This window comes from Burkholderia alba (assembly GCF_034721475.1).
Lineage (GTDB): Bacteria > Pseudomonadota > Gammaproteobacteria > Burkholderiales > Burkholderiaceae > Burkholderia > Burkholderia alba.
In genome coordinates this window covers 171,002-264,500 of record NZ_JAWJWL010000008.1, presented here as the reverse complement: position 1 = coordinate 264,500, position 93,499 = coordinate 171,002, and the positions used below count along the sequence as shown (strand labels likewise).

Annotated in this window: 85 protein-coding genes and 1 pseudogene (1 of these 86 only partly in view); 50 read left to right on the top strand and 36 right to left on the bottom strand. The window is 68.1% G+C overall.

Features of this window, described 5'->3' with window-relative positions:
• Both RZR99_RS11885 and RZR99_RS11880 read right to left on the bottom strand, forming a co-directional pair.
• Window positions 1–207 (bottom strand): hypothetical protein (locus RZR99_RS11885; RefSeq protein WP_323119954.1); only part of this gene is annotated, 207 nt, incomplete at its 3' end.
• A gap of 177 nt (window positions 208–384) precedes the next feature.
• Window positions 385–549 (bottom strand): annotated as a pseudogene (locus RZR99_RS11880) (transposase); the annotation flags it as partial.
• Window positions 550–1,321: 772 nt separating this feature from the next.
• On the opposite strand from RZR99_RS11880, the gene RZR99_RS11875 reads away from it, so the two are divergent.
• From RZR99_RS11875 to RZR99_RS11835, 9 genes are all read left to right on the top strand, one after another.
• Window positions 1,322–2,260, top strand: a complete 939-nt coding sequence (locus tag RZR99_RS11875) for a helix-turn-helix domain-containing protein (protein WP_323119953.1) — start codon at window positions 1,322–1,324, stop codon at window positions 2,258–2,260.
• On the top strand, window positions 2,257–3,630 hold the full coding sequence (locus RZR99_RS11870) for an undecaprenyl-phosphate glucose phosphotransferase (protein WP_323119952.1): 1,374 nt from the start codon (window positions 2,257–2,259) through the stop codon (window positions 3,628–3,630). The genes RZR99_RS11875 and RZR99_RS11870 overlap by 4 nt, the downstream gene beginning before the upstream one ends.
• A gap of 99 nt (window positions 3,631–3,729) precedes the next feature.
• Window positions 3,730–4,926 carry a polysaccharide biosynthesis/export family protein gene (locus tag RZR99_RS11865; RefSeq protein ID WP_323119951.1) on the top strand — a complete coding sequence of 399 codons (1,197 nt, stop codon included), beginning with the start codon at window positions 3,730–3,732 and terminating at the stop codon, window positions 4,924–4,926.
• Complete coding sequence (locus tag RZR99_RS11860; RefSeq protein ID WP_323119950.1) at window positions 4,923–5,381, top strand: arsenate reductase/protein-tyrosine-phosphatase family protein; 459 nt, start codon at window positions 4,923–4,925, stop codon at window positions 5,379–5,381. Before RZR99_RS11865 ends, RZR99_RS11860 begins: the two co-directional genes overlap by 4 nt.
• 52 nt (window positions 5,382–5,433) lie before the next feature.
• Entirely contained in the window at window positions 5,434–7,707 is a 2,274-nt protein-coding gene (locus RZR99_RS11855; RefSeq protein WP_323119949.1) for a polysaccharide biosynthesis tyrosine autokinase, read from the top strand.
• Complete coding sequence (locus tag RZR99_RS11850) at window positions 7,704–8,933, top strand: glycosyltransferase (protein WP_323119948.1); 1,230 nt, start codon at window positions 7,704–7,706, stop codon at window positions 8,931–8,933. The genes RZR99_RS11855 and RZR99_RS11850 overlap by 4 nt, the downstream gene beginning before the upstream one ends.
• A complete protein-coding gene (locus tag RZR99_RS11845) occupies window positions 8,930–10,099 on the top strand; it encodes a polysaccharide pyruvyl transferase family protein (RefSeq protein ID WP_323119947.1) in 1,170 nt (389 codons plus the stop codon). The genes RZR99_RS11850 and RZR99_RS11845 overlap by 4 nt, the downstream gene beginning before the upstream one ends.
• On the top strand, window positions 10,093–11,379 hold the full coding sequence (locus tag RZR99_RS11840; RefSeq protein WP_323119946.1) for a lipopolysaccharide biosynthesis protein: 1,287 nt from the start codon (window positions 10,093–10,095) through the stop codon (window positions 11,377–11,379). The genes RZR99_RS11845 and RZR99_RS11840 overlap by 7 nt, the downstream gene beginning before the upstream one ends.
• Complete coding sequence (locus RZR99_RS11835; protein WP_323119945.1) at window positions 11,369–12,445, top strand: hypothetical protein; 1,077 nt, start codon at window positions 11,369–11,371, stop codon at window positions 12,443–12,445. The genes RZR99_RS11840 and RZR99_RS11835 overlap by 11 nt, the downstream gene beginning before the upstream one ends.
• Here RZR99_RS11835 and RZR99_RS11830 read toward each other — a convergent pair.
• Complete coding sequence (locus RZR99_RS11830) at window positions 12,413–13,528, bottom strand: hypothetical protein (protein ID WP_323119944.1); 1,116 nt, start codon at window positions 13,526–13,528, stop codon at window positions 12,413–12,415. The genes RZR99_RS11835 and RZR99_RS11830 overlap by 33 nt on opposite strands.
• Window positions 13,529–14,119: 591 nt before the next feature.
• Here RZR99_RS11830 and RZR99_RS11825 point away from each other — a divergent pair.
• From RZR99_RS11825 to RZR99_RS11805, 5 genes are all read left to right on the top strand, one after another.
• Entirely contained in the window at window positions 14,120–15,163 is a 1,044-nt protein-coding gene (locus RZR99_RS11825; RefSeq protein ID WP_323119943.1) for an N-acetylmuramoyl-L-alanine amidase, read from the top strand.
• Window positions 15,164–15,461: 298 nt separating this feature from the next.
• On the top strand, window positions 15,462–15,884 hold the full coding sequence (locus RZR99_RS11820) for a rubrerythrin family protein (protein WP_323119942.1): 423 nt from the start codon (window positions 15,462–15,464) through the stop codon (window positions 15,882–15,884).
• Between the two features lie 107 nt (window positions 15,885–15,991).
• Window positions 15,992–17,329, top strand: coding sequence for a heterodisulfide reductase-related iron-sulfur binding cluster (locus RZR99_RS11815; protein ID WP_323119941.1), 1,338 nt, complete (start codon window positions 15,992–15,994; stop codon window positions 17,327–17,329).
• 37 nt (window positions 17,330–17,366) lie between these two features.
• Window positions 17,367–17,948, top strand: a complete 582-nt coding sequence (locus RZR99_RS11810; RefSeq protein ID WP_323119940.1) for a DUF3501 family protein — start codon at window positions 17,367–17,369, stop codon at window positions 17,946–17,948.
• Between the two features lie 590 nt (window positions 17,949–18,538).
• On the top strand, window positions 18,539–19,531 hold the full coding sequence (locus RZR99_RS11805) for a transposase (RefSeq protein WP_323119939.1): 993 nt from the start codon (window positions 18,539–18,541) through the stop codon (window positions 19,529–19,531).
• A gap of 66 nt (window positions 19,532–19,597) precedes the next feature.
• On the opposite strand, the gene RZR99_RS11800 is transcribed toward RZR99_RS11805, so the two are convergent.
• Window positions 19,598–21,112, bottom strand: coding sequence for a mannose-1-phosphate guanylyltransferase/mannose-6-phosphate isomerase (locus RZR99_RS11800; protein ID WP_323119938.1), 1,515 nt, complete (start codon window positions 21,110–21,112; stop codon window positions 19,598–19,600).
• Window positions 21,113–21,537: 425 nt separating this feature from the next.
• Between RZR99_RS11800 and RZR99_RS11795 the strand changes: the two genes are divergently transcribed.
• From RZR99_RS11795 to RZR99_RS11750, 10 genes are read left to right on the top strand one after another with little or no spacing between them, the layout of a single operon-like run.
• Window positions 21,538–22,914 carry an undecaprenyl-phosphate glucose phosphotransferase gene (locus RZR99_RS11795; protein WP_323119937.1) on the top strand — a complete coding sequence of 459 codons (1,377 nt, stop codon included), beginning with the start codon at window positions 21,538–21,540 and terminating at the stop codon, window positions 22,912–22,914.
• 45 nt (window positions 22,915–22,959) lie between these two features.
• Window positions 22,960–24,372, top strand: coding sequence for a UDP-glucose dehydrogenase family protein (locus tag RZR99_RS11790; protein WP_323119936.1), 1,413 nt, complete (start codon window positions 22,960–22,962; stop codon window positions 24,370–24,372).
• A 13-nt stretch (window positions 24,373–24,385) separates the two neighbouring features.
• Entirely contained in the window at window positions 24,386–24,829 is a 444-nt protein-coding gene (locus tag RZR99_RS11785) for a low molecular weight protein-tyrosine-phosphatase (protein WP_323119935.1), read from the top strand.
• Window positions 24,823–25,998, top strand: coding sequence for a polysaccharide biosynthesis/export family protein (locus tag RZR99_RS11780; RefSeq protein WP_323119934.1), 1,176 nt, complete (start codon window positions 24,823–24,825; stop codon window positions 25,996–25,998). The genes RZR99_RS11785 and RZR99_RS11780 overlap by 7 nt, the downstream gene beginning before the upstream one ends.
• A 50-nt stretch (window positions 25,999–26,048) precedes the next feature.
• Window positions 26,049–28,274 (top strand): polysaccharide biosynthesis tyrosine autokinase, encoded by a 2,226-nt coding sequence (locus RZR99_RS11775; RefSeq protein ID WP_323119933.1) that lies wholly within the window; start codon window positions 26,049–26,051, stop codon window positions 28,272–28,274.
• Window positions 28,275–28,309: 35 nt separating this feature from the next.
• On the top strand, window positions 28,310–29,269 hold the full coding sequence (locus RZR99_RS11770; RefSeq protein WP_323119932.1) for a glycosyltransferase family 2 protein: 960 nt from the start codon (window positions 28,310–28,312) through the stop codon (window positions 29,267–29,269).
• A gap of 46 nt (window positions 29,270–29,315) precedes the next feature.
• Complete coding sequence (locus RZR99_RS11765) at window positions 29,316–30,467, top strand: glycosyltransferase (RefSeq protein WP_323119931.1); 1,152 nt, start codon at window positions 29,316–29,318, stop codon at window positions 30,465–30,467.
• A complete protein-coding gene (locus RZR99_RS11760; protein ID WP_323119930.1) occupies window positions 30,464–31,930 on the top strand; it encodes an O-antigen ligase family protein in 1,467 nt (488 codons plus the stop codon). The genes RZR99_RS11765 and RZR99_RS11760 overlap by 4 nt, the downstream gene beginning before the upstream one ends.
• Window positions 31,927–33,120 carry a glycosyltransferase family 4 protein gene (locus RZR99_RS11755; protein ID WP_323119929.1) on the top strand — a complete coding sequence of 398 codons (1,194 nt, stop codon included), beginning with the start codon at window positions 31,927–31,929 and terminating at the stop codon, window positions 33,118–33,120. The genes RZR99_RS11760 and RZR99_RS11755 overlap by 4 nt, the downstream gene beginning before the upstream one ends.
• A complete protein-coding gene (locus RZR99_RS11750) occupies window positions 33,120–34,286 on the top strand; it encodes a glycosyltransferase family 4 protein (RefSeq protein ID WP_323119928.1) in 1,167 nt (388 codons plus the stop codon). Before RZR99_RS11755 ends, RZR99_RS11750 begins: the two co-directional genes overlap by 1 nt.
• Before the next feature lie 114 nt (window positions 34,287–34,400).
• Here RZR99_RS11750 and RZR99_RS11745 read toward each other — a convergent pair whose 3' ends face one another.
• From RZR99_RS11745 to RZR99_RS11735, 3 genes are all read right to left on the bottom strand, one after another.
• Window positions 34,401–35,168, bottom strand: a complete 768-nt coding sequence (locus RZR99_RS11745; protein WP_323119927.1) for an AraC family transcriptional regulator — start codon at window positions 35,166–35,168, stop codon at window positions 34,401–34,403.
• 29 nt (window positions 35,169–35,197) lie between these two features.
• Entirely contained in the window at window positions 35,198–35,539 is a 342-nt protein-coding gene (locus tag RZR99_RS11740) for an FKBP-type peptidyl-prolyl cis-trans isomerase (RefSeq protein WP_323119926.1), read from the bottom strand.
• A 339-nt stretch (window positions 35,540–35,878) separates the two neighbouring features.
• Window positions 35,879–36,634, bottom strand: coding sequence for an alpha/beta fold hydrolase (locus RZR99_RS11735; RefSeq protein WP_323119925.1), 756 nt, complete (start codon window positions 36,632–36,634; stop codon window positions 35,879–35,881).
• Between the two features lie 614 nt (window positions 36,635–37,248).
• On the opposite strand from RZR99_RS11735, the gene RZR99_RS11730 reads away from it, so the two are divergent.
• From RZR99_RS11730 to RZR99_RS11720, 3 genes are all read left to right on the top strand, one after another.
• Window positions 37,249–38,151, top strand: a complete 903-nt coding sequence (locus tag RZR99_RS11730) for a metal-dependent hydrolase (protein ID WP_323119924.1) — start codon at window positions 37,249–37,251, stop codon at window positions 38,149–38,151.
• Between the two features lie 375 nt (window positions 38,152–38,526).
• Entirely contained in the window at window positions 38,527–38,946 is a 420-nt protein-coding gene (locus RZR99_RS11725) for an MbcA/ParS/Xre antitoxin family protein (RefSeq protein ID WP_323119923.1), read from the top strand.
• Complete coding sequence (locus RZR99_RS11720) at window positions 38,937–39,644, top strand: RES family NAD+ phosphorylase (protein ID WP_407655438.1); 708 nt, start codon at window positions 38,937–38,939, stop codon at window positions 39,642–39,644. Before RZR99_RS11725 ends, RZR99_RS11720 begins: the two co-directional genes overlap by 10 nt.
• A 13-nt stretch (window positions 39,645–39,657) precedes the next feature.
• Here the strand turns inward: RZR99_RS11720 and RZR99_RS11715 are convergent, their stop codons facing one another.
• On the bottom strand, window positions 39,658–40,389 hold the full coding sequence (locus tag RZR99_RS11715) for a metallophosphoesterase (protein ID WP_323119921.1): 732 nt from the start codon (window positions 40,387–40,389) through the stop codon (window positions 39,658–39,660).
• A gap of 300 nt (window positions 40,390–40,689) precedes the next feature.
• On the opposite strand from RZR99_RS11715, the gene RZR99_RS11710 reads away from it, so the two are divergent.
• Window positions 40,690–41,343, top strand: a complete 654-nt coding sequence (locus tag RZR99_RS11710) for a DUF1345 domain-containing protein (protein WP_323119920.1) — start codon at window positions 40,690–40,692, stop codon at window positions 41,341–41,343.
• A gap of 528 nt (window positions 41,344–41,871) precedes the next feature.
• On the opposite strand, the gene RZR99_RS11705 is transcribed toward RZR99_RS11710, so the two are convergent.
• From RZR99_RS11705 to RZR99_RS11675, 7 genes are all read right to left on the bottom strand, one after another.
• A complete protein-coding gene (locus RZR99_RS11705; protein ID WP_323119919.1) occupies window positions 41,872–43,056 on the bottom strand; it encodes a helix-turn-helix domain-containing protein in 1,185 nt (394 codons plus the stop codon).
• 519 nt (window positions 43,057–43,575) lie between these two features.
• Window positions 43,576–45,195 (bottom strand): MDR family MFS transporter, encoded by a 1,620-nt coding sequence (locus RZR99_RS11700; protein WP_323119918.1) that lies wholly within the window; start codon window positions 45,193–45,195, stop codon window positions 43,576–43,578.
• 45 nt (window positions 45,196–45,240) lie between these two features.
• Window positions 45,241–46,374, bottom strand: coding sequence for a molybdopterin-synthase adenylyltransferase MoeB (moeB, locus tag RZR99_RS11695; RefSeq protein WP_323119917.1), 1,134 nt, complete (start codon window positions 46,372–46,374; stop codon window positions 45,241–45,243).
• A 121-nt stretch (window positions 46,375–46,495) separates the two neighbouring features.
• Entirely contained in the window at window positions 46,496–47,509 is a 1,014-nt protein-coding gene (locus RZR99_RS11690) for an alpha/beta hydrolase family esterase (RefSeq protein ID WP_323119916.1), read from the bottom strand.
• Between the two features lie 18 nt (window positions 47,510–47,527).
• The gene (locus tag RZR99_RS11685; RefSeq protein ID WP_323119915.1) at window positions 47,528–48,304 is read right to left on the bottom strand and encodes a redoxin domain-containing protein; all 777 of its coding nucleotides are present in this window, start codon (window positions 48,302–48,304) and stop codon (window positions 47,528–47,530) included.
• Between the two features lie 127 nt (window positions 48,305–48,431).
• Window positions 48,432–49,904 (bottom strand): coproporphyrinogen-III oxidase family protein, encoded by a 1,473-nt coding sequence (locus RZR99_RS11680; RefSeq protein ID WP_323119914.1) that lies wholly within the window; start codon window positions 49,902–49,904, stop codon window positions 48,432–48,434.
• Window positions 49,905–50,003: 99 nt separating this feature from the next.
• Window positions 50,004–50,624 (bottom strand): peroxiredoxin, encoded by a 621-nt coding sequence (locus RZR99_RS11675; protein WP_407655437.1) that lies wholly within the window; start codon window positions 50,622–50,624, stop codon window positions 50,004–50,006.
• Window positions 50,625–51,662: 1,038 nt separating this feature from the next.
• Here RZR99_RS11675 and RZR99_RS11670 point away from each other — a divergent pair.
• The 7 genes from RZR99_RS11670 (at window position 51,663) to RZR99_RS11640 (ending at window position 56,557) form a co-directional block, all read left to right on the top strand.
• Window positions 51,663–52,436: a class I SAM-dependent methyltransferase gene (locus RZR99_RS11670; RefSeq protein WP_323119912.1), complete on the top strand. Its 774-nt coding sequence runs from the start codon at window positions 51,663–51,665 to the stop codon at window positions 52,434–52,436.
• A gap of 22 nt (window positions 52,437–52,458) precedes the next feature.
• Window positions 52,459–52,806 (top strand): hypothetical protein, encoded by a 348-nt coding sequence (locus RZR99_RS11665; RefSeq protein WP_323119911.1) that lies wholly within the window; start codon window positions 52,459–52,461, stop codon window positions 52,804–52,806.
• On the top strand, window positions 52,796–53,284 hold the full coding sequence (locus RZR99_RS11660; protein ID WP_323119910.1) for an SAM-dependent methyltransferase: 489 nt from the start codon (window positions 52,796–52,798) through the stop codon (window positions 53,282–53,284). The genes RZR99_RS11665 and RZR99_RS11660 overlap by 11 nt, the downstream gene beginning before the upstream one ends.
• A gap of 37 nt (window positions 53,285–53,321) precedes the next feature.
• The gene (locus tag RZR99_RS11655) at window positions 53,322–54,155 is read left to right on the top strand and encodes a metal-dependent hydrolase (RefSeq protein ID WP_323119909.1); all 834 of its coding nucleotides are present in this window, start codon (window positions 53,322–53,324) and stop codon (window positions 54,153–54,155) included.
• A gap of 69 nt (window positions 54,156–54,224) precedes the next feature.
• A complete protein-coding gene (locus tag RZR99_RS11650) occupies window positions 54,225–54,491 on the top strand; it encodes a MoaD/ThiS family protein (protein ID WP_323119908.1) in 267 nt (88 codons plus the stop codon).
• Between the two features lie 5 nt (window positions 54,492–54,496).
• Window positions 54,497–55,723, top strand: a complete 1,227-nt coding sequence (locus RZR99_RS11645) for an acyl-CoA dehydrogenase family protein (RefSeq protein WP_323119907.1) — start codon at window positions 54,497–54,499, stop codon at window positions 55,721–55,723.
• A gap of 3 nt (window positions 55,724–55,726) precedes the next feature.
• Window positions 55,727–56,557, top strand: coding sequence for a hotdog family protein (locus tag RZR99_RS11640; RefSeq protein WP_323119906.1), 831 nt, complete (start codon window positions 55,727–55,729; stop codon window positions 56,555–56,557).
• Between the two features lie 360 nt (window positions 56,558–56,917).
• Here RZR99_RS11640 and RZR99_RS11635 read toward each other — a convergent pair whose 3' ends face one another.
• On the bottom strand, window positions 56,918–57,589 hold the full coding sequence (locus tag RZR99_RS11635) for a glutathione S-transferase family protein (RefSeq protein ID WP_323119905.1): 672 nt from the start codon (window positions 57,587–57,589) through the stop codon (window positions 56,918–56,920).
• 225 nt (window positions 57,590–57,814) lie between these two features.
• On the opposite strand from RZR99_RS11635, the gene RZR99_RS11630 reads away from it, so the two are divergent.
• Complete coding sequence (locus RZR99_RS11630) at window positions 57,815–58,186, top strand: VOC family protein (protein WP_323119904.1); 372 nt, start codon at window positions 57,815–57,817, stop codon at window positions 58,184–58,186.
• A 25-nt stretch (window positions 58,187–58,211) separates the two neighbouring features.
• Here the strand turns inward: RZR99_RS11630 and RZR99_RS11625 are convergent, their stop codons facing one another.
• A complete protein-coding gene (locus RZR99_RS11625; protein ID WP_323119903.1) occupies window positions 58,212–59,117 on the bottom strand; it encodes a LysR substrate-binding domain-containing protein in 906 nt (301 codons plus the stop codon).
• 141 nt (window positions 59,118–59,258) lie between these two features.
• On the opposite strand from RZR99_RS11625, the gene RZR99_RS11620 reads away from it, so the two are divergent.
• Both RZR99_RS11620 and RZR99_RS11615 read left to right on the top strand, forming a co-directional pair.
• The gene (locus RZR99_RS11620) at window positions 59,259–59,879 is read left to right on the top strand and encodes a trimeric intracellular cation channel family protein (RefSeq protein ID WP_323119902.1); all 621 of its coding nucleotides are present in this window, start codon (window positions 59,259–59,261) and stop codon (window positions 59,877–59,879) included.
• A 129-nt stretch (window positions 59,880–60,008) separates the two neighbouring features.
• Window positions 60,009–60,902: an alpha/beta fold hydrolase gene (locus RZR99_RS11615; protein ID WP_323119901.1), complete on the top strand. Its 894-nt coding sequence runs from the start codon at window positions 60,009–60,011 to the stop codon at window positions 60,900–60,902.
• Between the two features lie 15 nt (window positions 60,903–60,917).
• Here RZR99_RS11615 and RZR99_RS11610 read toward each other — a convergent pair whose 3' ends face one another.
• The gene (locus RZR99_RS11610; protein ID WP_323119900.1) at window positions 60,918–61,670 is read right to left on the bottom strand and encodes an alpha/beta fold hydrolase; all 753 of its coding nucleotides are present in this window, start codon (window positions 61,668–61,670) and stop codon (window positions 60,918–60,920) included.
• A 62-nt stretch (window positions 61,671–61,732) separates the two neighbouring features.
• Complete coding sequence (locus RZR99_RS11605; RefSeq protein WP_323119899.1) at window positions 61,733–62,449, bottom strand: class I SAM-dependent methyltransferase; 717 nt, start codon at window positions 62,447–62,449, stop codon at window positions 61,733–61,735.
• 629 nt (window positions 62,450–63,078) lie between these two features.
• Here RZR99_RS11605 and RZR99_RS11600 point away from each other — a divergent pair.
• Window positions 63,079–63,894: an aldolase gene (locus tag RZR99_RS11600; RefSeq protein WP_323119898.1), complete on the top strand. Its 816-nt coding sequence runs from the start codon at window positions 63,079–63,081 to the stop codon at window positions 63,892–63,894.
• Between the two features lie 210 nt (window positions 63,895–64,104).
• Window positions 64,105–65,754, top strand: coding sequence for a DUF3459 domain-containing protein (locus RZR99_RS11595; RefSeq protein ID WP_323119897.1), 1,650 nt, complete (start codon window positions 64,105–64,107; stop codon window positions 65,752–65,754).
• 362 nt (window positions 65,755–66,116) lie between these two features.
• Here RZR99_RS11595 and RZR99_RS11590 read toward each other — a convergent pair whose 3' ends face one another.
• Window positions 66,117–66,707 (bottom strand): thiamine phosphate synthase, encoded by a 591-nt coding sequence (locus tag RZR99_RS11590; protein ID WP_323119896.1) that lies wholly within the window; start codon window positions 66,705–66,707, stop codon window positions 66,117–66,119.
• Window positions 66,708–67,161: 454 nt separating this feature from the next.
• Here RZR99_RS11590 and RZR99_RS11585 point away from each other — a divergent pair, with 454 nt between their 5' ends.
• Complete coding sequence (locus RZR99_RS11585) at window positions 67,162–68,064, top strand: NAD-dependent epimerase/dehydratase family protein (RefSeq protein ID WP_323119895.1); 903 nt, start codon at window positions 67,162–67,164, stop codon at window positions 68,062–68,064.
• Between the two features lie 60 nt (window positions 68,065–68,124).
• On the opposite strand, the gene RZR99_RS11580 is transcribed toward RZR99_RS11585, so the two are convergent.
• From RZR99_RS11580 to RZR99_RS11565, 4 genes are all read right to left on the bottom strand, one after another.
• A complete protein-coding gene (locus tag RZR99_RS11580) occupies window positions 68,125–69,465 on the bottom strand; it encodes a hemolysin family protein (RefSeq protein WP_323119894.1) in 1,341 nt (446 codons plus the stop codon).
• A 93-nt stretch (window positions 69,466–69,558) separates the two neighbouring features.
• Window positions 69,559–70,341 (bottom strand): sensor histidine kinase, encoded by a 783-nt coding sequence (locus RZR99_RS11575; RefSeq protein ID WP_323119893.1) that lies wholly within the window; start codon window positions 70,339–70,341, stop codon window positions 69,559–69,561.
• A 111-nt stretch (window positions 70,342–70,452) separates the two neighbouring features.
• A complete protein-coding gene (locus RZR99_RS11570; RefSeq protein WP_323119892.1) occupies window positions 70,453–71,373 on the bottom strand; it encodes a DMT family transporter in 921 nt (306 codons plus the stop codon).
• A gap of 51 nt (window positions 71,374–71,424) precedes the next feature.
• Entirely contained in the window at window positions 71,425–72,282 is an 858-nt protein-coding gene (locus RZR99_RS11565) for a LysR family transcriptional regulator (protein WP_323119891.1), read from the bottom strand.
• A gap of 97 nt (window positions 72,283–72,379) precedes the next feature.
• Here RZR99_RS11565 and RZR99_RS11560 point away from each other — a divergent pair, with 97 nt between their 5' ends.
• The 3 genes from RZR99_RS11560 to RZR99_RS11550 all read left to right on the top strand — a co-directional run bounded on the left by RZR99_RS11560 (window position 72,380) and on the right by RZR99_RS11550 (window position 75,398).
• Window positions 72,380–72,763: a tautomerase family protein gene (locus RZR99_RS11560; protein WP_323119890.1), complete on the top strand. Its 384-nt coding sequence runs from the start codon at window positions 72,380–72,382 to the stop codon at window positions 72,761–72,763.
• Window positions 72,764–72,886: 123 nt separating this feature from the next.
• Window positions 72,887–74,515, top strand: a complete 1,629-nt coding sequence (locus RZR99_RS11555) for a CHAD domain-containing protein (protein WP_323119889.1) — start codon at window positions 72,887–72,889, stop codon at window positions 74,513–74,515.
• Window positions 74,516–74,549: 34 nt separating this feature from the next.
• On the top strand, window positions 74,550–75,398 hold the full coding sequence (locus RZR99_RS11550; protein WP_323119888.1) for a TOBE domain-containing protein: 849 nt from the start codon (window positions 74,550–74,552) through the stop codon (window positions 75,396–75,398).
• 132 nt (window positions 75,399–75,530) lie between these two features.
• Here the strand turns inward: RZR99_RS11550 and RZR99_RS11545 are convergent, their stop codons facing one another.
• The 4 genes from RZR99_RS11545 to RZR99_RS11530 form a co-directional block, all read right to left on the bottom strand.
• Entirely contained in the window at window positions 75,531–76,232 is a 702-nt protein-coding gene (locus RZR99_RS11545) for an ATP-binding cassette domain-containing protein (RefSeq protein WP_323119887.1), read from the bottom strand.
• A 1-nt stretch (window position 76,233) separates the two neighbouring features.
• Complete coding sequence (gene modB, locus RZR99_RS11540) at window positions 76,234–76,908, bottom strand: molybdate ABC transporter permease subunit (RefSeq protein ID WP_323119886.1); 675 nt, start codon at window positions 76,906–76,908, stop codon at window positions 76,234–76,236.
• Between the two features lie 10 nt (window positions 76,909–76,918).
• Window positions 76,919–77,716: a molybdate ABC transporter substrate-binding protein gene (gene modA / locus RZR99_RS11535; protein WP_323119885.1), complete on the bottom strand. Its 798-nt coding sequence runs from the start codon at window positions 77,714–77,716 to the stop codon at window positions 76,919–76,921.
• A gap of 113 nt (window positions 77,717–77,829) precedes the next feature.
• Entirely contained in the window at window positions 77,830–78,525 is a 696-nt protein-coding gene (locus RZR99_RS11530) for a phosphatase PAP2 family protein (RefSeq protein ID WP_323119884.1), read from the bottom strand.
• Window positions 78,526–78,770: 245 nt separating this feature from the next.
• Here RZR99_RS11530 and RZR99_RS11525 point away from each other — a divergent pair, with 245 nt between their 5' ends.
• Window positions 78,771–79,850, top strand: coding sequence for an extracellular catalytic domain type 1 short-chain-length polyhydroxyalkanoate depolymerase (locus RZR99_RS11525; protein ID WP_323119883.1), 1,080 nt, complete (start codon window positions 78,771–78,773; stop codon window positions 79,848–79,850).
• 95 nt (window positions 79,851–79,945) lie between these two features.
• Window positions 79,946–80,122 carry a DUF3563 family protein gene (locus tag RZR99_RS11520; RefSeq protein WP_323119882.1) on the top strand — a complete coding sequence of 59 codons (177 nt, stop codon included), beginning with the start codon at window positions 79,946–79,948 and terminating at the stop codon, window positions 80,120–80,122.
• A gap of 99 nt (window positions 80,123–80,221) precedes the next feature.
• Here RZR99_RS11520 and RZR99_RS11515 read toward each other — a convergent pair whose 3' ends face one another.
• From RZR99_RS11515 to RZR99_RS11495, 5 genes are all read right to left on the bottom strand, one after another.
• Window positions 80,222–80,641, bottom strand: a complete 420-nt coding sequence (locus tag RZR99_RS11515; RefSeq protein WP_323119881.1) for an organic hydroperoxide resistance protein — start codon at window positions 80,639–80,641, stop codon at window positions 80,222–80,224.
• A 145-nt stretch (window positions 80,642–80,786) separates the two neighbouring features.
• A complete protein-coding gene (locus tag RZR99_RS11510) occupies window positions 80,787–81,239 on the bottom strand; it encodes a MarR family winged helix-turn-helix transcriptional regulator (RefSeq protein WP_323119962.1) in 453 nt (150 codons plus the stop codon).
• 165 nt (window positions 81,240–81,404) lie between these two features.
• The gene (locus RZR99_RS11505) at window positions 81,405–82,211 is read right to left on the bottom strand and encodes a BPSS1780 family membrane protein (RefSeq protein ID WP_323119880.1); all 807 of its coding nucleotides are present in this window, start codon (window positions 82,209–82,211) and stop codon (window positions 81,405–81,407) included.
• The gene (locus RZR99_RS11500) at window positions 82,202–83,200 is read right to left on the bottom strand and encodes a homoserine kinase (RefSeq protein ID WP_323119879.1); all 999 of its coding nucleotides are present in this window, start codon (window positions 83,198–83,200) and stop codon (window positions 82,202–82,204) included. Before RZR99_RS11500 ends, RZR99_RS11505 begins: the two co-directional genes overlap by 10 nt.
• A 116-nt stretch (window positions 83,201–83,316) precedes the next feature.
• On the bottom strand, window positions 83,317–83,715 hold the full coding sequence (locus tag RZR99_RS11495; RefSeq protein ID WP_323119878.1) for a hypothetical protein: 399 nt from the start codon (window positions 83,713–83,715) through the stop codon (window positions 83,317–83,319).
• A gap of 159 nt (window positions 83,716–83,874) precedes the next feature.
• Here RZR99_RS11495 and RZR99_RS11490 point away from each other — a divergent pair, with 159 nt between their 5' ends.
• Window positions 83,875–85,401, top strand: a complete 1,527-nt coding sequence (locus RZR99_RS11490; RefSeq protein WP_323119877.1) for an AMP nucleosidase — start codon at window positions 83,875–83,877, stop codon at window positions 85,399–85,401.
• A gap of 69 nt (window positions 85,402–85,470) precedes the next feature.
• Here the strand turns inward: RZR99_RS11490 and RZR99_RS11485 are convergent, their stop codons facing one another.
• Window positions 85,471–85,851 carry a site-specific integrase gene (locus RZR99_RS11485; protein WP_323119876.1) on the bottom strand — a complete coding sequence of 127 codons (381 nt, stop codon included), beginning with the start codon at window positions 85,849–85,851 and terminating at the stop codon, window positions 85,471–85,473.
• Window positions 85,852–87,072: 1,221 nt separating this feature from the next.
• Here RZR99_RS11485 and RZR99_RS11480 point away from each other — a divergent pair.
• On the top strand, window positions 87,073–87,735 hold the full coding sequence (locus RZR99_RS11480; protein WP_323119875.1) for a hypothetical protein: 663 nt from the start codon (window positions 87,073–87,075) through the stop codon (window positions 87,733–87,735).
• 366 nt (window positions 87,736–88,101) lie between these two features.
• On the opposite strand, the gene RZR99_RS11475 is transcribed toward RZR99_RS11480, so the two are convergent.
• Window positions 88,102–88,389, bottom strand: coding sequence for a hypothetical protein (locus RZR99_RS11475; protein WP_323119874.1), 288 nt, complete (start codon window positions 88,387–88,389; stop codon window positions 88,102–88,104).
• A gap of 616 nt (window positions 88,390–89,005) precedes the next feature.
• On the opposite strand from RZR99_RS11475, the gene RZR99_RS11470 reads away from it, so the two are divergent.
• Window positions 89,006–91,153 (top strand): FUSC family protein, encoded by a 2,148-nt coding sequence (locus tag RZR99_RS11470; protein WP_407655436.1) that lies wholly within the window; start codon window positions 89,006–89,008, stop codon window positions 91,151–91,153.
• Window positions 91,154–91,293: 140 nt separating this feature from the next.
• Here the strand turns inward: RZR99_RS11470 and RZR99_RS11465 are convergent, their stop codons facing one another.
• A complete protein-coding gene (locus RZR99_RS11465) occupies window positions 91,294–92,043 on the bottom strand; it encodes an LOG family protein (RefSeq protein ID WP_323119872.1) in 750 nt (249 codons plus the stop codon).
• 1 nt (window position 92,044) lies between these two features.
• On the opposite strand from RZR99_RS11465, the gene polA reads away from it, so the two are divergent.
• Window positions 92,045–93,499, top strand: the 5' portion of a protein-coding gene (gene polA, locus RZR99_RS11460; protein ID WP_323119871.1) for a DNA polymerase I. 1,317 nt of this gene lie beyond the right edge of the window; the window shows 1,455 of its 2,772 coding nt (coding positions 1–1,455); the start codon lies at window positions 92,045–92,047; the stop codon falls past the right edge of the window.

Below are 93,499 nucleotides of genomic sequence, written 5' to 3'. Positions count from 1 at the left end.
GCCTACGGCTACCGGGATGAGCAATACTTCTTCCTCAAGATCCGCGCTGCCTTCCCCGGTAATCCGCGATGAACCATTTTTTTGGGTGCTTCGTGGATGATCGAGGGTATCGCCTGCCGATCCGAACCCGCCGATCGAACCGTTGGAGGCGCGAGGGCGGATAGCCGAGTCGAACGGCGGTTCGCCGCGACCGCTGACGGACGGCAATNGGATGATCGAGGGTATCGCCTGCCGATCCGAACCCGCCGATCGAACCGTTGGAGGCGCGAGGGCGGATAGCCGAGTCGAACGGCGGTTCGCCGCGACCGCTGACGGACGGCAATCGACGGAGGCGAAAGTTCAGACCGCGTGCGAATACCCTCGCGAGGAGGGGCAAGCGGTTGGCCGACGCGCGTCGGCCACGTTCATGCCGCCGAACGTGTTGCGCCAACGATAGAACGCCTGTACCGGGATGCCGTGGCGTCTGCATCGATCCTTCACCGGTTCATCCCGACTCTCGGCCTGGCGCAAGGCGCGGATGATCTGCTCGTCGGTCAATCGCTTCTTCATCGCAAGGTTTCGCCCGCGCCCTTGCCACTCGCTTCACGGTGGATCGCTTCAGGGAGGATCAATGGCAACCGGAAATACGCCGGCATCGACCCTGTCAGTCGAGTGCGTGCGTCCGGTGGGAAAAATAGCGAGCCTCAACAGGCTATTCGGGTTCAAGAAAAATCTTCGAGACCCGGTTCAAACCGGCGCAAGATAATTGGCGCCGTTCACTAGCACCCATGAATCGTATCCGAAAAAGATTACCGCGAGCACCGATCTCGGCTCACTGTTCGGTCAAATCAAAACGCGCCGGATTTCATGGTTAAAGGCGTCCGGGGAAATTGATTCAGGACAAGCGCTGTCATTTCGATAATTGTCAATATCATTTGAATCGGTTAGACATCGCGACTCGCATTCGCCATCGTCACGTGTAAAGCGGCGAGCGGCGCCGACGCGATCGCCGGTCGGTCGAGCATAGGCGTCCCAGGGCCGCCGGCTAAGGAAAGCCGAGCATTTGCTTCGAATGGCGCATCGATATTCCTGCCGTTTCGCCTGCCTTGTCCGTCGCGGCTACACGCTCTCGTCTCGCTGAAGACGCTTAAAGAGAATCCAAAAATTAACGACAATTACGCTATTTATTTAGTGCCGGCGCTCGGGATTTTCACGTTGCGGCAAATACCTGCTGGAATCCGACAATATACAGGCTTGATCCGACGCCGCTATCGGCTCGTGGATTTACTGGCTTTAACATTCAATCCCAGAAAGGCATCCGTAAATATCTTGTGGGATTTCAATGGACCATACAGCCGATTTTTCCGCACTCGTCGATTGCGTTCCTCAGGCCGCCGTTTCCGCGCCGGCCCGCGTCACCTGGCAGATCGGCATCCTGCTGCAGGATCTCTTCCCGCTGCTCGACGCGAGCAACGTGGCCGAAATCTTCGATCTCGCCAACCGCCTGCATGGGCCGGGCGCGCGGCCCTACGTGGTGAACTGGCTGTCCGCGCGGGGCGGGGCGGTGCGCTCGCGTTCCGGCATGTGTACGTGGACGGAGCGCGCCGACCTGCGGCACGCGGGCTGTTTCGACATGCTGTTCGTCGTCGGCGATGCATCGCGTTCCCGCTCCGCTGGCGAAGCGCTTGACTGGCGGCAGCTGCTCACGCGCCCGGACGCCCGCGAGACCGCCTACCGCGAGGGTCTCGCGCTCGTCGCGATGCCCGCGGTGCGGGGCGCCGACGAGGCGCCGTGCGCGGATGCCGCCGGCCACGCGCTGTCGCTGGTGCGTCGCACGTCGAACGCCGGGCTCGCCACGCGCGTCGCGCAACAACTGACGGCCGCCCGCTTCACCGTCGCGCCGGACGCATGGCCCGACACGCTGCCGGTGCGCATCAGCGAACCGATCAAAGCCGTCGCGCACCGGATGCGCGAGGATTGCGAACAGTGCCTGTCGATCCCCGACGCCGCGCAGATGGCGTCGATGAGCGAGCGCAACTTTCTGCGCCGCTTCAAGCTGGAGATGGGCGTGACGCCGTCCGAGTATCTGCTGCGTGCGCGTCTCGATCTCGCCTGCGCGCTGCTCGCCGACCTGGACTTGCCGGTCGACAAGATCGCGCGTCGCGCCGGGCTCGGCTGCGGGGATCGACTCGCGAAGCTGTTCCGCCAGCGCCTGGCGATGTCTCCCACCGAGTATCGCGCGACGGCGCGCCGCCGCGCCGTCACGGGGAAGGCCGCATGATTCCCACCCTGTCGCAACTCGCCGACGTCTGTCTGATCCTGCTCGCCGCCGCGCTCGCGCATCTGTTGCGGTTCGACACCGCGAGCGGCTTCTCCGACCTCCAGGCCCTGCTGGTCGGCTCCGCGGTCGCGCTGTCGCTCGTGATCTTCCCGCTGTTCGACGTCTACCGCTCCTGGCGCGGCAAACCGGTGTTCGCGCTGCTGCTCAACACGCTGCTCGCCTGGGTGACCGTGCAGGCGATGAACGTCGTGCTGGTGTTCACGACGCGCGAATCCGCGCTGGTGTCGCGCGGCTGGTTCGCGCTGTGGAGCCTGCTGTCGATCGTCGGGCTGCTGTGCGTGAAAGTGTCGATCCGCGCGGCGCTGAATTATCTGCGCAGCACCGGCCGCAACGGCCGCGCGGTCGCGATCGTGGCGGGCGACACCGAGATCCGCCGGATGGTGAAGCGGGTCCTGCTCGCCCGCCACGCGGGTTTCAGGCCGGCGATCGTGTTCGACCTGCGCGAGCACGACAACGCGAACGTGCTCGGCGTGCCCGTCACCCGCCGGCTCGACGAGTTCGTCCTCGCAGTGCGGCGCGAACGGGTGTCGGAAGTCTGGATCGTCGGGCGGCCCGGCGAGGCGCAGCCCATCGAATGGTTCGTCGAGACCTTCCAGCACGATTTCGTCAACATCCGTTTCTTCCCCGACCTCGGCCACCTCGCGTTCGGCGACGCCGGCGCCGTCGACCTGCTCGGCGTGCCGGCGATCAATATCGTGACCTCGCCCGTCAACCGCCTGCAGATCGTGCCGAAGGCGATCTTCGACCGCATGTTCGCCGCGCTCGTGCTGATCGGGCTCGCGCCGGCGCTGGCCACGATCGCGATCGCCGTGAAGCTGTCGTCCTCCGGCCCTGTCCTGTTTCGCCAGCGCCGCATGGGCGCCGACGGCGCGATCTTCACGATCTACAAGTTCCGCTCGATGATCGTGCATCGCGAGAAGGCCGGCCAGATCACGCAGGCGACGCGGCACGATCCGCGCGTCACCCGGATCGGTGCGTTCCTGCGCCGCACGAGTCTCGACGAACTGCCGCAGTTCCTCAACGTGTTGCGCGGCGAGATGTCGGTCGTCGGGCCGCGTCCGCACGCGACCGAGCACGACGAGTTCTACAAGAACCTCGTCAAGCACTACATGTACCGCTACCGGATCAAGCCGGGCATCACCGGCTGGGCCCAGGTCAACGGCCTGCGCGGCGAAACGGGACGCGTCGAGCACATGGCGGACCGCGTCGCGTTCGATCTTTACTACATTCGCAACCGGACCTTCTGGTTCGACCTGAAGATCGTACTGCTCACCGTCCTGAAAGGGTTCAGGGGCGCCAACGCTCACTGATCCGGCCGCGCGCCGTGCGCGGCCCCTTCGGCCGGCTCGCGCCGCGGACGCCGGGCGCGGCCGGCGTAGCGGTCTTTCCTACTCTCATTCGAATCGACGATGCTGTTTCCATTTCCCGGGCTTGCACGCGGGTGCGCCTTTCTGTCGTTGCTGTCCTGGCTGTCCGGCTGCGTGCTCGCGCCCGGCATGAAGTTCGATGCGCGCGCGCTGCCCGGTCCGCCGATCGCGGTCACCGAACTCGCTCCGTCGAATCTCGCGCAACTCGACGCGCTCAATGAACAGGCGCTCGCGAAACGTTGCGAGACCGACGCGCTCGCGGGCACGGGCGAGCCTTACCGGATCGGCCCGGCCGACGTGCTTTCCGTCATCGTCTGGGATCACCCCGAACTGGTGATGCCCAATCTGACCTACGACATCGGCTCGACGGGCGGCGCGCAGCCGCAGAGCGTCGGCCTCGCGAGCCAGCGGCTGCCGGGCTACGTCGTCAGCGAGAACGGTCTGCTGCAGTTTCCGTACGTGAAGCGTTTCCGGGTCGGCGGCATGACCGAGATCGAGGCGCAGCAGCGGCTCGAGGCCGCGCTCGAGCCGTACATCCACGATCCGCAGATCTCGCTGCGCGTGATCGGCTACCGCAGCAAGAAGGTGTACGTGAACGGCGAAGTGCGTTCGCCCGGCGTGAAACCCATCACCGACGTGCCGATGACGCTCGCGCAGGCGCTGCACGAGGCGGACGGCGTGCTCGGCACCGGCGACGCGAGCCGCATGACGCTGCTGCGCGCCGGCCGCCGCTACGGCGTCTGCCTGCCGGAATACACGGCGCGTGGACTGGACGCGAGCCGCGTCCCGCTCCTCGACGGCGACGTGCTGCGCGTGCCGCCGCAGAGCGACTTCAACGTATTCGTGCTCGGCGAGGTGCAGCGTCCCGGCGCGGTCAAGTTCCGCTCCGACGGCCGCCTCACGCTGTCGCAGGCGCTCGGCATGGCGCAACCCAGCCAGGAGACGAGCGATCCGTCGCAGATCTATCTGGTGCGCCCTCCCGAGAATGTCCGGGAACTGCGCGCCGCGCGCCGCGATCCGCTCGCGCCCGGTCGCCCGATCGATGCCCAGGTGTATCACCTGAACGCGAAATCGCCGCAGGGCCTCGCGCTCGCACAGCAGATCGAACTGAGGCCCGACGACGTCGTCTATGTCGACGCGCCCGGCATCGTGCGCTGGAACCGCGTGATCGCGCAGCTGCTCGGCGGCACGACGGCCGCCTACAACGTGCAGAACGCCGCGAAGGGAGGCTGGTGGTGATCGGTTCGGTCCTCGTCGTCTGCCACGCGAATCTCTGCCGCAGCCCGCTCGCCGAGGCGCTGCTGCGACGCGCGCTGCCGCGCGTGACGATCCGTTCGGCCGGCATCGACGCGCGGGTCGGCGAGCCCGCCGCGCGGCGCGCGCGCGACGCGGCCCGCGTTCGCGGACTCGATCTCTCCGCGCATCGCGCGCAGGCGCTGACCGTCCTCGCCTGCGCGCGGGCCGACCTGATCCTCGTGATGGAAACCGCGCAGCGCCGCCGCATCGAGGCGCGTTATCCGTTCACGCGCGGCCGCGTGTTCAATCTCGCCGCGCCCGGCGTCGGCCCGCCCGACGTCGCCGATCCGTACGGCGGCTCGCCCGAGACGTTCGCCGCTTGCCTGGACCACCTCGAACGCTGCGTCACGCACTGGCGCGACCGGATCGACGCGGCCGCCGCCCCGCCCGGGCATTGAAACCCCGTGTTCCGTTCCGCCGTCCGCGACGGCCCAACCACTCGTTATCGCCATGTCCACTGCCGCAGATTTTCCCGACGATCAACGCGCCGAACTCGATCTCGTCGGCGTGCTGGACATCTTGCTCGCCCAGCGCTGCTGGATCGTCGCGGCCACCTTCGCCGGCCTGTTGTTCGGCGCGCTCGGCGCGTTCCTGTTGCCGCCCCGCTATCAGGCCGACATGATGATCCAGGTCGAGAGCGGCCCCGAGGGCGCGGCCGCCAACAATCTGGTCGCGGACGTGTCGGCGCTCTTCGACGTGAAATCGTCCGCCGCCGCGGAAGCGCAGATCGTCGCGTCGCGGCTCGTCGTGACGCGCTCGGTGGATCGCGTCCGCTACTTCGTCGACGCGCGACCCAAGCGCTTTCCGTTGATCGGCGCGCCGCTGTCGCGGTTTTTCGGCGGGGCGCCGCCCGCCTGGATCACCGGCTTCGGGGGCTATGCGTGGGGCGCCGAAAGCGCGGACATCGCGCGCTTCGACGTGCCCGCCGCGCTGGAAGGCGAGCGCTTCACGCTGACGACGCCGGCCCCGGGCGTCTGGCTGCTGAGCGGCCCCGGCGTCGACGCGCCGGTGCAAGGCCGCGTCGGCGCGCCGGCGACCGTCGCGTCGGCGTACGGCCCGCTCACGCTCGACGTCGCCGGATTCCAGGCGCCGCCCGGCACGCGCTTCAGACTGGTGCGCCAGTCGCGCAGCCAGACCATCGGCGACGTGCAGGACGCATTGACCGTCCAGGAACGCGTGAAGCAATCGGGCGTCGTCATCGCGACGCTGGCGGGCGACGATCCCGGCCGCGTCGAACGCCTGCTCGGCGAAATCGGCCGCCAGTACGCGGCGCAGAACGTCGCGCGCAAGTCCGCCGACGCCGCGCAATCGCTCGCGTTCCTCGAACGGCAACTGCCGTCGATGAAACGGCAGTTGCAGGATGCCGAGGCGCGCTTTACCGCGATGCGCAACCAGAACGGCACCATCGACCTGCCCGAGGAGGCCCGTCTCAGCCTGCAACAGGACGCGCAGGCGCGCACGCAGCTTCTGCTGCTGCAGCAGAAGCGCGACGAACTGACGATGCGCTTCAATCCGCGCCACCCGAGCCTCGTCGCGCTCGATCGCCAGATCGGCGCGCTGCGCGCGGAGCAGGCGGACATCGAGCGCCAGATCAAGCGCCTGCCGAATCTCCAGCAGGACGTCGCGCGGCTCACGCTCGACGTGCGCGTTCATACCGATCTCTACACGGCGTTGCTCAACAACGTGCAGCAGCTGCAACTCGTCAAGGCAGGGCAAGTCGGCAACGTGCGGATCGTCGATTTTCCGGTGGTGCCCGACGATCCCGTCAAGCCGAACAAGCTCGTTCTGATGGCGGGCGGAACGCTCGCCGGCTGCGTGCTCGGCATCGCGCTCGCGTTCGTGCGCGATCTGCTGTTCGGCGGCGTCGCGAGCCCGGACGAGATCGAGCGCGCGCTGTCTCTCGACGTCTACGCGGTCGTGCCCGCCGCCGCCGCGCAACGCGCGCTGCATCGCCAAATCACCGCGTTCGCGGGGGGGCGGCACCTGCTCGCCGTCGACGCCCCCGGCGATCCCGCGGTCGAGAGCCTGCGCAGCCTGCGTACCGCGCTGCGCTTCGCGCAGCCGGGCGCGAGCCGCAATGCGCTGCTCGTGACGAGTGCCGAGCCGGGCGCGGGCAAGTCGTTCGTGATCGCCAATCTCGCCGCCGTGCTCGGCGGCAGCGGCCACCGCGTCGCCGTGGTCGACGCCGACCTGCGGCGCGGCCATCTGAATCAGTATTTCGGCTTGGCGCGCCAGCCCGGATTGGCGGAGGTGCTCGACGGCGCGATGCCGGTCGACGCCGTGCTGCGCTCCGAGGTGGCACCGCGCGTCGACTTGCTGACCACCGGTGCGCTGCCCGCGAATCCCGATGCGCTGCTGTTCGGCGCGCGTCTCGGCCCGCTGCTCGATACGCTGCGCGCCCGCTACGACTACGTGCTGATCGACGCGCCGCCCGTGCTCGCCGCGGCGGACGCGACCGTGATCGGCCGCCACGCGCCCGTCGTGCTGATGATCGTGCGCGCCGGACAGACCCGCATCGGCGATCTGCGCGAGACGCTGAAGCGGTTGCGCCACGGCGGCGTCACGTCCGCCGGCGCGGTGCTCAACGGACTCGCGCCGCACCTGGGCTGCTATGGCGGCAAATACGGCAGCTACCGCTACATCCGATACGACTACGACGCGCCGTCCCGCCCCGGGTGGGTACGGCGCGCATTGCAAGCCGCCGCTCGATGGAGAAGACCATGACCACGCCGCAGAAGGAAGTCTCGCAGCACGCCGCCGTTTCGACACCTGTTCCATTACCCGGTTCGCGCGACGAGGCGCGCGCGCGGCGCCCGCTGAGCGTCGCGCTCGTCGTCGAGGCGGCGGGCGGCGGCGTCGGCGTTCACGTCGCCGACTTGATCGACGGGCTCGCCGACGCCGGCGTCGAGATCCACTTGATCGCCCCCGCCGGCAATCGCTTCGATGCGCAGATCCTGACGCCACGCACGGTCGAGCGCTGCGCGTCGTTCGCGCGCGTGCCGATGGGGCGCGCAGTGTCGTGGCGGGACACCCGCGCGTTCGCGCACCTGTCCCGGCATCTGGCGCGCATCGCGCCGGACGTCGTGCACAGTCACAGCTCGAAGGCGGGCGCGCTCGCCCGCGCGTGCCGCGGATCGTGGCGGCACGTCTATACGCCGCATGCGCTGTATACGCTGAACCCGCATCTGACGCGCGCGCAGCGCCTCTTCTACGGCGCGATCGAGCGCCTGCTCGGCAAGTGGCTGACCGACCGGCTGATCGCGGTATCGATTGACGAGGCGCATCACGCGCGTCACGCACTCAAACTGCCACTCGGCCTCACGACCGTGATCCACAACGGCGTGCCCGATTTCCCGCGCCTGCCGCGCGCCGCCGCGCGCGAAGCGCTCGGTCTCGCGCCGGAAGGCTTCACGGTCGGCTTCGTCGGGCGCTTCTCGTTCCAGAAGGGTCTCGATCGCCTGATGAGCGCAGCCGACCGGCTTGCCGAGCGCTACGGCGACGCGATCGAGATCGCCGTGATCGGCAGCGGCGATCTCGAGGCCGCCGCCGCCCGTCCGCGCGGTGCGTATCCGCCGAACGTCCGGCCGCTCGGCGAGATCGCCGACGCGCGCCGCTACTTCAACGCGTTCGATCTGTTCGTGCTGCCGAGCCGCTACGAGGGCTTCCCGTATGTGTATCTGGAAGCGATGGCCGCGCGCCTGCCGATCGTCACCACCCGCGTCGCGGGCGCCGAGGAGCTGGTCGCGTCCGAGCGGATCGGCATCGTCGTCGCGAACGAGGAGACGGCCGAACCGCTCGCCGCCGCGATCGGGCGGCTGTACGACGACCGGCGCGCGCTCGCCGGCCTCGGCGCCAACTGCGACCGCGCGATCGAACGGTTCAGCGCCGCGCGCATGGTGCGCCGCACGCTGAACGTCTATCACGAAACCGTCTTCGGAACCTGCTCATGACACGCCCTCTCCATGTCGTCCTGCTGCACGCGTACAGCCGTCGCAACTCGGGCGACGGACTGCTCGTCGATCTGTCCATCGAACTGCTGCGCGAAGCATTCGGCGACGGTGTGCGCACCACCATCGTCGCCGCCGATCCCGACTCGTTCGCCGACGCCGGGCGCACGCTCGGCGCGCCCGTGCTCGCGCAGCACGGTGTCGCGCGCCGCCTCGCGGCCGTCGCGCGCGGCTGGCTGTCGCCGCGCGGGCCCGCCGCGCTCGCGCCGGTGCTCGCCGACGCGAATCTGATCGTCGGCGTCGGCGGCGGCTACCTGCGCGCTCGCACGCTCGCCGAAGCGCTGCGGCTCGAAGCCGGCCATCTGTTGCAGCTGCGCGCCGCGCGCGTGTCGGGCAAGCCCGCGGTGTATCTGCCGCAAAGCATCGGACCCGCGCGCGCCGGTCTGCCGTTCATGTCGCGCGCGTGGCGCAACCGCGTCGTCTCGCTGCTCGGCGCATGCACGGTCGTATTCGTGCGCGACGACCGTTCGCTCGCGATGCTGAGCGTCAATCGGAACACGCGCCGCGCCCCCGACCTCGCGGCGCTCGCGTTCGGCATGCGGCGGCCGAGCCCGGCCGCCGCGCCGAGCGCCGACGCGCCGGTGCGGCACGTCGCGCTGGTCCTGCGCGACGCGCCGAGCTGGAGCCGCGCGCAGCGCAGCCGCTACCGGCGCGCGATCGATCGTCTGATCGCGCGTCTCGAGGCCCGCAGCCGGCTCACGCTCGCGGTGCAAAGCACGGGGCGCGGCAACGACGACGCGGCGTTCTACCGTCGGCTCGGCGTCGCTCGACCGTTGCCGTCCCTGCGCCAGGTGCTCGCCGACGATCCGCCCGATTTCGTCGTCTCGGTGCGACTGCACGGCGCGCTCGAATCGATCCTCGCCGGCGTGCCCGCGTTCCATCTCAGCTACGAACGCAAGGGATTCGGCGCGTACACGGACCTGGGCCTCGACGACTGGGTCGTCAACGCGGCCGATTTCGATGCCGATGCCGTCGCCGACCATCTGTACGCGCCGCGCGCCGCATTGCGCTTCTGGGACGCGGCGACGAGCCGAGCCGACGTGCTGCGGGTCGAGCGCGCGCGTCTCGTCGCGGCGCTGCGCGATGCGGCGGAGACTGCGTCATGTTGATGCGCATCGCGTTGCGGATCGCCGCGCTCGGCGCGAAATTCGCGCTGACGATCGTGATCGCGCGCGTGCTCGGATTCGCGGCGGTCGCCGATTACGGGATCGCGATCGCGGTCTCGGTGATTAGCGCCAAAGTCCTGGGCCTTGGTTTCAGTGCGGAACTGAACCGTCGGCTTGCGCTGCCCGCGCCGCGCCGGGCAATCCGTGACGCACGCGCGGTCGGGTTCGTCTATGCGCTCGCGTATCTGCTGCTCGGCGCGGGCGCGCTGCTGCTGACGCGCACGCACTTGCTGCCGGACGCACACGAGGCGCGCGCCGCCATCGGGCTCACGATCGTCGCGGTCGCGATCGCCGAGCACTATGCATTCGAGTGCAACACTTACGTGTTCTCCCTGCATCGTGCCCGCACCGCATCGCTGATGCTGTTCGCGCGCACCGGCGCGTGGCCGGCGCTCGCGATCGCCGGCCTCGCGTCGGGCGCGATCGTCCGGCTCGATACCGTTTTATGGCTGTGGATCGCGGTCAACGTCGCCGTGATCGGCTGGGCGTGGCGCGTGATCGCCGCGTCGGCGGCCGGCCTGCGCCCGGCGTCCGCCCGCGCGGACGGCCCCGCCGACATGCTTGGGCTCTGGCGAGACGGCCTGTCGTTCTATGTCGGCGCGGCGCTGCTCTCCGGTCTGCAATACGCGGAGCGGCTGATCGCCTCGCGGCTCGTCGACGCGGATGCGCTCGGGCGCTACGTGTTCGCGTGGTCGATCGCGAATGCGATCCAGACGATCGCCTTCGCGGCGATCGCATCGACGGCCGGCCCCGCGCTCACCCGTGCCGCCGCGACCGCGCCGCACGCGTTCCCGCCCACGCTGCGGCGCGCGCTGCTCGCGTCGCTCGGGGCGACGCTGCTGCTGTCGGCCGCGATTCTCGCGGTGCGCGGCCCGCTGTTCCGGATGGCGCGCGAACCGATCGACGCGGCCGGCACGCAGTTGCTCGCGATCCTGCTGCTGTCGTTCGTGCTGCGCGGCGTGATCGATCTGCTGTGGGCCGCCGCGATCGCGTTGCGGGCAGGCCGCGCGTTCGCGCTCGCCACCGCGCTCTTCGCGGCGGGCAGCCTGCCCGTCATCGGTTATGCGATTCGCGCGCACGGCGCGCTCGGCGCGGCCTGCGGTCACCTGTTCGTCAGCGTGCTGCTCGCCGCGGGTTTCGGCGGGCTGCTCGTCCGGGCGGGCGCGGGCGGCCGGACCGGACGCTTCGCGCCGCCCGCGGAGGCGAACCGCCATGCGCTATGACGGCCCGCCGGGGGGGCGGCGACTCAGCCGAGGCGTGGTGCGCGTCGTCGCGGCCGGCTATGTGCTCGGCTATCTGGTGCTGTATCGCAGCGCGGGCGCGCTGCTGCCCGAGTTCATCTTTCGCGACGCCGAGAAGATCCAGGCGCAGATGGGCGGTGCCGACACCTTCGCGGACACCTCGTTCGACGCCGTCGGCAAGCTCTATGGATGGTTCGGCGGCGGCGTCGACCTGTTGATCGCGGGCATCGGCGCGTGGTTCATCTGGGCGATGCTGCGTTCGGCGAACCGCTTCGGGTGGATGGCGGCGGCGTTCGTGCTGTCCGCGCCATGCGTGTTCTTCAATCTGTTCGTGGCCAGCAAGGACACGCTCGTCGTGCTGATCTCGCTGCTCGTCGCGGTCGCCGCGCGCCGCCACGGCGTACGCGGCACGCTTGTCGCGATGCTCGGGCTCTACGGCCTGTATGCGGGGCTCATCCGCAGCTACTTCGCCCTGATCGCGGTCATCGCGCTCGCCTGCGCGGCGTTCCACTACCTGTCGACGCGCGGCCGGCTGGTGCTGGGCGCGGCCGCCGCGTCGGGCTTCGCGTTGCTGCCGGGCGGGGTCTACTACGCGCTGCTGCATCCGCGCGACATGGCGGTCGACTATCTGGTGTACGGATCGCCGTTCGGCGCGCGCACGAGCTTCTACAACCCGGTCGATCCGTCGTCGCTCCATGGATTCGTCGCCGACTATCTGTATGCGATCGGCAAGCTCAATCTCGCGCCGCTGTTTTCGCCGGGACCGAAGGAGGTCGTGATGCAGGTGTTCGTCGTGCTCGCCGTCGCGCCCGCGCTGCGGGCGCTGCGCCGGACGCGCGACGCGGCGGGGCGGCCGTCGGACATCGTGCTCGCGAGTCTCGTGATCGGGCACGTCGCGGTGTCGATGCTGTTCGAGCCGGATCTCGGCAGCTACACGCGGCACTTGTCCAGCGTCGCGCTGCTGTCGATGACCTTGCTTGTGGGCCGCGCGCAGCCGTCGCGCGCGGCGGCCGGGTCAGGGGTGGGGTGGCGTGGCGCCGCCCGATGATTGCGGCGGCGGGTCGACCGGGTCCTCGACGCGCGGCAATTCCGCGCCGGCCGCGCCGAGCGCCGCCTTCGCCATGCCGCCGACCGTCACGAGCCCGTAGTTGCGCTGCGCGAGGTCGATGCCGTTCGGCGAATCCTTCCATTCGTAGATCGATACGAGCGGCGCGCCGGTGCCGCGCACGGCGGACAGGAACGACGCGACCTGCGCCGCCTGGCCCGCGTCGCCGCCCGTGGCCGGAATCGACGGCACGCCCCATTCGGTGATGACGGCGGGCAAGCGGTAGCGCTCGTGGAGGTCCGCGCTGACATCGGATATCTGCGGGCCCGTCATCCCGTAGGCGTGATACGACACGCCGCCCAGGCACCCGGGCGCGCGCTGCACGACCTGCGCGAGCAGCGCGTCGGGCACCGAGCCCTTCGACGGCGGCCGCGCGAAACCGAGCCCGAGCACCGGCACCTGCCGACCGAGCGTCGTCCACTGCGCGCAAGCGGCCTGCATGAAAGGCGGGAGGGTCGCCTCCACGTCGCCCGGCGGCCAGTACTTCGCGAGATCCGGCTCGTTCCAGATCTCGACCGCGAGCAACTGGCTCGCATGCGCCTGGACCAGCGCCGCGACCGCGCGCCCGAACGTCGCGCCGGCACTCTCCAGCACGGCGGCACGCAGGGACGGGTCGACCGGCAGCGTGCCGAACGGATTCAACGACCGGACCGTCATCAACACGCCGAGGCTCGCGGCTTTCGCCTGGGCGAACGCGGCCTCGACCTGTTGCTGATACGCACTCGATCCGAGGCTGTCGGTCCACACGCCCAGTCGCACGAATTCGAAACCGGTTTCGCGAATGCGCGTGGCATCTTCGGGGGTGAAGCCCCCGACGTCGACCTGGACGCCGACCCGCAATTCGCCCGTCGTCGTGGGCAGCGGGTGCGTGGCCGCGAAGTTCCGTTGCGCGTGCGCGGCGGTCGCGGCGGCCGTCAGCAGCATGGCGGCGCAGACGAGCGCGAACCCGCGGCGCGGCGGGGACGAGGCGGAAAACGGCACGGTGCCGACGTGCGCGCCACGTCGGAGCGGGCAGCAGGATGTCATGAGAGGGGCTCCCTGGAAGAACGGTCGGTGCGCGCCGAATCGTCGAGAGACGACGCATGCCACATCGATCTTAGTGCGCCGGATTCGGGTTGTTCGGCCAATCTCCTGTCTGTATCCGCCGCCGCGTTCAATCCAAGCCATAGTTTCGCTCCAGCCGGATCGTCCGGCCGTGAGACGTGTAGAGCGGCACATGGTGGCGTCAAGCATGAGGCGCGGCATCACAAATCCACGCGTTCGACTTGTCCCTGCTCGCCGCGATCTTCAGTCAGGCGATCCGGCGCGCATGCGGCACATTGCTTCAAAACCCCGTCGGGCGGGCGATGCGCGGGGCGCATGACGAACGAGCGCCTTCAGCCTGGAGCCGGCCTTCCATGGATAGAGCGCGATGACCGCTCCCGGCCGATCGCCGACGTTCGACTTCGCATTCCCCACTGAACCCTGTTCCGCCCCGGCCGGTCGCCGTCGCGGTTCGCCGGAACTCATTTGATTCGGACGACTCCACATTATTGCGCATAGGGTTGCGTGCGCAGTCTCCGTTCAGCGCCGCGCGCTGATTCTCGAACGAACATCATGAGTGGGGTGGAAGAGGGCATGGTTGAAGAAAAACAAGCGGGAACCGTCGATGGCCGTCGGCGGAATTTTCTGGCGCGTTCGTCGGTGCTGCCGGTCGGCGTGCTGGCGCTGCCGCTCGTCGCGTGCGGCGGCGCGGACGGCGTGATCTCGACGGCGCAGGCGCAGGAGAGCGCGCCGTCGAGCGATGCGGCGAGCGGCACGCGCTACGTCATCGATACGTCGATCCAGTCGCCGAACCAGGATTCGCGGGTGCGCACGCTGGTGCTGCACTACACGGCGCAAGCGCTGGCGGACTCGCTGGCGTCGCTCACCGATCCGCAGAAGCAGGTGAGCGCGCACTACCTCGTGCCCGACGCGGCCGACGGCCAGGGGCGCTTCAGGGTGTACCAGCTCGTGCCGGAAGCGCGGCGGGCGTGGCACGCGGGCATCAGCTACTGGCAGGGCGACCGGATGCTCAATGCGAGTTCGGTCGGCATCGAGATCGTCAATCTCGGGTTTCCGGCCGCGGACGAAACGCTGCCCGTGATGAACCGCCGCTGGTATCCGTACTCGGATGCGCAACTGGCGGTGTTCGGTCCGATCGCGGCCGACGTGGTCAAGCGTCACCAGATCCTGCCGCACAAGGTGGTCGGGCATTCGGACGTCGCGCCCGGCCGCAAGTTCGATCCGGGTCCGCTGTTCCCGTGGCGCAAGCTCTACGAGCAGTATCAGGTGGGCGCGTGGCCCGAGGCCGGCGCGGTCGAGTTCTACCGGACCAGCCGCCCGTATGGCGGCGACGTGGCCGCGCTGCAGTCGAAGCTGCTCGCCTACGGCTACGACACGCCGCAAACGGGCGTGCTCGATGCGCAGACCGTCAACGTGGTGTCGGCGTTCCAGATGCATTTTCGCCCGACGCGCTATGACGGCGTGCCCGACGTGGAAACGGTCGCATTGCTCGATGCGCTGCTCGAGAAGTACTTCAACCGCAGCCGCTCGCTGAACCGGCAGGCATTGCCGGGTGACGGCCAGCCCGTCGGCGGAGAAAAGGGCAGCGACGTCTGGCCGGTGCCGCCTGCGCGGTAACGCCGTCCGCTCCGGCGCGCCCGGCCGCGCGAAAGCGAATGCCGCGAGCGGCCGCGCCGTCCGGCCGGCCCGATCGATCCGAAAGGAACCGGGCCGGCGGCGGCCGCGCGGGGCACCCCGGCCGCCGCATCGGCGGCTATCGGCTGCATTGAAAAAGCCAATTGGGGAATGCGCGGGCGACCACCTAGATTTAAAGGCACGATGCCGGGCGGCAGGCAGCACGTTGCGCGCATCGTTCCCCACAATCGGTCGTCCGGCTCGGCGCGGCCGCGCGCCGGCATGAGACACGGAGGCACAGATGGCTCAGCTCAAAGGCAGCAAAACCGAACAGAACCTGAAGGATGCGTTTGCCGGTGAATCGCAGGCCAACCGGCGTTACCTGTACTTCGCGGCGAAGGCTGACGTAGAGGGACAGAACGACGTCGCCGCGCTGTTCCGCTCGACCGCGGAAGGCGAAACGGGGCATGCGCACGGCCACCTCGAATACCTGGAGGCGGTGGGCGACCCGGCGACGGGCTTGCCGTTCGGTTCGTCGCGACTCAATCTGCAGTCGGCCGTCGCGGGGGAAACCCACGAATACACCGACATGTACCCCGGCATGGCGAAGACCGCGCGCGAAGAGGGTTTCGACGAGATCTCGAACTGGTTCGAGACGCTCGCGAAGGCGGAGCGCAGTCACGCGAACCGCTATACGAAGGCGCTCGACGCGCTGGTCGACTGAATCCGCCGCCCGGCGGACCGCCGTGCCCGGCGCGGCGCCCGGCCGCGAGCCGGACCCCGATGGCGCGGGCCGCGGCGCGGCCGCGCGCAACCCGATGGAGCTGCGCCATGCCCCACAAGGAAGGCAGTCTGGAGGCCCCGACCCGGCACCCGCTCGACTGGCGCTCGGAGGCGTTCTACGACCAGGGCGCGATCGACCGGGAATTGACGCGCGTGTTCGACATCTGCGCCGGCTGCCGGCGCTGCGTGTCGTTGTGCGGCGCGTTTCCGGCGCTCTTCGACCTCGTCGACGAGACGGATACCGGCGAAGCGCACGAGGTCGATCCGGCGTCGTTCGGCAAGGTCGTCGATCAGTGCTATCTGTGCGATCTCTGCTACATGACGAAATGCCCGTACGTGCCGCCGCATCCGTGGGACGTCGACGTGCCGCATCTGATGCTGCGCGCGAAGGCGGCGCGCTACAAGCGCGGCGAACTCGCGCTGCGCGACAGGCTGCTGTCGAACACCGACGCGCTCGGCCATCTGGCCGGCATTCCGGTCGTCACGCAGGCGGTCAACGCGGTGAACCGCACCGCGCCCGCGCGCGGCGCGCTGGAGGCGGCGCTCGGCGTGGATCGCCGCGCGTGGCTGCCCGAATTCGCCGCGCGGAAGTTTCGCGGCGCGGCGCAGCGCTCGCCGATCGCGCCGCTGCGCGACGGCGAACGCACGCCGGGCAAGGTCGCGATCTATGCAACCTGCTACGTGAACTTCAACGAGCCGGGCATCGGCCACGATCTACTCGCGATCCTCGCGCACAACGATATTCCCTACGAACTGGTCGGGAGCGAAGTCTGCTGCGGGATGCCGCTGCTCGAACAGGGCAACCTCGACGGCGTCGCGGCGAAGAAGGCGCGCAACATCCCCGTGCTGGCCGGTTACGCGCGCGACGGCTACGCGCTGATCGGCGCGATTCCGAGCTGCGTGCTGATGTACAAGAGCGAGCTGCCGCTGATGTTTCCCGACGACGCCGACGTCCGCGCGGTCGCCGACGCGTTCTGGGATCCGTTCGAGTACGTGATCGCGCGGCATCGCGACGGCCTGCTCAAGACCGATTTCAAGGCGGCGCTGGGAACGGTTTCGTATCACGTGCCCTGTCACGCGCGGGTGCAGAACATCGGCCGCAAGACCGCCGACGCGCTGTCGCTCGTCCCCGGCACGCAGGTGAACGTCGTCGAGCGCTGCTCGGGGCACGCGGGGACGTTCGGCGTGAAGAAGGCTTTCCATGCGGACGCGATGCGGATCGGCGCGCCGGTGGCCAAGGCGATGGCGGGGGACGCCCCCGACTACCTGTCGTCCGATTGCGCGCTCGCCGGCCACCACATCGCGCAGGGTATCGACGAAGCCGGCTTGCGGCCCGCGCCGCTGGCCCATCCGCTCACGCTGCTGCGCAAGGCCTACGGGATCTGACCGGCCGCCGCGCGGCCCCGCCGAGGAGAATCACGCCATGACGCTTTCCCGCGATTCGCTGCTGACGCTCGAAGCCTATGCCCGCGTGCGCAAGGCGGAGCATGCGCGCCTGATCGAATACAAGAAGCGCCGCGCGGTCTCGCTCGGCGACCATCTGCGCTTCCTGTTCGAGGACGAGACGACGATTCGCTATCAGATCCAGGAGATGCTGCACATCGAAAAGATCTTCGACGACGCCGGGATCGCGGACGAACTGGACGCCTATCTGCCGCTCGTGCCGGACGGGAGCAACCTGAAGGCGACGCTGCAGATCGAATATCCGCACGAAGCGGAACGGCGCGCGGCGCTCGCGCGGCTGATCGGGATCGAGGACCGGGTGTTCCTGGTGGTGGACGGCGAGCCGCCCGTCTACGCGATCGCCGACGAGGATCTCGAGCGTGACACGGCGGAGAAGACCTCCGCCGTGCACTTCGTCCGCTTCGAATTCACCGGTGCGATGAAAGCCGGACTGAAAGCCGGCGCGACACTGTCGATCGGCTGCGACCACCCGCACTATCCGGCCCCCGCCCGGCCGATCCCCGCCGACGTCGCGGCGTCGCTCGCCGCCGATCTTCGTTAGGTCTGCGGCGCAAGCGCCGGCGGCATTCATACACATTGCTGTCATGCATTGCATTCAATCATTTATGAGATTGTATGCAGTGGTTATTTGAATGCCGGAGCTTGCCTCGATTGCCGATTGTTAAATAATCGGTAATGAATTTAGCTCGAATTTACCGATACATGACGAGTATCGGAAAATGATTCCGCATGGGGTCGAAGCATACCCGGGAACCGGTATCGGACGGTCTTCCGATCGGCTGAGACGGCCGTCTAACGGGCCTATGCGGCCAATCGAATAAAGAAACCATCAAAATTGCATACACGGCTTGATTTCGATTGGGCGGAATCTTGTTTCAGTGAGTAACATAAAGGAATTGCCATATTGAGATAAACCCTCAAGATGGTATGCTTCATGCACAATAAATATCGCTCACCCGGGAGACAGGGTTTTGTGCGTCATTGCCGGGAATTGCGGCACTGGATCTGTGCGCAATCCGTCGGCATGCACTGCTAACTAGCGACAATGTGCAACCTTGCCGCAGCAGCGGGCGCAGCCTGCCCGCGACTGCGCAGCCAATCGCAGCCCGGCCTGGCTGCGTGGAGAGATCTATGTTCTTCGATGAGCTAAACGATGAAGAGTGGATTCGTCTTTCGACACTGATCGCCGATGAGCCGATCCGCCTGAATCGCCGCGGCCGGCCGCGTGCCGAGAACCGCGTCGTCGCCAATGCGGTGCTGTGGATTCTGACCACCGGCGAGCCCTGGTCGAAGCTGCCGGGCCGCTACCCGTCGGGGCCGACCTGCCGGCGGCGTTTCGAGGAGTGGCTGGCGAGCGGCACGCTCGGCGACATGATCCGGCTGCTGATGGAGCAGAGCGGACGATCGTTCGCCTACATCCCGCCGCCGCCCGAGCCTGCCGCGCCGGTCCGCCGCGCCGAACCGGCGGCCGATTGCGACCGCTTGCGCGGGGTGTTCTGGCAAAACCCGGAATCGTGGCAGCTGCCTTCCGCGCACGAGCACGGCTGGTGCGGCGATGCCGGCTTCGGCGCGCGCGTGCACCGGGTCGACGATACGGTGCGGGACGACACCTACGCCCGGCACGGCTTCGCGGTGCCCGGCGCGCCCGCGCCGGACGAACGCCATGCGAAGGCGCATGCCGCATCGGTCAGCTTCGCGACGATCTCGCCGCAGACCGAAACCTATCGCGGCTACACGCTGTGCGGCATCGCGCAGCCGGTGCAGAACCTGATGTATCGCGCCTGGGCGGAGATTACGCAGGACGACCGGCGCGTCGAACGCTCAGGCCTGATCGGCCCGCGCTTCACCGATGCCGAGGCGGCCGAGCAATACGCGCTCGAATGGGCGCGGCAGTGGATCGATCGGCATGGCGCGAGCGACCAGGCCGTGGCGGGGCCGGTCAGGCCGCAGGCCGACGCGGTCGCCGACGTGCCGACCCTGGCGGGGCTCGCGGCGCTGTCGGCGGGAGAGGGCGGCGGGATCAAGCGCTTCGCGCCGGAACGTCACGTGGCGCTGGCGGACGCCCGCGGCGACGGGCCGCAGACGAACGCTGAACACCACGAATACGCGTATCGGGTCGGGTGATCCGGCCCGGCGGCCCTGCCCGCGCCGCCGCCGGCGCGGCATGCGGCCGGGCGGGCCGAGGGCCGCTCAGCGGCGTCCGTAGGTATCGTCGAAACGCACGATGTCGTCTTCGCCGAGGTAGGCGCCCGACTGCACCTCGATCAGTTCGAGCGGCATCTTGCCGGGGTTGTCGAGCCGGTGCGAGACCCCGAGCGGGATATAGGTCGATTCGTTTTCCGACAGCAGGAAGGTTTCGTCGCCGCGCGTGATGCGGGCGGTTCCGCGCACGACGATCCAGTGCTCGGCCCGATGGTGATGCATCTGCAACGACAGCCTCGCGCCCGGCTTCACGACGATGCGCTTCACCTGGAAGCGCTCGCCCGCGTCGACCGAGTCGTAGTGGCCCCAGGGCCGGTGTACCTTGCGATGGTCGGACGCTTCCGGGCCGCCGGCGCTCTTGAGGCGGCCGACGATCTTCTTCACGTCCTGCACGTGCGCCTTGTCGGCGACCAGCACCGCGTCGGGCGTTTCGACCACCACCAGATCCCGGGTGCCGACGCAGGCGATCAGGCGTCCTTCCGAATGCGCGAAGGTCGACGCCGCGCCCTCGAACATCACGCGCCCGCGCGCCACGTTGCCGGCCTCGTCCTTCTCCGATATTTGCCAGAGCGCATCCCACGAGCCGACGTCGGACCAGCCCGCGTCGAGCGGCACGACGACGCTCTGGCAGACGTCGGGCAGGTTCGCGAGCGGCTCCATCACCGCATAGTCGATCGAGTTGGCCGGCGACGCGGCGAAGCTGTCGCGCTCGACCCGGAAGAACGGGCCGTCGTCCTGGCCGAGCGCGACCGCGCGTTCGCACGCATCGTGGATCGCCGGCTGGAAATGACGAACCGCTTTCAGCCAGACGGACGCGCGCACGATGAAGATGCCGCTGTTCCACCAGTACTCGCCCGACGCGACGTATTGCTGCGCGAGTTCGAGATGCGGTTTTTCGACGAAGCGGTCGAGGCGGCGGACGGCGATGCCGCGCACGTCGCCCGCCGGATCGCCGACCCGGAGGTAGCCGTAGGCGGTTTCGGCGTGGGTCGGCACGATCCCCATCGTCGCGATCCGGCCCTGCGCGGCATGCTGCACGCCGGCCGCGAGCGCGGCCTGGAAGTGCGCGAGATCGGCGATCGCGTGATCGGCCGGCATCACCGTCAGCACGGGATCGCCGCCGTCCGCGACCGCGCGCAGCGCGGCGATCGTCAGAGCCGGCGCGGTGTCGCGGCCGAGCGGTTCGAGCAGGATCGCCGCGGACTTGCCCGCGACCCGCAGCTGTTCCGCGGTCGTGAAGCGGTGATCCTCGCCGCACACCACCAGCAGTTCGTCCGCGACCGGGTAGCCGGCGGCGAAGCCGTCGAGGCGGCGCGTCGTCGATTGCAGCAGCGAGTCGTTGCCGAGCAGTCCGATCAGCTGCTTCGGGTGATGCTCGCGCGACATCGGCCAGAGCCGCGTGCCGGAGCCGCCCGCGAGCACGACCAGCCGGACGGCGGGCCGCGTGCCCGCGGCGGACGACGACGGGGACAGGGAGTCGGCGACAGCCGCCGGAGCATTCATGATGGCACTCCTAGATGACAGGACAATGCGCAAATTTGTAGCACGACGTTAATCGACAATTAAAGGATCGGCCGCGTCCGTCCGCTTGAATGAGGGCGCCCTGAATGAAGCAAATAACGGTTTGCGAAGAAACCGTTTCGTTCGAATAAAAAATTAAAAAATAAATGAAGGAAAGGCCGGCGAGCCTTGATGAGCGGTCGAAACAGGTAGGGTGTCCGCGCCGTACGCCGGATCGTCGCGCAGGCGTTCCGGCAAAACATGCCGATAAAAATTATCGATTAATTAGAAAAATTTGCCGATTATTTTTAGAAATACTTGTGCGCTTGCGGTAGGAATTTTATTGCCGGTTCAATAGCGCCATGCAGCAATGAATCGGCCGGGCGGCGGGTGGCGCGCACGGGTCTCCGTCTAACGAGGAAGCGACCATGTTGAGCGTGCTGGCGAGGATGATCGATATCGCGGTGGCGGTGGCGGGCGCGCTGATCGCCGCCGCGCTGCACGACGGCCGGCTGGCCTGGCTCGACGAACTGCAGCGCACGATGGTGGCGTTCAACTGCATGCTCGTCGTGGTGTTCTTTCCCGCGTTCGGCATCTACCAGTCGTGGCGGGGCAAGCCGGTATTCGGCCTGCTGTGGCGCGTCGCGGCGGCGTGGCTGATCGTCGAGGGCGCGGGCGTCCTGATGAGCTTCAGCTTCCATCACGCGGGCGACCTGTCGCGCCTGTGGCTCGGCTACTGGGCGCTCGCGACGATCGGGCTGCTGCTCGCCTCGAAGGCAGGCGTGCATGCGGTGCTGCGCCGGCTGCGGCGCGAAGGCTTCAATCACAAGCCGGTCGCGATCGTCGGCGGCACGCCCGCGACGCGGCGCCTGATCGGCCAGATGCGCGCGCGTCCGGAAGCGGGCTTCAGCCCCGCGTGCATCTACGACGAGAGCGGCGCGGCGGTGGGCGACCTGCTGGAGCAGGTGCGGGTCGAGCGCCGCTTCGCCGAACTGGTGCGGCTGGTGCGCGGCCGCGAGATTCGCGAGCTATGGCTCGCGCTGCCGATTTCCGAGGAGCGGCAGATCCACCGGATCGTGACGGAGTTCCGCCACGATTTCGTCAACATCCGCTTCATTCCCGACGTGCGCAGCCTGTCGTTCTTCAATCAGGAGGTGGTCGAGCTGCTCGGCGTGCCGGCGATCAACCTGGCGGCGTCGCCGATCACCGACGTGCGGATCCTGCCGAAGTTCGTGTTCGACCGGATGTTCGCGCTGACCGCGCTCGCGATGCTGTCGCCCGTGATGCTCGCGATCGCGGCGCTGATCAAGCTGAGCTCGCCCGGCCCGGTGCTGTTCCGGCAGAAGCGCAAGGGCATCGACGGCAACGAGTTCGAGATCTACAAGTTCCGCTCGATGAAGGTGCATCACGAGGCCGCCGGCCGGGTGACGCAGGCGAAGAAGAACGACACGCGCGTGACGCCGGTCGGGCGCTTCCTGCGCCGCACGAGCCTCGACGAGCTGCCGCAGTTCATCAACGTGCTGAAGGGCGAGATGTCGGTGGTGGGGCCGCGCCCGCACGCGCTCGAGCACGACGACATCTACAAGGATCTGGTGAAGGGCTACATGTTCCGCTACCGGATCAAGCCGGGCATCACCGGCTGGGCGCAGATCAACGGCTTTCGCGGCGAGACCGACCGCATCGAGAAGATGATGGGCCGCGTGAAGCTCGATCTGTACTACATGCAGAACTGGTCGTTCTGGCTCGACATCAAGATCGTCGCGCTGACGTTGTGGAAGGGGTTTTCCGGCAGCAATGCGTACTGAGCGCGGCGACGCGGCTTTCAACTCACCGGGCAAGAGGTCCGACACATGAATCTGACTATCATCGGCAGCGGTTACGTGGGGCTCGTGACGGGCGCGTGCCTGGCGGACATCGGGCACGACGTGTTCTGTCTCGACGTCGATCGGGCGAAGATCGACATCCTCGACGGCGGCGGCGTGCCGATCCACGAGCCGGGCCTGCGCGAGCTGATCGCGCGCAATCGCGCGGCGGGGCGGCTGCAGTTCTCGACCGACGCCGAGGCGGCGGTCGCGCACGGCGAGGTGCAGTTCATCGCGGTCGGCACGCCGCCCGACGAGGACGGCTCCGCCGATCTGCAGTACGTGCTGGCGGCCGCGCGCAACATCGGCCGCCACATGACGTCGTTCAAGGTGATCGTCGACAAGTCGACGGTGCCGGTGGGCACCGCCGAGCGGGTGCGGGCGGCGATCGCGGACGAACTGCGCGCGCGCGGCGAGGACGCGATGTTCTCGGTCGTGTCGAACCCGGAGTTCCTGAAGGAAGGCGCGGCGATCGACGATTTCACCCGGCCGGACCGCATCGTGATCGGCTGCGACGACGACGTGCCCGGCGAAAAGGCGCGCGAGCTGATGAAGAAGCTCTACGCGCCGTTCAACCGCAATCACGAGCGCACGCTCTACATGGACGTGCGCTCCGCCGAGTTCACCAAGTACGCGGCGAACGCGATGCTGGCGACGCGGATCTCCTTCATGAACGAGCTGGCGAATCTCGCCGACCGCTTCGGCGCGGACATCGAGGCGGTGCGGCGCGGCATCGGCTCCGATCCGCGCATCGGCTATCACTTCCTGTACGCGGGCTGCGGCTACGGCGGGTCGTGTTTCCCGAAGGACGTCGAGGCGCTGATCCGCACGGCTCACGCGCACGACCAGCCGCTGCGGATCCTGCAGGCGGTGTCGGCGGTCAACGCCGCGCAGAAGCAGGTGCTCGCGGGCAAGATCGTCGCGCGCTTCGGCGACGACCTGACCGGCCGCAGGTTCGGCGTGTGGGGGCTCGCGTTCAAGCCGAACACCGACGACATGCGCGAGGCGCCGAGCCGCGCGCTGATCGCCGAACTGCTCGAACGCGGCGCGCGGGTCGCCGCCTACGATCCGGTGGCGCGTGCCGAAGCGCAGCGCGTGCTCGCGCTCGATCTGCACGCTCACCCCGAGCGGCTCGCGCGGCTCGCGTTCGTCGACGACGAGGCGCAGGCCGCGCAGGACGCCGACGCGCTCGTGATCGTCACCGAATGGAAGGCGTTCAAGAGCCCCGATTTCGCGGTGCTCGGCGCGCGCTGGAAGACCCCGGTGATCTTCGACGGCCGCAACCTGTACGAACCGCTCGCGATGCGCGAGCTGGGCGTCGAGTACCACGCGATCGGCCGGCCGGATGCGCGGCCGCACGCCGCGCCGCGCATCGCGTCCGCCGCGCGCACGACGGCCTGACGGCGGCGCGCTCATGTTCAGGAACATTCTCATCGTCTGTCATGCGAACGTCTGCCGCAGCCCGGCCGCCGAGCTGCTGTTCAGGGCGCTGGCGCCGCGCGGCGCGCAGACCGCCCGCGCGTTCCATTCCGCCGGCATCGACGCGAACGAAGGCGACGACATCGATCCGGTGATGTCGCGGCTGCTCGCGGAACGCGGCGTCGACGCGTCGACGCACCGCTCGCGCCGCCTGAGCCGGGGCATCGTGCGCGACGCCGATCTGGTGCTCGTCAGCGAGCGCGGACAGATCGCGGCGGTCGAGGCGCTCGACCCGTACGCGCGCGGCAAGGTGCATCTGCTCGGCAAATGGGAGGACGCCGAGATCGCCGATCCGCACGGCGGCCTCGAAGCCGATTACCGCGAAAGCTATGCATTGATCGAACGACTGGTTCAAGGATGGCTGCACAAGATATGCTGACTCGCACACTGGTCCCGTGGGCCGCCGCCGCTACCCTGACCGCGCTGCTGTCGGCCTGCTCGACGGCGCCCGGCAATCATCTCGATACGTCGCGCCTGCACGACGACGACGCGACGCCGAGCGCGAACTATCAGGTGCGCCTGATCGACGCGAAGCTGATCGTCGCGCAGGCCGATGCCCAGCGCGCCGCGCGGCCGCTGCCCGCCGACCGCTTCGCCGACGCGTCGCAGTACCTGTATCGGATCGCGCCGCAGGACATTCTCGGCGTGACGGTCTGGGATCATCCCGAGCTGACCACGCCGCAGGGCCAGTCGTTCTCCAGCGGCGGCAACACCACGCAGACCGTCGCGGGCGCGCTGCAGCAGCCGTACACCAACGCGCTGCCGGGCCAGGCCGATCCCTACGGGCAGACGGTGAATGCCGACGGCACGATCTTCTTCCCGTTCGTGGGGCGCATGCGCGCCGTGGGCAAGACGGTCGAGGAGGTACGCGACGAACTGGCGGCGAAGCTTTCGCGCTACGTGAAGAATCCGCAGATCGACGTGCGCGTGCTGTCGTACCGCAGCCAGAAAGTGCAGGTGACGGGCGAGGTTCGCACGCCCGGTCCGCTGGCGATCACCGACGTGCCGCTGCGGCTCGTCGATGCGATCACGCGCTCGGGCGGCTCGACGACGGAAGCGGATCTGCAGCGCGTGCGGCTCACGCGCGACGGCCGCTTCTACCAGCTCGACGCGAACGGCGTGCTCGATCGCGGCGAGATCTCGCAGAACGTGATGCTGCAGGCGGGCGACATCGTCAACGTGCCCGACCGCAGCGACAGCCGCGTATTCGTGATGGGCGAGGTGAAGACGCCCGCGACGGTGCCGATGCTGAAGGGCCGGCTGACGATCGCCGACGCGCTGACCGCGGGCGGCGGGATTCTCGACACCGACGCGAACCCGCGCCAGATCTACGTGCTGCGCGACCTGCAGGACAAGCCGGACACGCCCGACATCTTTCGTCTCGACATGACGCAGCCCGACGCATTGATGCTGTCGAGCCGCTTCCAGCTGAAGCCGCTCGACGTGGTGTATGTCGGCACCGCCGCGTCGGTGCAATTCAACCGGATTCTCCAACAGGTGTTTCCGACGATCCAGTCGATCTACTACATGAAACAGATCACGCGCTGATCGGTCCCGGGCCGGTTCGTCCGGCCCGCCTCAACCTCAAGCGGGAATGCATGGTGAATACCCAAGCGAAACATCCGTACGCGGATCTGGCGGCCAAGACCGAGGAGGAGGACGTCGTCCTCGGCCAGCTGATCCAGGTGATCCTCGACGATATCTGGCTGCTGCTCGGCATCGCGCTCACGGTGGTCGCGCTGGCGGCGCTGTATTGCTATGTCGCGAAGCCGGTGTACTCGGCCGATGCGCACGTGCGGGTCGAGGCGGGCGACAACACGTCGCAGGCGCTCACGCAGACGCAGACCGGCGCGGTGATCAGCAGCGGCCCGCCGACCCCCGCGACCGACGCGGAGATCGAGATCATCAAGAGCCGCGGCGTGGTCGGGCCGGTGGTCGAACAGTGCAAGCTCAACTTCTCGGTGACGCCGAAGGCGTTCCCGCTGCTCGGCAGCATCGCCGCGCGGATCGCCACGCCCGGGCGGCCCGCGAAGCCGTGGCTCGGCATGGGCTCGTACGCGTGGGGCGGGGAGCTGGCGAGCGTCGACACGATCGAGGTGACGCCCGCGCTCGAAGGCCGGCCGCTGATCCTGACGGCCGGCGCGGCGGGCGACTACACGCTCGCCGACGACGACGGCGCGCTGCTGCTGCGCGGCAAGGTCGGCGAGAGCGAGCAGGGCGGCGGCGTGACTCTCACCGTCGACAAGCTGGTCGCGCGGCCGGGCACCCGGTTCACGGTGGTCCGGCAGAACGATCTGGATGCGATCACCGGCTTCCAATCGGCGATCCAGGTGACGGAGCAGGGCAAGCAGACAGGCGTGATCCAGATCTCGCTCGAGGGCAAGGACCCGGACCAGACCGCGCTGATCGCCAATGCGCTCGCGCAGTCGTACCTGCACCAGCATGTGACCAGCAAACAGGCGGAGGCGAGCAAGATGCTCGACTTTCTGAAGAGCGAGGAGCCGCGCCTGAAGTCGGATCTCGAGCGCGCCGAGGCGGCGCTGACCGAGTATCAGCGCACGTCGGGGTCGATCGACGCGAGCGACGAGGCGAAGGTGTATCTCGAGGGCAGCGTCCAGTACGAGCAGCAGATCGCCGCGCAGCGCCTGCAGCTCGCGTCGCTCGCGCAGCGCTTCACCGATGCGCATCCGATGGTGCAGGCGGCGAAGCAGCAGCTCGCGCAGCTCCAGGTGGAACAGAACAAGTTCAGCGAGCGTTTTCGCAGCCTGCCCGCGACCGAGGTGAAGGCCGTCGCGCTGCAGCGCAACGCGAAGGTCGCCGAGGACATCTATGTGCTGCTGCTGAACCGCGTGCAGGAGCTGTCGGTGCAGAAGGCGGGGACGGGCGGCAACATCCGGCTGGTCGACGCGGCGCTGCGCCCCGGTGCGCCGGTCAAGCCGAAGAAGGTGCTGATCCTGTCGGCGGCCGTGATTCTCGGGCTGATTCTCGGCACGGGCGTGGTGTTCCTGCGCCGCAACCTGTTCCACGGCATCGAGGATCCGGAGCGCATCGAGCGCGCGTTCAACCTGCCGCTCTACGGCCTCGTGCCGCTCAGCGCGGAGCAGGCGAAGCTCGACGCGAGCGCCGACAAGAGCGGCAACGGGGTGCGGCCGATCCTCGCTTGCGTGCGGCCCAAGGATCTGAGCGTCGAAAGCCTGCGCAGCCTGCGCACCGCGATGCAGTTCGCGCTGATGGACGCGAAGAACCACGTGATCGTGCTGACCGGCCCGACGCCGGGCATCGGCAAGAGCTTCCTGACCGTGAACCTCGCCGCGCTGCTCGCGCATTCGGGCAAACGGGTGCTGCTGATCGATGCCGACATGCGGCGCGGTACGCTCGACCGCTATTTCGACGTCAGCGCGAAGCAAGGGCTGTCGGAACTGCTGAGCGACCAGGTCGCGCTGGAAGAGGCGATTCGCGACACGCCGGTGAAAGGCCTGTCGTTCATCCCGGCCGGCTCGCGTCCGCCGAATCCGTCGGAGCTGCTGATGTCGCCGCGCCTGTCGCAGTACCTGGACGGGCTCGGCAAGCGCTACGACATGGTGATCGTCGATTCGCCGCCGATCCTGGCCGTGACGGACGCGACGATCTTCGGCGAACTCGCGGGCTCGACCTTCCTGGTGCTGCGCTCCGGCATGCATACCGAGGGCGAGATCGGCGACGCGATCAAGCGGCTGAGGACCGCCGGCGTGCAATTGCAGGGCGGGATCTTCAACGGCGTTCCGCCGCGCACGCGCGGCTACGGCCGGGGCTATGCGTCGGTCCACGAATACTTGAGCGCGTGATGCGCGTTTTCGCTACTCCGATCAGCGAGGCTCCGATGAAAATCTCCGTGCTCGTGCCGACCTACCGGCGACCCGCCGATCTCGCGCGCTGCCTGCACGCGCTGAGCCGGCAGCGCCGCGCGCCGGACGAAGTGATCGTCGTCGCCCGCCCGGACGACGACGCGACCCACGAACGGCTCGCCGACCCCGCGGTGCGCGGCGCGCTCGCGCTGCGGGTCGCCGCGATCGAGACGCCGGGCCAGGTCGCGGCGCTCAATCGCGGGCTGGACGCCGCGCGCGGCGACGTGATCGCGATTACCGACGACGATGCCGCGCCGCGCGCCGACTGGCTCGAGCGGATCGACGCGGCGTTCCGCGCCGATCCGGCGCTGGGCGCGCTCGGCGGGCGCGACTGGGTGCACGAGCAGGGCCGCGTGCTGGACGAGGCGCGCCCGCTGGTCGGCCGCCTGAGCGCGTCGGGCAAGATCATCGGCAATCATCATCTCGGCGTCGGCGGCGCGCGCGAGGTCGACATGCTCAAAGGCGTGAACATGAGCTATCGGCGCGGCGCGATCGCGCAGCTGCGCTTCGATACGCGGCTGCGCGGCGCGGGCGCGCAGGCCCACAACGACATGGCGTTCAGCATGAGCGTCAAGCGCGCGGGCTGGAAGCTCGTGTACGACCCGGCGGTCGCGGTCGACCATTATCCGGCCGAGCGCTTCGACGACGACCGGCGCGATGCGGCGTCGCTGAACGCCGTCGGCAATGCCGCGTACAACCTGCACCTGATTCTGCGCGAACATCTGCCGCCGCTGCGGCGCGAAACCGCCTGGTGGTGGTACGCGCTGGTGGGGACGCGGGTGTATCCGGGCGTCGCGCATGTGCTGCTGTCCGCGCTGTCGGCGCGCGGCGCGCGCACCCGCGAGCAATGGCGCGCGGTGCGGCGCGGCGCGCAGGCGGCCCGCCGCGCGGTGTCCGCGCCGGCGGCGCGCGTCCGGCCCGGGGCGACGTCATGAGCGCCGCGCGGCCTGCCGTCAGGCCATCTCACGGAGGAAGGCTCGCATGACCGCGACCCAGGTCCACGTTCATCTGTTCCATGGTGCGGATCCGCGCACCTATCGTCCCGGCGAGAACATCGGCTGCCTGTACGGCTATCACCACGCGGAATCGGACGAGTTTGCGCTGACCTACTCGCGCGACGCACGCGAGGGCCGTCTGGCGAGCCTCGTGCGACGCGGCCTGAAGGCGGTGCTCGGCTTCGACTTGCTGCATGCGTGGCGCAATCGCGCGGCGCTGCTCGCGAGCGACGTGATCTGGACGCATACGGAGCACGAGCATTTGGCGGCCGCGCTGGTGCTGCGGCTCGCCGGCGCGCGCGGCGCGCGTCCGCTGCTGCTTGCGCAAAGCGTGTGGCTGCTCGACAAGTGGCCCGGCTACGGTTTGCCGAGGCGCTGGCTGTACCGGAAGCTGATCGCGCGGGCCGACGTGCTGACGACGCTCGCGCGCGACAACGCGGCGCTGTGCCGCCGCTATCTTCAACGCGATGCGGTGCAGGTCTACTACGGGCTCAACACGCAGGATTTTCCGGTGTGCGCGCCGTGCGCGTGGACGCCGCACCGGCCGTTGCGGATCGCCGCGATCGGCAACGACCGGGATCGGGACTGGAAGACCTTCGTCGCCGCGTTCGGCAACGATGCGCGCTACGACGTCCGGCTCGCGACCCGGCGCCGGATTCCGCGCGCGCTGCACGCGCCGAACGTCGCGATCGCGCCGGCGTCGGGCATCGTCAGGCAGCGCGAGCTGTACGACTGGGCGGATCTGATCGTGGTGCCGCTGCGGCCGAATCATCACGCGTCGGGCATCACGGTGATGCTGGAGGCGGCCGCGGTCGGCAAGCCGATGATCGTCACCGACGTGGGCGGGCTGCGCGATTATTTCCCGCGCGGCACGGCGACCTACGTGCCGCCCTTCAATCCGCGCGCGCTGAGACGCGCCGCCGATGCGCTCGCCGCGCAGCCGGCGCGGGCACTCGAGCGCGCCCGCGCGGCGGCCGGGCGGCTGGACGCGCACGGGTTGACCACGCAGCAGTTTGCCGCGCAGCACGTGCGGATCACCCGCGAGCTGCTGCGGCAGCATCGCGCGCGGGCCGATGCCGGGCGGGCGCGGCCGCTCGCGGATTCGCGCGCGCCGTCGAACCGGCCGGGCGGCCGATGAGCACGCCCGCACTGTCGGCGCCCGCTCGTTCCGGCTCTCGCTGGTTTTCCGCCGAGCCCAGGCATTGGGCCGCGCAAGCGGGCTTATGGACCGTCACCGCCGCGATGATCGTCGCGCACCAGGGCACGGTGCTGACGGTCGCGTTTCCGGGGCTCGCGATCCTGACCGGGCTGTGGCTGTACTTCAAGAGCCCGGCGCGCTACGTCGGCTTCATGTGGTGGCTGTGGTTCCTGAGCCCGGAGGTGCGGCGGCTCGCCGACTGGTCGCGGGGCGCGTTCACGCCGACCAGCCTGATCCAGATCGCGCCGCTCGCCGTCACGATGATCGCGGGCCTCGGGCTGCTGCGCCATTACCGCGTGCTGGCCGAGCGGCGCGGGATGCCGGTGCTGCTGATCCTGCTCGGGCTGGCGTATGCGTTCCTGGTCGGCGTCGTGTCGAGCGGGCCGCTCGCCGCGACCTACGATCTCGCGAACTGGGTGTATCCGGTGCTGATCGGCTTTCATATCGTCGTGCATGCGCGCGATTACCCGGAATACCGGGCGGTGATCCTGTCGACCTTCGTCTGGGGCATGCTCGCGATGGGCGTGTACGGCATCGTGCAATTTTTCGTGATGCCGCAGTGGGACGTGCTGTGGATGGTCGGCTCGCAGATGAATTCGCAGGGCGATCCGGTGCCGTACGGGGTGCGGGTGTTCAGCACGATGAATTCGTCGGGACCGTTCGCGTTCGCGATGATGGGCGCGCTGGTGTTCGTGCTGGCGGCGCCCGGACGGGTGCGCTGGTTCGCGGGCGCGGCGGGCTTCGTCGCGTTCTCGCTGTGTCTCGTGCGCTCGACCTGGGGCGGCTGGGTGATCGCGCTCGCGATCCAGCTCGCGAAATCGAACAACCGCGTGCGGTTGCGCATCGTCGCGAGCGCGCTGGTGCTGGCGGGGTTGTGCGTGCCGCTGCTGACGGTGGGGCCGGTGGCCGACCGGCTCGGCCAGCGCCTGCAGTCGATCTCGAACCTGAAGGACGATCGCAGCTACGACGATCGCAACAAGTTCTACGCGAGCTTCGCGCAGACCGCGTTCACCGATGTCGCGGGCGAGGGGTTCGGCGCGACGGGGACGTCGACCAAGCTGTCGAGCGACAGCGGCGAGCTGGGCAAGTACGGCAACTTCGACAGCGGCGTGATGAACGTGCCGTTCGTGCTCGGCTGGCCCGGCACGCTGCTGTACCTCGGCGGCACGCTGTGGCTGCTCGGCCGCGCGGTGCGCGCGTCGTTCGCGCTGCGCCGCGACAAGTTCGTCTCGGCGTGCCTGAGCCTGTGCCTGTCGGTGTTCGCGATGCTGGTGTTCACCAATTCGTTCATCGGCACGGGGGGGCTGCTGCTGTTCACGAGCATTTTTTCGATCTTGTCCGCGGCGCACTGGCAGAAAATCCAGCGCAGACACGCGGCGCGTTTCCGGGGAGCCGACCATTGAGAATCGCCATCGTCACGCATGTCGTGCGTCATCACGACGGACAGGGCCGCGTGAACTACGAAATCGCCCGCGCGGCGCTCGCGGCGGGCTGCCGCGTGACGCTCGTCGCGTCGCACGTCGCGCCCGAGCTGCTGGCGGACGAGCGGGTGCGCTGGGTGCCGGTCAAGGTAGGGCGCGGGTGGCCGTCGAACCTGCTGAAGCAGCAGGTGTTCGCGCTCAAGAGTGCGTGGTGGCTGCGGCTGCACCGCGCGGACTACGACGTGCTGCACGTGAACGGCTTCATCTCGTGGGTGCGCGCCGACGTCAACACCGCGCATTTCGTGCACGGCGGCTGGTTCGCGAGCCGCTATTACCCGTTCGCGCTGACGAAGGGCGCATGGTCGGCCTATCAGTATGTGTACACGCGCGTGAACACGCTGCTCGAACGCTGGGCATACCGGCGTTCGCGGGCGATCGCCGCGGTGTCGGGGAAGGTCGCCGACGAGATTCGCGGGATCGGCATCGACGGCGAACGGATCAGCGTGATCCACAACGGCGTCGATGCGGCGGAATTCGCCGGCGCCGCGCCGGACCGCCATGCGTTCGGGCTGCCGGACGACGCGTTCCTGCTGCTGTTCGTCGGCGATCTGCGCACGCCGCGCAAGAACCTCGGCACGCTGCTGCGGGCGCTCGCGCAATTGCCGCCCGGCGTGCATCTGGCCGTGGCCGGCTATCTGCCGGGCAGCCCTTATCCCGACGAGGCGCGCGCGCTCGGGCTCGACGAGCGGGTGCATTTCCTGGGGCTCGTGAAAACGATGCCCGCGCTGATGGCGTCCGTCGACGCCTACGTTTTTCCGTCGCGCTACGAAGCGATGAGCCTGTCGCTGCTCGAAGCGATGGCGGCCGGTTTGCCGGTCGTGACGGCGCGCACGGCGGGCGGCGCGGAGATCATCACGCCCGCGTGCGGGATCGTGCTCGACGATCCCGACGACCCGGCCGCGCTCGCGCACGCGATCGGACGGCTCGCGGCGGCCCGCGATGCGTGCCGGGCGATGGGCGACGCGGCGCGCGCGCTGATGGGGGGATTCAGCTGGGCGCGGATGGGCGAGCAGTATGTCGCGCTGTACCGGCGGATCGCGCCGTCGTCGCAACCGAGCGCCGGCGTGCCGGTCGCGCGCGCCGAACATGGCGTTACGCAGGAGCAATCGTGATGGGGGACACTTTGGGGGCGATCAGGTCGCTGCAGATCGGTATGCACTGGTTTCCCGAGCGCGCGGGCGGTCTCGACCGGATGTACCACGCGCTGGTGGGCGCGCTGCCGGGTGCGGGGGTCGCGGTGCGGGGCGTGGTGGCGGGCTCGGAGCGCGTCGCGGCCGATACCGGCGGCGCGATTCGCGGCTTCGGGTCGGCGACGCAGTCGCTGGCGCGCCGGATGCTCGCGGCGCGCTACGCGCTGCGTGACGTGGTGCGCGCCGAGCGGCCGGACGTGGTGTCGTCGCACTTCGCGCTGTACACCTTCCCGGGGCTCGACGTGATGCGCGGCATTCCGCAGGTGTCGCATTTCCAGGGGCCGTGGGCCGACGAGAGCCACGTCGAAGGGGCGGATTCGCTGGGACGGAAGGCGAAGCATTGCCTGGAGCAGACGGTGTACGCGCGTTCGTCGCGGCTGATCGTGCTGTCGCAGGCGTTCGGGCAGATCCTGACCTCGCGTTACCGGATCGATCCCGCGCGGGTGAGGGTGGTGCCCGGCTGCGTGGACACCGCGCAGTTCGATCTGCCGATCACGCCCGCCGACGCGCGTCGCACCTTGCAGCTGCCGCAGGACCGGCCGATCGTGCTGGCGGTGCGGCGGCTCGTGCGGCGGATGGGGCTGGAGGATCTGATCGATGCGATCGCGATCGTGCGCAAGCGGCATCCGGACGTGCTGCTGCTGATCGCGGGGAAAGGACGGATCGCCGACGAGCTGCAGGCGCGGATCGATGCGGGCGGATTGACCGGCAACGTGAAGCTGCTGGGGTTCGTGCCGGACGAGCATCTGGCCGCGCTGTACCGCGCGGCCACGGTGAGCGTCGTGCCGACGGTCGCGCTCGAAGGGTTCGGGTTGATCACGGTGGAATCCCTGGCTTCCGGGACGCCGGTGCTGGTGACGCCGGTAGGCGGCTTGCCGGAGGCGGTTGCCGGTCTTTCGGAGCGGCTGGTGCTGCCGGGCATCGGCGCCGGGGCGATCGCCGAAGGGCTCCGCGATGCGCTGTCGGGCGGGCTCGCGCTGCCCGATGCGCAGGCTTGCCGGCGCTACGCGCGCGAGCATTTCGACAATGCGGTGATCGCGCGGCGGGTGGCCGGGGTGTATGAGGAGGCGATCCGGGCCGCGGGGTAAGGGGAGCGCGATGGTTTCTTTCGCGTGCCGGGCCGGCGGTTGGGGCCGCCCTGCGGTCCGCATCGCGGCGGGGTGTCTATCCCGCGCCGACGGCTGCGGGCGGCGCTGCGCCGTTCAGTGCTTCAGCGTTCGCCATTGTCCGGGCGCGAGCCCGAACCGTCGCGTGAACGCGTGGGTGAATGCGCTTTGGTCGGCGAATCCGACCTCGCTCGCGATGTCGCACAACGGATGCGCGGCATCGGCGAGCAACCCGATGGCGACGTCGAGCCGCAGCCGTTGCAGGTAGCGGTGCGGCGTCTCGCCGAACGCGTCGATGAAGAGCTGGTGAAACCGCCGCATTCCGAACCCGCAGTACGCGGCGAGATCGGCGATCCTGAGCGGCTCCGCGAGATGCGCGCGCAGCCAGCGGTCGATCCGCGCGAAATCGAGCCCGGACGCGGCGCCGGGCGGCGGCGCGTGGCCGATGTCCGCGAGCAGCGCGTCGCAGAGGCGCGTGGCGGCCAGCCAGTGAAAGCGGCGCTGCGCGCCGTCGTCCGGCTGGCCGAGATCGGCCGTGCCGGCCAGCCGGGCCGTCAGCGAGGTCAGCGCGGGGTCGATCGGAATCGCCCGCGCCCGGTCGAACAGCCGCTCGGGTACCGCAAGCGACGCCGGCGGCAGATCGAGCACCAGCTGCCGGTTCTCGCCGAGCCCGGCATAGTCATGCCGGGCGCCGGCCGGGATCAGCCAGGCCGAGCGCCGGTCGATCCGTTCGCCGATGCCGTCGACCGCCATCACCATCGCGCCGTCCAGCCCCAGCACGACCTGATGAAAGTCGTGCACGTCCGACGCTTCGGACTGGCCGTAGCGTCGTAGCGAAACCGTGGGCGAGGATGCGTGATCCATGATGAACGAGGCCGATGGCGGGGCGGCTCTCAGACGCCGAGCAGTTCGACTTCGAACACGAGGGTCGCGTTCGGCGGAATGACGCCGCCCGCGCCGCGCACGCCGTAGCCGAGTTGCGGCGGAATCGTCAGACGGCGCACGCCGCCGACCTTCATGCCCTGCACGCCTTCGTCCCAGCCCTTGATGACCATGCCGCCGCCCAGCACGAACGCGAACGGGTCGTTGCGGTCCTTGCTGGAGTCGAACTTCTGGCCGTCGGTGAGCCAGCCGGTGTAGTGAACGCTGACGGTGCTGCCCGCGAGCGCTTCGGCGCCGCTGCCTTCGGTCAAATCTTCGTACTTGAGACCCGATTCGGTGGTCACGACTGTCATGGACGGCTCCTGAAAATAAACGAATGAAACCGCTATTGTAGGGGAGCCGGGCGGCATTGCGTCGCGCGGGCCGGCATGGTCCGATCCCGGCTCGCGATGACGGGGCGTGCGGCGGCCGGGGAGGCGGGGCGTTTGCCGCCGATCGCTCACCGCGCCAACCACGCCAACCACGCTAACCACGCCAACCGCCACGACATGTCCATGGAACCGCCCGCGCCAACCGGTCGCGTTCGATTCGTCGCCGGACTTCGCCCCTCCGCGCCAAAACACGCGCGATCCGGCCGCGCGGGATCGCGCGAACGATTTCGTTTCGCCGCGAATCCCGGATCGCGGCTTCGCTCAGCCGTTCACGAACTCGACGGCCGAGCGGATCACGTCGTCCGACTGAAGGATGCGCCGATGTCCGAGCCCGTTCACGGACAGAAATCGCGCGCCCGGCCACGCCGCCGCGATCTCGCGGCCCAGCGATGCCGGCACGACCCGGTCGTCCTCGGAATGGACGATCAGCGCGGGCGTATCGAGCGCCGCCACTGCCCGGGGAGCGTCGATCGAGGCGACGTCGACGTCGAGCGTGAGCAGGTGCGCGATCATCTTCCCGATGTTCTCGCCGGATAGCCCCGCCTGTGCCGCGAAGCTGAGCGCGTAATCGCGATAGCGGGCGGGCGGCGCGATCAGCACGGCGGCATCGGCGCGCGCGCCGCGCTTCAGCGCTTCGATCGCGATCGCGCAGCCGACCGAATGCGCGACGATCGCCCGTACCGGGCCGATGTCCGCGAGCAGCTGGGTGATCGCCCGCGCGCAGGCGACGATCGACGTCTGCGTGCCGTCCGATTGTCCGTGCGCGGGCAGATCGGGCGCGACGACCCGGTAGCCGGCGTCGATCAGCGCCGCCGCGAATGCCGACAGATCGCCCGACGCGCCTTCCCAGCCGTGGACCAGCAGCACGCGCGGCCCGTTGCCGGCTTCCCAGAGCGCGACCCGCGTGCCGTGCAGAGGCGGATAGGTGACGAGCGCGTCGTCGAAGGGCGGCGTGTCGGTTCGCGGTATCTTGCGTGCGGGCGTGAGGAACAGCTGGGCGGCGTATTCGGGCGTCATGGCGGCTCTCCGGGAAATGAACGACGGACGGGCTCGAGCGGCGGCGCGCGGGCCGATCGAGCCGCGGCGAATGCGGCCGCCGGCGCGATGCGCAGCGCATGCAATCCGTCGCGGGTCGGTTTATGAATGACGATCATAATATGTATATGCATGATAAGTGTTGAAAAATCGTGCAGAGCAAATGCCCGGCACGGACCCGATCGAAGGAGGCCGCCGGAAGAGGAGGCGGGACGGCAGGGAAGACGCGGCCGGCGGCGGTCTGGCCGAAACGCGGGCGTGAGGCGCGCGGAGATCGGGTTTGAGGCGGGCGTCTGTTTCGCGAACGATGGCGCGAAAACGCCCTCAATCGGATCTGCCGGGAGAGGAGGCGCCGGCCCGTGGCGACAAACGCGCATGCGGAACGGCGCCGCCGAATGCCGGGCAAGCCTGCTCGGAAGCCGTTACGCGCCTCCGAAAGCGCCCGCCGTACAAGGGCGACGCGGCGTTTGGAAGTAGGCCACTAGCGCGCGCCTTGCCCCCGGAGCAGGCACGCCATATTGTTACATTTCATGATGTAACGATCGGCGGCGCCGACGCACAGGCCGCGGTCCGCCGCGCCCATTCAGGAGACATCGATGACTCAGGCTGCTGCTTCGACGGACCCGGTGTTCGTGATGCCCGTGCGCCGCGACTTGCATTTCGACCTGCCGGTCGAGCGTGCGAAGGACTGGCACGGGCAAGGTTCGCAGGTGTCGCATTTCTTCAACGCGCTGTCGCTGCTGTTTCCCGCCGGCGAGCGCTTCTTCATGGATTCGGTGCGCCACTACCGCGACCGGATCGACGATCCCGTGCTCAAGAAGCAGGTACTCGGGTTCATCGGCCAGGAGGCGATGCATACGCGCGAACACGCCGAATACAACGAACGCCTGCAGGCCAATCGCCTGCCCGCCCGCAAGCTCGACCGGCGCGTCTGGGCGGTGCTCGGCTGGATGAAGCGGGTCCTGCCGCATTCGGTGCAGCTGGCGCACACGGTGGCCGCCGAGCATTACACGGCGATGCTCGCGGACCTGCTGCTCGACGACGCGACGCGCCTCGCGGGTTCCGAGGAAGGCTACCGGCAGATGTGGCTCTGGCATGCGCTCGAGGAAACCGAGCACAAGGCGGTGTCGTTCGACGTGTGGAATGCGGTGATGAAGCCGGGACTCGGGCGCTACCTGATGCGGGTCGGCGTCTTTCTGCTGACGACGCTGACCTTCTGGCCCACCGTCTTCCTGATGCACAGTCAGCTGATCCGCTCGGATCGGCAGGCCGGCCAGCGGGTGCGCGGGATGGGGCGGGTCGTCAAGTTTCTCTACGGGCCGCGCCACGGGCTGTTTCCGCGCATGGCGGGCGAATGGCTGAGTTTCTTCCGGCCTGATTTTCATCCGTGGGACCACGACAATCGCCATCATCTCGCCCGGGTCGACGGCATCGTCGCCGCCTACGGCGGGCGGGAAGCGCGCGCGCTGTCGCCGATCGGGCGTTTCGACACGGTTTGAGCGGAGCGCGGGTGCGGCGCTGTTCGCGCCCGCCTCCCGAGGCCCGCGTCCGCCCGCAACGGCGAGGGGGCGGCGAGCCCCGTCCCATTTCTGCGCGGATCGCGGCGGCGCGGCGCCGTCGCCGAGCGAGCCCCGGCGACGGCCCGTGGCGCGGCACCCGGCCGAAGCGGGATCCCGCCCGCGCAACTTTCCCTGTCCGACCCTCATTCGGCCGAACCGCTCCCGGAACGACGGGAATGCACATGCCATGGCATAAATGCGTGACCGGCCGCCCAGTCCGTTCGGCGGCCCTGTTCGTCTTCGATACCCGTTTCCCTTGAAATAATCTAGAATTGGACTAATGTTGTTAGTAGATTCATTTCGAGACTAACGGTCATGTCCCATCCCGCTCTGAAGCCACTGCCGAATCCGCCCGAAGTGTCGGTTGCCCAGATGTCGGCCGCCGGTCTGCGCGCGTTCTTCAATATCGCCCGCGACTGGGAGTTGTCCACCGACGAGCAGCTGGTGCTGCTCGGTTCGCCGGGCCGCTCGACCTTCTTCAAGTGGAAGGCCGCGCCGCAAACGGCGCGTCTGACGCGCGATACGCTCGAGCGCCTGTCGCTGATGCTCGGCATCTACAAGGCGCTGCAGATCCTGCTGCCGCAGCCCGCCGCGGCGGATGCGTGGATCAAGCGTCCGAACGACGCCACGCCGTTCAACGGCAAGCGCGCGCTCGACCGGATGCTCGCCGGCAACATCAGCGATCTCGTGGCCGTGCGCCAGTACCTCGATGCGATGCGGGGCGGCTGGGCGTGACCGGATCCGAACGGCACGCCGCCTGGCCCATCACCGCGCTCGACTGGGCGCCCGCCTATCGCGTCATTCCCACGCGCTTTCCCGCCATCAACCTGTTCGACCGCGTCGCGTCGGCCGACGATTTCGATGCGCTCTACGCGCTCGAATCGCTGACCAACGATCGCGTGCGCAACGAGGTCGGCGTGCTCGATCTCGTCCCGCCCGAGGAGCGCCGCTACGGGGCGGGCTACGGGCCGATCATGGCGGCGTTCACGCATCTGAATCCATTCGGCAGCCGGTTTTCCGACGGCAGCTACGGCGTGTTCTACTGCGCGCGTTCGCGCGACACGGCGATCGCGGAAACGCGCTATCACTCGGCGCTGTTTCTGGCGGCCACCCGGGAGCCGCCGATGCGTCAGCAGATGAGGCTCTACACGGTGGCCGCGCAGGGCGACGTCGTCGACGCGCGCCACTGGACCGAGCGCGATCCGGCGCTGCTCGACCCCGACGACTACCGGGCCGGCCAGGCGCTCGGCCGCGCCGTGCGCGAAGCCGGGGTGGCGGGCCTCGCGTATCCGTCGGTGCGCGATCCGGCGGGCGAGTGCCTCGCGGCGTTCAAGGCGACGCTGCTGCGCGACTGCCGTCACGCGGCCTACCTCGAATACAACTGGAACGGCACGGCGATCGACGTCGTGTTCGAACTGAATCAGGTCGGTTGAGCGGCCGCGCGGGCTACGGCAGCGGCAGGCTTGCCGCGCCCAGGTATTCGGCGGCGGCCACCGAGATCGACCAGTGCCGGCCGCTGCCGGTCTCCAGCAGCGTGAGCTTGCCCGACGGATCGAACGCGCCGGTGTCGACGAAGATCTGCGCGCCGATACGCGTGATTTCGTGCATCGGCGTATGTCCGCAGTAAGTCGGCGACAATCCGGCCTGCCGGCCGGGATCGGCGCCGCCGAGCGCAAGCTCGCGGCCCCACAGCAGACGATTGCGCACCGCCTCGTCGAATGCGCCCCGGTCCAGTTCCGCGTCGTCGCCGAAAAATTCGGCATGCAGAACATGGAAGCGCGCCGCGCCCTCGCCGATCACCCGGACCAGCGGCAGCGCGCGCAGGCGCCGCGCATGGCGGGCGAGGGCGTCGCCGGGGAGCTGCGCGCCCCAGGCGCCGCCGATGCGCTGCCAGACGCTCATCGGCAGGCTGTGTTCCGCGACCGCGCACAGGACGTCTTCGTGATTGCCCAGCACGGAGAAGAACCACGGACGGTCGAGCAGCGCGAGCGCGGCTTCCGGCTGCGCGCCGCGATCGACCAGATCGCCGACCGCGAACAGGCGGTCGCGCGCGGCGTCGAAGCGTGCGTCGTGCAGCAGCGCGCGCAGCGGGTCGACGCAGCCGTGCAGATCGCCGACCACGAAATCGCGGCCGGCGAGATTCGCCGCGTGTCGGCAGAGCGAAGGAGCGGGGGTCATGGCTTCGTCTTGGGGCCTGTTCGCGCGGATCGCGCTCGTTCCCATGATGCAAAGCATAGTCCGTCCGGCGCTGCCCGCCGGAAAGACCGATCGCCGCGTCACGCGCGTCGCGAATACCTCGGGTGTTCGCGCGTCGCTTGTCTTGCGCTCGGTCCTTCCGGCGGCCGGCGCGCGCCCGTCATTGCGTGAACCGCCTCTCGGCGGCCTGCGCGCTTGGCGCCGGCGGGGGACATGACGATAATGGGCGCTCGCCCGTGCTGCGCCGCAGCGCGGCTTCTCCGACTTCTCGAAGACGAATTCATGACGTTCTATCCGCAAGTGTTGCGTAACCGGCCGCGCATGATGGCGGCGCTGCTCGCCGGGGTGCTGTTCGGGCTGCTGCTGCCGTCGCCGCTGCGGCCGATCGTGCGGGTGCTGATCGGCTGGGACGGCGCGATCTGGCTGTATCTCGTGCTGATGTGGCTGCGGATGGTGCGCGCGCGTCATCACCAGGTGCGGGAGATCGCGATGCGCGACGACGAGAACGCGACGACCGTGCTGACCGTGATCTGCCTCGCGACCGTGGCGAGCATCGCGGCGATCGCGGTCGAACTGGTCAGCGCGAAGAACGTCGGGTTCGGTTCGAGCGTCGGGCACTACGCCGTGACGGGCGCGACGATGTTCGGCGCGTGGTTCCTGATCCCGACGATCTTCACGCTCCACTACGCGCGGCTCTACTATCTGTCGCCGCAAGAAGCCCGCGCGCTGCAGTTTCCCGATCGGAATCTCGAGCCGGACTACTGGGATTTTCTGTATTTCTCGTTCACGATCGCGGTGGCGTCGCAGACCGCGGACGTATCGCTGGGCAATCGTTCGATCCGGCGCGCGGCGCTCGCGCAGTCGATCCTGTCGTTCTACTTCAACATGGCGGTGCTGGGCCTGTCGATCAATGTCGCCGCCGGGCTGCTGAGCTAGACGGGCTTCGTCGCGCGCCGCCGCGCCGGCGCGCGACCGGGCCGGATCGCGCCCGTCGTGCATCGCGCCGCTGGAAAAGGCGGGTGCGGCGGCTCGCCCGATCGCCGTCGCATCGATCCAACGCTCGCGCGCCCATGTCCATACGCGTTGCGTTGCGATGCAGGGCAGGCGGGCGAGATGCGCCGGCGGAGGGCGAGCCCGGCGGCCGCTCGAATGTCGCCGAAGAAGCGACAGGCGATAGTCGCGCGCCGGCAGCGTCACACCGGCGAACGATGTTCGACCCCGCCTATCGGTGCCGCAGGTGCCGCAATGGATCGGATCACGGCATTCGAATGGGCACAGGCGTGCTTCGAATATTCACGCACGGGTTCGTCGGGCAACCGGCCGGATCGACCGCGGGCCGGGAGCCGCTATCGGCCCGCACGCGGATGCACGCGTCGCTTGCGCCACCCGAACGCGCACCGGCATCCGCCGAGCGGATCGGCGCGACGGCCGGCGCGCGGTATCGAAGCGCCGGCGCGAGCCGCGTCATTCCATCGCGAACACTTCGCAGTCGGGCTCGGCGCGCGGCGTGCCTGTACTCGCCGCGCTGGGCATCCGGCCGCCGGAATCCGGGCCCGGTTTCCACATGCCGTTGATGGTCCCGTGCCCCGCGTTCCGACAGCGCCGGAACTGATGCCACTCCTTGAAATCGAGCGCCATGCCTTGACGCATTTCCTTGAGATCGTCCGAGCGGTGCTCGGTCGTGGCATTGCGCCGGATGTCCGACGGAGAGCAGCCGAAACTCTGTTTGAACAGTTTGGCGAAGGCCGAGTTGTAGCAGAACCCGTACCGGTTGGCGAGCTCCGATATCCTGATGCGCGACCCCGACGAATAGCGGAGGATGTAATAGATCTTTCTGAGTCGGATCAGCTTGATGTATTCCGCCACACCGTGGTTCTCCGTGGAGAACAGCCGGTACAGCGCGGCCCGGGACAGGCCGATGTCGTGGCAGATGGAATCGACGCACAGCGCCGGGGATTCCAGGCGGCTGTTGATGTAGGCCTTGATCTTCTTGAGCAATTCGACTTCCAGGTTCGATCGAACCGGCTCGATGTTGTCGCTGGTGGGAAACGCCGCCGCCAGCAGCATGTTCAGCGTGACTTCGTCGACCGCCTTCGATTCGGAGGTGCGGATGGTGTCGATGCGTTCAGCCAGCCCCAGGATGTATTGGGACGCGAGGGAGGCCATCAATCCCGAGAAGACCTCGCCATGCTTGGCGGAAAGATCGATCGGAATGAAATCGCGCGGAACCATCAGGATGACGACGTCGCCCGACTGGATGTCGATGTGGAGAGGGCGCGCCAGATCGGCGAAAAAGAGCTGCTGCGGGCCGATATCGATCGCGCCGGCGTCCGTTTTCGATTGCCAGGCGTGTTCGCGCGAGATCCGGAAGAAATAGTGATCGTAGCCGTCGTGCTTGATGCGCTGCGGAGTCCTGATGGCGTCGTAGGTCAGCGAATCGTTCGCGGTCGTCGTCGTATACCGGAACGTGCCCAGCATCAGGTTACCGATATGCGCGCCGTGAAAAACACCGTCCAGATCCGTGGATGCACCGATTCCGGCCGCGCTCAGCTTGAGATCGGCCATGGTGTTCTGGTTTTGCCATGCTTCGAATTTGTCTTTGTCGTTCAGCTCTCTGGTGGAGAATTTGAATATCTCGACATTGCTCATGGGCATCTCCGATATCTCTTGATTTGACTGAAATCAGGATCCCTCAGTATTTTTTGACTTCGTCTGGGGACTTTATTTTTAGAATCGAGGACAACAAGGACACACGCTGACCGGTTCGGTCCGTCCGCCGCCGCAAGCGACGGCGCGACATTGGCCACTCACGGAACGGACCATCGGCGATGAAACGTCGGCCGGGCGGCGTGGGAGCCGCCCGCGCGACGCGGATGGCCGGACGTGCGCGGCGCGTCGAGACGATCCCCGCGCGAAGCGCGTACTCGCCGGCCGTCGTCAGGTGCGCGAACGGCGTCGCGAGACGCCGCGTGCTGTTCCGGCCGCGAGCGCGGCGCACCGGCTCCGCCGGGCCGGCCCGGCGGAGCGGATGACCGCGGCGTGATCGCGGCGGTCGTTTGAAGGGAACCATTCGTCATGGGCATGAAGCGCGAAAAATCCGTACCGTGATTCAACGCCGCACCGGACCGATCCGGCCCGGTCATGCAGCGGGGCGCGTCGAGCGTTCGATTACTCGCCGTCCTGGCCGACCAGCGGCAGCTCGGGCAACAGCAGCAGCACCACGAAACCCAGCGCGACGATTACCGAACCGGCGGCGAAGGTGCCGGCGATCGCGCTGCGATAGATGTCCGCCTGCGCGCCGAACGCCTGCGGGATCGAGCCCACGACGTGCTGCCCGACGAGCGCCGAGTGCGCGGTGGTGCCCGCCGATTGCAGCCGATGCGCGATGAACGCACTCGATCCGGCAATGCCCGCGAGGCCGCCCAGCGAGCGGAAGAACGTCAGCATCGCGGTCCCGACGCCGCGCTGCGCGACGGGCAACGCGTTCTGCACCGCGACGGTCATGTTCGGCATCACCAGCCCCAGGCCGATCCCGAGCATGAAGACGCACGGCTCGATGTACCAGTAGCTGCGCCCCGTCTCTATGGTCCACGCGAGGAGCGCGAAGGCCACGAAAGCCGTCGCGAGCCCCGCCATCTGCGCGGGCTTGTAGCGGCCGACGCGCATCAGGATCCGGCCGCTCATCACGGAGGCGATGACGGCGCCCAGCATCAGCGGCACCATCAGCAGCCCCGATTGCGTGGCCCCCGTTCCGGTGACGAGCTGCGAGAACAGCGGCAGGAAGATCGTCGCCCCGAACAAGCCCATGAACGTCAGCGACATCACGACGCACGCGACATTGAAGACCGTGTTGTCGAACAGGCTCGGCGGAATGATCGGCGACGGCGTGCGCCGCAGATGGAAGACCAGCAGCACGGCGAGACCCAGGCCCGCGCCGATCAGCCCGGCGACTTGCGGCGAGCGCCACGGCCACACGGAGCCGCCCAGCGAGAGCACGAGCAGGAAGGCCGTGACGGCGGCCGTCATCGTCAGCGAACCCAGGTAGTCGATCTTCTGCGCGCCGCCGGGCCGCGCATGGCGCAGCTTCCTGACGATGCTGTACATCGCCACGCCGCCCACCGGGAGATTGATGAAGAAGATCCAGTGCCACGACAGCGCGTCGGTGATCACGCCGCCCAGCAGAGGGCCCATCACGCTGGTCGCGGCGAACACCGCCGCGATGCCGCCTTGCTTCTGCCCGCGCCGCGCCGGCGGGATCAGGTCGGCGATGATGGCCTGGCTGAGCGGCAGGAACGCGCCCGCGCCCAGCCCCTGGATCACGCGCGAGACGATGAGATCGGCGAGGTGTCGCGACATCCCGCACAGCAGCGATCCGACGAGGAAGATCACCACCGCGATGCAGATCATCCGCTTGCGTCCGAACTGGTCGCTCAGCTTGCCGTACAGCGGCATCGCGGTCGTGGAAGCCAGCACGTACGCCGTCACGATCCACGAACTCTGGGCGATGCCGCCGAGATCGGACATGATGCGCGGCAGCGCGGTGGCCACGATGCTCTGATCGAGCGTGCCGAGGCCGATGACGACCATCAGCGCCCAGTAGATCGTGCGGATCTCGCCGCGGCTCGGCGGCGCGACGCCGCCCGGAGGGAGCGGGGGCGCGGTTGCGGGTTCGGCGCGGCGTCGTTCGGACTGCGGAGATAGCGCGACGTCGTCGGCCGCGATCGACAGGCCGGCCGGCGCATCGGCAACCGCGCCGGATCCCGTCGATGGCTTGAAAGGTTTTTCCATTCGCTCGTCCCTGGTTGATCGGGGTTGCGTCATCGAACGCCGCGGCTAGTAGATCGGCATCGCGGCATCGACCGACGCCCCCCACGCGCGGATGCCGCCGGACAGGCTGCGCACGCTCCGGAAGCCCGCGTCGCGAAGCAGCGCGGCCGCCGTCCTGCTTCGCTTGCCCGAGAGACAGTAGACGACCACGTCCGCGGTGCGATCGACTTCATGCAGGCGTTCGTTCAGGAGCGGCATCGGAATGTGCCGGGCTCCCTCGATCCGGCAGATCTCCCATTCCGGCAAGTCGCGGACGTCGAGCAGCATCAGGTTCACCGACGGATCGCTCATCATTTCGCTCAGCTCGGTTGCCGCGATCTCCATCGGATCGGCGGCCGGCACGCTGCAGACGCCGTCGAACCCCGGGATGCCGGCCAACTCCCGAATGGTCGGATGGGTACCGCAGATGGGGCAGTCCGGATCCTTGCGCAGATGCAGTTCCTCGGTGCGCATGCCCAGCGCATCGACCATCAGCAAGCGTCCGATAAGGGGCGTGCCGATTCCCAGAATCAGCTTGATGACTTCGGTCGCCTGAATCACGCCGAGCAGCCCGGGCAGTACGCCGAGGACGCCGCCTTCCGCGCAGTTGGGCACTTCGCCCGGGAGCGGCGCTTCGGCATAGAGGCATCGGTAGCAAGGTCCGTGCTTCGCGTGGAAGACCGATGCCTGTCCTTCGAACCGGAAAATGCTCGCATGGACGTTCGGCTTGTCGAGCAGCACGCAGGCATCGTTGATCAGATAGCGGGTCGGAAAATTGTCGCTGCCGTCGGCGATGATGTCGTATTCCGCGCAGATTTCCAGCGCGTTCTCGACGCTCATCATCGTCTCGTGCACGACGACCTCGACCTCCGGATTCTGCGCGTTCAGCTTGTCTCTCGCCGAGAGCACCTTGCTGCGGCCGACGTCGGTCGTGTGATGCAGGATCTGCCGCTGAAGATTGCTGACGTCCACGACGTCGCTGTCGATCAGGCCGATGCGCCCGACACCCGCCGCCGCCAGATAGATGGCGAGCGGCGAGCCGAGCCCGCCGGTGCCGATGCACAGCACGCTGGCTTCCTTGAGTTTGCGCTGCCCGGCCATTCCGATCTCCGGCATGATGAGGTGTCTGCTATAGCGCTTTATCTCTGCATGGGACAGCATAAGATACTCCGTCTCGTGGGCAATGGTTGACGTTGAACTTGCTGAAAGAGTCGGGACGTGCGGTGAAAGGAACGGCACGGGCGGAAGGCCGCAAAGGGTCGGGATGCCGATCGCACGCAGGCTAGCCGGTGGGCATGGATTCCCGTTCCGGCCTCGCATCGAATCGCGCAATGTTCGCGGAGATTGTGCAAAAGAATCGCCAGATCTCGAGCGGCGCGTCGATCTCGGTGCTGGTCCTTCCGAAGATGCGCGGGAAGGCGTAGCGCCGTTGCGCGATGGTGTGCCCGCCGCCCCGGATCGTGAAGAGGACCACTTCGTCTTGCGTCGCGGTGCCCCATGCCTGCTTCTCCACGCGGGTCGCGCGATCTGCTGTCGCAGTTTCGTCGACGCGCTCCCGGCGATGCGCGGAACCGGGACGCACGAACGACGCGGCGGTGTCCTCGGCCGACAGGACGGGGCCGAGAGAGCGCAGGCCGTACGGCGAAAGCATGCCGCCCGCGTAAGGATTGATCGGATCGGCGGTGCCGTTGAACATCATCATCGGCACCGCGACGCTCGCCGCACGGCATTTGCAGTCGGCGGGCGCCGGGCGGTTCGCCGCGATCGCGGCGAAGCCGGCGATCTCGCCGGTCATCTCGAGCGCGAGGCGAAAGCACATATGCCCGCCGTTCGAGAAGCCCGCGACGAACACGCGGGATCGATCGATCCGGTGATGGGTGTCGAACCACGCGATGAGGGCGCGCGCGAATCCGACGTCGTCGGCGTTGCGTTTCGTCGCGGTGTTCCTGCGCCCCTTCTGGCAGGTGTTCCAGTTGCCGCCCGTGCCTTGCGGATAAGCCACCGCAAAGCCGTTCGCATCGGCCAGTTCGTCGAATTCGAACCCCGTCTGCCTGCGGATCTGCTCCGGGGAACCGGAGCCGCCGTGGAACACGATGAGCAGCGGCGCGCCCGGCGCGAGCGAGGGCGGCGCGCGGTAAACAAACGAGCGGATCGTGTCGCCGACGAGCAGCGATGCGCGTTGCGCCGGGGCCGCGGACCGCCTGCCCGGCGAGCGCATCCTGCGGCGCAGGGCGAGGGCGAAGACGCCGGCGAGAAGCATCGCTAGCGTACCCAGGGCAACGGTGGTCGGAGGCATGTCGCGGAGGTGTCGTTGTCAGGTCAGGTCGGGCTGGGCAATCCGTTCGGCGTCGGTCAGCGCGTGCGCGATCGTCAGCCATCGCGTGGACGAGAGGAACGTCTGGCGGGTCTTCGTCGCGCTGAGCCGCCGCACGTCGGCGGCCACCAGATTGCCGTTCCGGTCGAACAGGAAGACGCTCTCGTGCGGCAGCAGCATGCCCCAGACGCGATGCGCGAGCGGCGGCTCGATGCGAACGCCCATGGCGCGGAACAGGTCGCCGTCCGGGTCCGCCGCGAAGTCGAGCGCGATGCCCCTGGCATGCCACCACTTTGCGTGATTGCGCGCGCTGACCGCGAGCACGGCGACCCCCAGTTCGTCCAGACGCTGCGCGACGGTGGCGAGATCCGTGAGGTGGAGCCTGGAGTAAGGGCACCAGCTGCCCCGATACAGGATGAGCAAGAGCGGGCGCCCGTTGGCGAACCGCTCGAGATCCACCGGATGCGGGCTCACCCGCGCCCATCCGTTGGCGGCGCCGGGCGACGGCGGGGCGAGCAGCGCCGGGGGCACCTCCACGTCGCGTCGCGGCGTTTCGTCCGCGCCTTCCGTCAGCGGGTACAGCAGCCGCTTCATGCAGGCGTCCGTCGCGAATGCCCAGTTCATCCGGCTACCCATGCGGTAGCGCAGCCAGAGCACCGGCAGGAGCAGGAAGCGGATGCCGATCCATATCGCCGAGAGCGGTGTCCGCACCGCGGCGATGAAGGGCGAATGGCGGCGAATGCGCGTCTCGTTGGATGTCGTCACGATGGTTGGCACCGAATAGCGGAGTGCTGCGTCCGGTTGTCATGCGGCGTTCCCGCCTCGCGCGACGCGATCGCGTCGTCCGTGCGCCGGCCCGCTGCTGCCGGCGCCGCGGCTCGTCGATCCGCCGCGCGGCGGGGCTTCACGTCACCTTGTTGCACACGGCGGTCGCGAAGGAGCCGATCCGCTCGTGCAGATACACCGAAATGATTTCTTCGTGCAGCGCTTCGCCGTTCAACGTGGGCACGAAGGCATGGCCGCCCGGAGTCGGCTGGATCAACCCCTTGGACAGCAGCTCGGAGAAGACGCTCTTGAAGGGTTCGTCCTGGACGAGGTCCACGCCGTACTCCTGCTTGAAGCGGTCGATCTCGATCGGCTGGCGGGACTTGTAGGCGAAGCCGAGCGCGGTGCCGATCGCCTGATTGCCCGTCAGGAGGCGGCCGAACGCGAGCGGCGGCGTGCCGGCCGACTCCATGTGGTGCAGATAGCCGTTGATGTCGGCGCTGTTGTGCGTCTGGATCACGCCTTGATCCGCGCCCGCGAGCCAGCCGTAGGCGCCCGGGCCGAACGCGAGCATCGTGTCGAACCGCTGCCACTTGTTGCGCGACACCCGCGGAATGTTGCCTTCGGGATAGGTGCCCGGCAGGCTCCACCATCCGCACGGGCTCGGCTGGTAGCCGTTCTTGATCAGATGTTCGACGGCGCGCTCCCGCATCTGGTAGGTCGCGACCAGCGTCGGAAACAGGTTCTGCTCGACCAGCCGGTTCCGGACCTTCGGCACGTTCCAGGCCGCGCGGTTGCCGATCCCCATCGACTGGCGGTCGGCGTTGCGCAAGCGATAGATCGTGATCGTCGGCACCTTCAGGTCGACGAGCGTGCGGATGTCCTCGGAGACCGTGTCGGGCGTTTGATACGGCAGGCCGAACATCATGTCGACGTTGAACGGCAGCCCGGTGCTGCGCAGATTCATGATCGCCTGCCGCGACATCTCCGGCGTATGCCCGCGATTCGTGAAGCTGTTCACCTCCGGCGTGAAGGATTGCACGCCGACGCTGAACCGGTTGAATCCGACGTCGATCAGCGCGCGAATCTTCTCCAGGTCGCAGAAATTGTCCGGGTTGCCCTCGATGTTCAGTTCGCATTCCGGCGCGAGCAGGAAGGCCGAGCGGACGTGATCCAGCAGCCGCTTCAGATGCTGGGGCGTCAGCACGGCGGCGGTGCCGCCGCCGATATAGAACGATTCGATCGGGGCTTGCGAGACCCACGGCACGTTCTGGGCGTAGAACGTGGATTCCTTGATCAGCGCGTCCGTCCAGCGGTCGAGCTGAGCGCCGCGCGAGGTCGGCGACGCGAGCTGCTTCACGTAATTGCAGAAGTGGCAGATGTACTCGCAAAGCGGGAAGTGGTAGTACAGGTGCGCGGGCTTGCCCTGGCCGGGATGCTGCTTGTAGCGTTCGAACAGCGCATCGGGTTCGAGCCGTTCGCCGTAGTTCGCCGTGACGTTGATGTTGTAATCGTCGCGTTCGATTTGCAGCTCAGGATGCCGATCGAGGAGCGCGCCCAGATTGGGTTCGTATTCGAGGGTATCCGCAAAATCCCGTTCTTTAACGTTCATTGAAGCCTCTCATTGGATTGTTGTCGCACGACTTCCACTTGACTGCGTCATTGGCACTGTTCGCCGGCCGATCCATCCGGTCCGGACCGGCGGCGGGGGTTATCGACCGGACGACGGCCGCGCGGCGCGCTCCGCGGACAGGTGTTGCACCCAGGCGAGCGCGTGCTCCACGTGCTCGGCCGCGCTCAGGCCCGCCAGCGTGGCGGCCACCTTGCCGTCCGCGCCGACGACGAAGGTCGTGCGCGGCACCTTGTCGTGATCGATGGGCTCGCCGCGCGTATCCGTTTTGCCCGGCGGCATGGCTTCGACGGGCAGGCCGAACGCGCGGGCCACTTGTCCATGCGCGTCGGAGGCGACCGGGATCTTGCCGGCGCAATACTGGGGATCCGCGGAGAAGGCGTTGAGCCGTTCGATACTGTCCAGCGATATGCCGATCACGCTGGCGCCGGCGGCGGTGAATTGGTCGAGGTCCCGGGCGAAGCCGTGGGCCTGGGTGTTGCACCCGCTCGTGAAGGCCGACGGGTAGAAATAGATCACGACGGCACCCGCGCGCAGCGCGTCCTTCAACGCGTAGTCGAACGGGCGGCCCGCCAGCGATGCCGGCAGGGAGAAATCCGGCGCGGTGTCGCCCGCCTGCAATCCGATCCGGGCGGGCGGGACATTTGCCGGGGGTGGGGTGATATCGCGAGGGTTCACCAACGGGGATTGATGATTCTGCATAGGGGTCGGTCCGAATTTCTCTCAATCAAGCATCAAAGGGGAACGATTCGAAGAACGGGAATTAAATCGCCATGCCGCCCGGCAATGCCCGCGTTCGAATATCTTTGGTGATTATTTGAAATTGCTTCGCCGAAACGAATCAACCCTGGTTATCCGGGTTTTATCGGCTGGGGTATTCCTGACGAACAGACTAAGTAAAGTCCATAAAATGCGTTAGCTCGTTTTGTCTCAGAAAGATGCGGTTTCGTCTCATTCCGACAATTTGTCAGTGATTAGTAAAATCGAAATCCGCGGTGCCGATATGGCCCGATCTGTCAGGGGCTTGAAAATAATGGCGATTCGGGAAGCGGCATCTTTCGCGGATACAGTCGGATTTATCCATTCGATTCATTGAATAATCCGCGCCTCGCGATCTCGCGCCGCGCGCAGCGCCATCAGGCCCGGGATGGCCGGGCAGGAGCGCGGTTCGAACCCGCGCAGCCGTGACCGACGGGGCGCGAATACGCTGGATATATAGAGGGAAACGACCCGCGAAGGCTTCTGCGGCGAGCATGAGCGCGCGATTCGGCGGCTGCCGAAAAGCGGCCTGGGGCCGATTGCCCGCGGGATCGTCGGCGTATCGATCGATGGGGTAGCCGGCAACTGGACTTGATGTATTGCGCGAGACGCGCGTGGCATACGACGGTTGCCTGATGTAGCGTGCGGCATGGAATAACGAACGAAAGTGCTTTGTAATTATTTAATGAGCATTGAATGATTGCGTCGATTGATTCTGAAAAATATTTCTTTCGTAAAATTTCCCCGTTTCGGTTTTCGTTCTTGTAATTGAGGAAGTACGGAAATGTGAGACAAACCGGCATCTTTCTGAGACAAAACGAACTGGTCATGCGGCGGCGATTTAATTTAGTCTGTGCGTGAACGGATGCTTGAGATTTGAAACCCCCGTGAAATGTCTCGGCCAAGATCCGGTGCCGGCCGGCTTGGGCAGAATAACGAATGACCGACTTGCCGATCCCGGTCGGATAAAGGGAGCTTCCTATGTCATTGACGCATGCGAGCGCGAGATTCGATGCGATCGCCGATAACTATGCAAGCAGCGAGGTGCATGAGACCAGTCCCTCCCTCACGATGCTGCGCGCGCTCAGCGACGGACGGACGGACCTCGATATCTGCGACGTGGCATGCGCGGCCGGCCATTCGGCCTTCGCATTTCTCGGCCGCGCGAAATCGATGGCCGGTGTCGATCCGTCGCCGAACATGCTGCGCAACTTCGTGGCGCTCGGCAAGGCGAGAGGCGCGCCGGTCCGTCCGGTCGAAGCCTTCGCCGAATCCATTCCGCTGCCCGACCAGAGCTTCGACTTCGTCGTCTGCCGGCTGGCCGCGCATCATTTCCACGACATCTCCCGGGCGCTCGCGGAGTTCCGCCGGCTGATCCGGCCCGACGGCAGCGTCATCATCATCGACCTGCACGGCGACGACGATCCCGACTGCGACGGCGTGAACCACCAGCTGGAGGTGCTGCACGATCCGACGCATATCCGCAGCTATACCGTCGCGCGATGGCGCGACCTGCTGGAGCAGGCGGGCCTTCGCGTGAAGACGCTGGAGCGCGATCTGACCGAGCGTCCCGGCGGCGTCGCCCTGGCGCGCTGGTGCGAGATCGCGAGTTCCGGTCCCGCCGCCCATGCGGCCATGATCGCGCTGCTCGATCAAACCCCGGCGGAAACGCGCGAAGCGATCGGCGTGCGTCGCGGCGACACGGGATACACCGTGCCGGTGCGGACGTGTTTCATCCACGCGCAAGCCATCTAGACGGATCGACCCCGCTCGAACCATGCCAGTCATCCATATTTTTCATCGACAGACGGACGATGCCGCGGCCCCGCCGCTGCAGGCGGTGTGCGAGGCGGTGTCCGCCGCCGCCGATATTCCACCGGACAAGGTCTGGGCGCTCTGGCATCCCGTCGCGCCCGCGATGGCATGGCGAGCCGACTGGAACGAGGCGCCCGGGGGCGGTCCGGTCGTCAGGATTTTCTGCCGTCGCAGTCATTCCAAGGCGAGGGTGCTGAGCATCGTCGCCGCCGTGCGGTCGACCTTGGGTGCGGCGCTCGGTTGCGCGGCCTCGACCGTGTTTGTTCAAATCATCAGGGTAGATGACGAGGAGGTATTCAGTGTCGGCTAGTCAAATCATCATGGTGCCGATCGGCACGGTTTCATCCCCGCGTGTCGAATTGATCGACGATCACTGGGGTTCCATCGAGTCGATCATCACGATCGACGCATCGGTGCTGTCGGAGCAGGCGCTGATGGGGCTGGATACCTTCAGCCATATCGAAGTGGTCTATCACCTGCATCGCGTGCCCGCCGAAGAAATCGAGCGCGGCGCCCGGCATCCGCGCGGCCGCACCGACTGGCCGAGAATCGGCATCCTCGCGCAGCGCGCGAAGGCCCGTCCGAACCAGATCGGCGTGTCGCGCTGCCAGTTGCTGGCGGTCGACGGTCTCAAGCTGCGCGTGCGCGGGCTCGATGCCGTGGACCAGACGCCGGTGCTGGACATCAAGCCCTATCTGGAGGATTTCGGGCCGATCGGGCCGGTCACGCAGCCCGCGTGGAGTCGCGAGGTCATGAAGGACTACTACACCCTGCAACCCGCCGAGTAAGCGGGCCGAAGGACATCGCGCTCATCCCCTTTCCGATATGCGCCCACAACCTGACAGAGTCATTTCGGTCCGCCGGGTTCGCCCGCGGTTCGAAACCGTCGAGCGCCGCCTGTGGTTCGGCGGCGATCGATTTCGCACGGCGCTGTTCAACGCGTACACCATGCTGTTGTGCGACGAATTCGAATTCGTCGCCATCGTGCGCAACTATCTGCCCGCGATCCGCGACGAGCAGTTGAGGAAGCAGCTCAAGTCGTGGCTCGGGCAGGAGGCGTCGCACGGCGTCCAGCATCGGCATGCGTGCGCCTATCTCGATCGCATCCGCTTGCGCTATCGCGGCTATTACAAGATCGAGAACTTCGTCATCTTCCGGTTCCTGTTTCCGCTGCTGGGCTGGAAGCTGCGCATCGGGCTGATCGCGGCGCTGGAGCATTTCAACACGCTGATGGGCGAGATGTGCCTGCGTCGGTCCGACTATTTCGCGAAGGCGGACAGCGAGCTGGGCTTGCTGCTCAGCTGGCATTTCGCGGAAGAGATCGAGCATCGCGCGGTGATTCACGACATCGCGGAGGCCGTGGGCGTGGGCTACTTCACGCGCATCGCCACCGGGCTGCTCGCGTTCGCGCTCTATACCGGCGTTCTGTTCACGACCGCCTTCTGGTTCGCCGCGCAGTCCTCGGACCTGCTGCGGCCGTCCACGTACGTCCAGATGTTCCGCTTCATGTTCGTCGAGGAACGATTCGCGCAGTTTGTCCTGGCCTATGCGCGCGATTACCTGTCGCCCCGTTTCCACCCGCTGAAGCGCGACTCCGACCGCTTTGCCGAAGCCGTATTCCAGCGCCTGGTCCCGGCGAGGCCCGCCGGCGGTTCGTGACGCACCGTATCGACGCCTGTCCGCATTGCTTCGGCCTTCTTCACGCTTGACTCAATTCGGTGGATTGATATGAATATCGTGTTATCAGGTGTCCTGCAGAAATACGCCCAGTATCAACGGGAACATTCGCTGACGGCGGGCACGATCCGAGAGGCCATCGAGCTTCTGGTGGAGCGCTTTCCGGCGATGGGCGGCGTGCTGCTGGATGCGGGCGGCCAGCCCCGCAAGGTGCACCGCCTGTTCCTGAACGGCCATCAGATTTCGCCCGAGCAGGTCGGCCAGTTCGTGAAGCAGGAGGACAAGCTGGAAATCCTCACGGCCATCGCGGGAGGGTGACGCGCATGCTTTCTCCCCATATGGAGCTGGTCGCGCCGGAGCCGGCGCGCGCCGACGGCCCGATCGCGCTGCCGCTGCCCGACGATGCGTCGCGCGATGCGGTCGGCCGCTGGGTCGACCGATTCTCGGGCGACCTGCTCGAACAGGTATCGAAGGAGGCCGGCCATCTGGACCTGACCGGCACCGTGATCCGGCGCGAGGTGCTGATCGAGGCGGCCCGATGCGGGCTGCTGGGCGCTTCGCTGCCGCGCAGCGTGGGCGGTCTCGGCATGTCGTTGCTGAGCTGGGGCAGGGCGCTCGAGCGGGTCGGCTATCTGTGCGACGACGCGTCGTTCACGTTGAACATCAGCCTGTTCCAGGCCGTGGCCAACATGATCGTGTCGAGCGGCAATGCGTGGCTGATCGAGCGCTATGCCGCGCCGGTCTGTACCGGCGGGTGCCTGATCGCGTTCGCCTACACGGAAGACGCGGACGCCTTCTGCATGAAGAGCACGCTGAAGCAGCAGCACGGCGACTACGTGGTCAACGGGTCCAAGGTCATGGTGACCGCCGGCGCGATCGCCGACAGCTACATGACGTACCTGATCAACGAGGCGACCGGCGACATGGCCGTGGTGATGATCGACCGCGACATGCCCGGGGTCCACGTGCAGCCGATCGACACGATGGGGTTGCGCGCGAGCGGCCTGGCGTCGGTCCGCTTCGATGCCGTCCGCGTGCCCAGGGAGCAGGTGATCACCGCGGAGAACGGGCTGGATCACGTGCAGAGTTTCCTGAACCCGCGGCGCGGCATCCTCTGCTGCGCGCCGATCGGACGCATGCAGCGCATCGTGGACGAGTGCGTGAAGATGCTGTCGGGGACGATCCGGTACGGCGCCCCGCTGACCGGCATGCAGCTGATCCAGGCGCGGCTCGGCCGGATGCAGATGAAGGTCCATATATCGCGCGCGCTCATCGATCCCGCGCTGGACTGGCTGGATCAGCACACGACGAACACGCATCTCGAGGAGATCGTCTCGACGGCCAAGCACGAAATCACGGAGAACGCGATTTCCGTGGCGCTCGATTCGATACGCGTCACCGGCGCGCGCGGCTACGCGCACGTCAACCAGTTCGAGCGGTACCTTCGCGATTTTTGCGGGTTGATCTCCGGCGCCGGATCGCAGGACGTCCTCGAGGTCAACATGGGCTCACTTGCGGTCGCCCATTGCGGGGGCCGGACAACGGGATGAAACATGGCGCGCTATTCCACCCTCCAGGTTCTCAACGATACGAGCCTCTTCGATTCCCGCCAGCTGCTGCCGCGCAGCATCCTGTCCTGCACGATGAGGGTCTGGGCGCAATGGCTGAAGGATCACTTGCGTCCGTTCCCGAAGCTCATCCGGGAGTTCGGTTTCGGCGTGGTCGTGGTGCGCCAGAACATCCGCTACGAACAGCCCTTCAATTTCTTCTCCGCTGACGAGTTCGCCGTGCGCTGCGCGATCTCGGTGCGTCAGAAGCGGCATCTGCTGCTCGGCGACGTCGAGTTCATGAACGGCAACGAACGCTTTGCCCATCTGCAGTGCGCGATGCGGCCGCTGGCCATCGAACGCGACAGCGATCTGGGCGCCGTGCCGTCGCGCGTCGACGGCGCGGTCCTGGACATGTTCCTGCCCGACGAGATCTCGAATGTCGCGGTGGAGCGCACGTTGCGCAGAACGCTCGGCGAGCTGGCGGCGGCGCCGGTTGTCGCGACGGCCACCCGCACGATCCGGATCTGCCGGCACGATTCCGAGGCGGCGGATCAGTGGTCGTACATCGAGGTCGTCGCGAACGCCGCGAGCGCGCGCGAATCGATGATTCTCGATGCGGGACCGGATGCGCACCGGGCCATGCAGGCCGGGCTGGCCGCGCCCGTCGGCGAGATGGAGATCGAAATCGACCGGCCGCTGTTCCTGTTCGATTCCGCCGAAATCCATTCGACCGCGTATCGAACCGACGATTGCCTCACGTTCGTGCATGTGTACCGGTCGAACCTCGGGGGCAGTCACGAGCACGCGACGGTCGTGGAGCGGTTCGCGGTCTGAGCGTCGGCAAGGGGGCGTCTCGCGGTTTCTCTTGCCGCGAGGGAAGCGGGCGTCGCGCCGACGGATGTCGCGCGTGGGGCGATCGAATCGGGTTCGGCCGCGTTGGGCGCGGCGCCACCCTGCCGGGCGGATCGGGCGAGCCGGATGTGACGTCGAGGGGGGCGTGCGTCGCGGGTCGGGCGTTTCGCGGTCGCCTCGCGGGTATCCGTAGCGCATGACGGACTTGCAGCCGCGTGGGTCGGCGAGCAGCGGCCGTTCGGCCGGCGAGACGCCTCACGTCGCCCACGCCTGCCGCCGATTGCCGGACCCGCCCACCCCTCACCGGATCACCCGCCCGGCGCCTTCACCCGCCCCGCCGAATCAGCGCAGCAGTTCGTACGGACCGCCGCGTTCGAGTGCCCGCTGGTAGGCGGGGCGCGCGTGAATGCGTGTCAGGAAATCGGCGATCGACGGCAGCGCCGCCGGATCGCCGCCGCGCGACGTCGCGGCCTCGAGCGGGAAGCTCATCTGGATGTCGGCCGCGCTGAAGCTGTCGCCGACGAACCAGCCGGTCTCGCGCAGCGCATTCTCGACGTGGCCGAGGTGCAGCTTCAGCTGCGGATCGATGAAGCTCGACTGCAGCGTCGCGGAGATCTTGCGTGCGATGGGCCGGGCGAAGAACGGCATGCGCGCGTGCGCAATCCGCAGCGCCACCAGCTTGAGGAGCAGCGGCGGCATCGCCGAGCCTTCCGCATAGTGCAGCCAGTACGTGTAGCGTAGCCGCTCGGGCGTGCCCGCCGGCGGCACGAAGCGGCCCCGGCCGTAACGCTCGACCAGGTATTCGATGATGGCGCCCGATTCGGCGAGGGTCTGCCCGTCGTCGGTGATGACGGGCGACTTGCCGAGCGGATGCACCGCGCGCAGTTCGGGCGGCGCGAGCATCGTGTCCGGATCGCGCGCATAGCGCTTGATCTCGTAGGGCACCTCCAGTTCTTCGAGCAGCCACAGCACGCGCTGCGAACGGGAGTTGTTCAGGTGATGGACAGTCAGCATGGTCGGGCGCTCGTCGAGGTGGGTGACGCAAGCAGGGAGGCATGCGGCGCGGGCGGGGTTCCGCCGCCGCGCCGGAGCATCATAACGCGGCGCGCCCGGGGGGGCGGATGCGCATTCGCCCGCGTCCCGGCGCGGCTCCGATATAGTGGCGGACGCCATGGCGGCGCGGGCGTCGTCCGCGCGGCGGCATGCCCTTTCATTCCTCCTCCCGCGCAAGGAGATCCCATGACAGTGTCGTTGACCCGGTTGATCCTGTACGTCCAGGACGTGGAAGGGCTCAAGGCGTTCTACCGGACGCACTTCGGACTGGCGCCCGGCGAGGAGATCGCGCACGAGTGGGCGGTGCTGCGGGCGGGCGCGTTCGAGCTTGCGTTGCACCGTGCCGGGCCGGCATTTCGCGGCCAGACGAGGCCGGGCGACGGCTCGAACGCGAAGCTCGTGTTCGCGGTGGCGTCCGGCCTGGCCGGGTTGCGCGACGCGCTGGTGCGCGACGGCGTGCCGATGCGCGAACTCAAGCGGTTCGACGGGTTTCCCTATCTGCTCTGCGACGGCGAGGACCCCGAAGGCAACGTGTTCCAGCTGATGCAGGCCGACTAGCGGAATCCGTGTCGCTCCCCGCGCGTCAGCCGGACTGCGTCGCGCCGAACCGCCGGTGCGCGCCGGTGTCCTTCACCGCCGCGATCAGTTCCTGCGCGAGACGCGGCGCGTGACGCGCGAACACATGGAAACGCGCGTCGGGCAGCGGCGGCAGGCCGTCCGCCGTGCCGAGCACGCGCAGGCCGTCGCGCAGCTGGCTGGCGGCGATCGGCGTGACCGCGAAGCCGGCCCGCGCCGCGGCGACGCAGCCGGCCATGCTGCTGCTTTCGAAGGCGAGCCGCCACGGCCGGCCGGCCCGGGTCAGTGCATCGATCGCGGCTTCGCGATAGACGCAGGGTTCGGGAAACATCGCGAGCGGCAGCTCGGCATCCGGGTCGAATGCGCACGCGGCGCCGAATGCCCAGACGAGCGTTTCTTCCCACAGCAGCGTGCCGCCTTCCGGCACGCGTGCGCACTGCTTGCCGAACACGATGTCGACCTGGCCGCGTTCGAGCGCCTTGACGAGATCGGCGGTGATGCCGACCTGCAGCGTCACGGACGCGCCCGGATAGTGGTGCTGGAAAGTCTGCAGCACCTGCGGCAGCCAGGTGCCGGCGAAATCCTCCGACGCGCCGATGCGGATGCGTTCGTGGCTGAGCGCGCCGCGCAGCCGCGCGCGCGCCTCCTGTTCGAGATTGACGATGTTGCGGGCATACGCGTAGAGCGTTTCGCCCGCCGGGGTGAGCTGGAAGCTGCGGGTCGTGCGCGCGAGCAGCTTCGCGCCCGCCGTTTCCTCGAGCCGCCGGATGTGGCCGCTGACGGCGGACGGCGTGAGCGCGAGCCGGTCGGCCGCGAGCGCGAAGCCGCCCAGTTCGACGACTTCGACGAAGGTACGCAGCAGGATCAGATCGAACGGCGCCGATCCGCCCAACGGATGTGTCGATGCTTGCAAGCGGGCCTCGTGGGTGCGCGGGGCCGGGCGGCCGCCGGATTCGCGCATTGTGACAGAGGACGCCCGGCGTCGCCCGGATGGTCGCGCGCGCCGTGCTCCGGTATGCTCGGGCGCGGGCATTCGCCCGCTTCTTCGACGCTCATGAAAAAAACCGAATCGATCATTCTCGCGGCCGATCTGGCGGGCACCGCGGTATTCGCGGTCGAGGGCGCCGTCGCCGCGATGCGCGGCGGCCTCGACCTGCTCGGCGTGATGGTGCTGTCGTTCGTCGTCGCGCTGGGGGGCGGCGTGATCCGCGACCTGCTGATCGGCGCGACGCCGCCCAATGCGATCCGCGACTGGCGCTATCCGGCGCTCGCGTTCGTGACGGGCCTGCTGACCTTCGTCGGCCATGCGCAGGTGCTGCGCGTCGACGCGTCGCCGCTGGTGGCGCTCGATGCGGCCGGCCTCGCGCTGTTCGCGGTCGCGGGCGCGCAGAAGGCGCTCGACTACGGCATCGGTCCGTTCATCGCCGCGCTGATGGGCACGGTGACGGGCGTCGGCGGCGGCGTGATGCGCGATCTGCTGCTCGCGCGGATTCCGACCGTGCTGGTCACGGACATCTATGCGAGCGCGGCATTCGTGGGCGGAGCGATGCTGGTGGTAGGCCGCCGCGCGGGTCTGCCGCCCGCCGCCGCCGCGCTGTCGAGCGGCGCCGCGTGCTTCGCGGTGCGGATGGCGGCGTTCCGGTACGGCTGGCACTTGCCGCGCGCGGCGCCTTGACCGGCGGCAGCGCGCGGGCTCTCGCGATTGGTTTCGAAACATCAGCAATCCGGGCCGATTCGTGATGAATCGGCCCGGCCGGACTCCGTAAGCTGACGAATCGACAGCCCGCGATTCAAGGAGCCCGCCATGTCAGCCTATGCCTTTGCCGATACCCGCCGTCTGCGGATCGGCTATCTCGAATGGAATCCGTCGGGGCAGCGCTGCGCCGTGCTGATGCACGGCTGGCCCGACAGCCCGGAAACCTGGGCCGATGTCGCGCGGCGCCTGGCCGCCGCCGGCTACCGCGTGCTGTGTCCGGCGCTGCGCGGCTTCGGTCCGACGCGGTTTCTCGACGCGAACACGCCGCGCAGCGGCCAGCTGAGCGCGCTGGGCCGCGATCTGCTCGATTTCATCGACGCGCTCGCGCTGCGCGAACCGGTGCTGGTGGGCCACGACTGGGGTGCTCGCGCCGTTGCCAACGCATGCGGGTTGCGCGACGGCGTGGCATCGCATCTCGTGATGCTGTCGGTCGGCTACGGGACGAACGATCCGCGCCAGGCGCTGAGCTATGGACAGGCACGCAATTACTGGTACCACTGGTTCATGGCGACGCCGCGCGGCGCGGCCGCGGTCGAACACGACCGCCGGGCGTTTGCGCAGGGGATGTGGGAGACGTGGTCGCCCGCGGGTTGGTACGCGGCCCGCGATTTCGACACCGCCGCCGCCGCGTTCGACAACCCGGATTGGGCCGCAGTGGTGCTGCATTCGTACCGGCATCGCTGGGGTTTCGCCGACGGCGATCCGGCCTACGCGGCCGACGAGGCGGCGCTTCAGCCGGCGCCGAAGCTGGCGGTGCCGTCGCTGGTGCTGCACGGCGGCGCCGACACCTGCAACCATCCGGACAGTTCCGACGGCAAGGCGCACTGCTTCGGCGGACCGTACCGCCGCATCGTGCTCGACGGCGTCGGGCATTTTCCGCAGCGGGAAGCGCCCGGCGCGGTGGCGGACGCCATCCTGGATTTCACGGGTGCCGCCCGCTGACGCGATCGCCCGGCGTCAGTGCGGATGAACGATGTCCCGCAGCGCCGCCGCGAACAGCGGCGGGTTCTCCATCATCATCAGATGGCCGCAGTCCGGTAGCGCGCGATCGCTCGCCGCCTGTTTCCTGACCCAGTCCGGCACGTGCCAGCCGGACGCCGAACGCTCGCCCGCGAGCAGATGCAACGGGATCGTGCCGAGCCGGCGCGCGATGTTCGCCAGGTACTCCGGGCGGCAGGTGGTGTCGACGACGGACGCGGCCATGCACTGCAGCGTGACGGCCGGCTGAAACGCCAAGTGCGCGAGCGCCGAGCGCAGCTGCGGCGCGGTCGGCTCGACTCCCGCGCCGGCGAGCCAGCCGGCCGGGTCCGCGCGATCCCGCTGCAGCCGCGCTTCGACTTCGGCCAGCGGCATTGCCGCGAGTTGCTGCGACCAGAACGCGTCGTCGAGCGTGAAGTTGCCCTCGACGGAGACGAGCGCCTCGACCCGCTCCGGATATTTCGCCGCGAACTGCATCGCGATCGCCCCGCCGACCGAATGGCCGACGACGAACCAGCGATCGGCGGGGCCGCCCGCCGCGTCGATCGCCTCGCGCAGCGCCTCGACCTGGGCGGCGAGCGTGATCGATGCGGGATCGGCGTCGGCGAGCGCGCCGTAACCGTGCAGATCGGGCGCGACGACTGTCGCGGGTTGCAGCGCCGCGATCAGCGCGGGATCGTCGAACGACCCGATGAGGCCGTGAACGAGCAGAATGCGGGGGTGGGCGGACATCGATCGCTTCCGGTGGACGAAGGGCTCCATCTTAGCGAGCGGAGGGCGGGTTGACGAGCGGCTCAGACGGTTCGTTTCGCGATCCACGCACCCCAGAACAGGCTTCCGAAAAACCGCAGCGGCGCGTCGAATCCCGCCGCGCGCAGCCAGGCCTGCACGGCTTCTTCGGACTCGGGCGGATCGGCGCCCTCGAGGATCTTCGCGAGCTTGCGCTCGATCTCGTCGGCGGACGCGCCGTGCATTCTCCAGCGCTGCCGCCACGCGTCGAGCAACGGCGGGTGGTCCGCGTAGCGGCGATAGTTGCCGGCCAGTACGAGCGGCGCGCCGGGCTTCAGGCGGCACGCGAGCGCGGCGAGCAGCGCCGCCTTCGCGGTATCGCCGGGCACGTGGTGCAGCACGCCGATCAGCGTGGCGCCGTCGAAACCGGGGGTGGCCGGCAGCGCGTCGACGTCGCCGTGGATCAGCGTCGCGCGCGCCGTCAGGCCGGCCGCCGCGAGGCTCGCGCGCGCGAGGTCGAGCATCGGCGCGGACGGGTCGACGGCGGTGAAGGTCCAGGCAGGTTCGAGCGGCGCGGTCGTGAGGATTTCCTGCGCGGTGCCGCCCGCGCCGGCGACGAGAATCCGGGCGGGGTGTTCGCCCGCCGCGACGTTCGACGCGAGCATGCAGGCGGCGAGTTCGTGGCAGGCGTCGTAACCCGCCAGCGCGATGCGGCTCTGCTGCGCATACTCGCCGGTGCGCGCGAGGTCGAATTTGGCTGCGCTGTCGGGGATCGTCGGCATGGTGGCGTGGCTCCGGTGGCCGGCCCGGGGATCACGGCCGCGGGACCGGAACGTAGCGTAAGGCGCGGTGCGGCGCGCTGCAAGGCAAGCGGCGATCATGGGATGGGCACTGCCACGGAGAGCCCGGCGATGTCGGCGGCCGGCGGCGCGTGTCGAGCCATTGTCCTGCCGGACGCTTCTTTCATGATGAGGATCACGAAATAGCATGCGATGCGCGACAGACATCGTTGCCGCGATGTCCGCGTGAATTGGCACGCGATGCATCTCGATGCCTTCCGGTGCGCCGCGAGCGCGACGCATTGGCCCGGGCGTGGATTCCGCGTGCCTCTGCCGTCCATCGGCCCGGTTCGGTGCAAGCGCATTTCGAGAGGGGCGGCGCCGCGGATTCGGCGCGAGTTCGCCGCATCGATTGCTCCGATCCTCCGCGCGCCGGCGGATCGCGCGTCAATCGGCGAATTGAAAGGCTTCGCGCGGCGGGACGAGGCCGCGCGAGGCTTTCGCCATGCTTTCCCGCGCACCGATGCCGAACCGAAGTTCCATGCGACGAAAATGTTTGCCGGATGCCCGACAGTCTGCGACGCTGTCGGGCGAGTGCTGCGACGTTCCCACCTACACCACCCTTCACCACCATGCAAACGTTGACGACAGGCAAGGCCGATTTGATTGACTCGAGCAGCCGCCAGATGGAGACGCATCTGCCGGCCAGCGACTGGACACGGCGCGAGAAGGTCGCGCTCACATGCCGGATCCTGTTCGAGCAGGGACACGACTCGGGGCTGGCGGGACAGATCACCGCGCGCACGGAAACGCCGGGCCGCTACATGACCCAGCAGCTCGGACTCGGGTTCGACGAAATCACTTGCCGCAACCTGCTGGTCGTCGACGAGGATCTGAACGTGATGTCGGGCGAGGGCATGGCGAATCCCGCGAACCGTTTCCATTCGTGGATCTATCGCGCCCGGCCCGACGTCAACTGCATCGTGCATACCCATCCGCTGCACGCGTGCGCGCTGTCGCTGCTCGAGCGTCCGCTGCGCGTCGCGCACATGGACAGCTGCATGCTGTACGACGACGTGTCGTTTCTCGCGCGCTGGCCGGGCGTGCCGGTCGGCAACGAGGAGGGCGAGCTGATCGCGTCGGTGCTGGCGCACCGGCGGGCGGCGCTGCTCGCGCATCACGGGCTGGTCGTCGCGGCGCGCAGCGTCGAGGAGGCGTGCGTGATCGCGGTGCAGATCGAACGTACCGCGCGGATGCAGTTGCTGGCCGAAGCGGCGGGCGAGATCCGCGACATCGATCCGGCGCTGGCGAAGGAGGCGCACGACTGGATCCTGCAGCCGACCCGCAGCCGCGCGACGTTCGGCTATTTCGCGCGACGCGCGCTGCGTGCGCTGTCCGCCGGCGAGGCCGAGGCGCTGCTGTCGTTCGCCGCGCCGCCCGCCGGTTGATCGATGTCCGCCGCGCCGTATGACGGCGCGGCGGGCGCTCACCGCCGCGACGATCCCCCGGGGTCGGTTCGGATTTAAAACGGCGGCCGCGCGCTCGCGCGGCCTTGCGATTCGGCGCATACTGAACCTTCTTTGCTGTCCGGCAAGCGTTGCATGCATGCACGCCATCCGCGGCGTGTCCGATGCCTCTGAACGCACGAGGAGCGCGTCATGTCCGAGTGTCCGCACGATCCGTATGCCCGTCACTATTCCCATTGCCTGCCGTTCGGCGCACAGCCTTGCGGTGCGGCTTGCGCAACCACCCGCACGCATTTCCGCATCTGGGCGCCCGCGCGCGCGGAAGTCGCGCTCGAACTGAATCCCGACGGCGCCGATACCCGGCTGATACCGATGGCGCATGCGGGCAACGGCTGGTTCGAGGCGTTCGCCGACTGCGGCGCGGGCACCCGCTACCGCTACCGGCTCGACGGCACGATCGCGATTCCCGATCCGGCTTCGCGGTCGCAGCCCGACGGCGTCGAGGGGGCGAGCGAGGTGATCGATCCGCGCGCGTTCACGTGGCGTCATACGTTCTGGCGCGGGCGTCCATGGGAAGAGATCGCGCTCTACGCGATCCAGCCCGGCAACGTCGGCGGGTACGACGGCGTGCGGCGCCGCCTGCCGCAGCTGGCCCAGCTCGGCGTGACCGCGCTCGAACTGCTGGCGTCGCCGCATGCGGGGCACGACAGCCTGCCGTTCGCGCCGATCGCGGCCTGCGGCGGCCCCGACGCCCTCAAGTCGCTGATCGACGATGCGCATGGCTTGGGCCTCGCGGTGCTGCTCGATCTCGACTATGCCCGCTTCGGCGGCGGCAGCGACGCGCTGCGCGACTATGCCGCGCCGTTCTTCCATACGCGCGACGATCCGCTGCAGGCGGCGCCGCTTGCGCTCGACCATCCCGAAGTCTGCGATTTCTTCTGCGACAACGCGCTCTACTGGATCGACGAATACCGTTGCGACGGGCTGCGCATCCGCGAAGCGGACCGGATCGGCAGCGCGTGGCTGAGCGAGATCGCCGACCGGGTGCGCGGCGCGGTGCCGACCGACCGGCTCGTGCATCTGGTGCTCGGCAGCGAGCGACATCCCGCGCATCTGGCGGACACGCATTTCGACGCGCAATGGAACGGTTGCGGCGAACGCGCGCTGCATCGGCTGACCGGCCGTCACGACGGCGCATGCAGCGACAGCATCTCGACGCATCAATCGATTCATGCGCTTGCTCGCGCATTGACGGCGGACGGCGCGGCCTTCCAGCGGCCGCAGGCGGCCGGCGGCGGCCTGTCCGACGGGCTGGCGCCGACGTCGCTCGTGCTGTCGGACGGCGGCGTCTGGTCCGGTGCGGATCATGAGCGTCACGCGGGCCTGGCCGCGCTCGCGCTGTCGTTGCTGACTCCGCAGATTCCGTTGATCTTCGATGAAGCGGCGATCGATCCCGAGCGGCGGCACTGCGTGCAATCGGCGCTGGCCGTGCGCGCGAAACTGATCGCGCCGCGCCTCATCGATGCGAAGCCGCAGCACGTCGACATGCTGCGTGCCGACGACGGCGTCGAGGCCGACGCACTCGTCGCGGCCTGGCGGCTGGGAGACGGGGAGACGCTGAGCATCGCGCTCAACCTGTCGCCGCATGCGGTGCCGTTCGACGACGCGCCGGACGGGATGATCGTGTTCGAAACGCCCGCGCGGGCCCGCGACCGGGTCGATCTGGGCGAACTGCCGCCCTATGCGCTGGTCGCGTGGTTGACGGGCGACGTCAACCACTATGCGCTCACGCACGATACGCGGTTGTTGCCGGACGGCGCGCCGTATTCGATGCGTAGTTGAAGGCCGGCGGGCGACGTCGGCCGTTACGCGCCGGCGCGCGGCGTGAGGGGGTTGGCGGCGCGCACATTGCATTCGCCGTGCAGTCGAGGGCTGACGCGCGAGTCGCAACTGGCAACTCGCAACGGTCTCCGGATGACGCGCGGCATTCGCTGCGCGGCTAAGGGCAGGCGAGTGACGGTAGCGGCCTTGCGTCGGCGCGCGATACGCGATCGTTTGCGGAGCACGTGCCGCGTTCGCTCGCACGTATGACCTCGCCACGAGCGACATGACGCGCTCTGCACCGCGCGACAGGCGGTTGCCGCCGGCCGACGCATCGCATTCGCGGCAGTCCCCGCGACCGCGTCACGTCCCTCATCGACCGCCTACCAGAAACCGCGAATTCCCGCGATACCGTGTGCGCGATGCCGCCGGGCAACCGGCAGGGATTCGCGCGTCATGCCGCCGAGCGCATAGACCGGCATCGACGCCTGCGCGGCGCAGGCCTCGAATGCGTCCCAGCCGAGCGTCGGGGCGCCGGGATGGCTGAGCGTCGGCAGCACCGGCGACAGCGTCACGCAGTTCGCGCCGATCCGCTCGGCGTGCCGCAGTTCGTCGGCCGAGTGGCAGGCGGCCGACAGCAGGCGGTCGGGCGGCAGCGGCCGGGTCGCGATCGCGAGCATTCGGGCGCTGCCGAGATGCACGCCGTCCGCGCCCGACGCCAGCGCTTGCGCCGCGTCGAGCGGGCCGTTCAGCACGATGCGCGCCGAATGTGCATGGCAACGCGCGACGGCTGCCGCCGCCAATGCGGCATAGGCGCCGGCGTCGAGCGTCTTCACGCGCAGCTGCACGAACGACTGGCCGGCTTCGAGCGCCGCCGACAGCCGGGCCAGAAAGGCCGCCAGATCCGCGTCCGAGCCGGAAGCCGGTTCGGGTGTGATCAGGTAGTACGCGGGCAGGGAGAAAGCGTGGTTCATGCCGGGATTCGGTTCGATAAGGGGCGGGGGGGGGGGCGTGCGGGGCGGCATGCGTGAGCCGGCGTTCGCCGCGCGGCGGCGGATGCGCGCATGCGGCCGTTGCCGTGCCGCGCGTGTCGGACAAGCCGGCCGCGCATTCCCGCGCGCGTTCGCTGAGCGATAGTACACGGCGGCGGTGAGCGGTCGGTGGCGCATCTTTTGCAAGGGTGACGGCGTGCGGATCGTTCGCGGTACGCCACCGCGTCGGCGGAAGAGGGCGAAGGGACACCCGGTCAGGGCCGGATGCGGCCGACCGCGTTGCCCCCGACGGTGGCAATACCCTTCGATACAGCGATATCCAATGCTTCATTCTTGACTTTAAATCAAGAATGACTTGACCCCGGGCGGCTTTTTCCGCGACGCGGTTGCACACACACTGGCGCCTTCCAATCAGGACCGACACAAGGCGTGCGACATGAAGATTTTCGTGACAGGCGCGGGCGGATTCATCGGCGGCTCGATCGCGGCGGGACTCGCGGCGGACGGCCATCAGGTGACCGGGCTGGTGCGCGACGGGGCGCAGGCGGATGCGCTGCGCCGCATCGGCATCGAGCCCGTGACCGGCACGCTGGACGAGCGCGCGCTGCTGATCGCTCAGGCGAGTGCGGCGGACGCCGTGATCAACGCGGCAAGCAGCGATCATCGCGGCGCCGTCGAGGCGCTGATCGACGCGTTGCGCGGCGCCGGCAAGGCGCTGCTGCATACCAGCGGATCGAGCATCGTCGGCGACGCGTCGGGCGGCGAAGGCAGCGATCAGGTCTACCGGGAGGATGCGCTTCCCGTTCCGACCGAAGACAAGGCCGCGCGCGTCGCGATCGACCAGCTCGTGCTCTCGGCGGCCGCCGACGGCATACGCTCCGCGGTGCTCTGCAATACGCTGATCTACGGACACGGCCGAGGCCTGCCGCGCGAGAGCGTGCAATTGCCGAGGCTGGTGCGCCAGGCGCGGAAGCGCGGCATCGTGCGTCACGTCGGACGCGGTCTCAACATCTGGTCCAACGTGCATATCGACGATGTCGTCGACCTGTATCGCCTGGCGCTGACCGGTACGCCCGCCGGGGTCTTCTATTTTGTCGAGAACGGCGAAGCCGCGTACCGCGACATGACGGCGGCGATCGCCGACGTGATGGGGCTCGGTGCGCCGCAGGACTGGCCGCTGCGCGACGCCGAGGCGGAATGGGGCTACGAGATGGCGAACTACGGCCTCGGTTCGAACAGCCGCGTGCGCGGCGAGCGTGCGAAGCGTCTGCTCGGCTGGCAGCCGAAGCGCGCGTCGGTGCTCGACTGGATCCGGCGCGATCTGCTGTCCGGCGCATGAAAAAACGGCGCGCGGCCCCGAGGGGTCGCGCGCCGTCGATGCGGCGGTCGGCGCGCTGGCTTACTCGTCCGCTTCCTTCGCCGCCTTCGGGTACACGCGCACCAGCACGATGCGCGGCCCGTTCATCTTCTTGACCACCACGTCGAATCGATCGAACGCGACGCGCTGGCCTTCGCTCGGCAGATCGCTCAGCGCCTGGATCACCAAGCCGCCGACCGACTCCGCGCGGCCTTCGTCGATGTCGATCCCGAGCGCCTGCTCGAGCGACACGACGGGCAGGCTGCCCTTGCCCATCAGCGTGCCGTCGTCGAGGCGGCTCCAGTCGGCGTCGCCCTGCCTGAATTCGTCGTGGATCTGGCCGACCAGCGCGCCGAGCAGGTTGTCGAGCGTCAGGAAGCCGATCGGCTTCTCGTTCTTGTTGCCGACCAGCGCGAAGTGCGGCGCGCCCTTGCGGAAGCGCCGGAACAGGTCGAGCGCGGGCGTGTCGGGCCGGACGTACTGCACCGGACGCACGTAGTCGGACAGATCGTCGAGCGCGGAGCCGGCGTGGCGTGCGAGCAGCAGGTCCTTCAGGTGGATCAGCCCGCTCACCTGTTCGCGCGATGCGTCGTCGTACAGCGGATAGCGGCTGAAGCGATGCCGCGCGACCACCTGCATGTTCTCCTGCAGCGGCACGTCGCGGCGCAGGCCGACCATCTCGTGCGCCGGGCGCATCAGATCCGACACGGTCATCGACGAGAAGTCGAGCGAATGCGCGAGCGTGTTCCACTCGTCGGTGCTGTACGCGGCTTTCGCGGTCTTCGACATGCCGGCCGCATTGCGGCGGCTGCGCAGGATCAGCTTCAGTTCATCGGTCGAGTAGTGCGCGTCGCCGCCGTGGTCGGCGGACAGCCCCACGAACTTCAGGATCGCGTTCGCGCTGGCGTTGAGCACCCAGATGGCCGGGTACATCGCCCAATAGAACGCATACAGCGGCAGCGCCACCCACAGGCCGACCTTCTCGGCTTCGCGGATCGCCATCGACTTCGGCGCGAGTTCGCCGACGACGATGTGCAGGAACGAAATCACCGAGAACGCGAACACCAGCGAGATCAGATGAACCAGCCGTTCCGATTCGACCCCGATCGCGGACAGCAGCGGGGTCAGCAGTTGCGAGAACGCCGGTTCGCCGACCCAGCCGAGGCCGAGCGATGCGAGCGTGATACCGAGCTGACAGGCGGAAAGGTAGGCGTCGAGCCGCGCATGCACGACACGCAGGATGCGGCCGCGCAACCCGTGCTGGCGGGCGAGTGTTTTGACGCGCGTGGCGCGCAATTTGACCAGGCCGAACTCGGCCGCGACGAAAAAGCCGTTCAAGGCCACCAGGAACAACGCGCCGATGAGCGCGAAGATCTGTATCAAGAAAAAACTCCGGAAGTGAAGGAACCGTCAGTATAGGGCTTGAAAGGCAGGCGTAATAATTTCGCGAGCGTTCGGCGCCGAATCCGGCGCGCTTTACCGGGCGGTCACGCGCGGCACCGTCAGCGAGAGCGTGGCGGGGGCGCCGTCGGCGAGCGGGCCCTGGGCGAACGCGCCGCCATGCGCCTGCGCGACCCGCTGGCATAGCGCCAGCACCCAGGCACAGTGCTTGCCGTCGCGCTCGCGCTGCGCCTCTTGGCGTGCGAAGGGCTCGAATACGTGCGGCAGGGTCGGATCGGTCAGCGCGGCGGGCCGCGCGGGGAACGTCGCGTCGAAACGCACGGCGTCGCCTTCGTTGGCGCAGGCGAGCGTGACCGCGCACTGCGGCGCGCCGGCTTCGACCGCGAACACCAGCATCGTGAAGATCGCTTGTGCGAGCCGCGCGCCGTCGGCCGCGATCGCATTGCCGGCGCCGTCGCCCACGGTGACCGCGATCCGCACGCCGCGCGCGTCGGCGAGCGCCGCGCGGGCGAGCGCGGCGCCGTGCGCGGCGACCTCGGCGGGCGAGACGTCGGTGGGGTGCAGCGCGAGCGCGCGGGTGGCGGCGCGCGGGGCATCGACGACCGCCTCGACTAGCCGCGTCTGCTGTTCGATGCCGGTGCGAATGCCGGCGAGCGCGCGCTGCAGGCCGGCGTCGGCATGGGCGAGCTGGCGTTCGAGCACGAAGGCCCAACTGTGCATCGCGTTGAGCGGTCCGCGCAGATCGTGAGACGCGGTGGACAGCACCTGGTCGCGCATGAACAGCGCCGCTTCGGCGGCGAAGTGCGCGGCGCGCTCGCGCAGCAGCGCGGCGGCCGGATCGGCGGGGAACGAGGTCACGGCGATTCTCGGGACGAGGTCGGAGGCGTTGAGCGAGTCGCCATTATAGAGATCGGATACCGGCCGGTCGCGCTCGTCGTTCGGCGCGGACCGTGGATTCGGAGGCAGGGATCAGGCGGGTTGCGGATCCTGTCCGGGTGCCCGCGCCTTGTTGGGCAGCAACTGGCAGACGAGCAGGCCGACGAGCATCAGCCCGCAGCCGAGCAGCGCGCGCAGCGACAGCGTTTCGCCGAGCGCCGCCCAGCCGGCGATCGCGGCGAACACGCCTTCCATGCTGAAGATCACGGCGGCATGCGCGGGTGCGGCGTCGCGCTGCGCGACCACCTGCAGCGTATAGCCGACGCCGACCGACAGCAGGCCGCCGTAAAGCAGCGTCGGCAGCGCGCGCACGAGCGTCGCGGTGCTGAACGGCTCGAGCGCAAGGCCGAATGCGAGACACAGCGCGCCGCACACGACGAACTGCATGAACGCCAGCACGAGCGGATCGTGACGGCGCGCGAGATGGCCGACCGCCATGACGTGCACGGCGATGATGACGGCGCCCGCGAGCTGGAACCAGTCGCCGTAGAGCATCGAGAAATGCTCGTCGACGCTGAGGAAATACAGGCCGATGCCGGCGAGCAGCGCACCCAGCCAGGTACCGAAGCCGGTGCGGTGGCGCAGCAGGATGCCGAGCAGCGGCACGATCACGACGTACAGCGAGCTGATGAAGCCGGCATTCGCGATCTTGGTGTATTGCAGGCCGATCTGCTGCAGCGAGATCGACCCGGCCAGCAGGCCGCCGAGCGCGAGCCCCGGCAGCAGCAGCGTGCGGTCGCGCGCGATCGCCGCGAACTGCGCGCGCGCCGACGCCTTCACGCACAGCAGCGGCGCCAGCACGGCCGCGCCCAGCAGAAAACGCAGCCCGGTGAACAGGAACGGCCCGATGACGTCGAGACTGAGCCGCTGCGCGACGAAGGCCGAGCCCCAGATGGCGGCGGCGGCGAGCATCAGCAGATTGGCGCGGAGGTGTTTGCGGGCGTCGTGATTCATACGGCGTTGCGGCGCGAAAGGCGGTTGAAAGAGAGGGCGGAACCCGACAGTCTACGCCGACACGGCGAGGCTGTCGGCGAAGCGGCGCAGCGCGTCCGCCGAGCGGGGGTCGCGCACGCGCGAGTACAGCACGACGTGCGATTCCGGCAGCGCCGGCAACCCGAAGCGCGCGCCGACATCGACCAGTGTGCGGGGGGCGACGCGACGCGCCAGCGGACAGACGGCCAGACCCGCCGCGGCGGCCGCGGCGACGGCCGCGACGCCGCCGCCCGTGAAGCGCTCGCGCCACGGCAGGCCCGCTCGCTCCAGCGCGCGCAGCGCCGCCGTGCGGACGCCGCACGGCCCGGCCAGCACGGCGAGCGGCAGCGGCTCGCCCGCGCGCGGCGCCCAGTCCGGCGCCGCGAGCCACGCGATCGGCTCGCGGAACAGCAGCGCGCCGTCGTCGCGCGGCAGGTCTTCGGTCGGCTCGTGGCGCACGATGGCGGCATCGAGCCGCCGCTCGTCGTACTGCGCGAGCAGGGGCACCGACGAGCCGAGATGCATTTCCAGCACAAGCCCCGGATCGTGCCGGTGCAGGCCGGTGAGCACGGCGGGCAGATCCGGCACCGCGACATGTTCGCTGACGCCGAGCACGAGCCGGCGCGGCCCGGCCGACAGCGTGCCGAGCGCATGCTCGTGCGCGTCCAGCAGCGCGCGGGCGGCGGGCAGGAAGGTTTCGCCCTCGGCGGCCAGCTTGACGAGGCGGGGGGTGCGCTCGAGCAGCGGCTTGCCGAGGTGCGCTTCGAGCCGCTTCAGCTTCAGGCTGACGGCCGATTGCGAGGTGCCGAGCGCGTCGGCGGCGCGCGTGAAACTCGCCAGATCGGCGACCAGCACGAACGCGCGAACCGCATCGAGATCGAGTGGTTTCATTTCGATTGAAAATAGATGAAATATTCAGATATATCTGTTCATTATAGATGGTGGATCCTAAGCTGACATCACGTTCCGTCAACCCAGGAGAAATGTCATGCCGTTCACCCGTATCGCATTACGCGAAGGCAAGCCGGCCGCCTACCGCCGCGCGCTGTCCGAAGGCGTCCATCGCGCGCTGACAAGCGAGTTCAACGTGCCGGACGACGACGTTTTCATGATCGTCACCGAGCATCGCGACGATAACTTCATCTATGACCGCCATTACCTCGGCATCGACCGCAGCGACGATATGGTGATGATCCAGATCGCGGTCACCGATTCGCGCGGGCCCGAGCAGAAGCGGGCGCTGTACCGGCACATCGTCGATGCGCTGGCGGAGGCGCCCGGCGTGCGCCGCGAGGACGTGTTCATCAATCTCGTCGAGGTCCGCAAGGAGAACTGGTCCTTCGGCAACGGCATCGCGCAGTACGCGCCTTGACCTGGCGCGGTGAGCGGCGCCGGGCCGCTGTCCGCGCCAAAAGCGGCCGTGTACTATGGAATGGATCGGATCGCCGACGAGCGCGGGGGCGTGGCGGGCGGCCCGGTCCATGCCGGAGTATTCATGTCGCGTGTTCTGGAAATCGTGCTGGGTTTCCCGTTGCAAGGCTGGCAAGCCGCGGTCGATGCGCGCTCGCGCAAGCCGCCCCGCGCTGCGCGCGACTTCGGCGCGGAACTGGTCCGGGCGTGGCGCATCTGCCCGCAGGTGAAGATGCGGCGCGGCCACGAGTCCGTCGCGATCGTGCCGTGCCGGGTGATCGAGGCCGAGCCGGCCGGGGAGGGGCGATGGTGGACCTGGATCGAAGTCGCCGACAAGGGGCGGCGCGTGTTCGCGGCGCGTACCCGGGAATTCGCGCCGGGCGTCGCGATCCGCGAGTGCTTTGACGAGCATGCCGCCGATCTGCGCATCGCGCCGGCGCCTGCCGGCGTCCCGCAGGCAGCGTTCGCCGAAGGAGCCCGGGCGTCCGGCGACGGCAACGGCGACGGCCCCGAGGCGGCGGCGAGTCTGGTCAGCGATCGCCGCCGCGGCCGCTGGCTGGATGCCGACGGCGTGGCGGTCGACCTGACGCTGGACGACATCACCCAGCCGAGCGCCGGGGGGCCGCGGCGCTTTTGCGAACTGCGCGTCGCCGTCGCGGACAGCGGCGAGCCGGCCGGGCGCGCCGCAGCCTTGCGGGCGTTGTTCCACGCGGCCCGCGAACTGAGCGGCGCATGGCCTGCGTTTCTGCTGCCGGTCGGCACGCTCGATCGCGTGTGCATCGGCGCGGCGCCGGAGACGCCGGCCGCGCCCGCGAAGGCGAAGTCCGTCGAGCTGTCCGGGCTGCGCACGCAGCGCGCCGCGCTGTTCGCGCTCGGCGCCAGCGTGACCGCGCAATGGTTCGCGAACCATGCGGGCGTGCGCGATACCGACGAGCCCGAATACGTCCATCAGATGCGGGTGGCGCTGCGCCGTCTGCGCACGCTGATGCGGCTGTTTCCGCATTACGCGGACACGGCCTGGAAGGGCGCGTTCGCCGCCGATCTCGGCTGGCTCGGCGGCTTGCTGGGCGACGTGCGCGACTGGGATGTGTGCGTGACGGCGACGCTGCCGGATCTGGCGGCGGCGGACGGCGATGCCGCGGCCGCCGTCGCATGGATCGAGACGCAGGCGGCCGCGCGCGCGCAGGGCGTGGCGGCCCGCGCGGAGCTGCAGCAGGCGCTCGCGTCGGCGCGCTACGCGCGGCTTGTGCTGTCGTGGCTCGAATGGCTCAGTACGCTCGCGCTGCCGGAGGCGGCCGACGCCGCCTCGGCGGGCAAGCTGCCGTCGCTCAAGCGTCACGCGGCGAAGCGCGTCAGCCGGCTGTTCGGCCATCTGTACGGATCGCCGAAGCTCACCACGCTCGATGCGGCCGCCCGCCATCAGGTGCGCATCGATGCGAAGCGTCTGCGCTACGCGCTGGAGTTCTTCGCATCGCTGGCGTCTCGCCGCACGCGCGGCGAGACGACCAAGCTGCTTGCGCGCGTGCAGAGCGTGCTCGGCGAGGCGAACGACGCGGCCGTCGCGCTGCACTGTCTCGAGCGGCTGGCCGCGCCGTCTTATCAGCAAGGTTTCGCGCGCGGCTACGGCGCGGCCGCGCAGCACTATGCCGCGCGGGAGGCGGAGAACCTGTTGCGCGGCTTGCATCCGCCGAAGATCGGCGGGCGAACGGCGTGACTATAATGGCCTCCCTCACCGCCCATCCGCATCGATGAACGCCGATCCTTCCGCTACGCCGCAAGACAACGAACCCGCCGTGCCGCTCGCGCTGCGCGGCGAGCTATGGCTGCACGCCGGCGCGCACACACTCGGGGGCGCGGCGCGCATCGCGCTGCTGGCCGCCATCGGCGAGACCGGCTCGATCACGCGCGCGGCGAAGGCGGTCGGCATCAGCTACAAGGGCGCATGGGAAGCGCTCGACACCATGAACAATCTGGCCGGCGAGCCGCTCGTGCTGCGCTCGACGGGAGGCAAGGGCGGCGGCGGCACCGCGCTCACGCCGCGCGCGACGGCACTGATCGCGGCGTTTCGCGCGATCGAGCGCGAGCATCGCCGGTTCATCGACGCCGCGAGCGCGGCGGTGGAAGGCTTCGCAATCAACTGGGAACTCATCGGGAGAATCGGCATGAAGACAAGCGCACGCAACCAGCTGTTCGGCAAGGTTGCTTCGATCAAGCATGGCGCGGTGAACGACGAGGTATCGCTGGCGCTGCCGGGCGGCCAGACGATCGTCGCCGTGCTGACCCACGAGAGCACGGAAGCACTGGCGCTGGCGGTCGGCGCGGACGCCTGCGCGCTCGTGAAGGCCTCGTGGGTGATCCTCGCCACCGAGGACGACGGCGCGCCGCTCAAGCTGTCGACGCGCAACCAGTTGCGCGGCGTGGTGGAGGACGTGAAGCGCGGCGCGGTCAACAGCGAGGTGCTGCTCGCGCTCGACGGCGGTGTGACGCTGGCGGCGATCGTGACGAATGAAAGCGTCGATACGCTGGCACTCGCGAAAGGCGCGAAGGCGCTGGCCGCGTTCAAGGCGTCGAGCGTGATCCTGGCCGTGAACGGCTGAAGTCGAAGTCCCGCCGGAAGCGGTGCGCGGCGCTTCGCGGCCGTCGATGTCGCGGCACATGAAAAGCCGGCCTCGCGCCGGTTTTTTGTCGCCAAGCGAACGGCGCCGCGGGGAGGACGGCGCCGCGGCGCGTCAGCGCAGGCTCGTCGCCCACTCGGCGAGCGGGGCGTCCGGCAGCACGTGGCCCTCGTGAAGCTGCACGACCTGGTCGCCGAATGCCGCGACGTCGTCGGGATCGTGCGTGATCAGCACCATCGGGATGTCGAGCCGCGCCTGCAGCTCGGTGAGTTCATGCCGCATGCGCCGGCGCATCGCGACATCGAGGGCGGAAAACGGTTCGTCGAGCAGCAGGATGCGCGGTTGCGCGATCAGCGCGCGGGCGAGCGCGACGCGTTGCTTCTGCCCGCCCGACAGCTGCACCGGAAAATGGCCGGCGAGCGCGTCGAGTTCGAAGGCGCGCAGCCAGTATTCGGCATCGGGCGGCAGTTCCTTCGCGCGCGGGTTGCGCCAGCCGCGCTTCAGGCCGAAGGCGAGGTTCTGCCGCACGTTCAGGTGCGGGAACAGCGCGTAATCCTGGAACAGATACGCAACGCGGCGCGCTTGCGTCGGGATGTCGATGCGGCGCGCCGAATCGAACAGCGGCTCGCCGTCCAGCGAGATCGTGCCGCGATCCGGCGTGAGCAGGCCGGCGATGGCCTGCAGCGTGAGGCTCTTGCCCGCACCCGACGGCCCGAACAGCACGACCCGCTGCGCGGCCGCCGAGAACGCGACGTCGAGCTCGAAGTGGCGCTCCGGTGTCGCATAGGTCTTGCTGATCTCGACGACGAGACTCATTTCAGCGCGCTCCGAGCAACTGGCGCTGCGGCACGAGCCGGCCCGCGATCAGCAGGATCAGCACGCAGGTCACCGACGTGACGAGCACGAGGAAATTCGCGGTGCTGTCGTCGCCCGCCTGCACGGCCGCGTAGACCGCGACCGACAGCGTCTGCGTGCGGCCGGGCAGGTTGCCCGCGATCATCAGCGTCGCGCCGAATTCGCCGAGCGCGCGCGCGAACGCGAGCAGCGCGCCCGCGAGGATGCCGCGCGCGGCGAGCGGCAGGGTGACGCGAAAGAAGATGCCGGCTTCGCTGACGCCGAGCGTGCGCGCCGCGCGTTCGAGCTGCGGATCGACCGCTTCGAACGCGGCGCGCGCCGATTTGAGGATCAGCGGGAAGGCGACCACCATCGACGCGATCACCGCGCCCTGCCACGTGAAGACGAGCTGGATGCCGAGCTTGTCGAGCCACGCGCCGAACACGCCGCGCCGGCCGAGCAGCACGAGCAGGTAGTAGCCGAGCACGGTCGGCGGCAGCACGAGCGGCAGGGTGAGCAGCGAATCGACGATGTCGCGCGCGCCGGAGCGCCAGCGCGCCAGCGCATAGCCGGCGGCGACGCCGAGCACGATGTCGAGCGCCGTCGCCCAGCCGGCGACCTTCAGCGACAGCAGCAGGGGGATCCACGCGTCATGCATGTCGAGATGCCTAGTTGGCGGAGCCGGCCGGCTTGAAGCCGTACTTCGCGAGCACGGTCTGACCGGCCGGCGACAGTACGAAGTCGACGAAATTCTTCGCTTCGGCGGCGTGGCGGCTGTCCTTCACGATCGCGATCGGGTAGGTGATCGGCGTTTGCGTCGGCACCGTCAGCGCGACCTTCACGCGCTCCGGCATGATCGCCGCGTCGGTGCCGAACACGAAGCCCGCGTCGACTTCGCCGCGCGCCACGTAATCGAGGCTCTGGCGCACGTTCGCGGCCAGCACGCCCTTCGCGCTGATGTCGTTCCACACGCCGGCGGCCTTCAGCGCGCCTTCCGTATAGCGGCCGACCGGCACGGACGCCGGATCGCCGTAGGCGACGCGCTTCACGCTCGCGGCCGTCAGGTCGCGCAGCGAGCCGAAACCGGCGCGGCTGTCGGCGGGCACGATCAGCACCAGCGAATTCGCGGCGAAATCACGGCGCGAACCGGTGGCGATCACGTTCTCGCCGACCGCGCGATCCATCGCCTTCTGGTCGGCGGACGCAAACACGTCGGCGGGCGCGCCCTTCGCGATCTGCTGCATCAGCACGTCGGACGCGCCGAAGTTGAACAGCACCTTGGTGTCCGGATGCTGTTTCTCGTACGCGTCGCCGACCGCCTTGAACGCATTGGTCAGGCTGGCCGCCGCGGAGACGACCAGTTCTTCGGCGGCCCAGGCCGGTCGGGCGGCGAGGCCGACGGCCAGTGCGGAGAGCGACAGCGTGCGGAGGAACAGGCGACGGGCGGAGCGGGCAGCAGCGGACATGGCGGTAGTGGTCGAATGGAGGAAAACCGTAATCGTAATATAGGGAGGGTGATAACGCTCGACATACCGGTTATCCCGAGGCGCGCATGACGGCCCGGCGGGGCCGTGGCGGATCAGGCGGGCCGGACGACGGGGATTTCGAGGGTTTGCTGCGAGGTGGGCCGCGATGCGGGCCGGTAGTTCGGATTGGCTTTCCACCGGGCGCGGACATACGGGCGTTCATGGCCGGACAGCTGCAGTGCGACCTGGGTGACCCAGCGGTGCGACGGGACGGTGATGCCGTGCAGCGCGATCGTGACGAGCACGAGGCTTGCCGCGACGGCCGGCATCGACCAGCGATGCGGCTGCGCCCGCCACGAGCCGGCGATGAAGCTCAGCGCGGCAAGCGCGCCGATGATGCAGCCCGTGATCGCCTCCGACGGCGAGTGGGCGTCGAGCACGACGCGCGACAGGCCGACCGCGACGCCCGCCGCCAGGCCGAGCACGACGCCGAGCACGCGCACCGGCGTGTTCGCCCGTGCCAGCACCAGGAATAGCGCAACCGGATAAACCGATGTGGACAGCATCGCGTGGCCGCTGAACCCGGTGAAATCCCACGCGCGCACACCGATTCCCCAGCCGAGGAAAGCGATCTTGGTGAGCGCGACGACGCCGATCGCGACGCCGAGCACCACCAGCCATGCGGCGGCGCGGCGCACCGAATAGCCGAGCGCGAGCCACACGGCGATCGTGACGGCGAGCGGCAGCGTGAGGCCGGCACCGCCGAGCGCGGTGATCGAGATCCACAGATGAGGCGGCAGGTCGTACATCGAGAGCAGCGGGCAGGAAAAGGCGGGGTACTTGCTTAACGCGCGAGCCGGAAATAGCGACTACAACGAATACAAGCGGCGAGCTTCCAGTATACAGGCGGCCAGGATTCCGATCCCGGGTGTTCGTCAGAAGAACTTCGGCGGGGCGAGAAAATTTCCGGAAAGGGTGTTATTGTGCATTGCACAAACCGGGCCGCCGACTTGCCGATCCGGCCCTTTTCCTTTCTCACTGCGAGCCTCGACCGATGACCAAAAGTCTGACGAAACTCTGGCTGGGCGGTATGAAACGCATGCTTCACATGCCGCCTCAGTCTCAGCCCGTGCGGGCTGCCGGCGTGTCGTCCGCTGCCGTGTCCGATGCGCCGGGCGCCGCGCCGCGCGAGTCGCGGGTGCGGCCGCGCGCCGCCGCCTGGGCGGGCGGCGACTGGGTACGGGCCGATCATCCGTTGCCGCCCGTGCTCGGGCGCTTCGTCCAGCATCTGTCGTACGGCCTGTACGTGCCGCCGGGCTTCGCCGCGGATGCGCTGCCGCTCGTCGTGATGCTGCACGGATGCAAACAGGATATCGACCAGTTCGCGCAGGGCACGCGAATGAACCTCCTCGCCGATCGGCACGGTTTTGCCGTGCTGTATCCGGAGCAGGACCCGCGCGCGCACCCGCATCGTTGCTGGCACTGGTATGACGACAGCGAGCGCGGTGGACGCGGCGAGGCGCAGGCCGTCGCCGATCTGGTCGACGCGCTGGTCGACGAACACGGGTTCGACGCGTCGCGGGTGTATGTCGCGGGCATGTCGGCCGGCGCGGGGCTGGCTGCGCTGCTGGCGCTCTACCATCCGCACCGGTTCGCGGCCGTTGCGCTGCATTCCGGGCCGGCGTTCGGCGAAGCGCAGTCGGGCATCGCGGCGATGGACGTGATGCGGCGCGGGTTGCACCAGAATCCGGCCGCGACCGTCGATGCGCTGATCGAACCGGGCGCCTATCCCGGCATGCCCGCGCTGATCGTGCACGGCGACGACGATCGCGTCGTCGCGCCGAAGAATGCCGAGCAGCTCGCGATCGAGTTCCTGCGCTTGAACGGGATGGCCGATGCGCGCGGTGCGCTGCGGGGCGCGGAGCGCATCGAGACCCGCGACGACGGAATGGATGCGTTCGACTACCGGAAAGACCGCCGGTCCGTGGTGCGGTTGTGCGTCGTCAAGGGACTCGCGCACGCGTGGGCCGGCGGCGACGACACCGTGCCGTTTCACGCGGCCGTCGGGCCGGATGCCAGCGAGCTGGTGTGGTCGTTTTTCGCGCTGCAGGCGCGCGATGTTGTCGCGTCGTAGCGACGGCGGCTCAAAATGCGCTGGCAAGAGTTCAGGGTTTTCCCTATAATGCGGGTAAATACCTAAGCAAAAACCCTTGATTGGAGAGATCGATCATGTACCTGCTGAGCCGCCTGTTCCTGTTCCTGACGAAATCGTCCGAGCAGATCGCGAAAGAGCGTACCGACGCGTACCTCGCCGACGCGACCGATCTGTATGACCTCGAATTCCGCATGCGCAAGATCGACCGGGAATCCGCGTTGAACCAGCCGTCGTGGATGGTCGCGCGTTAAGCGTTTAATAATTTATACGCATAAAGTTTGAAAGGGCCAGCCGGCTTGCAAGCCGGCTGGCCCTTTTTGCATGTGCGGCGGCGCCGAGGCCGGCGGCCGTCAGGCGATCACGAGACGCACGGCAACGTTGTTGCGGGTCGCGTTCGAGTACGGGCAGACGTGATGCGCCTTGTCGACGAGTGCTTTCGCGGCGGTCGCGTCGAGCCCCGGCAGTGCCACTCGCAATTCGATGTCCAGGGCGAACCCGCCTGCATCGTTCGGGCCGAGGCCGACTTCGGCCGTCACCGTCGTATCGGCGGGCAGCGCCTGCTTGCTCTGGCCGGCGACAAACTTCATGGCGCTCAGGAAGCACGCGGAATAGCCGGCGGCAAAGAGTTGCTCCGGATTCGTGCCTTCCGCGCCCGTGCCGCCCAGTTCGCGCGGCGCGGCGAGCTTCACGTCCAGCTTGTTGTCCGCGGAAACTGCCCGGCCGTCGCGGCCGCCGGTGCTGGTCGCGCTCGTCTTGTAGAGGATGTTCATGGTGAGACTCCTGTCTGGAAAGGTCGGTGAAGGCGGCTCGGCGGCAAGGGAGGGCGTCGGCCACGGGAATAAATATATCTCACTAATCATTAGTGTGCAAATTAAATTTCGACGTCGCATCGGAAACGGATGGCATCGGCTTGTCTCAGGTTTGCCCGGAGTCCGTCAGGGCTTGCCGCAGACGCGTGAGATCCGTGCGCAGACGCATCAGGAAATCGGGGGTCTGCTGCATCGCGCAGAACAGATCGGCGGGCACCGAGCGGGCCTTCTGCCGCAGTTCGGCGCCCTCGGGCGTCAGCCGCGCGTGGACCACCCGCTCGTCGATCGTGCTGCGCACCCGCTCGAGGTAACCGAGCGCCTCGAGCCGCTTCAGCAGCGGCGTGACCGTGGCCGGATCCAGATTGAGCCGTGCGGCGATGTCCTTGACGGCCATGTCGTCGGTTTCCCACAGCACCAGCATCGCCAAGTATTGAGGGTAGGTCAGCGCGAGCTTGTCGAGCAACGGTTTGTACGCCTTCGTCATCGCGAGCGACGTCGAGTAGAGCGCGAAGCAAAGCTGCTCGTCGAGCGTGAACGGAAGAGGGGGCAGATCGTCCATGATGGCGGGTGGCATGAGATGGCGCAAAAGATTAGTACGCAAATGATTTTGCGCTTAAACGACTGGAATGGCGAGGGGTGGAGGGGGGAATCGGCCGGACACGGCCGGCCGACGCGCCACGCGGCGGCTGACCGGCCGGGCGCGCGGGACCGCGCGCCGTGAGGGTTAGCTGGAAGCGGGCAGCGACGGCGCGCCGGGTTCCTGAATGCCGAAACAGCCGCGATAGGTCGCGTAGAACGAGCAGTAGAGCATCGAGGTGATGATGATCGTCGCGGGCATCATGACGGTCAGCGCGTAGGCGCCGGCGCCGAGCGCCTGCATCAGCGCGGCGAGGCCGAACGAGACGCCGAGCGCGATCGCGAACCATAGCAGCCCGTACAGCGTGAACGCGCCGCGGTTGCGCCAGCAGCTCACCACGCTGAAGAACAGCGCCTTGACGGGCGGAATGTCGTGCCATGCGGTCAGCACCGGCGCGAACCAGAACATCATCGCGACCGGCAGGTACAGCGTTCCGGCGACGGCGAGCGCCACCAGCATGCCCGGCGTCGCGAGCGTTTCCGGGTCCGGATTCGCGCCGCCGAGGCCGAACATCACCTTCAGCAGCGTGCCGCCGTCGCCGAGCGCCGATGCGGCGAACACGATCGCCATCGACACGATGTACAGGCCGCCCAGCGCGAACAGGCGCTGCGTGACGACGGGGCCGTACGAGCGGAAGCCGTCGAGCAGGATCGTCGGCATCACCGGCTTGCCGGCGATCGTGTCGCGGCATGCGGCCATGAAACCTACCGCGATGCCGGGGATGAACAGCAGCGGCAGCGCCGCGCCGATCACGGGCACGAGCGACACCAGCATCATCGCGAGCAGGTAGGTGAAGAACAGCGTGATGAACGCGAGCGGGTTGCGCCGGAACAGCCAGATGCCCTGGCGGAACCAGACGTAGCCGGTCTTGGCGGGGACTTCGATCAGTTGCATGGGGTATGTGTGTCAGGGAGCGCGCTCACGTGAGCGATACGCTCGCGCAGGATGCGCTCGAAATGGCCCGGGTCGTGCGGTTTCAGCATTTCCGCCGCGCGGGGCAGGTAAAAATCATACAGGCGCGACACCCAGAAGCGGTAGGCGCCGGCGCGCAGCATGTCGCTCCAGTGCCGGTGCTCCTCCGGGGTGAAGGGCCGGACCGTCTGATAGGCGCGCAGCAGCGCGTCGGCGCGGGCCGTGTCGAGCGCGCCGGTGGCGAGGTCGACGCACCAGTCGTTGACCGTCACCGCAACGTCGAACAGCCACTTGTCGCAGCCGGCGAAGTAGAAATCGAAGAAGCCGCCGAGCCGTACGGTGTGGCCGGTATTCGGCTGCGCGTGCGCGAACAGTACGTTGTCGCGGAACAGATCGCAGTGACACGGGCCTTCCGGTAGCGCCGCATAGTCGGCCGACGCGAAGAACGCGGCCTGGTGGGCGAGTTCGCCTTCGAGCAGCGTGCGCTGCGCGTCGCTCACGAACGGCGCGATGGCCGGCACGTTGGTCCGCCACCACGCGAGGCTGCGCAGGTTCGGCTGGCGGCGCGCGTAGCCGCGCCCCGCCAGGTGCATGCGGGCGAGCATCTGCCCGACCTCGATGCAGTGCTCGACGCGCGGCGCCAGTTCGGCCGAGCCGTCGAGCTTCGTGACGATCGCGGCCGGCTTGCCGTGCAGGATGCCGAACAGTGCGCCGTCGTCGCGCGGAACCGGGTCGGGCACCGGCACGCCGTGCTCGGCGAGGTGGCTCATCAGGTCGATGTAGAACGGCAACTGGGCGGCCGTCAGATTTTCGAAGATCGTGAGGACGTACTCGCCGCGCGTCGTCGTCAGGAAGAAATTGCTGTTCTCGATGCCGGACGGGATGCCGCGAAACGCGACCACCTCGCCGAGATCGTAATGGCGCATCCAGTGCGCGAGATCGGAGTCGGAAACCGCGGTAAAAACGGCCATGCAGGAAGACGTCGATTCGGGTTGGCTGGCCGGCGGCAGGCGCCGGAGGAGCGAAAGGGCAGGCTGGAGGCGCGTCGGCTGCCGCGCGAGCATGGGCGGCGGCCGGCGGGGGGCGATCAATAGTGCAGGTTGACCGACGGCAGGCGCGTGATCGGCACGCCCGCGTCGTGCGGACGCGGCGAAGTGTCCGGCGACGCGCTCATCTGGTAGCGGGTGCCGAAATTCGATTTCACGTTGATCTCGACGGGCTTGCCGCGATCGCGGTATTCGGTGACTTCCGTGCCGTTCTTGCTTTTTTCGTAAAAGCTCGGCGTGCGCTGGATGTCGTTGAAATCGACTTTCGACGTGACTTCCGCGGCTGGCCGGTTGATCTTCGTGAGATCGGGCAGGCCGGCGGCCTCGTTGGCGGCGGCCTGGGCTTGCGCGTCGGCGCTCGCCTGGGCGGCGTCGGCCGCGTGCGCGGGGCCGACGAGGGCAAAAGCCGCAACGGCAGCGGCGAAAAGGAGCGGCTTCATCGTGATTCTCCCAAAGAACCTCGCGATTCTAACAAATACCGGCGGGGAGCCGACGCCGACGATCCGCATGGGCGGCGGCCTTGACGATACCGGGGGCATCGTCAATCGGACAAGGTTCCGTGGTAATGTCAGACCGATCTGACGAGGATCTGACTCACCATGAAGAACGACCTGAACCGCCGCCACCGGACACTCTCGCCGGAGAGCCCGCCCGTCGAAGCCTTCGACGATCCGAATGCCGCCGTCGCCCGCCTGTCGGCCATCTACGAAGCCAACTCCGCGTTCCTGCGCGACGCGTTCGCGCGCTACCGCCGCAACGAGGCGTTCACCGAGCACGTGCGCGCCTGCTATCCGTTCGTGCGGATTCATACCGACGTCAACACGCACATCGATTCGCGCCGCTCGTACGGCTTCGTCGCGGGGGCGGGCGTGTTCGAGACCACCGTCACGCGTCCCGACCTGTTCGCCAACTATTACCGCGAGCAATTGCGTCTGCTGGCGAAGAACCACCACGTGCAGATCGAGGTGGGCGTGTCGAAGCAGCCGATTCCGGTGCATTTCGCGTTTTCCGAGGGCATCCACCTGGAGGGCGATCTCGACCGCGACCGCCTGCTCGCGATGCGCGATGTGTTCGATACGCCCGATCTCGCCTACCTCGACGACCGCATCGTCAACGGCACCTTCGAGCCGGCGCCCGGCGAGCCCCATCCGCTCGCGCTGTTCACGGCCGCGCGCGTCGATTTCTCGCTGCATCGGCTGCGCCACTACACCGCGACGCTGCCGACGCATTTCCAGAATTACGTGCTCTATACGAACTACCAGTTCTACATCGACGAGTTCGTGAAGCTCGGCCGCACGCTGATGTCGGCGAGCGACGATCCCGAGGTGCGCGCGTATCGCAGCGAATATACGTCGTTCGTCGAACCGGGCGACGTGATCACGTACAACGCGAATCTCGGCGACGAGCCGGTCGAGGGCACGCCGCCGCCGCGGCTGCCGCAGATGCCCGCGTATCACCTGAAGCGCGCGGACGGCAGCGGGATCACGATGGTCAACATCGGCGTCGGGCCGTCGAACGCGAAGACGATCACCGATCACATCGCGGTGCTGCGCCCGCATGCGTGGGTGATGCTCGGGCACTGCGCTGGGCTGCGCAATACCCAGCGCCTCGGCGACTACGTGCTCGCGCACGGTTATGTGCGCGAGGATCACGTGCTCGACGACGATCTGCCTTTGTGGGTGCCGATCCCGGCGCTCGCGGAAGTGCAGGTCGCGCTGGAGCGCGCGGTCGCACAGGTGACGCAGCTCGAGGGGGCGGAGCTGAAGCGGGTGATGCGCACCGGGACGGTCGCGAGCGTCGACAATCGCAACTGGGAGCTGCGCGATCATCGCGAACCGGTGCAGCGGCTGTCGCAAAGCCGCGCGATCGCGCTCGACATGGAAAGCGCGACGATCGCCGCCAACGGCTTCCGGTTCCGCGTGCCGTACGGCACGCTGCTGTGCGTGTCGGACAAGCCGCTGCACGGCGAGCTGAAGCTGCCGGGGATGGCCGATCAGTTCTATCGCGCGCAGGTCGACCAGCATCTGCAGATCGGCGTGCGGGCCATGGAAATTCTGCGCACCAACGGGCTCGACCGGTTGCATAGCCGCAAGCTGCGGAGCTTCGCGGAAGTGGCGTTTCAGTAACGAACCCTTGCTGTATAAGGCTCCTCGGCCGGTTCGGGGAGCCTTCGTGTCTAACATGAGCGTCAGTGTCTAACTTGCACGCTTCAATGGCATTGGTCGGACACGTTCCACTTCGCGTGATTTCGTGTAGCGCGCCGTCATGCTTTCGGTCGTGTGGCCGGCCAGCGATTGCGCTGCCGCCGCACCCCGCTGCCGCTTTAGATCGGTCAGGGCCTTCGCCCGCAGATCATGGAAATGCATCCCGACCAGGTATATCGGGTTCGGGGCGTTTCCTCTTTCTTCGCCGTCTTTTTCGTCCATCGATCGTGCCCGCTGACACGCGCGTTTCCACCCTGAGTGCGCGCCGATGTCAGTGAAGCGGCCGCCGGCATGCGTGCAGATCACCGGACCGATAGCGGCGATCTTGCCGCCGCGCGTCCGATCCCGTGTTTCTTGGAGGTCGGGCGTCATTGCGATCAACGGGCGCACTCCGCTACTGTTGGCCGTCTTGCTCGGGTGAAACGCAATCCCTTCATCGGACACGTTCTGCCAGTGATGGCCGCAGAAATCGCCGGGCGATTCAGCAGCCGGGGACTGGGGAACCCGGGCTTATGCCGGACGCGTCTCCCCGTCCCCGTGGAGGGCGCGTGATCAACCTCCCCAGAAGCACCAGAATTCCCAGCATTGCGTGACCAGGCAGGACGGGGCGTTACATTGGAATTCCGGCTCTGCGTGTGCTGGGGCCGCGGGAATCGCGACCATCAGCGTAAGCGCAGCAAACACACCGAGCACCAATTTTTGTAAGCGTTGCATAACAAACTCCTTAGAGAGTTGGGGCAGACCGGGAGCCACATTCATCGAGTGCATGCATTAAGAAGACACGTGACGACATCTGCGCAGCAACACAAAGGAAGGCTGGCAGAATGAGGTCGTAAGAAAGCTTACGCGACACGGTTTCTGATTGAGTGCTCATCCGTCCATTTTTTGTGAACTATTCGTTGCGAACACGGGCGCTGCTTCGCTCTATTTGTCGCAATATGACGTGCTTCCCCCGCGCCATGATCGCAATGGCTCGTCAGCAGTCCGCGATTCGATACGCGGCACGGGCCTTCGGCTATTTCCCCGGCAGGTAGCGATTGAGGTCGGCGCCCGTACCCGTGATGCCCACGCCAACCGCGCGATACGCGCTACCGCGCGGCTCGCTGTCGTGGACGCCACATCTGAAACGGCCGCTCATCCCGCTAGCCGCATAGCCATTGCACTTGATACAGCTCGACGTACTGCCGGGCGCGCCAGTCACAGCGCGGTACTCCGCGTTGGGTTACACCGAGGAGAATGGGGGTGGGGTTCCTCAATCCTGATGTCGGGTGCGTAGGGTCGCGTGAGGTGCGCTCGCCGTTTCGGATCTCCGGCCGCTACTTCGCGCGATCGAGATCGCATCCGGGCCACGAGCGTACCGTCGCTACGTCCTTCACTTTACATTCGATCATGACGAATTCTCGCGTAGGCGGTACCGGTCAACGTCCCATCATGTCGTCGTCAACACCGGCATCTAACGTGCCGAGGGGGAGACCGGGCGCGTCCGGCGGCGGCAACACACGATCCGCCACAGCGGGCCCGATCGCGGGGTTGCAGCGCCTCAATTCCATGTCGGAAGTACGCAGAACGGACGGAGGCGGTGTCCGAAGCGCGATGAAAGTCACGGTAACGGCTGGCGCTTTCTCCAACACAGTGCAAACCGCCGCTTTCGTGAAGCGACCCGGCGGTGAGCGAGTCGAACGGCACGAAGACTACAGTACGATGCGGCAGGAAAATGGCGGCACGACACTGCCGAACGTGCCCGATACCCGTGATGCGAGGCGCGGCCAATCCCCCGAGCGACCTGCGAGTGGCAGGCATATCGACAGCCAATATTCGATCAACGATGCGGAAGTGCAAATGCTGAAAGAGGGACTGGGTCTCGCTCAAGAGGCAATCCGCAACGCACCAAAGGATCAAGGACCACAGACGATCACCGTCGGCTTCCATGGAAACTACGGGCCGTGCGGACAAGACAACGACGTCGGATGCAAGAGTCGTTTGCAAACCGCGGCGGATACGCTTAGCACAACTTTTTCAAATAACGCCGTTGCAGGCTCGAGGCTGATAGTCGAGTCAGTGTATTCGCAGCCTGCGGCGGACGCGTCGCGAGGGGATGTCGAGACCGTGTACGGATACCGTGACGCGTCGGAGCGCACGATCGGCAACGAAACCGTCTATTCACGCAACCTTGCGGATGTCACGAAACGGGGCCTTCCCGAGAGCAAGGTGCAGCCGGGATTGACGTTCGCGGAGAGAATGAAACTAAATAAATAGCCCCGCTCCTAAGCCAAGCCTAGTCGGCGATCGCGTTGATCGCCGAGCAACGGCACCGCGTTTCCGAAAGCGACACCGGGTCGGACGTTAAGGGGCCGTGCTGGATTCGGTGAATAAATATAAGCGGTTAATCGAGCGCAAGCGGAAAACGCTTCTTGCCATGGGATGGCTGCGCGAGCGTTCGGGTAGGTATGCAAGGGCGCGTCGGAGATACTTCCCCGGCTGCGGCAGGCGATACCGGCCCGGCCATCCGAATGATTCATGCCGCCGCGAAAAAACCCGTCCGCGCGAGAAACGCGGACGGGTTGTCTCATCGAGCCCGGGCAAGCCGCACGGGAGCGGTCCTGCTCCAGGTCTGGCGGTGCGTCAGCACTCGCCTTTTTTCGCATGTCCCGGCGGGCAGTGGCCGCGATCGCGGTCATGGTCACGGTCGTAGCGCGCATGCTGACGCGCTTCCCATTCGCGACGCTCCCAGTAGCGGTGGCCATCCCAGTAGCGGTCGCCGTGCCAGCCCTGTGTGACGACGACCGGCGCCGGGCCCGGAGCGACGACGACAGGCGCCGGCGTGCCGATGTTGACGTCGACGTTCACGGCGTGCGCCGCGCCCGACAGGGTGAGACCGGCCAATGCAAAGGCAATCAGCGTGCGTTTCATGTTGGGTTCTCCAGTGGTTGAGACACGTGCCGGCCGGATGCCAGGGTATGAAGTCCCGAGTCGGATGCGTCGCGTCCGTCGGTCACGATGTGGAGCGAAGTGTGGCGGCGGGCAGGATTATTTGAAGTAGGGATGTGTAACGCTGCATTGACGCGTGCCGGACAATCTCGGGCCGGGAGTCTCGGCGACTTGACAATGTCCGGTGGCGAGATCGCGAGGTGGGGCGGTCGAGTGGCGGACACCGTCGCCGGATTTAACGTTCGGCTGACGGCAACGGAAAAGATTGGTTACGAATTCAGCGGCCGGATCCCGCGGAGGGGCGCATCGCCCTCCCATTTGTCCGTGCCGCAGCCCCGGGGTAGCCTGCACGCGGCGGACGGCGGCAGGTAGCGGGACGACGCGGTATGCCAGTACCTCCGGGCAGGACGCGCACTCGGACGTATGGAAAAGCAGACGATCCGGCGTCATGACGGAAGGCCGGTCCGGTCCGCGATCTTGTTTATTTTTCTTAAGGGTTTTCCCTTATTATGACGTGCCGGCCTGCCGCCGTCCGCGTCACCCGCAGGACCGGAACAGGCGTCCGTCCGCCGCCGCAACCCCCTTTCCATCGAATCGCATGTTTCGTCATCTCCACCGCAGGATTCGTCGCACCGTCAACCGGTGTATGAGGATGCTCCACGCATCCGCTGCCGCGCTGTCGCGCGGGCGGCCGGTCTGGATGGTGTCGTTCGCGGTCGGCGAGGCGAGCCTGTCCGAAGGCTTGCGCGCCGCCTGCGCGTCCACTGCGATGCTGGCGGTCGGCAACCTGCTGCACGAGCCCGAATTCGCGTGGGCGGCCATCGGCGCGTTCTGGACCTGCCTGGCCGACGCCGCCGGTTCGAACCGGAGCCGCTTCGCGTCGATGACGAGCTTCGCGCTGCTCTCGGCACTGTGCGGCGGCCTCACCGCGTTCGCATCGGGCGTGGGCACCGTCGCCGCCGCGCTCGCCGTGCTGGCGTTCACGACGGCGGGCGCGCTCGGCCGTATCTGGGGCGCGGCCGCGGCGCAGGTGGCGATCCTGGCCGCGACCGCCTGCGTCGTGATGGTCGACCGGCCGATGCACGACCTGCGCACCGGTGCGGCGTTTCTCGCGATCTACCTGAGCGGTTGCCTGTTCGCGATCGTGCTGAGTCTCACGGTGTGGCGCATCCACCCGTTCGCCCCCAGCCGCACGGCGGTGCGTTCGGTGTATGGGCGGCTCGCCGACATCGCGCTCGACAGCGCGCGGCTGCTCGGCGAACCTCAGCAGGGGCTGCGGCAATGGGAACTGCATGCGGCGAAGTTTCGCGGCGATGCCCGCGCCGCGCTCGAACGGGCGCGCAAGGCGCTCGCGAGCGTGCCGGTGTCGCGGGCCGATCAGCGCGACGCCTACGCGAATCTGCTGATCGCGCTCGCCGACGGCGAGCGTTTGTTCGCCTATCTGATCGCGGTGTCGGGCGCGTGTCAGCGGGGCCGCGACGGTTTGCGCGATGCGCGCCGCGCCGCGCGCGTGCTCGTCGGGCTCGCGGCGCGGCTGCGCCGGACCGGCTCCGCCGTGTACGACGCGCCGTGGGTGCGCCCGGTCGAGCAGCAGCGGAGAATCGAGCGGCTCGCGCGGCAGCTGGATGCGGCGCTCGACGGCGAGATCGCCTGGCCGGCCGACCAGGCGCCGATCGATCCCGTCCCGCCGCCATCTGTTGCCGCAGGCTGGATCCCCAGCCTGGGCAGGGTACTGACGCGTGCCGCCGCGACCTTCAATGCGAATCTGCTGTGGCAGTCGATCGGCCTGCGTCACGCGGCCCGCGTCGGCGTCGCGACGACGGCCGGCTTCCTGATCGTGCGGCTGCTGGGCGTGCCGTTCGGCTATTGGGCGACGATGGCGATCCTGCTGATCCTGCAGCCGTCGATCGCCGGCACCTGGCCGCGCAGCCTGGAGCGCGCGGCAGGCAGCGTCGTCGGCGGACTGCTCGCGGCCGCGATCGGCTTCGCGATTCATTCGCCGCTCGGCATTTCGCTGGTGGTGTTCCCTTTGGTATGCGCGACGATGGCGCTGCGGCCCGTGAGCTACAGCCTGTTCGTGCTGTTCCTCACGCCGACCTTCGTGCTGGTCGCCGATTTTGCGACGCCCGGCGCGCGCGAGTTCGTCTACGCGGCCACGCGGCTCGGCAACAACGTGCTGGGGTGCGCGCTGGCGTTGCTCGCGACGTTCCTGCTCTGGCCGACGCGCGAGCAAATCGATATCCGCGCGCGGATCGCGGACGCGGTGCGCGCGAACCTGCGCTATCTCGCCGACGCGCTGGCGCCGTCCGTGCGCGTCGACGGCGACGCGCAACAACTGCGGCGGGCCGCCGGCCTTGCCAGCAACAACGCGGAGGAAGCATTTAACCGCCTGCGCCTCGAGCGTCTCGACGATTCGCGTTTCGACACGGCCGCGTCGACGATCCTCGGCCTGCTGCGCCGGATGGCCGGCACTGCCGCGCATCTGCGTCTGAGCGCCCAGGGGCAGAGGCGGGGCGCCGAACTGATCGCATGGCTCGCGGCGACATCCCGCGACATCGAAGCGTCATTACGGGATGGCGATGGCGACGCGTCCGCGCGGCACACGCTGCCGCCGCGGGAACGGCTGTCGAGGCCGGAGATCGAGGCGGTCGGGCAGATCGCGCTACTGCAGCGGCTGCTGGCCGATCTGCGGCAAGCGGAGGTAAGCGACGATGCGGGCGGCCGCCGCATACGGCAGCCGGGCTGAATGGCCCAGGCGGACATCGCATCAGGCACGAAACATCGCGGAATCGGCCGGCGCACGCGCGCCGCAAAGACAAAACGGGCGGAGCCGCGAGGCGCCCGCCCGTCTTGCCGATGCATCGCCCGCGTGGCGGGAATGCGGTGTTACAGATAGAACATCCGGTCTTCTTCGGGGCGCGGCGGCTGCGAATCGTCCGACTCCTCGCCGCGATCCTCGTAGAACGCCATCACGGCTTCGAGCACCTGGTCGGGATCGTCGATCACCTGCATCAGCGCCATGTCGTCCGGATTGATGAGGCCCATCGGGATCATCTGGTCGCGGAACCACTGCAGCAGCCCTTGCCAGAACGCGCTGCCGACGAGGATGATCGGCACGAGACGCGATTTCTTCGTCTGGATCAGCGTGAGTACTTCCGACAGTTCGTCGAGTGTGCCGAAGCCGCCCGGCATCACGATCACCGCGTCCGAGTTCTTGACGAACGTGACCTTGCGCGTGAAGAAATGGCGGAACCGCAGCGAGATGTCCTGATAGTGATTGCCGGCCTGCTCGTGCGGCAGCTCGATGTTGAGCCCGACCGACGGCGCCTTGCCGGCATGCGCGCCCTTATTGGCCGCTTCCATGATGCCGGGGCCGCCGCCGGAGATGACCGCGAAACCGGCGTCGGACAGCTTGCGGGCGATCTGCACCGCGAGCTTGTAGTCCGGCGTGTCGGGCTTGAGGCGGGCGGAACCGTAGATGCTGACAGCCGGGCGGATCTCCGACAGGTACTCGGTCGCCTCGATAAACTCTGCCATAATCGTGAACATCTGCCACGAAGCGCGGGCTTTCTTCGCCGTCGCGCGTTCTTGATCTGCGAGCGAACGCAGACTCGGAATCACTTTTCTCTTATCCATAATGCCTGAAGAACTGAACCTGGAAGGTAAGACCCTGCTATTGGTTGATGGTTCGAGCTATCTGTATCGGGCCTACCATGCCATGCCGGATTTGCGGGGACCCGGTGGAGAGCCGACCGGGGCGCTCTACGGAATCATCAACATGCTGCGCCGGATGCGCAAGGAAGTCAGTGCAGAGTATAGCGCGTGCGTGTTCGATGCGAAGGGCAAAACCTTTCGCGACGATTTATACGCGGAATACAAGGCCAACCGGCCGTCGATGCCGGGCGATCTCGCGCAGCAGATCGAACCGATCCACGCGGCGGTGCGCGCGCTCGGCTGGCCGCTGCTGATGATCGAGGGCGTCGAGGCCGACGACGTGATCGGCACGCTCGCGAAAGCGGCCGAACGGCGCGGCATGCACGTGATCGTGTCCACGGGCGACAAGGATCTGGCGCAGCTCGTCACCGAGCGCGTCACGCTGATCAATACGATGACGAACGAAACGCTCGACCGTGCGGGCGTGCTCGCGAAATTCGGCGTGCCGCCCGAGCGGATCGTCGACTACCTGTCGCTGATCGGCGATACGGTCGACAACGTGCCGGGCGTCGAGAAATGCGGGCCGAAGACGGCCGTGAAGTGGCTCACGCAGTACGATTCGCTCGACGGCGTGGTCGCGCATGCGGACGAGATCAAGGGCGTCGTCGGCGACAACCTGCGGCGCTCGCTCGATTTCCTGCCGCTCGCGCGCCAGCTCGTGACGGTCGAGACCGCCTGCGATCTGGCGCCGCAGGTCGAGTCGATCGATACGTCGCTCGTGACGGGTGTCGAGCAGCGCGAGCCGCTCGGCACGATCTTCTCCACTTACGGCTTCAAGACCTGGCTGCGCGAGATCGAGAGCGCGCCCGCGCCAAGCGAGCGCGCATCCGGCGACGATGCCCCCGCCGATGCGGCGCCCGAGGGGACGGCCGAGCTGTCGTTCGCGGCCGAGCGGCACTACGACACGGTGCAGACGTGGGAGCAGTTCGACGCGTGGTTCGCGAAGATCGACGCGGCGGCGCTGACCGCGTTCGATACCGAGACCACGTCGCTCGATCCGATGGTCGCGCAGCTGGTCGGCCTCTCGCTCTCGGTCGAGCCGGGCCATGCCGCGTACATCCCGGTCGCGCATCGCGGCCCCGATCTGCCGGTGCAGCTGCCGCGCGACGAGGTGCTGGCGCGGTTGAAGCCGTGGCTCGAAAGCGCCGACCGGAAGAAGCTCGGCCAGCATCTGAAGTACGACGCGCAGGTGCTGGCGAACTACGGCATCGAGCTGAACGGGATCGAACACGATACGCTGCTCGAATCGTATGTGCTCGAATCGCATCGGTCGCACGACATGGACAGCCTCGCGCTGCGCCATCTCGGCGTGAAGACGATCAAGTACGAGGAAGTGGCGGGCAAGGGCGCGCAGCAGATCGGCTTCGACGAAGTCGCG

Coding starts and splice junctions, on each gene's coding strand:
- RZR99_RS11555 (WP_323119889.1), top strand. CDS start 72,887: ATGTCGCGTGTTCTGGAAATCGTGCTGGGTTTCCCGTTGCAAGGCTGG.
- RZR99_RS11680 (WP_323119914.1), bottom strand. CDS start 49,904: ATGAACGTTAAAGAACGGGATTTTGCGGATACCCTCGAATACGAACCC.
- RZR99_RS11690 (WP_323119916.1), bottom strand. CDS start 47,509: ATGCCTCCGACCACCGTTGCCCTGGGTACGCTAGCGATGCTTCTCGCC.
- RZR99_RS11820 (WP_323119942.1), top strand. CDS start 15,462: ATGGCTCAGCTCAAAGGCAGCAAAACCGAACAGAACCTGAAGGATGCG.
- RZR99_RS11855 (WP_323119949.1), top strand. CDS start 5,434: ATGTCCACTGCCGCAGATTTTCCCGACGATCAACGCGCCGAACTCGAT.
- RZR99_RS11630 (WP_323119904.1), top strand. CDS start 57,815: ATGACAGTGTCGTTGACCCGGTTGATCCTGTACGTCCAGGACGTGGAA.
- RZR99_RS11670 (WP_323119912.1), top strand. CDS start 51,663: ATGTCATTGACGCATGCGAGCGCGAGATTCGATGCGATCGCCGATAAC.
- RZR99_RS11485 (WP_323119876.1), bottom strand. CDS start 85,851: ATGACGCCCGACCTCCAAGAAACACGGGATCGGACGCGCGGCGGCAAG.
- RZR99_RS11600 (WP_323119898.1), top strand. CDS start 63,079: ATGCAAACGTTGACGACAGGCAAGGCCGATTTGATTGACTCGAGCAGC.
- RZR99_RS11750 (WP_323119928.1), top strand. CDS start 33,120: ATGGGGGACACTTTGGGGGCGATCAGGTCGCTGCAGATCGGTATGCAC.
- RZR99_RS11760 (WP_323119930.1), top strand. CDS start 30,464: ATGAGCACGCCCGCACTGTCGGCGCCCGCTCGTTCCGGCTCTCGCTGG.
- RZR99_RS11835 (WP_323119945.1), top strand. CDS start 11,369: ATGCGCTATGACGGCCCGCCGGGGGGGCGGCGACTCAGCCGAGGCGTG.
- RZR99_RS11520 (WP_323119882.1), top strand. CDS start 79,946: ATGTACCTGCTGAGCCGCCTGTTCCTGTTCCTGACGAAATCGTCCGAG.
- RZR99_RS11725 (WP_323119923.1), top strand. CDS start 38,527: ATGTCCCATCCCGCTCTGAAGCCACTGCCGAATCCGCCCGAAGTGTCG.
- RZR99_RS11530 (WP_323119884.1), bottom strand. CDS start 78,525: ATGTACGACCTGCCGCCTCATCTGTGGATCTCGATCACCGCGCTCGGC.
- RZR99_RS11730 (WP_323119924.1), top strand. CDS start 37,249: ATGACTCAGGCTGCTGCTTCGACGGACCCGGTGTTCGTGATGCCCGTG.
- RZR99_RS11650 (WP_323119908.1), top strand. CDS start 54,225: ATGAATATCGTGTTATCAGGTGTCCTGCAGAAATACGCCCAGTATCAA.
- RZR99_RS11565 (WP_323119891.1), bottom strand. CDS start 72,282: ATGAAACCACTCGATCTCGATGCGGTTCGCGCGTTCGTGCTGGTCGCC.
- RZR99_RS11495 (WP_323119878.1), bottom strand. CDS start 83,715: ATGAAGCCGCTCCTTTTCGCCGCTGCCGTTGCGGCTTTTGCCCTCGTC.
- modB (WP_323119886.1), bottom strand. CDS start 76,908: ATGCATGACGCGTGGATCCCCCTGCTGCTGTCGCTGAAGGTCGCCGGC.
- RZR99_RS11700 (WP_323119918.1), bottom strand. CDS start 45,195: ATGGAAAAACCTTTCAAGCCATCGACGGGATCCGGCGCGGTTGCCGAT.
- RZR99_RS11570 (WP_323119892.1), bottom strand. CDS start 71,373: ATGAATCACGACGCCCGCAAACACCTCCGCGCCAATCTGCTGATGCTC.
- RZR99_RS11745 (WP_323119927.1), bottom strand. CDS start 35,168: ATGGATCACGCATCCTCGCCCACGGTTTCGCTACGACGCTACGGCCAG.
- RZR99_RS11775 (WP_323119933.1), top strand. CDS start 26,049: ATGGTGAATACCCAAGCGAAACATCCGTACGCGGATCTGGCGGCCAAG.
- RZR99_RS11545 (WP_323119887.1), bottom strand. CDS start 76,232: ATGAGTCTCGTCGTCGAGATCAGCAAGACCTATGCGACACCGGAGCGC.
- RZR99_RS11465 (WP_323119872.1), bottom strand. CDS start 92,043: ATGGATAAGAGAAAAGTGATTCCGAGTCTGCGTTCGCTCGCAGATCAA.
- RZR99_RS11810 (WP_323119940.1), top strand. CDS start 17,367: ATGACGCTTTCCCGCGATTCGCTGCTGACGCTCGAAGCCTATGCCCGC.
- RZR99_RS11615 (WP_323119901.1), top strand. CDS start 60,009: ATGTCAGCCTATGCCTTTGCCGATACCCGCCGTCTGCGGATCGGCTAT.
- RZR99_RS11785 (WP_323119935.1), top strand. CDS start 24,386: ATGTTCAGGAACATTCTCATCGTCTGTCATGCGAACGTCTGCCGCAGC.
- RZR99_RS11515 (WP_323119881.1), bottom strand. CDS start 80,641: ATGAACATCCTCTACAAGACGAGCGCGACCAGCACCGGCGGCCGCGAC.
- RZR99_RS11585 (WP_323119895.1), top strand. CDS start 67,162: ATGAAGATTTTCGTGACAGGCGCGGGCGGATTCATCGGCGGCTCGATC.
- RZR99_RS11550 (WP_323119888.1), top strand. CDS start 74,550: ATGAACGCCGATCCTTCCGCTACGCCGCAAGACAACGAACCCGCCGTG.
- RZR99_RS11870 (WP_323119952.1), top strand. CDS start 2,257: ATGATTCCCACCCTGTCGCAACTCGCCGACGTCTGTCTGATCCTGCTC.
- moeB (WP_323119917.1), bottom strand. CDS start 46,374: ATGCTGTCCCATGCAGAGATAAAGCGCTATAGCAGACACCTCATCATG.
- RZR99_RS11480 (WP_323119875.1), top strand. CDS start 87,073: ATGAAAGTCACGGTAACGGCTGGCGCTTTCTCCAACACAGTGCAAACC.
- RZR99_RS11740 (WP_323119926.1), bottom strand. CDS start 35,539: ATGACAGTCGTGACCACCGAATCGGGTCTCAAGTACGAAGATTTGACC.
- RZR99_RS11780 (WP_323119934.1), top strand. CDS start 24,823: ATGCTGACTCGCACACTGGTCCCGTGGGCCGCCGCCGCTACCCTGACC.
- RZR99_RS11595 (WP_323119897.1), top strand. CDS start 64,105: ATGTCCGAGTGTCCGCACGATCCGTATGCCCGTCACTATTCCCATTGC.
- RZR99_RS11675 (WP_407655437.1), bottom strand. CDS start 50,624: ATGCAGAATCATCAATCCCCGTTGGTGAACCCTCGCGATATCACCCCA.
- RZR99_RS11875 (WP_323119953.1), top strand. CDS start 1,322: ATGGACCATACAGCCGATTTTTCCGCACTCGTCGATTGCGTTCCTCAG.
- RZR99_RS11605 (WP_323119899.1), bottom strand. CDS start 62,449: ATGCCGACGATCCCCGACAGCGCAGCCAAATTCGACCTCGCGCGCACC.
- RZR99_RS11825 (WP_323119943.1), top strand. CDS start 14,120: ATGGTTGAAGAAAAACAAGCGGGAACCGTCGATGGCCGTCGGCGGAAT.
- RZR99_RS11525 (WP_323119883.1), top strand. CDS start 78,771: ATGACCAAAAGTCTGACGAAACTCTGGCTGGGCGGTATGAAACGCATG.
- RZR99_RS11655 (WP_323119909.1), top strand. CDS start 53,322: ATGCGCCCACAACCTGACAGAGTCATTTCGGTCCGCCGGGTTCGCCCG.
- RZR99_RS11735 (WP_323119925.1), bottom strand. CDS start 36,634: ATGACGCCCGAATACGCCGCCCAGCTGTTCCTCACGCCCGCACGCAAG.
- RZR99_RS11800 (WP_323119938.1), bottom strand. CDS start 21,112: ATGAATGCTCCGGCGGCTGTCGCCGACTCCCTGTCCCCGTCGTCGTCC.
- RZR99_RS11795 (WP_323119937.1), top strand. CDS start 21,538: ATGTTGAGCGTGCTGGCGAGGATGATCGATATCGCGGTGGCGGTGGCG.
- RZR99_RS11715 (WP_323119921.1), bottom strand. CDS start 40,389: ATGACCCCCGCTCCTTCGCTCTGCCGACACGCGGCGAATCTCGCCGGC.
- RZR99_RS11850 (WP_323119948.1), top strand. CDS start 7,704: ATGACCACGCCGCAGAAGGAAGTCTCGCAGCACGCCGCCGTTTCGACA.
- RZR99_RS11590 (WP_323119896.1), bottom strand. CDS start 66,707: ATGAACCACGCTTTCTCCCTGCCCGCGTACTACCTGATCACACCCGAA.
- RZR99_RS11815 (WP_323119941.1), top strand. CDS start 15,992: ATGCCCCACAAGGAAGGCAGTCTGGAGGCCCCGACCCGGCACCCGCTC.
- RZR99_RS11710 (WP_323119920.1), top strand. CDS start 40,690: ATGACGTTCTATCCGCAAGTGTTGCGTAACCGGCCGCGCATGATGGCG.
- RZR99_RS11510 (WP_323119962.1), bottom strand. CDS start 81,239: ATGGACGATCTGCCCCCTCTTCCGTTCACGCTCGACGAGCAGCTTTGC.
- RZR99_RS11765 (WP_323119931.1), top strand. CDS start 29,316: ATGACCGCGACCCAGGTCCACGTTCATCTGTTCCATGGTGCGGATCCG.
- RZR99_RS11665 (WP_323119911.1), top strand. CDS start 52,459: ATGCCAGTCATCCATATTTTTCATCGACAGACGGACGATGCCGCGGCC.
- RZR99_RS11805 (WP_323119939.1), top strand. CDS start 18,539: ATGTTCTTCGATGAGCTAAACGATGAAGAGTGGATTCGTCTTTCGACA.
- RZR99_RS11470 (WP_407655436.1), top strand. CDS start 89,006: ATGTTTCGTCATCTCCACCGCAGGATTCGTCGCACCGTCAACCGGTGT.
- RZR99_RS11640 (WP_323119906.1), top strand. CDS start 55,727: ATGGCGCGCTATTCCACCCTCCAGGTTCTCAACGATACGAGCCTCTTC.
- RZR99_RS11490 (WP_323119877.1), top strand. CDS start 83,875: ATGAAGAACGACCTGAACCGCCGCCACCGGACACTCTCGCCGGAGAGC.
- RZR99_RS11705 (WP_323119919.1), bottom strand. CDS start 43,056: ATGAGCAATGTCGAGATATTCAAATTCTCCACCAGAGAGCTGAACGAC.
- RZR99_RS11830 (WP_323119944.1), bottom strand. CDS start 13,528: ATGACATCCTGCTGCCCGCTCCGACGTGGCGCGCACGTCGGCACCGTG.
- RZR99_RS11560 (WP_323119890.1), top strand. CDS start 72,380: ATGCCGTTCACCCGTATCGCATTACGCGAAGGCAAGCCGGCCGCCTAC.
- RZR99_RS11770 (WP_323119932.1), top strand. CDS start 28,310: ATGAAAATCTCCGTGCTCGTGCCGACCTACCGGCGACCCGCCGATCTC.
- RZR99_RS11635 (WP_323119905.1), bottom strand. CDS start 57,589: ATGCTGACTGTCCATCACCTGAACAACTCCCGTTCGCAGCGCGTGCTG.
- RZR99_RS11475 (WP_323119874.1), bottom strand. CDS start 88,389: ATGAAACGCACGCTGATTGCCTTTGCATTGGCCGGTCTCACCCTGTCG.
- modA (WP_323119885.1), bottom strand. CDS start 77,716: ATGTCCGCTGCTGCCCGCTCCGCCCGTCGCCTGTTCCTCCGCACGCTG.
- RZR99_RS11865 (WP_323119951.1), top strand. CDS start 3,730: ATGCTGTTTCCATTTCCCGGGCTTGCACGCGGGTGCGCCTTTCTGTCG.
- RZR99_RS11840 (WP_323119946.1), top strand. CDS start 10,093: ATGTTGATGCGCATCGCGTTGCGGATCGCCGCGCTCGGCGCGAAATTC.
- RZR99_RS11505 (WP_323119880.1), bottom strand. CDS start 82,211: ATGCAACTGATCGAAGTCCCCGCCAAGACCGGCTACGTCTGGTTCCGC.
- RZR99_RS11790 (WP_323119936.1), top strand. CDS start 22,960: ATGAATCTGACTATCATCGGCAGCGGTTACGTGGGGCTCGTGACGGGC.
- RZR99_RS11620 (WP_323119902.1), top strand. CDS start 59,259: ATGAAAAAAACCGAATCGATCATTCTCGCGGCCGATCTGGCGGGCACC.
- RZR99_RS11500 (WP_323119879.1), bottom strand. CDS start 83,200: ATGGCCGTTTTTACCGCGGTTTCCGACTCCGATCTCGCGCACTGGATG.
- RZR99_RS11645 (WP_323119907.1), top strand. CDS start 54,497: ATGCTTTCTCCCCATATGGAGCTGGTCGCGCCGGAGCCGGCGCGCGCC.
- RZR99_RS11610 (WP_323119900.1), bottom strand. CDS start 61,670: ATGTCCGCCCACCCCCGCATTCTGCTCGTTCACGGCCTCATCGGGTCG.
- RZR99_RS11845 (WP_323119947.1), top strand. CDS start 8,930: ATGACACGCCCTCTCCATGTCGTCCTGCTGCACGCGTACAGCCGTCGC.